Source organism: Cyanobium sp. L1E-Cus, from assembly GCF_024345755.1.
Taxonomy (GTDB): Bacteria; Cyanobacteriota; Cyanobacteriia; order PCC-6307; family Cyanobiaceae; genus Cyanobium_A; species Cyanobium_A usitatum.
The window spans coordinates 1-105,118 of sequence record NZ_JAGQBS010000004.1 but is presented as its reverse complement, the minus strand read 5'-3'; the positions used below and the strand labels follow the sequence as shown (position 1 = coordinate 105,118).

Annotated in this window: 136 protein-coding genes and 2 pseudogenes; 58 read left to right on the top strand and 80 right to left on the bottom strand. The window is 60.9% G+C overall.

What is annotated here, in order from left to right:
• Positions 1 to 119: 119 nt before the first annotated feature.
• The 10 genes from KBZ22_RS05155 to KBZ22_RS05110 form a co-directional block, all read right to left on the bottom strand.
• Entirely contained in the window at positions 120 to 332 is a 213-nt protein-coding gene (locus KBZ22_RS05155) for a Nif11-like leader peptide family natural product precursor (RefSeq protein WP_255021280.1), read from the bottom strand.
• Positions 333 to 481: 149 nt separating this feature from the next.
• A complete protein-coding gene (locus tag KBZ22_RS05150; RefSeq protein WP_255021279.1) occupies positions 482 to 1,030 on the bottom strand; it encodes a hypothetical protein in 549 nt (182 codons plus the stop codon).
• A gap of 3 nt (positions 1,031 to 1,033) precedes the next feature.
• Positions 1,034 to 1,597, bottom strand: a complete 564-nt coding sequence (locus KBZ22_RS05145; protein ID WP_255021278.1) for a hypothetical protein — start codon at positions 1,595 to 1,597, stop codon at positions 1,034 to 1,036.
• A gap of 111 nt (positions 1,598 to 1,708) precedes the next feature.
• Positions 1,709 to 2,350, bottom strand: a complete 642-nt coding sequence (locus tag KBZ22_RS05140) for a hypothetical protein (RefSeq protein WP_254997626.1) — start codon at positions 2,348 to 2,350, stop codon at positions 1,709 to 1,711.
• Positions 2,311 to 2,760: a hypothetical protein gene (locus tag KBZ22_RS05135; protein WP_254997627.1), complete on the bottom strand. Its 450-nt coding sequence runs from the start codon at positions 2,758 to 2,760 to the stop codon at positions 2,311 to 2,313. Before KBZ22_RS05135 ends, KBZ22_RS05140 begins: the two co-directional genes overlap by 40 nt.
• A gap of 170 nt (positions 2,761 to 2,930) precedes the next feature.
• Positions 2,931 to 3,089, bottom strand: coding sequence for a hypothetical protein (locus KBZ22_RS05130; RefSeq protein WP_254997402.1), 159 nt, complete (start codon positions 3,087 to 3,089; stop codon positions 2,931 to 2,933).
• 284 nt (positions 3,090 to 3,373) lie between these two features.
• Positions 3,374 to 4,177, bottom strand: coding sequence for a hypothetical protein (locus tag KBZ22_RS05125; protein ID WP_254997403.1), 804 nt, complete (start codon positions 4,175 to 4,177; stop codon positions 3,374 to 3,376).
• Positions 4,178 to 4,190: 13 nt separating this feature from the next.
• Positions 4,191 to 4,688: a hypothetical protein gene (locus tag KBZ22_RS05120; RefSeq protein ID WP_254997404.1), complete on the bottom strand. Its 498-nt coding sequence runs from the start codon at positions 4,686 to 4,688 to the stop codon at positions 4,191 to 4,193.
• A 5-nt stretch (positions 4,689 to 4,693) separates the two neighbouring features.
• Complete coding sequence (locus KBZ22_RS05115; RefSeq protein WP_254932206.1) at positions 4,694 to 5,122, bottom strand: hypothetical protein; 429 nt, start codon at positions 5,120 to 5,122, stop codon at positions 4,694 to 4,696.
• A 3-nt stretch (positions 5,123 to 5,125) separates the two neighbouring features.
• A complete protein-coding gene (locus KBZ22_RS05110) occupies positions 5,126 to 6,097 on the bottom strand; it encodes a major capsid protein (protein WP_255021277.1) in 972 nt (323 codons plus the stop codon).
• A 100-nt stretch (positions 6,098 to 6,197) separates the two neighbouring features.
• On the opposite strand from KBZ22_RS05110, the gene KBZ22_RS05105 reads away from it, so the two are divergent.
• Both KBZ22_RS05105 and KBZ22_RS05100 read left to right on the top strand, forming a co-directional pair.
• A complete protein-coding gene (locus KBZ22_RS05105; protein ID WP_255021276.1) occupies positions 6,198 to 6,932 on the top strand; it encodes a C39 family peptidase in 735 nt (244 codons plus the stop codon).
• 32 nt (positions 6,933 to 6,964) lie between these two features.
• A complete protein-coding gene (locus tag KBZ22_RS05100) occupies positions 6,965 to 7,261 on the top strand; it encodes a hypothetical protein (RefSeq protein WP_254942953.1) in 297 nt (98 codons plus the stop codon).
• A gap of 47 nt (positions 7,262 to 7,308) precedes the next feature.
• Here the strand turns inward: KBZ22_RS05100 and KBZ22_RS05095 are convergent, their stop codons facing one another.
• Complete coding sequence (locus KBZ22_RS05095; protein ID WP_254937217.1) at positions 7,309 to 7,578, bottom strand: hypothetical protein; 270 nt, start codon at positions 7,576 to 7,578, stop codon at positions 7,309 to 7,311.
• Between the two features lie 704 nt (positions 7,579 to 8,282).
• On the opposite strand from KBZ22_RS05095, the gene KBZ22_RS05090 reads away from it, so the two are divergent.
• The 5 genes from KBZ22_RS05090 to brnA all read left to right on the top strand — a co-directional run bounded on the left by KBZ22_RS05090 (position 8,283) and on the right by brnA (position 10,887).
• Positions 8,283 to 8,726 carry an SLOG family protein gene (locus KBZ22_RS05090; RefSeq protein ID WP_255021275.1) on the top strand — a complete coding sequence of 148 codons (444 nt, stop codon included), beginning with the start codon at positions 8,283 to 8,285 and terminating at the stop codon, positions 8,724 to 8,726.
• 52 nt (positions 8,727 to 8,778) lie between these two features.
• The gene (locus tag KBZ22_RS05085; protein WP_254997414.1) at positions 8,779 to 9,408 is read left to right on the top strand and encodes a siphovirus Gp157 family protein; all 630 of its coding nucleotides are present in this window, start codon (positions 8,779 to 8,781) and stop codon (positions 9,406 to 9,408) included.
• Positions 9,409 to 9,499: 91 nt separating this feature from the next.
• Complete coding sequence (locus KBZ22_RS05080; RefSeq protein ID WP_254997415.1) at positions 9,500 to 10,255, top strand: RAD52 family DNA repair protein; 756 nt, start codon at positions 9,500 to 9,502, stop codon at positions 10,253 to 10,255.
• A gap of 127 nt (positions 10,256 to 10,382) precedes the next feature.
• A complete protein-coding gene (locus KBZ22_RS05075) occupies positions 10,383 to 10,646 on the top strand; it encodes a BrnT family toxin (protein ID WP_254961981.1) in 264 nt (87 codons plus the stop codon).
• Positions 10,633 to 10,887 carry a type II toxin-antitoxin system BrnA family antitoxin gene (brnA, locus tag KBZ22_RS05070; RefSeq protein ID WP_254997416.1) on the top strand — a complete coding sequence of 85 codons (255 nt, stop codon included), beginning with the start codon at positions 10,633 to 10,635 and terminating at the stop codon, positions 10,885 to 10,887. Before KBZ22_RS05075 ends, brnA begins: the two co-directional genes overlap by 14 nt.
• A gap of 160 nt (positions 10,888 to 11,047) precedes the next feature.
• On the opposite strand, the gene KBZ22_RS05065 is transcribed toward brnA, so the two are convergent.
• Positions 11,048 to 11,260, bottom strand: a complete 213-nt coding sequence (locus KBZ22_RS05065) for a type II toxin-antitoxin system HicA family toxin (RefSeq protein ID WP_254997417.1) — start codon at positions 11,258 to 11,260, stop codon at positions 11,048 to 11,050.
• Entirely contained in the window at positions 11,261 to 11,458 is a 198-nt protein-coding gene (locus KBZ22_RS05060; protein WP_254931688.1) for a type II toxin-antitoxin system HicB family antitoxin, read from the bottom strand.
• Positions 11,459 to 11,795: 337 nt separating this feature from the next.
• On the opposite strand from KBZ22_RS05060, the gene KBZ22_RS05055 reads away from it, so the two are divergent.
• Positions 11,796 to 12,080, top strand: a complete 285-nt coding sequence (locus KBZ22_RS05055) for a galactose oxidase (protein WP_254997418.1) — start codon at positions 11,796 to 11,798, stop codon at positions 12,078 to 12,080.
• Positions 12,037 to 12,240, top strand: a pseudogene (locus KBZ22_RS05050) (hypothetical protein); the annotation flags it as partial. The gene KBZ22_RS05055 and the pseudogene KBZ22_RS05050, both read left to right, overlap by 44 nt.
• Here KBZ22_RS05050 and KBZ22_RS05045 read toward each other — a convergent pair.
• Positions 12,180 to 12,539: a hypothetical protein gene (locus tag KBZ22_RS05045; protein WP_254997617.1), complete on the bottom strand. Its 360-nt coding sequence runs from the start codon at positions 12,537 to 12,539 to the stop codon at positions 12,180 to 12,182. The pseudogene KBZ22_RS05050 and the gene KBZ22_RS05045 sit on opposite strands and share 61 nt — an antisense overlap.
• 71 nt (positions 12,540 to 12,610) lie before the next feature.
• On the opposite strand from KBZ22_RS05045, the gene KBZ22_RS05040 reads away from it, so the two are divergent.
• Positions 12,611 to 12,895, top strand: a complete 285-nt coding sequence (locus tag KBZ22_RS05040; protein ID WP_254997419.1) for a galactose oxidase — start codon at positions 12,611 to 12,613, stop codon at positions 12,893 to 12,895.
• Between the two features lie 174 nt (positions 12,896 to 13,069).
• On the opposite strand, the gene KBZ22_RS05035 is transcribed toward KBZ22_RS05040, so the two are convergent.
• The 4 genes from KBZ22_RS05035 to KBZ22_RS05020 are packed head-to-tail and all read right to left on the bottom strand — an operon-like array spanning position 13,070 to position 17,182.
• A complete protein-coding gene (locus KBZ22_RS05035; RefSeq protein ID WP_254997420.1) occupies positions 13,070 to 14,158 on the bottom strand; it encodes a DMT family transporter in 1,089 nt (362 codons plus the stop codon).
• A gap of 29 nt (positions 14,159 to 14,187) precedes the next feature.
• Entirely contained in the window at positions 14,188 to 14,817 is a 630-nt protein-coding gene (locus tag KBZ22_RS05030; protein ID WP_254997422.1) for a class I SAM-dependent methyltransferase, read from the bottom strand.
• A gap of 29 nt (positions 14,818 to 14,846) precedes the next feature.
• Positions 14,847 to 16,217 carry an Nramp family divalent metal transporter gene (locus tag KBZ22_RS05025; RefSeq protein ID WP_254997424.1) on the bottom strand — a complete coding sequence of 457 codons (1,371 nt, stop codon included), beginning with the start codon at positions 16,215 to 16,217 and terminating at the stop codon, positions 14,847 to 14,849.
• Positions 16,218 to 16,258: 41 nt separating this feature from the next.
• Positions 16,259 to 17,182, bottom strand: coding sequence for a vitamin K epoxide reductase family protein (locus KBZ22_RS05020; protein ID WP_254997426.1), 924 nt, complete (start codon positions 17,180 to 17,182; stop codon positions 16,259 to 16,261).
• A 121-nt stretch (positions 17,183 to 17,303) separates the two neighbouring features.
• Between KBZ22_RS05020 and cadR the strand changes: the two genes are divergently transcribed.
• On the top strand, positions 17,304 to 17,720 hold the full coding sequence (cadR, locus tag KBZ22_RS05015; protein WP_255017173.1) for a Cd(II)/Pb(II)-responsive transcriptional regulator: 417 nt from the start codon (positions 17,304 to 17,306) through the stop codon (positions 17,718 to 17,720).
• Positions 17,721 to 17,736: 16 nt separating this feature from the next.
• On the opposite strand, the gene KBZ22_RS05010 is transcribed toward cadR, so the two are convergent.
• Together KBZ22_RS05010 and KBZ22_RS05005 are read right to left on the bottom strand one after the other, a co-directional pair.
• Positions 17,737 to 19,944: a cation-translocating P-type ATPase gene (locus KBZ22_RS05010; protein ID WP_255021274.1), complete on the bottom strand. Its 2,208-nt coding sequence runs from the start codon at positions 19,942 to 19,944 to the stop codon at positions 17,737 to 17,739.
• An 87-nt stretch (positions 19,945 to 20,031) separates the two neighbouring features.
• Complete coding sequence (locus KBZ22_RS05005; protein ID WP_255021273.1) at positions 20,032 to 20,442, bottom strand: hypothetical protein; 411 nt, start codon at positions 20,440 to 20,442, stop codon at positions 20,032 to 20,034.
• Between the two features lie 416 nt (positions 20,443 to 20,858).
• Here KBZ22_RS05005 and KBZ22_RS05000 point away from each other — a divergent pair, with 416 nt between their 5' ends.
• Positions 20,859 to 21,188 (top strand): galactose oxidase, encoded by a 330-nt coding sequence (locus KBZ22_RS05000; RefSeq protein ID WP_255021272.1) that lies wholly within the window; start codon positions 20,859 to 20,861, stop codon positions 21,186 to 21,188.
• Between the two features lie 62 nt (positions 21,189 to 21,250).
• Here the strand turns inward: KBZ22_RS05000 and KBZ22_RS04995 are convergent, their stop codons facing one another.
• Positions 21,251 to 21,472: a hypothetical protein gene (locus KBZ22_RS04995; protein WP_255021271.1), complete on the bottom strand. Its 222-nt coding sequence runs from the start codon at positions 21,470 to 21,472 to the stop codon at positions 21,251 to 21,253.
• A gap of 3 nt (positions 21,473 to 21,475) precedes the next feature.
• On the opposite strand from KBZ22_RS04995, the pseudogene KBZ22_RS04990 reads away from it, so the two are divergent.
• A pseudogene (locus KBZ22_RS04990) lies at positions 21,476 to 22,195 on the top strand (DUF305 domain-containing protein).
• Here the strand turns inward: KBZ22_RS04990 and KBZ22_RS04985 are convergent.
• The gene (locus KBZ22_RS04985) at positions 22,184 to 22,585 is read right to left on the bottom strand and encodes a MerR family transcriptional regulator (RefSeq protein ID WP_255021270.1); all 402 of its coding nucleotides are present in this window, start codon (positions 22,583 to 22,585) and stop codon (positions 22,184 to 22,186) included. The pseudogene KBZ22_RS04990 and the gene KBZ22_RS04985 overlap by 12 nt on opposite strands.
• Before the next feature lie 88 nt (positions 22,586 to 22,673).
• Between KBZ22_RS04985 and KBZ22_RS04980 the strand changes: the two genes are divergently transcribed.
• From KBZ22_RS04980 to KBZ22_RS04965, 4 genes are read left to right on the top strand one after another with little or no spacing between them, the layout of a single operon-like run.
• Entirely contained in the window at positions 22,674 to 23,345 is a 672-nt protein-coding gene (locus tag KBZ22_RS04980; RefSeq protein WP_254931979.1) for a DUF305 domain-containing protein, read from the top strand.
• Positions 23,346 to 23,391: 46 nt separating this feature from the next.
• The gene (locus KBZ22_RS04975) at positions 23,392 to 23,616 is read left to right on the top strand and encodes a DUF3721 domain-containing protein (RefSeq protein WP_254997470.1); all 225 of its coding nucleotides are present in this window, start codon (positions 23,392 to 23,394) and stop codon (positions 23,614 to 23,616) included.
• A 59-nt stretch (positions 23,617 to 23,675) separates the two neighbouring features.
• Positions 23,676 to 23,888, top strand: a complete 213-nt coding sequence (locus KBZ22_RS04970; protein ID WP_255017574.1) for a DUF3721 domain-containing protein — start codon at positions 23,676 to 23,678, stop codon at positions 23,886 to 23,888.
• Positions 23,848 to 24,186 (top strand): hypothetical protein, encoded by a 339-nt coding sequence (locus KBZ22_RS04965; RefSeq protein ID WP_255021269.1) that lies wholly within the window; start codon positions 23,848 to 23,850, stop codon positions 24,184 to 24,186. The genes KBZ22_RS04970 and KBZ22_RS04965 overlap by 41 nt, the downstream gene beginning before the upstream one ends.
• A 272-nt stretch (positions 24,187 to 24,458) precedes the next feature.
• Here KBZ22_RS04965 and KBZ22_RS04960 read toward each other — a convergent pair whose 3' ends face one another.
• The 4 genes from KBZ22_RS04960 to KBZ22_RS04945 form a co-directional block, all read right to left on the bottom strand.
• Complete coding sequence (locus KBZ22_RS04960; protein ID WP_254997475.1) at positions 24,459 to 24,671, bottom strand: hypothetical protein; 213 nt, start codon at positions 24,669 to 24,671, stop codon at positions 24,459 to 24,461.
• Positions 24,672 to 24,814: 143 nt separating this feature from the next.
• A complete protein-coding gene (locus KBZ22_RS04955; RefSeq protein ID WP_255021268.1) occupies positions 24,815 to 25,414 on the bottom strand; it encodes a DUF4236 domain-containing protein in 600 nt (199 codons plus the stop codon).
• Complete coding sequence (locus KBZ22_RS04950; RefSeq protein WP_255021267.1) at positions 25,363 to 25,701, bottom strand: hypothetical protein; 339 nt, start codon at positions 25,699 to 25,701, stop codon at positions 25,363 to 25,365. The genes KBZ22_RS04955 and KBZ22_RS04950 overlap by 52 nt, the downstream gene beginning before the upstream one ends.
• 8 nt (positions 25,702 to 25,709) lie before the next feature.
• The gene (locus KBZ22_RS04945; RefSeq protein WP_255021266.1) at positions 25,710 to 29,234 is read right to left on the bottom strand and encodes a TM0106 family RecB-like putative nuclease; all 3,525 of its coding nucleotides are present in this window, start codon (positions 29,232 to 29,234) and stop codon (positions 25,710 to 25,712) included.
• Positions 29,235 to 29,743: 509 nt separating this feature from the next.
• Between KBZ22_RS04945 and KBZ22_RS04940 the strand changes: the two genes are divergently transcribed.
• Together KBZ22_RS04940 and KBZ22_RS04935 are read left to right on the top strand one after the other, a co-directional pair.
• On the top strand, positions 29,744 to 30,088 hold the full coding sequence (locus KBZ22_RS04940; RefSeq protein ID WP_255021265.1) for a hypothetical protein: 345 nt from the start codon (positions 29,744 to 29,746) through the stop codon (positions 30,086 to 30,088).
• A 39-nt stretch (positions 30,089 to 30,127) separates the two neighbouring features.
• A complete protein-coding gene (locus tag KBZ22_RS04935) occupies positions 30,128 to 30,766 on the top strand; it encodes a hypothetical protein (RefSeq protein ID WP_255021264.1) in 639 nt (212 codons plus the stop codon).
• Between the two features lie 70 nt (positions 30,767 to 30,836).
• Here KBZ22_RS04935 and KBZ22_RS04930 read toward each other — a convergent pair whose 3' ends face one another.
• Positions 30,837 to 32,027, bottom strand: coding sequence for a DUF3293 domain-containing protein (locus KBZ22_RS04930; RefSeq protein WP_255021263.1), 1,191 nt, complete (start codon positions 32,025 to 32,027; stop codon positions 30,837 to 30,839).
• A gap of 86 nt (positions 32,028 to 32,113) precedes the next feature.
• Between KBZ22_RS04930 and KBZ22_RS04925 the strand changes: the two genes are divergently transcribed.
• The 4 genes from KBZ22_RS04925 to KBZ22_RS04910 all read left to right on the top strand — a co-directional run bounded on the left by KBZ22_RS04925 (position 32,114) and on the right by KBZ22_RS04910 (position 34,630).
• Entirely contained in the window at positions 32,114 to 32,473 is a 360-nt protein-coding gene (locus tag KBZ22_RS04925) for a hypothetical protein (protein ID WP_255021262.1), read from the top strand.
• Between the two features lie 266 nt (positions 32,474 to 32,739).
• On the top strand, positions 32,740 to 33,390 hold the full coding sequence (locus tag KBZ22_RS04920; protein ID WP_255021261.1) for a thermonuclease family protein: 651 nt from the start codon (positions 32,740 to 32,742) through the stop codon (positions 33,388 to 33,390).
• Positions 33,391 to 33,529: 139 nt separating this feature from the next.
• Positions 33,530 to 34,168 carry a hypothetical protein gene (locus KBZ22_RS04915; RefSeq protein ID WP_255021260.1) on the top strand — a complete coding sequence of 213 codons (639 nt, stop codon included), beginning with the start codon at positions 33,530 to 33,532 and terminating at the stop codon, positions 34,166 to 34,168.
• A gap of 93 nt (positions 34,169 to 34,261) precedes the next feature.
• Positions 34,262 to 34,630 carry an AbrB family transcriptional regulator gene (locus KBZ22_RS04910; RefSeq protein ID WP_255021259.1) on the top strand — a complete coding sequence of 123 codons (369 nt, stop codon included), beginning with the start codon at positions 34,262 to 34,264 and terminating at the stop codon, positions 34,628 to 34,630.
• Positions 34,631 to 34,850: 220 nt separating this feature from the next.
• On the opposite strand, the gene KBZ22_RS04905 is transcribed toward KBZ22_RS04910, so the two are convergent.
• The 5 genes from KBZ22_RS04905 to KBZ22_RS04885 all read right to left on the bottom strand — a co-directional run bounded on the left by KBZ22_RS04905 (position 34,851) and on the right by KBZ22_RS04885 (position 36,936).
• Complete coding sequence (locus KBZ22_RS04905; protein ID WP_255021258.1) at positions 34,851 to 35,102, bottom strand: hypothetical protein; 252 nt, start codon at positions 35,100 to 35,102, stop codon at positions 34,851 to 34,853.
• 109 nt (positions 35,103 to 35,211) lie between these two features.
• Positions 35,212 to 35,496 carry a hypothetical protein gene (locus KBZ22_RS04900; RefSeq protein ID WP_255021257.1) on the bottom strand — a complete coding sequence of 95 codons (285 nt, stop codon included), beginning with the start codon at positions 35,494 to 35,496 and terminating at the stop codon, positions 35,212 to 35,214.
• Between the two features lie 10 nt (positions 35,497 to 35,506).
• On the bottom strand, positions 35,507 to 36,376 hold the full coding sequence (locus KBZ22_RS04895) for a hypothetical protein (protein WP_255021256.1): 870 nt from the start codon (positions 36,374 to 36,376) through the stop codon (positions 35,507 to 35,509).
• Between the two features lie 48 nt (positions 36,377 to 36,424).
• Positions 36,425 to 36,640 (bottom strand): hypothetical protein, encoded by a 216-nt coding sequence (locus tag KBZ22_RS04890; protein ID WP_255021255.1) that lies wholly within the window; start codon positions 36,638 to 36,640, stop codon positions 36,425 to 36,427.
• A gap of 20 nt (positions 36,641 to 36,660) precedes the next feature.
• Entirely contained in the window at positions 36,661 to 36,936 is a 276-nt protein-coding gene (locus KBZ22_RS04885) for a hypothetical protein (RefSeq protein ID WP_255021254.1), read from the bottom strand.
• A 338-nt stretch (positions 36,937 to 37,274) separates the two neighbouring features.
• Between KBZ22_RS04885 and KBZ22_RS04880 the strand changes: the two genes are divergently transcribed.
• The 3 genes from KBZ22_RS04880 to KBZ22_RS04870 all read left to right on the top strand — a co-directional run bounded on the left by KBZ22_RS04880 (position 37,275) and on the right by KBZ22_RS04870 (position 40,332).
• Positions 37,275 to 37,877, top strand: coding sequence for a hypothetical protein (locus tag KBZ22_RS04880; RefSeq protein ID WP_255021253.1), 603 nt, complete (start codon positions 37,275 to 37,277; stop codon positions 37,875 to 37,877).
• Between the two features lie 396 nt (positions 37,878 to 38,273).
• Positions 38,274 to 39,113 (top strand): hypothetical protein, encoded by an 840-nt coding sequence (locus KBZ22_RS04875; RefSeq protein ID WP_255021252.1) that lies wholly within the window; start codon positions 38,274 to 38,276, stop codon positions 39,111 to 39,113.
• A 70-nt stretch (positions 39,114 to 39,183) separates the two neighbouring features.
• The gene (locus KBZ22_RS04870) at positions 39,184 to 40,332 is read left to right on the top strand and encodes a hypothetical protein (protein WP_255021251.1); all 1,149 of its coding nucleotides are present in this window, start codon (positions 39,184 to 39,186) and stop codon (positions 40,330 to 40,332) included.
• A gap of 199 nt (positions 40,333 to 40,531) precedes the next feature.
• Here the strand turns inward: KBZ22_RS04870 and KBZ22_RS04865 are convergent, their stop codons facing one another.
• From KBZ22_RS04865 to KBZ22_RS04855, 3 genes are read right to left on the bottom strand one after another with little or no spacing between them, the layout of a single operon-like run.
• Positions 40,532 to 41,095: a hypothetical protein gene (locus KBZ22_RS04865; RefSeq protein WP_255021250.1), complete on the bottom strand. Its 564-nt coding sequence runs from the start codon at positions 41,093 to 41,095 to the stop codon at positions 40,532 to 40,534.
• Entirely contained in the window at positions 41,095 to 41,622 is a 528-nt protein-coding gene (locus tag KBZ22_RS04860) for a hypothetical protein (RefSeq protein WP_255021249.1), read from the bottom strand. Before KBZ22_RS04860 ends, KBZ22_RS04865 begins: the two co-directional genes overlap by 1 nt.
• Positions 41,619 to 43,013, bottom strand: coding sequence for a DUF4055 domain-containing protein (locus KBZ22_RS04855; RefSeq protein ID WP_255021248.1), 1,395 nt, complete (start codon positions 43,011 to 43,013; stop codon positions 41,619 to 41,621). The genes KBZ22_RS04860 and KBZ22_RS04855 overlap by 4 nt, the downstream gene beginning before the upstream one ends.
• A gap of 100 nt (positions 43,014 to 43,113) precedes the next feature.
• Between KBZ22_RS04855 and KBZ22_RS04850 the strand changes: the two genes are divergently transcribed.
• From KBZ22_RS04850 to KBZ22_RS04835, 4 genes are all read left to right on the top strand, one after another.
• Positions 43,114 to 43,395, top strand: coding sequence for a PQQ-dependent sugar dehydrogenase (locus KBZ22_RS04850; protein WP_255021247.1), 282 nt, complete (start codon positions 43,114 to 43,116; stop codon positions 43,393 to 43,395).
• Positions 43,392 to 43,697: a hypothetical protein gene (locus tag KBZ22_RS04845; RefSeq protein WP_255021246.1), complete on the top strand. Its 306-nt coding sequence runs from the start codon at positions 43,392 to 43,394 to the stop codon at positions 43,695 to 43,697. Before KBZ22_RS04850 ends, KBZ22_RS04845 begins: the two co-directional genes overlap by 4 nt.
• Before the next feature lie 309 nt (positions 43,698 to 44,006).
• The gene (locus KBZ22_RS04840) at positions 44,007 to 44,357 is read left to right on the top strand and encodes a UPF0175 family protein (RefSeq protein ID WP_254997493.1); all 351 of its coding nucleotides are present in this window, start codon (positions 44,007 to 44,009) and stop codon (positions 44,355 to 44,357) included.
• Between the two features lie 12 nt (positions 44,358 to 44,369).
• The gene (locus KBZ22_RS04835) at positions 44,370 to 44,900 is read left to right on the top strand and encodes a DUF3368 domain-containing protein (protein WP_254997494.1); all 531 of its coding nucleotides are present in this window, start codon (positions 44,370 to 44,372) and stop codon (positions 44,898 to 44,900) included.
• On the opposite strand, the gene KBZ22_RS04830 is transcribed toward KBZ22_RS04835, so the two are convergent.
• Genes KBZ22_RS04830 through KBZ22_RS04820 form a run of 3 tightly spaced genes read right to left on the bottom strand, consistent with a single transcriptional unit; the run spans position 44,897 to position 47,778 of the window.
• A complete protein-coding gene (locus KBZ22_RS04830; protein ID WP_254997496.1) occupies positions 44,897 to 45,379 on the bottom strand; it encodes a sigma-70 family RNA polymerase sigma factor in 483 nt (160 codons plus the stop codon). The two genes, KBZ22_RS04835 and KBZ22_RS04830, sit on opposite strands and share 4 nt — an antisense overlap.
• Before the next feature lie 36 nt (positions 45,380 to 45,415).
• Positions 45,416 to 47,152 carry a terminase gene (locus KBZ22_RS04825; RefSeq protein ID WP_255021245.1) on the bottom strand — a complete coding sequence of 579 codons (1,737 nt, stop codon included), beginning with the start codon at positions 47,150 to 47,152 and terminating at the stop codon, positions 45,416 to 45,418.
• Positions 47,152 to 47,778 carry a hypothetical protein gene (locus KBZ22_RS04820; RefSeq protein ID WP_254942767.1) on the bottom strand — a complete coding sequence of 209 codons (627 nt, stop codon included), beginning with the start codon at positions 47,776 to 47,778 and terminating at the stop codon, positions 47,152 to 47,154. The genes KBZ22_RS04825 and KBZ22_RS04820 overlap by 1 nt, the downstream gene beginning before the upstream one ends.
• A gap of 124 nt (positions 47,779 to 47,902) precedes the next feature.
• On the opposite strand from KBZ22_RS04820, the gene KBZ22_RS04815 reads away from it, so the two are divergent.
• From KBZ22_RS04815 to KBZ22_RS04780, 8 genes are all read left to right on the top strand, one after another.
• Entirely contained in the window at positions 47,903 to 48,058 is a 156-nt protein-coding gene (locus KBZ22_RS04815) for a hypothetical protein (RefSeq protein ID WP_254942766.1), read from the top strand.
• A 389-nt stretch (positions 48,059 to 48,447) separates the two neighbouring features.
• Entirely contained in the window at positions 48,448 to 50,178 is a 1,731-nt protein-coding gene (locus KBZ22_RS04810) for an AAA family ATPase (protein ID WP_254942765.1), read from the top strand.
• Positions 50,179 to 50,256: 78 nt separating this feature from the next.
• Positions 50,257 to 50,871: a hypothetical protein gene (locus KBZ22_RS04805; protein WP_254942764.1), complete on the top strand. Its 615-nt coding sequence runs from the start codon at positions 50,257 to 50,259 to the stop codon at positions 50,869 to 50,871.
• A gap of 278 nt (positions 50,872 to 51,149) precedes the next feature.
• The gene (locus KBZ22_RS04800; protein WP_254942763.1) at positions 51,150 to 51,548 is read left to right on the top strand and encodes a hypothetical protein; all 399 of its coding nucleotides are present in this window, start codon (positions 51,150 to 51,152) and stop codon (positions 51,546 to 51,548) included.
• Positions 51,549 to 51,661: 113 nt separating this feature from the next.
• Positions 51,662 to 52,099, top strand: coding sequence for a RusA family crossover junction endodeoxyribonuclease (locus tag KBZ22_RS04795; RefSeq protein ID WP_254942762.1), 438 nt, complete (start codon positions 51,662 to 51,664; stop codon positions 52,097 to 52,099).
• 102 nt (positions 52,100 to 52,201) lie between these two features.
• On the top strand, positions 52,202 to 52,918 hold the full coding sequence (locus KBZ22_RS04790) for a hypothetical protein (RefSeq protein ID WP_254942761.1): 717 nt from the start codon (positions 52,202 to 52,204) through the stop codon (positions 52,916 to 52,918).
• A gap of 58 nt (positions 52,919 to 52,976) precedes the next feature.
• Positions 52,977 to 53,684, top strand: coding sequence for an ERF family protein (locus KBZ22_RS04785; RefSeq protein WP_254942760.1), 708 nt, complete (start codon positions 52,977 to 52,979; stop codon positions 53,682 to 53,684).
• A gap of 807 nt (positions 53,685 to 54,491) precedes the next feature.
• Positions 54,492 to 54,683 (top strand): hypothetical protein, encoded by a 192-nt coding sequence (locus tag KBZ22_RS04780; RefSeq protein WP_254942759.1) that lies wholly within the window; start codon positions 54,492 to 54,494, stop codon positions 54,681 to 54,683.
• 464 nt (positions 54,684 to 55,147) lie between these two features.
• On the opposite strand, the gene KBZ22_RS04775 is transcribed toward KBZ22_RS04780, so the two are convergent.
• Both KBZ22_RS04775 and KBZ22_RS04770 read right to left on the bottom strand, forming a co-directional pair.
• Positions 55,148 to 56,431: a site-specific integrase gene (locus tag KBZ22_RS04775; RefSeq protein ID WP_254942758.1), complete on the bottom strand. Its 1,284-nt coding sequence runs from the start codon at positions 56,429 to 56,431 to the stop codon at positions 55,148 to 55,150.
• Positions 56,432 to 56,784: 353 nt separating this feature from the next.
• The gene (locus KBZ22_RS04770) at positions 56,785 to 58,983 is read right to left on the bottom strand and encodes a WYL domain-containing protein (RefSeq protein WP_255021244.1); all 2,199 of its coding nucleotides are present in this window, start codon (positions 58,981 to 58,983) and stop codon (positions 56,785 to 56,787) included.
• Positions 58,984 to 59,084: 101 nt separating this feature from the next.
• Here KBZ22_RS04770 and KBZ22_RS04765 point away from each other — a divergent pair, with 101 nt between their 5' ends.
• The gene (locus KBZ22_RS04765) at positions 59,085 to 60,017 is read left to right on the top strand and encodes a hypothetical protein (RefSeq protein WP_255021243.1); all 933 of its coding nucleotides are present in this window, start codon (positions 59,085 to 59,087) and stop codon (positions 60,015 to 60,017) included.
• Here KBZ22_RS04765 and KBZ22_RS04760 read toward each other — a convergent pair.
• The 10 genes from KBZ22_RS04760 to KBZ22_RS04715 are packed head-to-tail and all read right to left on the bottom strand — an operon-like array spanning position 59,979 to position 73,142.
• Entirely contained in the window at positions 59,979 to 60,905 is a 927-nt protein-coding gene (locus KBZ22_RS04760; protein ID WP_255021242.1) for a restriction endonuclease, read from the bottom strand. The two genes, KBZ22_RS04765 and KBZ22_RS04760, sit on opposite strands and share 39 nt — an antisense overlap.
• Before the next feature lie 41 nt (positions 60,906 to 60,946).
• The gene (gene brxL, locus KBZ22_RS04755) at positions 60,947 to 63,022 is read right to left on the bottom strand and encodes a BREX system Lon protease-like protein BrxL (RefSeq protein WP_255021241.1); all 2,076 of its coding nucleotides are present in this window, start codon (positions 63,020 to 63,022) and stop codon (positions 60,947 to 60,949) included.
• A 6-nt stretch (positions 63,023 to 63,028) separates the two neighbouring features.
• Positions 63,029 to 63,427, bottom strand: coding sequence for a type II toxin-antitoxin system VapC family toxin (locus tag KBZ22_RS04750; RefSeq protein ID WP_255021240.1), 399 nt, complete (start codon positions 63,425 to 63,427; stop codon positions 63,029 to 63,031).
• Positions 63,424 to 63,723, bottom strand: a complete 300-nt coding sequence (locus KBZ22_RS04745; RefSeq protein WP_255021239.1) for a type II toxin-antitoxin system Phd/YefM family antitoxin — start codon at positions 63,721 to 63,723, stop codon at positions 63,424 to 63,426. The genes KBZ22_RS04750 and KBZ22_RS04745 overlap by 4 nt, the downstream gene beginning before the upstream one ends.
• Positions 63,724 to 63,771: 48 nt before the next feature.
• Entirely contained in the window at positions 63,772 to 66,309 is a 2,538-nt protein-coding gene (gene pglZ, locus KBZ22_RS04740) for a BREX-1 system phosphatase PglZ type A (protein WP_255021238.1), read from the bottom strand.
• Entirely contained in the window at positions 66,309 to 67,661 is a 1,353-nt protein-coding gene (locus KBZ22_RS04735; RefSeq protein ID WP_255021237.1) for a type II toxin-antitoxin system HipA family toxin, read from the bottom strand. The genes pglZ and KBZ22_RS04735 overlap by 1 nt, the downstream gene beginning before the upstream one ends.
• Positions 67,661 to 67,915, bottom strand: coding sequence for a helix-turn-helix domain-containing protein (locus tag KBZ22_RS04730; protein ID WP_255021236.1), 255 nt, complete (start codon positions 67,913 to 67,915; stop codon positions 67,661 to 67,663). Before KBZ22_RS04730 ends, KBZ22_RS04735 begins: the two co-directional genes overlap by 1 nt.
• Before the next feature lie 55 nt (positions 67,916 to 67,970).
• Positions 67,971 to 69,428, bottom strand: coding sequence for a helix-turn-helix domain-containing protein (locus KBZ22_RS04725; protein ID WP_255021235.1), 1,458 nt, complete (start codon positions 69,426 to 69,428; stop codon positions 67,971 to 67,973).
• Positions 69,429 to 69,438: 10 nt separating this feature from the next.
• Positions 69,439 to 72,948, bottom strand: coding sequence for a BREX-1 system adenine-specific DNA-methyltransferase PglX (pglX, locus tag KBZ22_RS04720; protein WP_255021385.1), 3,510 nt, complete (start codon positions 72,946 to 72,948; stop codon positions 69,439 to 69,441).
• Entirely contained in the window at positions 72,933 to 73,142 is a 210-nt protein-coding gene (locus tag KBZ22_RS04715) for a hypothetical protein (protein WP_255021394.1), read from the bottom strand. Before KBZ22_RS04715 ends, pglX begins: the two co-directional genes overlap by 16 nt.
• 117 nt (positions 73,143 to 73,259) lie before the next feature.
• Here KBZ22_RS04715 and KBZ22_RS04710 point away from each other — a divergent pair, with 117 nt between their 5' ends.
• Positions 73,260 to 73,700, top strand: coding sequence for an EamA family transporter (locus KBZ22_RS04710; RefSeq protein WP_255021234.1), 441 nt, complete (start codon positions 73,260 to 73,262; stop codon positions 73,698 to 73,700).
• 99 nt (positions 73,701 to 73,799) lie between these two features.
• Here the strand turns inward: KBZ22_RS04710 and KBZ22_RS04705 are convergent, their stop codons facing one another.
• The 5 genes from KBZ22_RS04705 to KBZ22_RS04685 form a co-directional block, all read right to left on the bottom strand.
• Complete coding sequence (locus KBZ22_RS04705) at positions 73,800 to 74,804, bottom strand: nucleotidyl transferase AbiEii/AbiGii toxin family protein (RefSeq protein WP_255021233.1); 1,005 nt, start codon at positions 74,802 to 74,804, stop codon at positions 73,800 to 73,802.
• The gene (locus KBZ22_RS04700; RefSeq protein WP_255021232.1) at positions 74,740 to 75,243 is read right to left on the bottom strand and encodes a DUF6088 family protein; all 504 of its coding nucleotides are present in this window, start codon (positions 75,241 to 75,243) and stop codon (positions 74,740 to 74,742) included. The genes KBZ22_RS04705 and KBZ22_RS04700 overlap by 65 nt, the downstream gene beginning before the upstream one ends.
• Before the next feature lie 177 nt (positions 75,244 to 75,420).
• Positions 75,421 to 78,921: a BREX system P-loop protein BrxC gene (gene brxC, locus KBZ22_RS04695; RefSeq protein WP_255021231.1), complete on the bottom strand. Its 3,501-nt coding sequence runs from the start codon at positions 78,919 to 78,921 to the stop codon at positions 75,421 to 75,423.
• A complete protein-coding gene (locus tag KBZ22_RS04690; RefSeq protein ID WP_255021230.1) occupies positions 78,921 to 79,529 on the bottom strand; it encodes a DUF1788 domain-containing protein in 609 nt (202 codons plus the stop codon). Before KBZ22_RS04690 ends, brxC begins: the two co-directional genes overlap by 1 nt.
• Positions 79,526 to 80,305: a BrxA family protein gene (locus KBZ22_RS04685; protein ID WP_255021229.1), complete on the bottom strand. Its 780-nt coding sequence runs from the start codon at positions 80,303 to 80,305 to the stop codon at positions 79,526 to 79,528. Before KBZ22_RS04685 ends, KBZ22_RS04690 begins: the two co-directional genes overlap by 4 nt.
• Positions 80,306 to 80,560: 255 nt before the next feature.
• Between KBZ22_RS04685 and KBZ22_RS04680 the strand changes: the two genes are divergently transcribed.
• On the top strand, positions 80,561 to 80,983 hold the full coding sequence (locus tag KBZ22_RS04680) for a hypothetical protein (RefSeq protein WP_255021228.1): 423 nt from the start codon (positions 80,561 to 80,563) through the stop codon (positions 80,981 to 80,983).
• A 41-nt stretch (positions 80,984 to 81,024) separates the two neighbouring features.
• Positions 81,025 to 81,450, top strand: a complete 426-nt coding sequence (locus tag KBZ22_RS04675) for a DUF1810 domain-containing protein (protein ID WP_255021227.1) — start codon at positions 81,025 to 81,027, stop codon at positions 81,448 to 81,450.
• 94 nt (positions 81,451 to 81,544) lie between these two features.
• Here KBZ22_RS04675 and KBZ22_RS04670 read toward each other — a convergent pair whose 3' ends face one another.
• On the bottom strand, positions 81,545 to 81,745 hold the full coding sequence (locus KBZ22_RS04670) for a Nif11 family protein (protein ID WP_255021226.1): 201 nt from the start codon (positions 81,743 to 81,745) through the stop codon (positions 81,545 to 81,547).
• A 196-nt stretch (positions 81,746 to 81,941) separates the two neighbouring features.
• Between KBZ22_RS04670 and KBZ22_RS04665 the strand changes: the two genes are divergently transcribed.
• From KBZ22_RS04665 to KBZ22_RS04655, 3 genes are all read left to right on the top strand, one after another.
• On the top strand, positions 81,942 to 82,313 hold the full coding sequence (locus KBZ22_RS04665; protein WP_255021225.1) for a hypothetical protein: 372 nt from the start codon (positions 81,942 to 81,944) through the stop codon (positions 82,311 to 82,313).
• A 90-nt stretch (positions 82,314 to 82,403) separates the two neighbouring features.
• Positions 82,404 to 82,949: a hypothetical protein gene (locus KBZ22_RS04660; protein ID WP_255021224.1), complete on the top strand. Its 546-nt coding sequence runs from the start codon at positions 82,404 to 82,406 to the stop codon at positions 82,947 to 82,949.
• On the top strand, positions 82,946 to 83,656 hold the full coding sequence (locus tag KBZ22_RS04655) for a nucleotidyl transferase AbiEii/AbiGii toxin family protein (protein WP_255021223.1): 711 nt from the start codon (positions 82,946 to 82,948) through the stop codon (positions 83,654 to 83,656). The genes KBZ22_RS04660 and KBZ22_RS04655 overlap by 4 nt, the downstream gene beginning before the upstream one ends.
• Before the next feature lie 226 nt (positions 83,657 to 83,882).
• Here the strand turns inward: KBZ22_RS04655 and KBZ22_RS04650 are convergent, their stop codons facing one another.
• The 4 genes from KBZ22_RS04650 to KBZ22_RS04635 form a co-directional block, all read right to left on the bottom strand.
• On the bottom strand, positions 83,883 to 84,098 hold the full coding sequence (locus tag KBZ22_RS04650) for a hypothetical protein (protein WP_255021222.1): 216 nt from the start codon (positions 84,096 to 84,098) through the stop codon (positions 83,883 to 83,885).
• Positions 84,099 to 84,219: 121 nt separating this feature from the next.
• A complete protein-coding gene (locus tag KBZ22_RS04645) occupies positions 84,220 to 84,621 on the bottom strand; it encodes a putative toxin-antitoxin system toxin component, PIN family (RefSeq protein ID WP_255021221.1) in 402 nt (133 codons plus the stop codon).
• Positions 84,622 to 84,626: 5 nt separating this feature from the next.
• Positions 84,627 to 84,848: a ribbon-helix-helix domain-containing protein gene (locus tag KBZ22_RS04640; RefSeq protein WP_255021220.1), complete on the bottom strand. Its 222-nt coding sequence runs from the start codon at positions 84,846 to 84,848 to the stop codon at positions 84,627 to 84,629.
• 99 nt (positions 84,849 to 84,947) lie between these two features.
• Entirely contained in the window at positions 84,948 to 85,142 is a 195-nt protein-coding gene (locus KBZ22_RS04635; protein WP_255021219.1) for a hypothetical protein, read from the bottom strand.
• 201 nt (positions 85,143 to 85,343) lie between these two features.
• Here KBZ22_RS04635 and KBZ22_RS04630 point away from each other — a divergent pair, with 201 nt between their 5' ends.
• Complete coding sequence (locus tag KBZ22_RS04630) at positions 85,344 to 85,628, top strand: hypothetical protein (RefSeq protein WP_255021218.1); 285 nt, start codon at positions 85,344 to 85,346, stop codon at positions 85,626 to 85,628.
• Positions 85,629 to 85,679: 51 nt separating this feature from the next.
• On the opposite strand, the gene KBZ22_RS04625 is transcribed toward KBZ22_RS04630, so the two are convergent.
• The 6 genes from KBZ22_RS04625 to KBZ22_RS04600 form a co-directional block, all read right to left on the bottom strand.
• Entirely contained in the window at positions 85,680 to 86,069 is a 390-nt protein-coding gene (locus KBZ22_RS04625) for a DUF5615 family PIN-like protein (protein WP_255021217.1), read from the bottom strand.
• Positions 86,069 to 86,296, bottom strand: coding sequence for a DUF433 domain-containing protein (locus tag KBZ22_RS04620; protein WP_255021216.1), 228 nt, complete (start codon positions 86,294 to 86,296; stop codon positions 86,069 to 86,071). Before KBZ22_RS04620 ends, KBZ22_RS04625 begins: the two co-directional genes overlap by 1 nt.
• A gap of 4 nt (positions 86,297 to 86,300) precedes the next feature.
• Positions 86,301 to 86,543, bottom strand: coding sequence for a DUF433 domain-containing protein (locus KBZ22_RS04615; RefSeq protein WP_255021215.1), 243 nt, complete (start codon positions 86,541 to 86,543; stop codon positions 86,301 to 86,303).
• A gap of 116 nt (positions 86,544 to 86,659) precedes the next feature.
• Positions 86,660 to 87,007, bottom strand: a complete 348-nt coding sequence (locus KBZ22_RS04610; RefSeq protein ID WP_255021214.1) for a nucleotidyltransferase domain-containing protein — start codon at positions 87,005 to 87,007, stop codon at positions 86,660 to 86,662.
• A 110-nt stretch (positions 87,008 to 87,117) separates the two neighbouring features.
• Positions 87,118 to 87,498 carry a HEPN domain-containing protein gene (locus KBZ22_RS04605; protein ID WP_255021213.1) on the bottom strand — a complete coding sequence of 127 codons (381 nt, stop codon included), beginning with the start codon at positions 87,496 to 87,498 and terminating at the stop codon, positions 87,118 to 87,120.
• The gene (locus KBZ22_RS04600; protein WP_255021212.1) at positions 87,485 to 87,835 is read right to left on the bottom strand and encodes a nucleotidyltransferase domain-containing protein; all 351 of its coding nucleotides are present in this window, start codon (positions 87,833 to 87,835) and stop codon (positions 87,485 to 87,487) included. The genes KBZ22_RS04605 and KBZ22_RS04600 overlap by 14 nt, the downstream gene beginning before the upstream one ends.
• A gap of 173 nt (positions 87,836 to 88,008) precedes the next feature.
• Here KBZ22_RS04600 and KBZ22_RS04595 point away from each other — a divergent pair, with 173 nt between their 5' ends.
• From KBZ22_RS04595 to KBZ22_RS04555, 9 genes are all read left to right on the top strand, one after another.
• Positions 88,009 to 89,127: an inverse autotransporter beta domain-containing protein gene (locus KBZ22_RS04595; protein WP_255021211.1), complete on the top strand. Its 1,119-nt coding sequence runs from the start codon at positions 88,009 to 88,011 to the stop codon at positions 89,125 to 89,127.
• An 18-nt stretch (positions 89,128 to 89,145) separates the two neighbouring features.
• Positions 89,146 to 89,283 (top strand): hypothetical protein, encoded by a 138-nt coding sequence (locus KBZ22_RS04590; protein ID WP_255021210.1) that lies wholly within the window; start codon positions 89,146 to 89,148, stop codon positions 89,281 to 89,283.
• Positions 89,284 to 89,378: 95 nt separating this feature from the next.
• The gene (locus KBZ22_RS04585; protein ID WP_255021209.1) at positions 89,379 to 91,532 is read left to right on the top strand and encodes a methyltransferase domain-containing protein; all 2,154 of its coding nucleotides are present in this window, start codon (positions 89,379 to 89,381) and stop codon (positions 91,530 to 91,532) included.
• 266 nt (positions 91,533 to 91,798) lie between these two features.
• On the top strand, positions 91,799 to 92,017 hold the full coding sequence (locus KBZ22_RS04580) for a hypothetical protein (protein WP_255021208.1): 219 nt from the start codon (positions 91,799 to 91,801) through the stop codon (positions 92,015 to 92,017).
• 26 nt (positions 92,018 to 92,043) lie between these two features.
• Entirely contained in the window at positions 92,044 to 92,238 is a 195-nt protein-coding gene (locus tag KBZ22_RS04575) for a sigma factor-like helix-turn-helix DNA-binding protein (protein ID WP_255021207.1), read from the top strand.
• The gene (locus KBZ22_RS04570) at positions 92,238 to 92,564 is read left to right on the top strand and encodes a hypothetical protein (RefSeq protein WP_255021206.1); all 327 of its coding nucleotides are present in this window, start codon (positions 92,238 to 92,240) and stop codon (positions 92,562 to 92,564) included. The genes KBZ22_RS04575 and KBZ22_RS04570 overlap by 1 nt, the downstream gene beginning before the upstream one ends.
• Positions 92,565 to 92,631: 67 nt before the next feature.
• Positions 92,632 to 93,030, top strand: coding sequence for a LexA family transcriptional regulator (locus KBZ22_RS04565; protein ID WP_255021205.1), 399 nt, complete (start codon positions 92,632 to 92,634; stop codon positions 93,028 to 93,030).
• Positions 93,031 to 93,187: 157 nt separating this feature from the next.
• The gene (locus tag KBZ22_RS04560) at positions 93,188 to 93,511 is read left to right on the top strand and encodes a hypothetical protein (RefSeq protein WP_255021204.1); all 324 of its coding nucleotides are present in this window, start codon (positions 93,188 to 93,190) and stop codon (positions 93,509 to 93,511) included.
• A 258-nt stretch (positions 93,512 to 93,769) separates the two neighbouring features.
• A complete protein-coding gene (locus KBZ22_RS04555; RefSeq protein ID WP_255021203.1) occupies positions 93,770 to 94,705 on the top strand; it encodes an ArdC family protein in 936 nt (311 codons plus the stop codon).
• Positions 94,706 to 94,855: 150 nt separating this feature from the next.
• Here KBZ22_RS04555 and KBZ22_RS04550 read toward each other — a convergent pair whose 3' ends face one another.
• Entirely contained in the window at positions 94,856 to 95,470 is a 615-nt protein-coding gene (locus KBZ22_RS04550) for a hypothetical protein (protein WP_255021202.1), read from the bottom strand.
• A 311-nt stretch (positions 95,471 to 95,781) separates the two neighbouring features.
• On the opposite strand from KBZ22_RS04550, the gene KBZ22_RS04545 reads away from it, so the two are divergent.
• Positions 95,782 to 96,000 carry a hypothetical protein gene (locus tag KBZ22_RS04545; protein WP_255021201.1) on the top strand — a complete coding sequence of 73 codons (219 nt, stop codon included), beginning with the start codon at positions 95,782 to 95,784 and terminating at the stop codon, positions 95,998 to 96,000.
• Between the two features lie 782 nt (positions 96,001 to 96,782).
• Here KBZ22_RS04545 and KBZ22_RS04540 read toward each other — a convergent pair.
• Both KBZ22_RS04540 and KBZ22_RS04535 read right to left on the bottom strand, forming a co-directional pair.
• Complete coding sequence (locus KBZ22_RS04540; RefSeq protein WP_255021200.1) at positions 96,783 to 97,019, bottom strand: chlorophyll a/b-binding protein; 237 nt, start codon at positions 97,017 to 97,019, stop codon at positions 96,783 to 96,785.
• A gap of 250 nt (positions 97,020 to 97,269) precedes the next feature.
• A complete protein-coding gene (locus tag KBZ22_RS04535) occupies positions 97,270 to 97,413 on the bottom strand; it encodes a chlorophyll a/b-binding protein (protein WP_094560385.1) in 144 nt (47 codons plus the stop codon).
• Positions 97,414 to 97,678: 265 nt separating this feature from the next.
• Here KBZ22_RS04535 and KBZ22_RS04530 point away from each other — a divergent pair, with 265 nt between their 5' ends.
• A complete protein-coding gene (locus tag KBZ22_RS04530; RefSeq protein WP_255021199.1) occupies positions 97,679 to 97,849 on the top strand; it encodes a hypothetical protein in 171 nt (56 codons plus the stop codon).
• A 302-nt stretch (positions 97,850 to 98,151) separates the two neighbouring features.
• On the opposite strand, the gene KBZ22_RS04525 is transcribed toward KBZ22_RS04530, so the two are convergent.
• From KBZ22_RS04525 to KBZ22_RS04510, 4 genes are all read right to left on the bottom strand, one after another.
• Complete coding sequence (locus KBZ22_RS04525) at positions 98,152 to 98,412, bottom strand: hypothetical protein (protein WP_254936676.1); 261 nt, start codon at positions 98,410 to 98,412, stop codon at positions 98,152 to 98,154.
• A gap of 128 nt (positions 98,413 to 98,540) precedes the next feature.
• On the bottom strand, positions 98,541 to 98,753 hold the full coding sequence (locus KBZ22_RS04520; RefSeq protein WP_255021198.1) for a Nif11-like leader peptide family natural product precursor: 213 nt from the start codon (positions 98,751 to 98,753) through the stop codon (positions 98,541 to 98,543).
• A 149-nt stretch (positions 98,754 to 98,902) separates the two neighbouring features.
• Complete coding sequence (locus KBZ22_RS04515) at positions 98,903 to 99,451, bottom strand: hypothetical protein (protein WP_255021197.1); 549 nt, start codon at positions 99,449 to 99,451, stop codon at positions 98,903 to 98,905.
• A 3-nt stretch (positions 99,452 to 99,454) separates the two neighbouring features.
• Positions 99,455 to 100,018, bottom strand: coding sequence for a hypothetical protein (locus KBZ22_RS04510; RefSeq protein ID WP_255021196.1), 564 nt, complete (start codon positions 100,016 to 100,018; stop codon positions 99,455 to 99,457).
• Positions 100,019 to 100,270: 252 nt separating this feature from the next.
• On the opposite strand from KBZ22_RS04510, the gene KBZ22_RS04505 reads away from it, so the two are divergent.
• Positions 100,271 to 100,960, top strand: coding sequence for a hypothetical protein (locus KBZ22_RS04505; RefSeq protein ID WP_255021195.1), 690 nt, complete (start codon positions 100,271 to 100,273; stop codon positions 100,958 to 100,960).
• Between the two features lie 294 nt (positions 100,961 to 101,254).
• Here KBZ22_RS04505 and KBZ22_RS04500 read toward each other — a convergent pair whose 3' ends face one another.
• The 7 genes from KBZ22_RS04500 to KBZ22_RS04470 form a co-directional block, all read right to left on the bottom strand.
• Positions 101,255 to 101,896 (bottom strand): hypothetical protein, encoded by a 642-nt coding sequence (locus KBZ22_RS04500; protein ID WP_255021194.1) that lies wholly within the window; start codon positions 101,894 to 101,896, stop codon positions 101,255 to 101,257.
• Entirely contained in the window at positions 101,857 to 102,306 is a 450-nt protein-coding gene (locus KBZ22_RS04495; protein ID WP_255021193.1) for a hypothetical protein, read from the bottom strand. The genes KBZ22_RS04500 and KBZ22_RS04495 overlap by 40 nt, the downstream gene beginning before the upstream one ends.
• 21 nt (positions 102,307 to 102,327) lie before the next feature.
• A complete protein-coding gene (locus KBZ22_RS04490; protein WP_255021192.1) occupies positions 102,328 to 102,675 on the bottom strand; it encodes a hypothetical protein in 348 nt (115 codons plus the stop codon).
• A 244-nt stretch (positions 102,676 to 102,919) separates the two neighbouring features.
• Positions 102,920 to 103,723 carry a hypothetical protein gene (locus KBZ22_RS04485; RefSeq protein WP_255021191.1) on the bottom strand — a complete coding sequence of 268 codons (804 nt, stop codon included), beginning with the start codon at positions 103,721 to 103,723 and terminating at the stop codon, positions 102,920 to 102,922.
• 41 nt (positions 103,724 to 103,764) lie between these two features.
• On the bottom strand, positions 103,765 to 104,130 hold the full coding sequence (locus KBZ22_RS04480; RefSeq protein WP_255021190.1) for a DUF86 domain-containing protein: 366 nt from the start codon (positions 104,128 to 104,130) through the stop codon (positions 103,765 to 103,767).
• Positions 104,114 to 104,410: a nucleotidyltransferase family protein gene (locus tag KBZ22_RS04475; protein WP_255020198.1), complete on the bottom strand. Its 297-nt coding sequence runs from the start codon at positions 104,408 to 104,410 to the stop codon at positions 104,114 to 104,116. The genes KBZ22_RS04480 and KBZ22_RS04475 overlap by 17 nt, the downstream gene beginning before the upstream one ends.
• 148 nt (positions 104,411 to 104,558) lie before the next feature.
• Positions 104,559 to 104,705 carry a hypothetical protein gene (locus KBZ22_RS04470; protein WP_255021189.1) on the bottom strand — a complete coding sequence of 49 codons (147 nt, stop codon included), beginning with the start codon at positions 104,703 to 104,705 and terminating at the stop codon, positions 104,559 to 104,561.
• Between the last annotated feature and the right edge of the window lie 413 nt (positions 104,706 to 105,118).

Below are 105,118 nucleotides of genomic sequence, written 5' to 3'. Positions count from 1 at the left end.
GTAACGACTTCGTTACATGCTGTCGCGCCCGGCCTCGCTGCGTGGCTCGAGCGGGCTCTGGGGCTGGCTAAGGCAGTGGGCTGACTAGAGCACGCCAGTCCTTGCAGAAGCGTTGGGGCTCAGTAATTGGAGGCTTTATCCGCTCCTTGCACTTCCGCTGCGTTGTGGTGCTCCAGCCAGGCATTCAGCAGGTCGCTTTTTGTCACCCGATAGCCCAGCTGGCGGGCGGTGCGTAGCAGCTCCTGGCGGCTATGGCACTGGCGCAGGACCTGCTGGAGCGCCGGACTGGTTTCTGCATCGGCCACCAACCGCTCCAGATCAGACCAGCTCATCTACTCAAAGCAGAGATGGGTTCAAGCTCGCGTGAACTGGTGCCTGCTGCCAGGTTCCCTGAGGCACATTGCGGCGCATTGATGCCTTGGCGGAGCGTTGCGAGCGCAGGAGCGATCTGCTGAGAGCACAACAAGCCAGTAGCAAGCCCTCAGCTCGCAGCCTTAAGGGCCGCCACCTCTGCTTTGAGAGCCAGCAGCTCATCTAAAAGCGCGCTTACGAGCTTGTCGATATAGCCCTTATTGGTCAGGTCACTGGCCGCAACCGGCGGGTTAGCTGCTGCAGGACAAGAGCCAAAGGTCACCTGGCCGCTGCTGTTCTCAATTCGCCAGGCCGATCTAGCTGACGGCAGCTGGCAGCGAAGGAAGGTCCCGTCGTAGTACAGGTAAACGTCACGGCCATTGAAGGTTGAAACGCCGCCGCTGTTGGCCCAGCGCAGCGGGCCGTTCATCACATCACCAGCCTTATTGACGTAGGTGGTTGCCATCGCAGCACTGAGCACGCCATCGGCCGTCATGCTCAGCCCAGCACCCACCTTGATGCCGCCCAACACCTTGGCCGTCGCGATGGGCAGGACATAAAGGGAGGAGGGCACAAACACCTTGGCGTCAGTGCCCAACCTGGCGCTGTTGCCGGCATCAGCCGACACAGCGCTCGGGCCAGCTGGGCCCTGCAGGTTGGCAGCAAGCGACCAGGCCACCGCTCAGCTCAGGGTGTACACGTCGCCCGTGGCGTTATCTAAATACAGATCACCAGGGATCGAACCTGGGATGTCAGCTGCCGGAGCGCCGCTGCCGTTGAACCAGCCCGTACCGCGCATGCCCTGCACGCCGGCTGGTCCTTCCACGCCTTGAGCGCCAGCAGGGCCTATTTCTCCTTGAACGCCAGCAACGCCAGCAGGGCCCTCAATTCCCTGCGGTCCCTGGATCGAGCCGCCAGTCACCCAGGTGCTGCTGGCCGCATCCCATACCTGAAAGGAGTCATCGGCCTGCACGATGTAGGCATCGCCCTGGGCTGCATCAGCTGGCAGCTCGGTTTCTGTCGCCACCTGGCCCTTAAAGGTGATGCCCAAACCCGCAGCACCCTGGATGCCCTGCTGGCCTTGAACACCATCAGGGCCAATCGGACCCTGGATACCAGCCTCACCTTGTGGTCCCTGGACGCCTTGGGCGCCATCAGCGCCAGCAAGGCCCTGCACCCCTTGGGCGCCCTGAATGCCTTGCTCACCCTGTGGACCCTTAAGAGAGCCGCCTGCTACCCAAGCCATGGTCAAGCGGGCCAGTAGCCCGGTGTGTCTACAGCAGCTATTGCCGTATCGCACCGCTAGCCGGTGGGTGGCTAACAGCAAGCCGCAACTGCGTTCAGCAAGCGGGCTGGATTAGAGCGACCCGTAGGGGATCTTGCGCATGGCGCGCACGGGTGAAATAAATATCTTGGGCATCCAAGAGAACAAGCCGCTATCGGTACTCAACACGTAGCAATCGCGCGTATCCCTCTCTGATGATGTCCAGTGAATAATTGGTATAAATGCTTCCGCGCCTCCCCACTGAAATGCAGGGTTTAAGCACTGGGCTGGCACGTATGGGGGGAATAGGTAGTCACGCCTTGGCACGGCGCATGGGTTGATCCCATCTCCATAGGCGGGATCAGCTACGTTTGGCGTTGCTGTTGGCTTGAGATGGAAGTAGGCAATCTCCAGCTCGTAGTGCGCTGGCATGTACCAGTCGTCGTAGCCGTTGATATTTAATGCCGCACACCACTGGGCAGCAGGGTGAACACCATTTTGGATCATCCACTCGGTGTTCGCCCAGCCGTCATGCCTGCTGCCGCAACCACCGCTTGGCCCATAGTCCCTATAGGTCGGGTTATAAGCCTGCGGGTAAACCTCGGGCATGCCGGTATTTGAGCCGCCAGTAGCACCCGCATCACGCGGCGCGACGATTAGGTAATGGGTGGGATTGCCATCTGCCGTATGGCTAATCAACCCAGCAAAGTAACCGCCGCCAATCGGTGCGCCCACCTCTGGAACAACAGGAGCAAGCGGCTCAATGCCAAGCGGCACCCAGGTCCCCTGATTTGCCATATAGGCATGGGGAACGCCAGCAAGCACCTGGAAATCACTTGTAGCTGCAGGGCCTTGCGGCCCCGCTGCACCAGTAGGCCCCATGACGCCTTGCGCTCCTGCTGGACCGGGATTGCCTGCAGGGCCTTGCGGTCCCTGTGGACCTTGAGCGCCTTGGCTGCCTTGCACGCCGGGCGCTCCTTGAGGGCCCTGAGGACCTTGAGGGCCAAGGGGCCCTTGATCTCCCTGCAGGCCAACAGGGCCCTCAGCACCAGGCTCGCCAACTGCCCCTGCTGCCCCAGGTGGTCCAGCAGGGCCTGGTGCTCCTGCATCTCCTTGTGCACCAGCAGCACCAGCCGGCCCGGCAAGGTTGAGCGCTTCTAGCCAGCTCATTGGCCCGCGCCAGAGGTGGCGCTGTCTTGGCTTATGGCTGAATCAAGGGAGCGGGCCTCAAGGTTTGGATCCAGCTCAGCCATTGCAATAGCGGGCGCAGAAGCCACTGCCAAAACAGCAAGGTTTCCCCAGCGACCTTCTGCAGCTAGGTAGTACTGCGGCACACCTGCATCAACGCGGAACTCGGTATTACAGGCAGCGCCAGCTGGTCCTGCTTCTCCAGTAAGGCCCGGTTCGCCAGGGGGTCCAGCTGCCCCTGGGGGGCCATCAAGGCCAACAGGGCCAGGCTCTCCAGGGGGGCCATCTATGCCAGTAGGACCCACATCACCAGCTAGGCCGGCCACACCTGCAGGGCCACTTTCACCAGCCGGGCCAGCCAGGCCAGCAGGACCCTGCGGCCCTGCTGGGCCTATTTCACCTGCAGGTCCATTTTCTCCAGCCGGGCCAGCAGCACCTGGTTCTCCGCTTGCTCCAGCAGCACCTGCAGGACCGGTTGGACCAACAAGGTTCAAGCTCTGGTTCCAGGGCATCAATCAGCTGCAACGTTGCCGCGCGCACCGCTTGGTGCGACCTGCTCGCTATTGCCGATCAACCCTCCAGCACATAAAAGTTGCCGCTGAGGTTGTCCAGGTAGTAGTCACCGGGGTTAGCACCACTGATCGTCGGCGGCGGTGGTCCAGCACCGTTAAACCACTGAGTGCCGCCGTTACCGCCCGGCGGCATGGCCCAGGTGCCATCAGCGCAAAGGAACAAGGCGCTAGATCCATCGCTGGGCGGCACACCACCAGCACTGCTGCCGCCACTCCATCGCGTCAGGCTCCACTGCTGGGTTGTGCTGCCGTCGTAAGCAGCGCCCGCAATGCCAGCACCAGGGATCAAGGGCAGCACAGAGCCAGGCGCTGTTCCACCGCCTCCTCCATCGGGTGGTGGGGTGACCTCGGGCTGCCAGATCGGACAGCCCGCCAAGCTCACCAGCAGCGTTGCCGTAACACCGCTGCCGGTGAGTTCTGCTGTGATCGTGTATTCCCTGCGGCTGGTGTAGCCGTGCCGCAGCCGGCCGTTGCCATCGCCGCCAACGGGCCAGGGCAGGGTCTCCGTCACCCCATCACCCCAGTCCACCGTCACCGCATTGGGGGGCGTGGTGCGTGGGTTGAGTAGTAGCTCGATCGGGATCAGCCCGCCCGACTCCGGGCCAGCCGGCTGCCAGCTCAGTTCCAGATCAGCCGCCGGGATCGGCGCACGGCCAAACCCCAGCTGCTCCCAGCGCTGCACCTCATTGGACGGCACCCACACCGCCTCACCAGGACAGCCAGCAGGTGGCAGCAGGCGGATCAGCTGCGCGCTGATGCCACCACTGCTGATCGCAACGCTGGTGCGCATGGCAATGGTCATCTGCTGATCCTCGTTAAATCAGGGGGTCATCCAGCAGCAGATCAGGCAGTGGCTGCTCAACCGGTTGCTGCGCCAGTGCCGTGGCCTGCTCCACCAGCTCTGCCTTGGTTTGGCTGCCATCAAGCTCGACGCCATAGACGCTGTAGCAGTGCTCAAGGATCTGCGCCTTGGTCATGGCCTGAAAATCAGGCGCTGGTACTGGCACTAGCTCGGGCTCTGCTGCTGGTTCGGGCTCTGGTTCCAATTGCGCTTCTGGCAATGCTTCTGGTTCAACAGCAGGCAGTGGCTGAGCTACTTCTTCTGGCTCTGGCGCGAGCGGAGCAGTTAGATCGATCGCAACAGTTGGTGCGACGGGTAGCTCTGCTGCAGCCTCTTGCAGCTGCCAGCCCAGGCTTTGCCAGCCGCCTAGGTGCACCGGCCATATAAAGCGGTGCTCTGCTCCAGCACTGATCCGCACCATTCCCTCAGGAATGGCTGGATCACTTAGGTCATGGCGAACAAGAGTCGTCATGGCGCTCAGGCGGGGATGGTGGCGGTCAGTCCCACGTGCATCCCCTCTGGGGTCTCGGGGCTCACCTCTGCTTTGGCAAAGCAGACCGCTGGCAGGTCCACATCGGCTAAATCAGCAGCATTGAGCTGGATGTCACGTCCACTGATGAACGCCTCCACCCGGCCGCCTTCTGCTGGTAGTGCAACGGTGGTAGCAACCACCCAGCTACCGGTTGTGCCATCACGCAGCACAGGGGCAAAGGACACCTGAATTTCAACAGCAGCAGCAGAGCCTGGGTTACTTGCTACTACTGAGAAGCGTGATGCCGCATCGAGCTTGGTTGTAAGCAGCACCTCTTCTCCAGAGAGGAAGGTGCGCTCCAAATTGCGTATGGCGCTGCGGTTGGTCCAGCCCACCAGGGTGGTCTCCGCATCAAGCAAGGGATTGCCGTTCATGGCTCAGTTAGCAGGTGTGATGTTGAAGAGGCGGCCAGCAGCGCGGCTTTGCAGCACGGCAAAGCCCACGTACCAATCGACGCGGGTGCGAAACACCGGGGCATCAGGTACCTCGCCCAGGTCCCGCACCGAAATGCCATAGCGGCCCTGGAAAGGGCCCTGCAAACCAGTGACGCCTTGATCACCAAAGGTGCAGCAGTAAATCGAGCTGGTGCCACCCGCCTCGTCGTAACCCATCACCTCAATGCCCTGGGCATCGCGGTCAACCGTGACGAGCTCGCAGTCCTGGTAGCGGTGCACCGTCATCCCAAAGGAGTTGGTGCTGGTCTGATACACCCCACCACCAATGGAAGCGCGGGCCATGGCATTGAGCTGGCGGCGCATTGCCTTGCTCATCACCAGCACCTTGCTGCCGCCATAGGCATTCACCGAATCGATCAACTCATCGAGGCGATCAAAATCAAGCGGTGCACCAGGAGCAGTGCTGCCACTCCCACTGCTGCTACTGCCGCCACCGCCACTCCCACTGCCTGCGTTGTCGATTGCCATCGCATCGCCTGGCTGCAGACGCTTACTGAGCCCGTCAAATGCCCTGGGGTTGGCGCTGCTATCGCCATTGATCACTGTTGCTTCCAAGGTCAGCCGCATGGAGCGCACCTTCATCTCGATCTGGCTGGCACGAGCCTCAGGGCCCATCAGGTCAACAATCGAGCGATCCACATCCACGTCACCGCCAAATAGGTGCACCGCTTCTGCGCGCTGGTCCACCACGCCATAGCTCTGGGTGTAGCCCTCGTTGACAGCGCGAAAGCCAACAGATGGCAGCTCCTGTTCAGCGGAATAAAACAGGCCGCTGCCGGCAATATTCATGAACGGCAGCTGGGCGAGCAGTTCGCCCTCTGAAAACGTCTTGAGCACAGCTAGATGCTCAAGCCTGTTCTCGTATTTAGCTGCCTCGATCAAGGTGAGGCCCATGGCACAGGGGGCAGCGCCCCGGGGAGGTCAGGGGCTATTGCCGAGCGGCATCAGCTGGAGATGAGGCACTACGGCAACAGCAAAGGACTGCCCTGCTGCCATGACCACAACCTCTCCTGCTGCCCAGGCACCGTTCACAGCTGAGCGCTGGCAGCAGTTCTGGAACGCCTGGAAAGCCCAGCCCCAGCAACTTGAGGGCATCGAGCAGTTGCGGCTCGCCGTGATTGCTGCAGACCCAGCGATCCTCACCGAGGCCGCGCCCTGGCGGCAGAGCTTCTCATCGACACCCCCGGCTCCAGAGGCATCAGGCCATGCCAATCCCCTGCCGGTGGCCTGGGAGAACCAGAACGACAACGCCTCAGGCACCGGCTACCGCGAGTGCTTCTCCAGTAGCTGCGCCATGCTCGCCCGCTATTGGGGCAAGGTCGGCTCTGACGATGAATACAACGCCATCCGCGCCAAGTACGGCGACAGCACAAGTGCAGAAGCCCAGCTCTCAGCGCTTCGCTCACTGGGGCTAACCGCCAACTTTGCGACCAATGGAGATCGAGCAGCACTGGAGCAGCAGATCAACCTGGGACGGCCCGTGGCCGTGGGCTGGCTGCATCACGGTTCTGTATCTGCTCCATCAGGCGGTGGCCATTGGAGTGTGGTGATCGGTTTCACCGAGGCGGTCGCCATTCACAACGACCCCAATGGAGAAGCTGATCTAGTCGCTGGTGGTTACACCGCCAACACCAACGGCGCAGGCCAGCACTACAGCTGGAAGAACTGGCAGCCCCGTTGGGAAGCAGATGGCAAAGGCACCGGCTGGCTTCTGACCTGCCATCCCTGAGCAGGGAGAGGGCAAAGGCACCGAGCAGGTCCATGAGCGATGAGCTGCCGCCCTTGCAGCCACCTGCCCAGAGGGGCGGCAAGCCTCCCTTTGATCGTGAGCGCTTTGTCTTTAAGACCCTGGCGGTTGTGATCTGCACCCAGCTTTTGATCTATTCCCTTGCTGCTGGGGTCTGCGGTCAGCGGGCATTGGCGGGCCGGCCAGTTGGTCAGGTATGCCCAGGCACGCTTGAGAAATTGCAGATGGGTCTTGATTCCACCCTCAACCTGCTGCTGGCGCTGCTGGGCGGTGCAGCGCTGACGAGGGTTGGCAGGCCGCCTGCTAGCTGAACTCCTCTGCACCTTTGACAGAGAGCAGCAAGCAGTAGCAGTGCGAATCAACCCACCAGCTGGAGGTGCCGGCTGCTGAAAAGCTCGCCGGTGCAGTTCACCGGCAATAACGCAGAGCGACCAGCCCGGTACCAGGCATCTACCAAGGCAGCGCTGGAGCGGGGGTAGAGCTCTCCGGCCAAGATCCAGAGCTCGTCATGCAGCACCTGGGTCTGATCTGGTGTGCCTACGTACCAAGGCGACTCAGGGTCCTGCGACAGCTCCTCATGGAGCAGCAGCAATCCCTCAAGTACGCAGTTAGCGAGCTCAGGCGTCATTGGCTTTGCTGGCCCCACCTTGCGGCGCGGCTACCCAAGAATGTCCATCCACGCACACCAAGGTGCGCCAGATCAAGCACTGGCACCTAGTGGGTTGCGCTGCAGGACGACGCAAAGCGGGAGCAAGGCAGGGCTGTTAGGGAATAGCCCGGCAACGCTGAAAAGAATGGAGCTAGCGCTAGAGAACACAGCAGCGCTGCGGTCGCCGGCGGCTGCCGTGAACTTGCCACAGCTGAGCTGTGGCTGACGTCAGACAGCCGCCGCCGCCCGCGGATGCTCTGTGCTGGGGTAATAGGGCCCGGCATCTCTCCCGCGGCTGCGGTGGCTTAGCGGCCAGCTGCCGGTGGCTGGCTGGAGTGGGGGCCCGGCTTTGCTCGCGCGGCTGCGCGGGCACTGGTCAATTTTGATCGGATCTGGTGGCCTTAGTTCTTAGTAAGCCGAGGCTGCTGGGCATGGGCTTTCCCTGTGCAGATCAGTTGCACTGCAGTGGTTCTACCGGTTTATAAGTGCAGTTGTACTGCTAGAATAAGGGCTGCGCCAAAGGCCCCTAGTCCATCGCCTGCGGTAATCCAATTCCCTGATCTCGCCAGCACTGCCGCTCTTTTATTTGCGGTATGTTGCCCCGATTAGTTGTCACCTCTGGCAGCTGATTTATGGATCTTTGTATTCCTTGTGGGCCCGCAATAGCCCCGTCCCATTCGCTTGTGATCGCTGCCGGGGGCGGTCGTGATCTGGCATGGTCCCATCAGCGGATCGCCGCTGAGCTTCTGGCCCGCACTCGCGGCCGGCCGGTGCATCTGCTGCTTCACGGCGGCGCCCGCGGCGCTGATGCCGCCATCGGCCGGGCTGCCCAGCAGCTGGGTTGGTCAGCCCTGGTTTTGCCAGCTCAATGGCAGCTCCACGGCCGGGCCGCTGGGCCAATCCGTAATCGGGAGCTACTCGAGCAGGCCATTGCCCGGGCCGAGGCCCACAGCTCTCCTGGCTATCAGGCCTCGGTGCTGGTAGTGGCCTTCCCGGGCGGCACCGGCACCGCCTCGCTGGTGCAGCAAGCCAGGCGCATGGCCTCGCGCTCTCCGGTGCCGATCTCCGTGGCTGAGGTCCGTGCATTGGCCGGGCCGCTGGCTATCCCCGCCGCCGCCCACTCCTGAAGCCTTCTGCGCCTGCTGGCGCTCTCCGTCCCATTCATCCCCTCTCACCGTCATGGCCGTACTCACCCCCATTCCCGCCGCTGTCAGCGCTGTTTCAGCGGAAGCCCCCTCGGCATCAGGCCCAGCCTGCTCCCTCCAGCGCTCCGGTTCCCTGTGGCAGCTGGGCAGCGAGGCCCAGGAGCTCACCACCGCTATCTCCCAGCTAGCCGAGCAACTGGAAACCGAAGACCCCGAGCAGCGGGCCCTGGCCCTCGCCGAGCTGGAGGCCGCCCTGCTGGCAGAAGAGGGCAATAAGCAGGCCCTCGCCGCCAAAGCCGATGCCACCTGCTGGGTGATCGAGCATCTGCGCGGTCAGGCCACCTACCGCAGCCAGCAGGCCAAGCGGCTCGCCGATCTGGCCCGGAGTGATGCCGGCCGGGCCGATGCGCTGGAGGAATCGCTGATCTTTGTCCTCACCCAGCTGCAGCCGGCCGCTACGCGTTTCTCCTTCCCCGATCACGAGCTCACCTCCCGCAAGTCCCAGGCCGTGGTGATCGACGACGAGCTGGCCCTCGATGCCGAGTGGCTCACCTTCTCCACCACAAGCAAGCCGGACAAAAACGCCATCAAGGAGGCCCTCAAGGCCGGCCAACAGATCGCTGGGGCCCAGCTCCTCTCCCGCCGCTCCTGGCGCATCCACTGAGGGGGGGCAGAGCCCCCCCGCGACATGGGCCGCTGCAGTGGCGGGCCCATACCCCTTCCACCCAAATCACCTCTCACATCGCAGCATTCCCATGCCCACCGCTGTCTTCTCCACCGAGCAGATCGCTGCCCTTTCAGCTCCTCTCGATCGCGCCAAGGTCCAAACCCGCAGCCAGGCCGGCCGCTCCCTGGCATACCTGGAGGGGTGGCAAGCGATTGCCGAGGCCAACCGCATCTTTGGCTTTGACGGCTGGCAGCGCGAAACCATCGCCGTGCAGTGCGTCGCCGAACGCGAGCGCACCCTGGGCAGCAGCAACCGAGCCGGCTGGGGTGTCACCTACACCGCCCGCGTTCGCATCCGCGTCGGGGAGGTGATCCGAGAAGGCAGCGGCGCCGGCCACGGCATCGACGCCGACCTGGGCCAGGCCCATGAGTCCGCCATCAAGGAAGCCGAGACCGATGCGATGAAAAGAGCGCTGATGACCTTTGGTAATCCCTTTGGTCTGGCGCTCTACGACAAGCAGCAACGTGAGGTCACCAGCTCTGCAGCACCTACGCCGGTGCCAAGCGCTAACCCCAGCAGCAGGCCAGCAGAAGTGGCGCCCAGGCGCGAGTCCAAATCGACTGCTCAGCGAAAGTTAGATCCAAGCCTTGACCCGCTCGATCCAGGCACAATCCAGCAGATCCTCGCCACCGTTCGGGGATTGCCCCGCCCTGCTCTGGAGGGGTTTACCAAGGCCTTCCGCAAGCGGTTCCAGGTGCCGGGGGAGGCTGCTTCTATTGCCGATCGGATCTGCCAGCGGCGGCACCATGACTGGATCGAGACTTTTCTGGTGTCGCACCGATAGGTGCGCTCTGCAAATCAGCACCGATAGGTGCGCTCAGCAGAGCAGCACCAGCAGCTGGCCACCTGAATTGGAAGCAGCAGAAGCGACGCACGTCTTCTGCGCCAAAAAGGTATAGATTTTGAACTCTATGGACTTTGAGTTCGACCCGCTCAAGAGCAAGGCCAACCAGGCGAAGCACGGCATCGACTTCGTCGATGCCCAGGCTCTGTGGAACGATCCCGACCTGCTGGAAATCCCAGCCCGCACCACAGATGAGCCGCGGTTTCTCGTCATTGCTCAGATCCATGGCAAGCACTGGTCAGCTGTGATCACCCATCGCAGCCAGGCCATCCGTCTCATTTCTGTCCGTCGCTCCCGCCTGGAAGAGGTCCAGCTCTATGAACAGTTCTGAATTCGATCGTCGCTTCGACGCTGGTGACGCCGTGCTCGGCGCACTTGATCTCGACGCCGCTACGCGGCCCCGCCTGCAGCAGAAGCGCGTCAATGTGGATTTTCCCCTCTGGATGGTCGAGCAGCTCGATCGTGAGGCCACCCGTCTTGGCGTGACACGGCAGTCGATCATCAAAGTCTGGCTCGCTGAGCGACTGGAGCACCGCACTGAATCAAATCTGGGCACAGCCGCCGTCCGCTGAAGGGCCTCATCACCTATCGCCGATCGGATCTGCCAGCGCCGCCATCACGAATGGATTGAGGCGTTTCTTGTTTCGCACCGATAGGTGCGCCCTGCAGAACCACACCAAGCGGTTGCTTGATGCCGGTGTCCTCTCCTGGTCGAGATAGGGCTGCCTACCTTCAGAGCAGCTCGCGGAACTGCTGGGGAGTTAAGCCGGCATCACGGGCAATGGCCCCCATGGTGATGGCGTTGATCGGGTCATGGCGAGGGATCACCAGCCGTCGTTCTCCATTGCTCAAAATCAAGTGGCCGGACTCCCGCACAATGCGGTAGCCCAGCTTCTGGAACACACGAACCGCATCCTTTTGGCTGATGCCGGGCAAGCGAGGCATTCAGATCGCCAGCTCAAGCGTCTCCACCTGCTTGATACCGGCTTCTTCTGCCTCCACTTCAAGCCAAAGACCGATGGCCTCACGGATGCTGGCAAGAGCTTCTTCCCTGGTCTCGCCCTGGGAGTGGCAGCCAGGCAGATCCAGGCAACTCACCGACCAGCCCTCCTCTGTCTCCAGTAAACGGATCCTGTACGACACCGCCGGTTCCTCGTTATTCCTTGAACCTAGCCAGATCCAGCCTCAGCGCTGCAGAAGCCAGCGCATAAGCGACAGACCAATGATCAGCCCGATGCCGGTGTTCCAGAGCCAGGAAGGGCGCTCGGCCAACCGCTGCAACCAGGCCGGCAGCTAATCACGCCACTGCTCCATCGCCAGCACCGCCAGCAGCAGCAGGACCAGGGGGATGCCGATGGCCAGAACAAGTTCGCGGACCAACGGCACCTCTCCTCTGTCCAAACGGTATCCAGCACCGAGGCCCGCGTCACCCAAGCCCCTTCAACTGTGCTAGTACAAGCGTACGTATTGGCCGTGATTTATGGGTGCCCCTCTCCCCCGACCCGCAGCACTGAATACCCGGCTCGATCTCCCGATCGAGGAGTGGCCCTACCTCGATGAGGCGGTGCTGCTCAAGACCCGCAGCCGCAAGGTCTGCATGACCTGCCACTGGTTTCGGCACCACGCCGGGGTGAATTGCATCCCGGTGCTCACCTGCCAACTGCAACAGGGGCTGATCGCCCACGGCGAGCACCTCACCAGCCGCTGCCAGGGTTGGACTGATGACCTGGTGCGCCAGAAGGGCTGGGCGCCGGAGGTGGCCTGAGCCGCCCATGCACGTCGGTGATCGGCAGCGACCCCCTCTCTCACCCCTGGAAGGCTGGCTCAGCGATGGCTGCCAGGTGCTCCATTTCCAGCCGCGGCGCTACGACAGCTGGAGCCAGAGCTTGGAGGTGACTTTCGGGGAGGTCATGACCGGCGGGGAGCCGCCGCTGCTCAAGAAGCGCAGGGAACTGACGAGGGAACAGGCGATCAAGCTATGGGCACTGAACAGCTCGGGCAAATACTCCCGCAGGGAATTGGAGCTTTGGCCGAGCAGGTCGATGCCCTGCTCCTCCATCACTGTGATGGCTTCTTCTGCCAGACCACCAGCACCATCAAGACCTGCGCTGAAAACTTCGAGACCGGAGGACTCGCGGGCCTCCAGCAGGCCATGGGCCATCTGTGATCGCCGGGAGTTTTGCCGGCAAACAAAGATCACTCTGTGGATGGCGGTGGAGCCCATAGCCGCATTGTCGCCTTGGCGCAGCCCACCGCCAACCGTGCTAGTACAAGCGTACGCATTGGCCATGATTCATGGGTGCTCCTCTCCCCCGGCCCGCAGCACTGAATGCCCGGCTCGATACCCCGATCGAGGAGTGGCCCTACCTCGACGAGGCCGTCCTGCTCAAGACCCGCAGTCGCAAGGTCTGCATGACATGCCACTGGTTCAGACACCACGTAGGGGTGAACTGCATCCCGGTGCTCACCTGTCAGCTGCACCAGGGGCTGATCGCCCATGGCGAGCACCTCACCAGCCGCTGCCAGGGGTGGACTGACGACATGGCTCGCCAGCGGAGCTGTGCGCCGGAAGGGGTCTGACAGCTGCTGCAAGCCGGCGGCCGCCGCACTCCCCCAAAGAGGACTGGCTGAGCTAAGGCAGCCAGGTGCTTCGCTTTCGCCCGACCGGCTGGGATCGTACCGGCCAGCGGCTGGAGCTGATCAGCCCAGATCTGGCCATTGATCTGGATCTGTGGCGTACGCAGAGCGGACAGGTCAGTGCTGATGGCGGTGGTGAACGTCGCTGACGTGGGGGTGCTCGTGGGCCAGCGGGTCATGGCGGTGGCGATGGCTGTGCCAGAAGGGCTGGCCAGGCTCGAGGTCCGCGAGATCCTCCGGACGGTGGGAATGAAGGTGGTGCGCGTCGCCGTCTACAGGGGCGTGGAAGTGACGGTGCTGGTGATCGAGTTCGGCATGGCGATGCCAGTGGCCATGGCTGGATCGCAGCAGCAAGCCTGTGCTGAGCGCCATGGCGGCCGCCGCCAGCAGCAGCGATGGACTGAGCGGTGAACCCAGCAGAGCCACCGCCACTAGAGCGCCAAGGAAGGGAGCGGTGGAGAAGACCACGGCTTCCCTGGCGGCGCCAAGGGAGGCCAGGGCCACCATGTCGAGCCAGATCGACACGCCATAGCCGAGGCTGCCGATGCCGAGCAGGGCGGCACTCATCCAGACGAACGGAACCGGGTGCCCCTGCAGCTGGGCCACGGCCAGCATCGGCAGGGCCGCCCCGAGGGCCTTGGCGGCGGAGATCTGCAGGGGGTTGCGCAGGCTGAGCCGCTGGGAGAGGTTGTTGTCGATGCCCCAGCACAGGCATGCCAGGGCGATCCACAGCACGCCCTGCCATTGGCTGCCGTCCAGCGGACCCGCCGAGAGCACCAGGGCTCCGGTGAGCGTCAGGGCGGCCGCCGCCCAGCCGTCACGGCCGAGATGCTCCTTTCCGACCCCAACGGCGATCAGCACCGTGAACACCGCCTCCAGGTTGAGGAGCAGCGCCGAGGCCCCCGGGGTGAGCAGCGCCAGGCCCTTGACCAGGGCGATCGGTCCGGCGATGCCGCCCAGCAGGGTGATCAGCCCCAACAGGGGGAGATCCTGCCGCTGGATCGGAGCGTGACGGCTGGTCGGGGCCTCGGCCACTGCCAGGGGCAACAGCACCAATGCCGCACCGGCGTACAGCAGACCCGCCACGAGCACGGGGGAGGGCCCGTGGCTCAAGCTGCCGATCAGCGGAGCGCTGGAGCCGAACAGGGCGGCAGCAAGCAGGCCCGCCAACCAGCCGCGGCGCTGTTCTCGCGTCTGGGAGGTCATCAGGATCACCACAGCAACCGGACAGGCTCCTATGCAAACGATGGGGAAGTCCGTTGGAACCGACAGGACAGAAAGTGTTGCTCCGCGCCGCCTGGTGTGCGATGGCGCAACCACCCATGATCGAGCAAACGGAATGCTGTCCCCAAAGTTTCCTGGAGCCTCTCAGGGCTGTACCGCACCACAGGCAAGCCACTGCAAGTGGCGGGGCCATCTTCTGCAAAGGTTGCCAGGAGCACAGTGCCACCAGGCTTGAGCGCCCGCAGCACGGCCCGGACATAGGCCTGCTGATCGACGGGGCTGGTGAGGAAATGAAACACCGCCCGGTCATGCCAGACGTCATAGGCATGGTCGGGCAGGGTGGCCGTGAGGATGTCGGCCTCCAGCCACTGCACCGCAGCGGCGCGTGCGCCAAGCCGCTCTCTGGTCACGGCCAGTGCTGCGCTGGAAAGGTCCAGAACCGTGATCCGTTGATAGCCAAGGTTCAGGAGGTCATCCACAAGCGTGGAGGCACCCCCGCCCACATCGATGATCGCCGCATCCAGTGGTAGGCCGGCAGCCTGAAGCAGCCGGAGTGAGTCATCGGCATGGGCTTGATACCAGCTCAACGACTCAGGGGCCTTGGATGCGTAGATCGACTCCCAGTGGTTTTTGCTCGTCATGGGTCCACGCAGAGGCGGCTGTCAACAGTTCAGCCGCCCCGCAGCACCGCGCTGAGCAAGGAGAGGTTGATCATCACAATCACGCTGGCGCACAGCCAGCCTGCTGCCTGAAGCCAGAGCGGCGCTCTGAGCTCGCCCATCAGACCGCGCCGCCCGCAGAACCACACCAGCGGGATCACCGCGAAGGGCAACTGCAGCGACAGCACCACCTGGCTCAGCACCAGCAGATTCGTGGTGGCCCGCTCGCCGAACAGGATCACCGTGGCCATCGCCGGGATCAGGGCCAGGCCTCGGGTGAGCAGCCGCCGTTTCCAGTCCGGCAGCCGGATCTGCAGGAACCCCTCCATCACGATCTGGCCGGCCATGGTGGCGGTGAGGGTGGAGCTCTGGCCCGCCGCCAGCAGGGCCACGCCGAACAGCACGCTGGCGAGCGACGTGCCCAGCATCGGCGTCAGCAACCGGTAGGCCTCGCTGAGGTCCGTGACCGGCTGCGGTAGCCGTCCGTAGAAGCTGCCGGCGGCCAGCACCAAGATTGAGACATTGATCAGAAAGGCCAGGCTGAGGGCGATCAGGGTGTCCCAGGTGCTGAAAGCCAGGGCCCTGCGCTGAGCCCTCACCCCGCCGATCCACCGCCGGGTTTGCACCAGCGAGGAGTGCAGATAGAGGTTGTGGGGCATCACCGTGGCCCCGAGAATGCCGGCGGCCAGAAACAGCTGCTGCCCGTCCCTGAGGCTGGCGGCCTGGGGAAGAAAGCCCTGGCCCACCTGGCCCCAGTTGGGCTGCAGCAGGAACATCTCCACCGCGAAGCAACCCCCGACCAGGGCGACCAGGGCGATCACAAGGGCCTCCAGTCGGCGGATCCCGAAGCGCTGCAGCGCCAGCAGCAACAGGGTGTCGGCGGCGGTCAGGCCCACCCCCCAGGGCAAGGGAAGACCGAAAAGCAGCTGCAGGGCAATGGCGCTACCCACCAGCTCGGCCAGGTCACAGGCAATGATCGCCACCTCGGCCAGCAGCCACAGGGGAATCCGGCAGAACCGCGGTAGGAGCTGGCTGCAGGCCTGGGCCAGATCCATTCGCGTGGCGATGCCCAGCCGGCAGCAGAGTGACTGGAGCACCATCGCCATCAGGCTGGATAGCCCGATCACCCACAGCAGGCGGTACCCGAACTGGGAACCGGCCGCCAGATCCGTGGCCCAGTTGCCGGGATCCATGTAACCCACGGCCACCAGATAGCCGGGGCCGAGCACCCGCAGAAAGGTGCGCAGGGTGCCCAGGCCGGCGGGTACCTCCACGGCCTGCGTGTCGATGCGAGAGGCGGTGCCGATCGGTGCATCAGGCATGAAGCGACGCCAGCGGAGCTGGAGGCTAAGGCGAGGGTGGCTGCGATCCTGCTGGGGCATGGCTGGCTTGACCCCGCCCTGGGGAAGGGATCACGGCCTGCTCAGAAGTCACGCGGACCGGTGTAGCCACTGAGATCAGCGAGGGTGTTCAGTGGCTTGACGCCCGAATCCACGACGCCCTTGATCTGCCAGCTGGGATAGCCCTGAACCCCCTGCTGCTTGCACAGCTGCGCCTGGCTGTTGGCGCCGTCTTCGGCGCATTCGATCACCTGGAGCTTGGCGGCAGCCTCCTTGCCGAAGGCCTCCTTCTGGTCATGGCAGTGGGGGCACCAGTACGCCGTGAACACCCGGGCGCCGACGCTGCTCAGATGCTCCGCCAGGGCAATCTTGGCCGGCGAACTGGCGCTGATGACAGCTGGAGCCGCCCGTCCGCTTTGAGCGACAGGCTGGTCCGCCGATGCTGCCCAGCCCAGCCCCAGCAGACCAACAAGGAGGACTGTCATCACTCCGCGAAAGATCAGTTGGCTGCGGTCGATCCAGCCACCTCCAACAAGACTCAACAGGAACAGCGCCAGGCTGAGGGCGGCCGACACCACACAGAAGGTGCAGAAGGCCTTGATCTCGAAGACCAGGAGCCCCATCAGCACCAGGCTGAAGACGGCCATGCCGCTGCTGGTGAAGAACAGAGCCCAGCGATTGCCCTCCGAGGCAGGGGCCCGCAGACCTCCTCGCAGCAACGGCATCAGGGCCAGCAGGAGCACCGTGCCGTAGGCCAGGAACCCAAAGAGTGAAAGTGGCTGGCCCAGCAGCGTGCCCCAGGCGCTGCCGAGCACCTTGTCGCAGCCATCGCTACCGCCCGGACAGGACAGGCTGCCGATCCAACCCCAGCGCTTGGCGGTGATCGAGCCGGTATCGATCATGCCGATCGTGGCGAGCACGGCCATGGTGAGGCGCACCCAGGGCCGGCCTGGCTCCTGGCCGACCCGACGGCTGGAGAGAGGCTTGGTTCGCGTAGCGCTGCTCACAGGGGGAGAGAACGGCTGAGATACGGCCATTGAAAAGCCTGAAGTGGCTTCAGGGTCAAGGGCCTAGCGTTGCGCCAGGGAGGCTTGTCCGCCCGACTTGCCAACCCAAGGGGATGAATCCATGCAGATCGGCGAGTTGGCACGGTCCACCGGGGTGAAGATCGAAACCATCCGCTATTACGAACGCGAGCACTTGCTGCCGCTGCCACAGCGCACGGATGGCAACTATCGCCTCTATTCGCCGCGGCATGCGGAGCAGTTGCGCTTCATCCGCTACTGCCGCAGCCTTGACATGAGCCTGGAGGAGGTCCGCGTCCTGATCGGGGCGCTCGACACACCGTCCGGAAGCTGTCTGACGGTGAATGCCCTGCTGGACGAGAAGATCGCCGAGGTCGATGCCCGCGTGGATGAATTGCACAAACTCCAGGATCAGCTGCGGCAGCTCAGAGGGCTTTGTCAGCAACCGGATGAGGTGAAGACCTGTGGCATCCTTATGGAGTTGAACCGTTCGGCTGGAATCGACAAGGCTCAGATCTGATCGTTTCCTGCCAGGCTCAGCCCTTGATCTTGCCAAGCGTGGGGGTGCGGAGCAGGCGAAGTCCATTGGCGATCACGATCAGGCTGGTGCCCATGTCTGCGAAGACCGCCATCCACATCGTGGCATTCCCGGCCACGGTGAGCACCAGAAAAATGGCCTTGATTCCCAGCGCCAGCGCAATGTTCTGGCGCAGAATGCGGAAGGTGCGGCGAGAGAGGGCGATCGTTTCCGGTATGCGCATCAGATCGTCGTTCATGATCACCACATCGGCGGCTTCGATAGCGATGTGGGTGCCTGCGGCCCCCATCGCAAAGCCGATGTCCGCCTGGGCCAGTGCTGGCGCATCGTTGATGCCATCGCCAGCCATGGCCGTGAATCCATAGCGGGCCTGCAGATCGGCCACCGCTTCCAGCTTGTCCTGGGGCAGCAGGTTGCTCTTCACCTCATCGATGCCGGCCATGGCCGCAATCGCAACGGCGGTGGCTGCGTTGTCACCGGTGAGCATCACCGGCGTGACGCCCAGGGCCCGCAGGGACTCCATGGCCGCTGCTGAGTTGGGCCGAACGGTGTCGGCGACTGCGATCATGGCAAGCACGCCGCTTTGATCCGCCAGCAGGCTGAGCGAGCGCCCCTGGCGCTCGTGCACCTGCATCGAAGCTTCCAGTGCGCTGGAGCAGAGCCCCAGCTCTTCGATCCAGCGGTGGTTGGCCAGCATCAACGGCCGCCCTGCGATCACTCCACGCACCCCGCGCCCCGGCAGTGCTTCGAAACCCTCCACAGCCAGCCGCTCGCCATTAAGGCCTGCAGCTATCGCCCGCGACACCGGGTGGTCGGAGCGCTCCGCCAGGCTGCTGGTCAGCTGTTTGAGGATGCCAACGTCTGACGCTTCTTGCTGAGAGGAAAAGACCACCAACTTGGGCTGGCCCAGGGTGATCGTGCCGGTCTTGTCGAGGGCCAACACCTTGATCTTGCGAGCCTCCTCGATGTAAAGGCCACCTTTGATGATGATGCCGCGACGGGCGGCTGTGGCCAGGCCGCTCACCACCGTGACTGGGGTGGCGATCACCAGCGCGCAGGGGCAGGCGATCACCAGCAGCACCAGGGCCTTGTAGGTCGCCTGTAGTGGGGTGAAGCCCAGCAAGGGTGGCGCCAGCAAGGCAACGGCCAGGGCCACCACGAACACCGCCGGGGTGTAGCGGGCCGCAAAGCGATCCACGAAGCGCTGGATTGGGGCGCGGGAGGCCTGGGCTTCCTCCACGGCCTGGATGATGCGCGCCAGGGTGCTGAGCGAGGCGGGCGCCGTTACCTGGATCTCGAGGGCTCCGCCCTGGTTGATCGTGCCCGCAAACACCGCATCGCCTGGGCCTTTGTCGACCGGCAAGCTTTCGCCGGTGATCGGGGCTTGATCGATCGCGCTCACGCCGGAAAGCACAGTGCCATCAAGCGGCAGTCGCTCGCCAGGACGGACCCTCACCACATCTCCGATGGCAGCAGCACGGGCGGCCAAGCGTTGCCAGCGGCCGTCGCTTTGGCGGATCTCCGCCTCATCGGGGGCCATCGCCATCAGGCTCGTGATCGCCTGGCGGGCCCGCTCCACCGCCCGCGCTTCGATCGCCTCTGCCACGGCATAGAGCGCCATCACCATGGCGGCTTCTGGGAAGCGGCCGATCAGGAAGGCGCCCGTGACAGCCACGCTCATCAGCGCATTGATGTTGAGCCGGCCCTGGCGCAGGGACGCGAGGCCCTTTCGAAACACGGAGAAGCCCGCCAGGGCGATCGCGGCGATGGCGATCCCGATCTCCACCAACTCATGCCCCGGGTAGACGGGAACGACCAGATGCAGCAGCTCCGCCGTGAGCGCCAGCGCCAGGGAGCCCGCTAGGCGTAGACGTTCGCGGCGCCGTTCAGCGCGGGTTTGGGCGGCGGATGGCCGCTGATCGGGGCTGATCGGCTCCGGGTTGAATCCCAGCCGGCGGATTGCAGCAAGGGCGGAGTTGAGCGCGGCCGCTTCGGCATCGATCGCCAGAACGCGCTCGGCCAGCAGGAACCTCAGGCCGCGGATGCCGTCGACACCTGCGAGGGCATGGCGGATTTCGCCTTCCTCGGTGGCGCAATCCATCGCGCTGATCCGAAACAGCGCTTCATTGGCACTAGCCGGCTGCGGCTCCGTGGTGGCTCGGGCCTTCTGCTCGCTGGTTCCGCTGTCGCAGCAAGGTTCCGCCATGGTCTTGTCATCCAGACCCCATCAAACAGCCTGTAGTCACTTCAGGGTCAAGGGTCTGGGCGGCGCCTGGTGCCCGCCGGGTGTTGATCAACGCAGCTGGGGGCACTCCCGATCCCGCAACGGCTGCATCAGCCCATCGGCTTGCCGGGCCAGCTTGGCTCCAGCCGCCGTATAGAACCTGAACTGCTGGCGGTTGATGTAGAGAACCCGCTGGCTGCGCAGCAGCTGTTCTTCCGTCTTGTGGCGGCACTCGATCAGGGCCTGGTAGTCAATGGTCAGCTCGTTGCGACCGTTGGCATTGGCCCCATCGGCCTGCTGGCTGAGGACCGGGCAGATTCGTTCACGGATGGTTCGAACCAGGGCGATTTCGGCCTTCATTGCCTGCTCGGCCAGGGCATTGCGTTGATCCAGCAGGTTCCGACACGCCTCCAATTCAGCCGCCATCGCCGGAGCTACCAGCCAGCAGCAGGCCAGCGAGAAGGTCAGGACGTGGCGCATGAACGGATCAGTTCGTTGCCTGCGCCTGTGGCTGCAATAGCCGTGATCCTTCTGAAACTGCGGCATCAGTGCATCATCCTGGGGCTGAGTGCCTCACAGGGACCCTCAGCTGCCCTGGCCATCGATCTGCAGCCCGCCGCCGTCAGCCCAGGACCTGAGTGTTGGAGTGGTGGCAGTTGTGAACGATGCGCCCCGGGAAATCCTGGAAGGTCACGCGACAGTGTCAGGCGACAGCAAAAACTGGCCTCCCTCTGCGAGCCACCACAGACCAGGGCCAGCGCGTAACCCATGCAGTACTCACCTCTGGAGCCGTGCTCCCGGGACGCGGCGCTGTGCGGCCTCCCAAATCTGGCGCCCTGGCACTGGCGGATGTGGCGCCAGTGCTGGCCAGAACCAGACCACATCTGCAAGTCCAAATGCACCCCATTGCTGATGTCGCCGCCGTGGCTGTCTCCCAGCCCCGCTCCCATGGCACCCGGCGGCCGGGGCCAGTCTTCGGAGAAAACAATGGCGTCTACGAGGAGTGGCCCTACCTTGATGAGGCGGTGCTGCTCAAGACCCGCAGCCGCAAGGTCTGCATGACCTGCCACTGGTTTAGGCATCACGCCGGGGTGAACTGCATCCCAGTGCTCACCCGCCAGCTGCACCAGGGGCTGATCGCCCATGGCGAGCATCTCACCAGCCGCTGCCAGGGGTGGACCGATGACATGACCCGGCAGCAGGGCTGGGCGCTGGAGGTGGCCTGAGCAGCTCCTGATGCAAGTCGGAGACAAGAATCGCCCGCCCCTCTCCCCTCGGGAGGGTCGGATCAGCGATGGCCGCCAAGTGCTCCACTTCCGTCCCAGCCGCTGGGACCGCGAGTCAGCAGCTGGAGGTCACGGTGGGGGAGCTTCTTCTTATTTAGGGATTGGTCAGTTGGAAGGTCAGCTTCCTGGATCGAGTACCGCAGCGGAAAGGTGATGAGGGGAATCGCTTCGATCCGTTCAGCCATGCCCATGGTGGAGATGGACATCTTGAGCACGGTGATCAACGGATGGCCAACATCGATCAACGCCGAACCAATTTCAAACGCCCAGCCCTTCTGGCGGTGACTGCTTTAGGCGCCTTCACGCTGACGCTGTCGGGGTGCATGTCCCAGGGCTGGGGCGGTTGGGGGATGCATGGGTATGGCAACGGGGGCGCTGCCGGAATGCCTGGCTACGGCAGCGGCGCGGCTGGTCCGGGCCAGATAGGGATGGGCTATTCCGATCAGCAATTCATCGTGATGATGATCCCCCACCATGACGGGGCAATCGCCATGGCCGATCTCGCCCTTACCCGCGCCCAGCGACCCGAAGTATAGGAACTAGCAAAGAGCATCAAGGCCAGTCAGACCCGCGAGAACGCCCAGATGCGGACCTGGTACCGGCAGTGGTACGGAACTGACGTGCCTGCCTGGGGCATCGGGGCCGTGCACGGGATGGGGATGAGCCCTGGCATGGGCATGGGCGGTGGGATGGGTATGGGCTTGGGCATGCCCGGGATGGGCACCAGCTTGGAAGCCCTCAAGAGTGCGCCCGACTTCGATCGCACCTTCATCGAGCAGATGATTCCGCACCACCGCATGGGCGTGATGATGGCTTCTCACGCCGAGGGGAACACCCAACACCCGCAGCTGCGCGAGTTGAAGGCGGCGATGGTGCGGGTACAGAGCCAGGAGATCGAGCAAATGGCCCAGTGGTACCGGCAGTGGTTCGGTGGCTCAGGCAGCTGAGCCCTTGCGGCCGCCGCAGTCCTGCCAGCGGCTGAGCAGATCTTCGAGTTCGCTTTGCAGGTCGCGCAAGGCGGCGATCTTATGAACGATCTCACCTGCCTTGGTGCGGATCGTGTCCTGAAGTGTCGTGCAGGTGCACACCCCCGAGCGCCGCGACTCCAGGATCTGGAGTACGTCCTGCAGCGGGATGTCCATCGCTTTGAGGGTGCGGATCAGGGCCAGCTCCGCAAACACCTCATCGCCAAACAACCGGTAGCCTCCCTCACTACGGCTGATGGGATGGATCAGCTCTTCATCGCAGTAGAAGCGAATCGTCTTCACGGTGAGGCCGGAACGCCGAGCCACCTCACCGATCTTCATGGGGGCAGCCATCACCACTTGACTCTCCACCTACAGGAGGCTGCATCGTATAGATACGTCATCGCCAAGGCCCGCAATGCGATCGCCTCTTCTTGCCGCTGCGGCACTGGTTGCCCTTATGGCTCCAGTGGCCCAGGCGCAGATGGATCCCCATCAGCACCACCGGATGATGGCCCCGGCGCCATCGACTGGGGCGGCTCCGGTCGCAGCACCGATGGATCACAGCGCCCACAATCACGATGTAGGCCCGGCCGGCAGCACCTACGACCTGCGCTGGCTCGATGGCATGGTCCAGCACCACACCGGTGCCCTGCGGATGAGTGAGTTCGTCTTTGACATCGGTGTGCCGGGTGTGGGAGCACTCGGCAAGGACATTTGGCGCGATCAGGCCGAGGAGATCAAGGCCATGGGGCAATGGCGCAAGGCCTGGTACCCAGAGGCCCCGGTGTATCCGGTTGTGCTCAAGACAGGCGGGGATCCCAATGCCATGGCGGATCTCACTCGCATGAGCCCAGCTCAGATTCAGGCCATGCAGATGATGGCTTCAACGCCCACGCGCGAAAACAGGGTGACCTGGTTTCTGGAGGGGATGCTCCAGCACCACGGCGGCGCGCTGATAATGGCCCACGATGCGCTCAAGAAATCAACCAATCCCACCATTCTCCGCCTATCCCGCAACATCATCGTGGCCCAGCGTCGCGAGATCATTCAGCTGCGCAAGATGCTCCAGCACGATGGACTCAACAAGCCGGAGTATCACGCCTACGACAAGCTGTTTTCACTGAACTAAGGCATTTATCCGTAACCACCTGCTCTGTAATCTTCATTTCAAATCCATGAAACCAACGTTCTCTGCACTCGGCCTAATCGCACCTCTGGCCATCTTTGCGCTGGGCTTCGGTGCGGCCCATGCCCAGGCCAATGACATGTTCCCCACCAAGGCTGCCGCCGAGAAGCGGGCCAAGGAACTCAAGTGTTCAGGCGCCTTTGCTATGGGCAGTGAATGGATGCCCTGCAAGGATTTCGACGTCTATGAAAAAGCTGTAAAGAAGGAGTCGTAATGGGACGACTGTTTCTTTCGTCGACCATGACAGCAATGCGGAGTCAGATCGCATCAGCCATGGGGAGCCTCGTGATGATCGGTGCTTTAGCAACCACGCCACTGCTTGTGGCCTCTGCCCAGGCCCACATGCGCGGCATGTATGCCACCAAGGCCGATGCTGAAAAGCGTGCGGCTGAGCTGAAGTGCAAGGGCACTTTCGCGATGGGCGCGATGTGGATGCCCTGTGCCAATGAGCGCGCACTTCATGATGCTCTCCAGAAGGCGCAGTGATCACGTTTTCATGATGAAGCATCTCAACCGTCGCTCCCGCAAGCTGCACCGCCTGGTGGTGCCCATTGCCGCTATTCCCTTGGCTCTGACATCGATGTCTGGAGCCATCTATGGAACCGTGCTCGCGATGAACATTGATGCACCTTGGCTGTTGCGACTGCACACCGGCAACTTCGGGTTCATCAATCTGCAGCCCATCTATTCACCATTGATCGGGGTGATGACACTGGTTCTGGTTGCCTCGGGGATCTCCTTGTTGGTTGGAAGTCGCAGAACCCCCAACTCGATTCAAAACTGAAAGAGCTGCTGCGCTTCCAGTCGCAAAGCGCTGATCGCACCACACTGCTACGCGCGACGTCTGCACCATGCACACCCACATGGCACTTGATGCCATGGCCAAGGATCTGATCTGCGGCATGGTCGAGCCCACGGCAACAGCGCTATCGGCTCAGCGAGCAGAGCGCAGCTACTACTTCTGCGGTGAGGCTTGCCGGAAGGCCACAGCACGATCAACATCGGCTTTCACAAGAGGCAATGGGTCTTCATGAAGGGGGCTTCATGGCAACCGCGTCACTCCAGATCTATGCGCTCAGCGACCTCGAGCGCCCGCGCCTGCGCCGTGGCGCCATCCAGGCTTTCACACACATAGCTGCACACGCCATCCCAGCTCAACCCGGTGGCAACGATCACCTTGGGGACCCGATCGTGATCCCAGATCAGCGAGCCCCAGCTGCCATCACCCAGCAGGTTTTCGCGCATCAAGCGCAAGATCTCCTGCACCATCGCCGCAAACCCCCCATCCAGCCCTATAAGGGAGTAGATCAGGCTATGGCCGTACAGGCGCAGCCAGTCCTGATCCTCGGGGCTCTAGCGCACAGCCTCTGCAAAATCCCGCACCAGTTGCGGCATCGCGTCTGGATCGAGGCTCATCCCAGCATCTGCCGAACGGCGCTGAACCGCAGAGCCTCCTGCACCGATTCAATGCAGCGCTGGGCGCGGCGCTTGGCGTCGTCCTGGCTCTGGGCTCGCAGCAGGTAGCCCTCCATCGCTTCCGGGGTTTCGATCAACGCCAGCAGGCCAGCGGTTCGTGCAGATAAAGAGCCATCAGCAACAAGACGGCTCACCAGGCCGTGCTCCCAGAGCTGCTCCCCAGTGGATCCAGGAGCAAACAGCTCCTGTCGAAGCACTTCCAACAACTGCTGCTTAAAGGCATCGAGCTGCCCTGGCCTTAGCCGGCGGCTGTTGGGCAGGCCCGCCGCAACGCCAGCCGGGAGCACAGCGAAGCGATCAGGCGTGTGCTCAACGCTCCAGCTCAGACCGGTGCCCGGCAGCCCCACGGTTGACCGGGGGCAACCGCTGCGGTTCACCGGGATGTTGAAGGAAGCGCCCCGCCCGCCAACGGAGATGGAGCTCAATCCACCCTTGCTGAAGTTGAAGCGCAGTGGGCCTAGGCGGGCGGAGCGGCGGATGGCAATCAGCGGCTCTTGACGCAGTAACCACCTGATGAATACCAACCCAGCGGGCATCCTTTGCCGCTTTTCTGGATCGCTTCCCGCTCGTTATTTGGGCTGCTGAGGCAATAGTTGCCAGAGGAATAAAAACCCAGCGGACAGCCAGCACCACTTTTCTCAATGGCGCCACGGGAGTTACCACCAGAGCTCGGCACGCAGTAACCGCCAGAGCTGTAGTAGCCAAGCGGGCAGCCTCCCACCTTGGGCAGGGGTTGCACCGGCTGCTGAGCCAGGACTGAGCTACAGACACCGGCCAGTAGGGAGGCTGACGCCGCCAATGAAAGAAACAGGGATTTGGCCATGGTGAGCGTCAACGCAAAAGGTGAGCAGCTGGCTGGGTGATGCGGCAGAGCCGGTTGATCTGCTCGGCCTCCTGCACCGTGCCTGCGATACCGGTGGTGAGGCCGGGTGAGCCCACCACGATCGATAGGCACTGGGCGCGGCTGATCGCCACGTTGAGGCGATTGGGCTCCAGCAGAAAGCCCAGTCCACGGGGTGCCGCATCGCCGTCACTGGCCGTGAGCGAATGGATCGCTACCGGCGCTTCTTGGCCCTGAAACTTATCCACCGTGCCGACCCGGGCCTTGGTGCCCAGTCGTTGCTGCAGGCGGTTCACCTGCACGTTGTAAGGCGCAGTCACCAAGATCTGCTCTGGGCCGAGCACCCCCCGCATCTGTTGGCCTGCTGCTGCGTGGCAATAGCTGCTGCCGAGCAGGGCATCAACTAGCTGCTCGATGCGATCGATCTCAGCTTCACTGCAGACGCTGCAGTCGTTGTGCTCCACCGCTTCAAAGACGAGGCCTTGTTGCGGCAACGGTTCCCCTGTGGCGCCCAGGCAAGGCTGCCGCCAGCTGATCGCGTTGCTGGCGTTTGCTGAGTTGGCATTGAGACGGCCGTCGTAGAAGAGCTGCGACACCATTGCCGTCAGCGAGGGCTCCATCCGCCAGCTGGTGGCTAAGAACACGCCCCGATCCGCTGGCACCACATGGGCACCCTGCATCAAATACTCCAGGCAGGAGAGCCCGGAATCCCCTGGATGATCGGCCTGGGTGGGCTGGGCCAGCTGCTGCTGATCGCCGACCAGCAGGATCGTTTTGGCGCACCGCGCCATCACCAGCAGGTTGGCAAGCGACATTTGCCCTGCCTCGTCGATCACCAGCAGGTCGAACTGCTCAGAGAGCTCATCTCTGCAGAACATCCAGGTAGTACCGCCCACCACTGCCATTTCATCTGTCAGGGCATGGGCTGGCACCAACGGAATACCGCTGCCCGCGAGTTGCTCTTCTGACTTGCTGTTGCTGCACTTGACCACCACATCAGGGAAGCGCTGCTTGGTGCAGGTGGCCTTGGCCTTACGCAGCAGGTTGTTGATCGCAGCGTGGCTATTGGAGCTGATCGCGACCCGCTTGCCCTTCGCCACCAGCTGGGCGATCACCTCAGCTGTCACCGTTGACTTTCCCGTGCCCGGTGGACCCTGCAACGCCAGGGCGGCGGCGCCGCAACCGGCAAGAAAAGCGCTCAGGCGGCCAATAACGGAGTCCGGCTCTGCGCAGATTGCCTCGTTGAGGCCAGCAAGTTCTGCAACCGGCTGGCGCTCCAGCAGCTGCAACAGCGCCTTGGGCAATCCCTTGCCGCCGCTCAGCCAGCAATTGGCCTGCTCCAGCAAGCTCTCGCGCAGCGATTCACTGATGTCAGCTGGCACCTTGATCAGTGAGCTGAGGCCCTCGGGGATGCCATCGCTGAAACCTTCAGCGCGGCGCTGATCACGCTTTTTCCATGGCAGCTTCAAGGTGACGCGGCCGCGCTCAGCATCAAGCGACTCAACACTCACCTTTAGGCCTGTTGCGGGGATCTCCAGCTGCAGGCCCCGATCGCCACTGCCGGCTGAGAGCTTCAGGGGTTGGGCCGGATCAAAGGCAAAGGTGTGGTAATCGGCGCCGGTGAGCTTGCTCGCTCGGGCCTCCACGCTTTTCCAGCGGGCTTCAGCAATCGCTTCCCCATCGTCAATCAACTCTTCAGGGCTGAGCTCGGCTTTGCTGCGGCGATCGAAATAGGCCCACCAGGCCACCTTGGCTTCCCGGTGGTGGAAGGGCAGCAACTGGGCCAGCAGGCGCTGCACCCGCCAGCTCATGCCCCGGCTGCCGCACTCCTGTTGGGCAGCGAGCAGTTCATCGCTTGCGGTGGCCGGTGGGTCGCTCTGCAGTGTTTCCGGCAGCTCGGCCAGCAGCTGGGCACTGAGCTGCTCCAGTGGCAAGGGCTCCCTGTTCTCTTTCTCCTCCGCTCCCGCAACTAGGGGTTGCTCTGGCAGGCCCTGCTCGCGCCGCAGCTGCAAGAGCCAGTCGTGCAGCAGCACCGTCGACTCGCAGTCCTCCCGGTTGTAGTTCTCGATGTCTTTGAGCAGGGGGCTGGCCTCGGGCAACGGACCAGGGCGGTCTGGTTCACCGGAGTTCTGCCAGTTCAAATAGGCCACCACCGAATCACCCGCGTTGGTCACCTCCGCCTCCCGGCGCTCCATGTAGAGGTGCTCAACTTTCTTGATCGAGTAACTGGGTTCACCCAGCACGATCGAGCCGGTCACCACCGGCAGCAGATCCACCAGTAGCCCCGAGCGCAGCCACTCGTCGATCACCGCCTCGCGGGTGCAGTGCTGCTGCGCCAAACGTCGCATGGCAGTTTTCTCGTAGCTGGCGTAGTGGTACACCCGCAGTCCCGGGTAACGCTGCCGGCGCGCTTCCACCCAATCCACCCACTGCTCAAAGGCACGCTTTTCCTCAATCGGGCTGTGGGCCCACCAGTCCTTGAACTCCGCCTTGCTGCCTAGCTCGTCCCGGTAGCAGACACCAAAGAGGTATTCGAGCTTGGTGCCAGCAACCGAGTCTTGAATGCCCTCCATGTCAAACCAGATGTCGCCGGCATCGGCAGCCGGCAGCGCCGAGAGGCCTTTGCCAGTCACCACAGGCCGCAGCCGGTAAGCCGGCCGGCCAGCTGCATCAGCAGGTGTGAGTTGCAGTTCAGCCTGCTGCTTTAGTTCGTGCAGGCTCTCGGGGTTCAAGCCCGGAACTGCAGTGCCAGCAGGCAAAGCCGCTAGTGCCTCAATGGTGGTGATGCCGGCCCCGCGCAGCTTGAGGCGCTGGCTCTGGCGCATGTTCGCCACCAGCATCAGGTCGCGCTGCTCAGCCAATCGCTGCTCAATAAAGGCGCTCCAGCCGCTGTGATCACCCGGCATGTCTTCTGGAACAGCCTGCGGGTCAAAGGAATCGCGAAAGGCGCGGTAGCGCTCGCGCAGCAGCTCGTACCAGGCCCAGAATTGATCGGTGGCGTAGCGCTGGAAGCGGCCGCCACCGAGATACAGCTCAAATTGATCGGGCCGGCTGCCCAGCAGTGGTGTCAGCAGCTCGCAGTAGGCCGAGGCCTGCACCAAAAAGGTGGTCTTGGGCTTGGAGGCGAGCTTGCACTCGATCGGGATGTAGCTCCACGGGCCAAGGGCAGAGGGTTGCTCGATGCGGCGCAGCAAGTCAGCCGAACCCCGCATCTCGTCATTGCAGAGCGAGGCTTGGTGGATGAAAGCAAATCCCTCTGCCATCGCCGCTTTGGTGGCGGCGTAGTCGGCCTCGTTCTGCTTGCCGGGTAGGCGGGCAATGCTGTTGCCCTGACTCTCCAGCTTGCTAAGCAGCACCTGCTCGTGGCGCAGGCCATCGGCAAAAAGCTGCTTATCTAGAGAGCTGACCTCAGGCTTGCTTGCTGCAAACAACCCACGAGCTTCCAGCTCTTCCCACCAGGCGCCAATCACTGGGCTGCGGGAGAACAGCGATAGCTTGCTGGGGGTTATGAGCACATCATGGAAAGCAATACGGCAGCAGCTAGCTGAATCCCTTAACGATAGAGCGCCCAGCCTGCAGTAAATACTGCCACTAGATCGGCGCTACGGGCTATAGACAGATCATTCAAGGTTTGATATTGAATGATCTGGTGTCTGCAAAGGGTGCGAGCCTCCGATAAGCCGTTCTCCAGGTGATCAATCGTGGGACAATGAGCCTTACAGGGAACCATGAGACCCTTGGCCTGTCTTGCGACACAGCCCCCATTGCCTGACCCGTCTACCCTCGCGGTCAAGCTGTTCACAACCTGATGAGCAAATGCCCAAAGACCGACTCGCCCAATAACCCTAGCGGCTGATCACTGTCTCAGGCTGCTTTAGGCGCCACAAGCCCTTGCAAAACGACACAGCTATGCAGAAGCTGCATTGAAAACGGCCAAGGCGATGGGCAATCTGCTCTTTCGCAGGAAGATGACCCTACAAATCAGCTGGTTGCCCCATAGTTGCTCTAGATCAACGTTTCGATCATGCAGCTTCTTCGTCTTGAGCACGGTCACTGGAATTTCTTCTGCCCAGTAACCGGCAAAGAGGTCTACAAAGAAGAAGGCGGCTTTAACGCCGCTACCTTCCGTGGCGGCTGGCACCAGGAGGTGCCTACCGAACCCCTAAACCTGGCGCCTGGACTTCAGCCGGCTTGGGATGCCTACTTGGCCGAGGTGGAAGCAGAGGATGGCGACCTCGATGTGGCGGCTTTTCTTGAATGCGTCGAGCAACCCGGCTGGGTGGCTTTTGAGATCACTACCTGTGGCATGGCCTGCGGCCCGGTGTGGGAGACCACCTGGACCGTGCTTGACCTCAGCGAGCAGGAGTAAGCGCAGTCACAATTACAGAAAATCAGTCAATAACTCGCCGTGCCCACCAACACCCGGATGGAGAGCTGCGTAGCTGATGAGCGCGGCTCGCTTGTCTTCTGGTCGCCCAACCTGCAGCATCGCAAGTCAGCTAGCAAGGTTCAGATCATCGATGTCTTCTCCCTGCAGGTCGTCACTGGCTACACCCGTGACCCCCAAGGTCGGCTGTTGCTGGAGTCCCATCCCTCGGTATCTGCAGGTCGCAGTTGGAGCCTGGCCAAGGCAGCCCAATTGATGCGCAATGACGCCAGACCAAATCGCTGGGTAGCCCTGCATTTCAATAAGCACGCCTGGGGGCTGTTCTGGGCTGGTGGTGGGTTGCAGCACTGCCGTGAGTTGCTATCTCAGCAGGTGCCTCCATCGGACATCTCCAGCGCACTGGTCGCAGCAACTCCAGAAGCCCTGCTGCGACTGGTTCTAGATCTTGGTGCTGATCAGCCCAGCCTTACTCAGAGCCCCGCTGCAAAGCCTGCCAATAATCATCACAAGGGGCCGTGGCGAATTATCGCCTTGACATCACTGGCCTGGCTGACTGTCCTTGGCGTGACGGTTGCAGGCTTCCTTACCGCGCTGGAGCGTCAGGACCGCAAGTTGGAGTTGATCCTGAGGCGAACATCACCACAATCCTCATTGCAATGATTGACTGCGCGATGCACGCAAAATATGCTTTCGCATAACAGAAGCATCTATTGATGAGAGTCGGAAGCTTTCAGGCTGAGCAACGTGGTGACGTATTCATCACGGTTTCATCTGATGAGATCACCATAGTTGCGTTTTCAGTGAGCTCGAAGATGGCACGTTGCTGAAAAAGCCTGCCGATCTCCACAGCCTGTGATCGGGTCAATCCGGATACAGCCCAGCAATCCTCTTCCCAAACCGAATTGAGATCAGCAGAGCGCCCAATGACTCTCGTAAGATCCTTGGCTTCGGACATACTCCTGAGGTATTTGCCTAGAATCTCCGTACGTCGAGAGTTCTCTTCTTCTCCCAGAAAGTCTTCGTAGGGATTCTGAGCGGAAATCACATGTACGGGCGTAGATATGGGCAGCCGTGTCGCACCTGATCCAGTTAAAACTGTGGACGGGCCTTCAGTGCTGATAATTTCTGTCTCGCAATATGCAGTCCAAACAGCTTCTCGATCAGCAAGAAGTCGTCTTACCCTACCGGCCAATAACTCGAGATCGCGAATGCGCCACAGCACATCTGACGTATCTGCACCATATTCCAAGACAGTCCTGGCATGGGCGAGATGATTACGCATCTCATTGATCCTCTGAAGAGCAGCCCTGGCTTCACTTTTGGAACTGTAGTTTAGAGCCTTTCGCAGCTCCTCGCATTTAAGAATATATTGAATCGTGGTTATGAAATTGTCGGGTCTTTCACCGGCATCCTGCTGAGCTGCGTCAAGGCGCTTGGGTTCATCAGGTATCGGGCGACCTTGGTATGAGCCGTAAAGACGACGTAAGCCACGTTCAATCCCCAGGATTACAGCGAAAAGATAGGCTGAAATCGTGGGACGGCCAAGATCCTGACGGCCAATCGTCCCAAGCAAGGATCTATTGGCACGCACAAATAACCAGCCATGTTCGGCAAGCTGTTCAATCGTATAGTGCAGAGACGAGCAGTGATCAACCCAGTGCTCAGCAGGCGTATCAACAGCGAACTGGCCGACCTTTTTGACTGTTCTGTCTACGTCAAGACTCATTCGCAATACAATCTGAGTACCGCCACTACCTGCGACAGGGGCCTGGTCAAGTTCATAAAGCTGCATCAATAGACTGGCCTGCTCCGTTGATACATCAGGGTCCAGCTCAAAAGGATTACGGCTGCAGATATGCTCGGCGAGGAAAACGGTAGTTGCAAGTTCCTCGATTCTCAGATCTCGATCCAGTATTGCCATCGGTCACCCAGATGCGACTACACTTTGCATACGGTCATCATACCGTCCAGTTTCAATTCTCGCTCTGCCCCTTGCGACCTTGAGCCATGCCACCCAGCACCGTTGAACTTGAAGCCATCATTGAGGATGGACAATGCGTTTACTCAGTGTCATGGGATACTGATGGTCCGGGTGGAGGATCGGGTTGCGAGCGCGTCTACGCCCTCAATGGAGCTTATGCCGTTGCATTTGATGACGGAGAACGTTCTGGCCCTTACTCCACACTGTGTGATGCAATCGGTGCGACAGAGCAGCTCTACCTCGTTGGGCCCGCCACGATAGAAATCGAAAGTAAGGACCTCAATATTGACGAAATTATTTCCCTGCTTAAGCCATTTGAAGGTGTGGACGAGCCTGAGTTAAAGATCAGGATCAATGGCGAAGTTCGCACGATTCAGTCAAGCTGACCTGGAGTGCAGATCAGGCTTCGTCACATCATCAGATGATTCAGCGGAGCGGGAGAAGCGCTTTGAAAGCAGTCATGCTTCTGGCGGCCACCCATCTTGGGTCGCACTTCGGAACCAGGGGCCATCCTTAGCGCCGGCACCGTTCCGTACATCCGTGCTGCTCGCAGCCACTGGTGTGCGGCAATCGATGCTGAGCTGAGCCGGAACTTGCCAATGGCAGTGGCGCTAGCCACTGACTTGAGCGCTCCGCCCGCCATAGTCCCGGCATGTCCAATTCCTGGCTGGCTTCGCTTTCCCTCCTAGGGATTCTCGTGTCGCTTCATATGCCAATGGCATTACAGGCGCAAACGGATAGGGCCACCGTGCTCTCTATCGGCGACGGCGACACGATCCGGGTGCGCCAGGCGGGCAAGGCCCTCACCGTGCGGCTGGCCTGCATCGATGCCCCCGAGACGGCCCAAAGCCCATACGGCCAGCAGGCCCGCATGTATTTGCAGCAGCGCCTACCGATCGGCAGGGAAGTAAGCCTCGATATCAAAACCACCGATCGCTACGGCCGCAGCGTCGCTGAGGTGTTCAGCGGCGTGAACATCAATCTGGCGCTGGTGGAAGACGGTCAGGCCTTTGCCTACCGCCAGTACCTGAGCGGCTGTGATGCCAAGGCCTATCTAGAAGCAGAAGAGCGTGCCAGTCGCGCCCGCCTAGGGGTCTGGCAGGTGCCAGGCGGCATCACCCGGCCGTGGGACTCCCGGCGAGGTCGCCGCTCAGCGGTCATCCCTGATGGCACCACACCTGGCGGCCGCCGTTACCGCTGCAGCGAGATCAGCTCCTATGCCAAAGCTCAGGAGTTGCTGCGCCAGGGGCACAGCTACCTCGATGGCAATGGCGATGGGGAAGCCTGCGCTTCTCTGCGATAAGCAGCGATCCAAAGTGCCAACCAAAGAGGAATCATCTGTATATAAAACGTTGTGCATATGCGGTGTTGGCATTGAATCAGCAGTTATCAGCAGTTTGCGGCACCTGAGGGTCTAGATCGGAGCCATTCAGCTGCTGACCATGCACTCCTCCATCTATCGACTTGCGGCCGGCGCTGCAGCAGCAGCAATCGGGATGTCTGCCACGCCCAGTGTGGCTGCGGTGTATCAGGCCCTTTGCACCGGTGGTTCGGAATGCACCGTCACCCTGGCTAATGGTCAGATCGGTACCCCTGGACTAGTCATCAAGCAAGATCAGGTGCTCTCTTGGTCGCAGGGTGGCTCAGGAAGCAAGACTGATGTCGGCATGGGCGTTGCTGGTGTTGTGCTCTTTGGCATACCAGGCCTGATCGGCTTTGCTGCCAAAAAACACGACTACACCTTCTCGATCAACTACGTCGATGAAGCCGGCAATATTCAGGCAACGGCAGTTGGCTTCAAGAACAATGTCCCAGCCAATCAGTTCATGATGGAAATGATGGGTATGACGGGGTTGAGCCTCGGGGAGGTCAACAAGGATCTCCAGGGGCGTATTGATCAGATCAAGGCAGAGTCGGCCGAGAAGGCACGCATTGCATCACTTGACTGCGCCCGTGCGCTCAAAACCTATAGCTGCAGCTGGAATGACTATGTAGCAGCCAACCCAGCTGTCCAGCTCTGGGCCAATAAATACCCCTCAATGGTTCCAGCAGAGAAGGCGCGGCTAAGAGCAATCGATTGATCCAGTGGAGCGGCCAGTACACCACAAATACATCAGGACTGGACAGTGGTGATCTGGCTGGTATCTTCCTAGAGGGGATATTGTTTTCTACTTATGTTTACCGGTCCTGAACTGCTCGCCAAAGTCAAGGAGCTAGGCGACGTTTCCAAGTCAGAGCTCGTGCGTGAGTGCGGCTATGTGAGCACCAAAAAAGATGGCAGCGAGCGCCTCAACTTCACTGCCTTCTACGAGGCGCTGCTAAATGCCAAGGGAGTGAACCTTGGTACCGATAGCGCCGGCCGGAGCACTGGCAAGGGCGGCCGCAAGCTGAGCTACACCACCAAGATCCAGTTCAACGGCAATCTGCTAGTGGGCAAGGCTTACACAGGCATGCTCGACCTCAAGCCAGGCGATGAGTTTGAGATCAAGCTGGGCCGTAAGCAGATCAAGTTGATTCCTTTGGGCAGCGCAGAGGAGGAGTGAGCAGCGGCTAAGCGGCTGCTAGTGAGCATTTGTTGCGCGCAGGCAGCCGCCAGCTGTGATCTCTTACACAGTGAAAGCAGGCGCCAGAGAGTTAGGTGCCGGCATGAGCGCCTGCACACCCTTGCCCGGCCGCTCCAGAGAATCCCCCGCTCACCCCGGGGGGGTTTCTGTTGCTGGCCATTTGAGCAGCTCTGCGCAGCCTCTTGGTCTGCCAGTTCCGTCAGCGCGGCAACGGGCAAAGCAAAGGACCAGGCATACGGCAGGTGCGCCAGCCCCCCTTAGTGGTGGATACCTCCACGCCAATCAGCGCAGCGGGGTGGTTGCTTTCAGTGATCGCTTCTACCCAGGCAATCGCATCAGCAATTGCGTCATCAAGGCTGCTGTATTGCGCGTCGAGCTCACGGTGCGGCTCGCAGCCACCATCAATCAGGCGGTAGCAACGCTCTGCTCCTTGGCTAGTTGAAATCTGCATCCGCTTTCTCTCAGTTCTGCCGGCCGCACCAAACGGTCCGACCCAGCTCATCACCATGGCCAGCCAGCAAACCACTTGGCTGTATCGAGCAAAACACTTTGATCAGTCGTTACAGCCAGCCCCGATAAGCGCTGCGCTGCCTGCGGGCACTGGCCTTAGATCGAGCAGAGCCGAACTGGGGACTGACGCCATTACGGCGACGTCTTACCCAGCTGCCCTGACGAATTAGGCGGCTATCGGCAGCATTTGCCTGCTGCACAGACACCAAGCTTCCATAGCCCGCCTTATGGCGAGCACTAGCGCGGTTACGGGCCTGGCTTGCGCTGCTGGCTGGCACCACCGTGGCGGTGCTCCTGCGGCTCCAAAACGCCAGGTAGTAACGCCAGCTCGCCATAGCTTTGGGCTCACCGGCGGCTGTTGCGGCCGCCACTGGTCGTAAAGCCAGCGCGGTAAAGCTCACTGGCACTCATTGCCTGGGGGTTGAGCACCTCGCCAAAGCCACCGCTAGCTGCTGGCGTTATTGCCAGTCCAGGTGTCCCCGTACCCATGGCACCGCGCTGCTGGAATAGGAAGCCATAGACGGGGTGGATACGCAGCTGATCGAGGAAGTCAGCTGTGCTCAGAGGCCGGCCGTCATCACCCAGCAGGGGCTGGCCCTGGCTGTCGAGTGGTTCGAGCACATCACTTCCGTCCTTGCCGGCACTGAGGCGAAAGCTCTCCCCTAGCTGACCCTTAAAGACATCAAAGAAGGTGCCGCGTCCGTCGCCGCCGGTGCGGCCTTCTGCTTCTGAGAAAGCCCGCTCCAGCAGCCGTTCCTTTCGCAAGGCCAGCACAAGGGCTTGGGCACCATCGCGTTCGGCAGCCACGGTTGCCACTTTCTTGGCGGAGGCTTCTTCCATCTGCCGTTCGCGCAGCTCCACCTGCTGCTCCAGCAGTTGCTTCTGCCGTTCTGCCTCCTGCAGGCGGGAGTATTCCTCCGGGTTGATCTCAGAGAAGCGGGTCAGCTGCTGTCGCACACCCCGCAGTTCTTTTTCAAGGTTGTTGCTGCGGCGCCGTTCAGCCTTGAGGGCTTCTCCCAGGCCGCTGCCCGCCTTGCTTTCGGTGGTGCTGGTCTCTCCTGCATCAGCAAGAGCAATTCCGCCCTGGCGTTCATCGGGCGGATAGTCGCCAGTCGTGTTGCTCTCTAGTTCAGCAGTGTCATGAGGGTGCTGCTCGAGCATCTCGCTGCTCTCGTCGCTGGCCCTAGAGCTGTTGTGCGTTGCGGTTGTGGCCATGACCCGTCTCGGCTGTCAGTGGGATGGCAGCCCATCGCGGCGCTGCTGTTACCTGTTGCCGAGGGATCCAGGGCCCTGGCCAAGGCCAAGCCAATCAGCAGCAGCACGTGGGATGGCAACCATCCCTAACAGCTCAGCAATCACGTCGAACAGAAGTCTCAATGCCTTAGTGGTCAGCTGCGGGAACACGCCAGATTTTTTATCTACTCGGATTTGCTTATCAACCAACTTCTTTGTATTTTCAAAGAGAGGGATCAAGCCCATGCTTGTGGAATTGAGGGGGCTCAAAAAGAGTGGCGAACTTGTCGCAGCTTAAGTTCGATTTGCTGAACCTTAAGTTTGCTCTGAATAAAGGACTGAACAACATGAACAGGTGCATCCGACTGGGGATTGAAAGACATTATTTCCTGTTCCCATTCCCGCTGCTGATAGATCGCCGCAACAAGTTCCTCTTCAAGTGCCTCAATAGTCTGACTAGTCCTGTGATCGACAAAGTCTTCCAGTGGGGTTTTGCCAGAGCAAGCGCCGGTTGAGGGTGACTTATGGACGAAATTCTTCATGGAGAAAACAAGTTGATTTTGAAATGATAAATCCGATTCGGGTAGTTGCCTAACCATGCTGCGGTCGACTTTTGGACCACTTCGCTAGCTGATGCTGCTGCCAACACGGGAGGGTCGGGTGGGGTTTTTCCTGGTCTGATGTCAAGCTGCCGGGCTTGCCTTCCTTGAACACGACCTTGCACGGGGTGGTCGGCATGTAGTTATCAATAATTAGCGCTTCAATGATCCGGACGATTCGGCTGCAAGCAGCCACGATGAGCGTTACAGACCGGTAAGCAGTGCCCGACAACACTCTGACCCCAGGCTGCCTTCACACGGTTGGAGGTGCCCAGCTCTTCATGTCCCCCACTTGGAACCCAGACCAGAAAGGGGTAAAAGTCCAAATTGTTGACGTCTTTTCGCTTGAGCTGGCCACTGGATACGACAAAGATCCAGAAGGCAGGCTGCTGCTCAGCTCAGAACCCTCAGTAAGTGCTGGGAGAACCTGGTCCCTGGCCAAGGCGTGTCAACTTGTCCGCAACGACAAGAGGCCACATCGGTGGGTGGTGCTTCACCGGCATAAGAAGGCATGGGGGTTGTTTTGGGCTGGAGGTGGCCTTAACCAATGCCGCGATGAGCTAACCAGGCTGATGGGGGCAGAAGCAGCAACGAGCGCGATAGTGCCTGCTACCCCAGAGGCTCTGCTACGGCTTATCTTGACCCTTGAGGAACCAGAAGCTGAGCCTGTCCTGATCACTAAGGTCAAGAAAGGGAAGAAATCCTCTGAAGAGGAGGAGATTACTGATCGTGGACAGAACTTCCCATGGAGGGCAGTTACACTCACCTCAGCTATATGGCTTACTGCTCTGGGTGTCCTTGGGGTATCTCTAACAAGCCAAATACAAAGGCAAGACCAGCGGCTTCAACAGCTCATTGAGCGAATTGATTTTAAGGATAAATAACTCTCTGGAAATCCATCACAATTAACCTAGTACCACAATTTAGTCACGACAAGAAGATGCAAGATGAACGGTTGATGCTTCAAAAGAAGTTTGGCAGTCATCCAAAGAGGATTGAACTCTTCCCAGAAGGGAACGTACTATCCCATGAGGAGGGGAACTGGATTCCTCAAATTGAATATGGACAGGAGTGGGATGCTCGAATGGGGAAATGGGTCGAGCAATAATCAGTCGTTGTCATCAGTAGTCAGTGCTTACCTGATCAGCCTCTCTTGAGGCGTAGCCCCTAGTCCCTTTCTTTTCTCAACCTCGCTTAGAGCGGCCCTTTCCATAATGTCTCTAGGAGCTCGTTTCATTGCCGGCCTGCTCGGACTGGGGGCTCTCTGCGGCAGTACTGCTGTGGCCGAGGTCCTGAAGATGGACTACCAGAACAACCGCATGAGCGGTTCGTTACGCAGTGGCGCCGTGGAGGTCAACGCGCAGCAGCAGCGGCGGATCAACGAGTCCGGATCGAATGTGCTCCAGCCGGTGGCTGTCGTTCGTTTGAATGGCATCGAGGTCGGCCGGCTCGTTGGCGCCGAGAAATGGGGTGGCAGTCCAGCTGCGGTGGTTCAGATCGCAGAAATGGATCCTGAGAACCCTTACCCCGAGGTTCTGCTCTCTTCCTTCACCGGAGGTGCGCACTGCTGCAATCAGATCCAGGTGCTCACCAGCGATCGCAGCGGGCAGACCTGGCGAGAGGTGACACTCGGACCTTTCGACGGGGGTGATTCACCAGCAGAGGACCCTTTGCGAAATGGGCGCTTCCTGATCGTTGACGTTGATAACCGGTTCCTCTACCGCTTTGCTTGCTACGCATGCAGCACGGCACCCGCTCGTCTCTGGCAGCTGGAGGGAGATGCATTTGTGGATGTGTCCCATCGGCCTGAGTTCAAGCCGCTCCATCGCCGCAAACTGCAGCGCATGGCCGAATGGTTCAAACAGAAGAACCCTGAATATCCCAATGGGTTTCTGGCCGGTTACGTCGCCAATAAGGCGCTGGTGGGCGAGCTGTATGAGGGTTGGGATCGCATGACTCAGCGCTACGACTCCTCAGAGGAGGGGCTTAAGGAGTGCAAGGGTGACTTGGATGACAACGGCAAGTGCCTGGGCCGGGAAATTGTCTACAGCTCTTTCCCGGAAGCTTTACGGGCCTTTTTGGTCGATACTGGTTACATCAAGCCAACTGGTGAGCAGTAAATTTTCAAAAAAATAGGCTCATGTCGTCTCGACTCTGACCCCTGGCGGAGGAGGCCGCAGCGGGCTTAGCGTGGCATTAGAGCTTGCCAAAGAGTTTAATCCAGTCAATGATCATGAAATCTATTATTTCTTGATGCGTATACCGCTTTTGCTATTCGGCGCATATGTTCTTATGGCAACAGGCCATGAGGTCAGTGCTGCGCCAAAGCTTAACCCCTCGGCGCCACCAATCGATTCGTTCAGTGATTGCAAAGATAAGCAGTATCTAGAATTTGAAAGCTACAAGTCGTGCTTCCATGGTTACGAAACAGCATTGCATCATGGCTTTGGCAGGCCTGTTGATGGCAATCCACGACAGCTACATATCTTATGGCAACTCGACACTGCTCGCGGAAAGAATTATGACGCAATATACTACTGGTTAACGCAAAGAGTCTATGATTGCATGGCTAGTAAGCGTATTTCAAGGCAGGTCTCTATTTTTATTGATAGACCTGGCATGGCTCGAAAGACTCTGCCGGTTGATGTTCAAAAATGGGACCAGGCTGAAGACGCGGAGAGGGACCAATTTCTGGAGCAATTTTGCCCGGCGAACTCCGCGGCTGGAGCAAGCCCCCAGCCGCCAATCTCGATGCCGCCAGTGCCCCTGGCGAAGCCACTGCGTCCAGAACTGCCATCCAGACCACCCGCCCGTTTTGATGCCTCCCTCGATGAGCTGGTGCGTGATGGGGTGGTTAGCCCGGTGGAGCGAGCCAGGATCCGTGCTGGATCGGGCATGAACTCCAGCGTGTCAGCCCATCAGCAGGCCTGCGACAGTGGCGCCCTCGATCAGCAGGAGTGCAGCAGTGGATTGGTGGTGCGCTGGCGAGGCAGAACGAACACTATTAATGGTCCGACCACGAAACCATTAAGCCCAAGCGAGCAGGCTCTTCTTCAGCGCATTCGATCTAATAGCTACACGCCACAATGGCGTACCTATGGGCAGTGCAAATACGACTGGGCCGGGTGGAGACTGAACTCAAATGGCACACGGACTACCGCAGCTGAATGTGGGGGCTCTGCACCGCGCTTGACGGTAGGGGTGAGCTGTGATCGCCTCTTGGTTGCTGGATACACAACTGCATCGGGGTGGAGCAAGTGGAGAGAGCCTGCTGGGCCGGGAAATAAGTCACGACAAGGAGAAGACGAGATGGTGGCTGCGCTCTGTGCAAACGTCTGAATGCCGTGAGTGTTCATTATCCCCAATGTGATCTTCGGTTAGTTGGCTCACAACCCCTGGTGGGCTTAGGCATGCCCCAGTCAGCAGAAGAAGTTTTTAGTCGTATGTTTGCATTAGTTTGAGTTGGATGTACGGCTTTTTTAGGTTTTTGCTGCTGCTGCTGCTGGCTGAGGTATCAAGCAGAAGCCACAACCTCCTTTCACTCAAGCCGATTCGGCTTGAGCGTGCCAAACACCCGTTCACCGATCAACGGCTGCACCAAGCCACCGATACCGCCTGAGCCATAGCTAGCACCGAACTCCAGCACCGTGAACAAGGTGTACTGGGCATAGGGATCGACACCTGCATCACCTGCGGCATTGAGCAGGGCCAGATTACCAAGCCAAATTGTGCCCTCGCAGGGAGCCACTACGGTTCTGCCGGCAGCGGAGACACGCCGGCCGTTCTGACTCCACTGCAGCTCCCTACTCAGCCAGATCGCACCAGGGTTGGGAGGTAGCCGGGTGGCACGGCAGATCATCCCTTGAAAGGTGAAGTCACCGGTATCAACACCAGGGCCGTTATCTCTGGCGGTGATGTAACGGGAGCGCTCAAGAAAGCACTCGAGCAGGTGGCTGGCCACCACAGCAGAGGTGGTGTCACCAGGGATGGTGTTTTCGCCCAACAGCAGCCGGGCATTGGCAAGTGGCTGCAAGGGGGTGGGGCCCCACACAGCAGCATTGCGGTGATGCTTGCCACTGGTGAACTGGCGGGGGGAGATCATCAACCCCGCAGCAAGGCCGTGCCTCCAGCCATCCCTGGGGCAGCGACGTTGAATTTCATCCAGCTGCTCAAGCCCGGCAGGAGCAACAACAGCTGCTCGCTGTAGCGGCGGCGTTGATTTAGCAGCGCTGCTGCTGGAGAAGCAGAGTTGGCATAAACGGTCTCCCGCTCCTCCCGCAGCAACGCCGTGTCGTAGGCGATCACATCCGCCTTTTGCAGTGGTGCGTCACCGGCGGCTGCCACCGAACCAGCGATTGGACCGGAGCGGCTGGTCCTCTCGATCGCCTGCTCCTGCTCAATACCTCCGGCCAGCAGGTGCTTGTCAATCAAAGCCACCGCATCCAGTAGAGCCCGGGCGCTGAGCACCCCGGCCGGGTGGTGGCGCTCCAGATCCGCCATTGCCCGCCCGATGGCATCGAGGCAAGGCACCGTCGCCGGTAGGGCCAGGGCCTGCCGGATGGCTTCCTGGTCGCTCGGTTGCCAGGTCGCACCGGTAGGTGCGCTGGACAATTGGCTGCTGATGGTCATGCAGATGCCGGGGCGATACCGGCCAGATCCCCCAGCCATTGCCGCAGGGCCTGCTCGCTGATGATTCCCCGCTCCTGCAGCTGCAGCATTTCGGCCACGGTTGGTTGGGGCTTGGGTGCTGGTGCCAGCGGGCTGATCTCAACCGTCAGGGCAGGGCCTTCCTGCACTGGCAGCTGTTCACCGGTGATGGCGCACCAGTGCTGCAGCAGAGAAGAGAACATCGAGGCCTTTTGTATCGCCTGGCTCTGCAGAAGGGCGTAGGCCTGGGAGGCGGACATCGAGATCTCCATCGCCGTGCGCGGTGCCCCCTGGGCAGCAGCGGGGATGAGGGCATCACGGCGCATGCCTTGATCCAGCAATTCGAGCCAGGCGCGGTGTTCCGCCAAAGACCGGGCCTGGATCTCGACGAACTGGAAGCTGGCACCTTCCGGCAGGTCGATGACGCTGTTTGGTCCCAGCACCACCGGCTCACTGGCTGAGCTGCTGCCCATCGGGCCAGCCACGCCGGTGCGTACTCCTACCGGCAGTGCCGTTCGGTACAGCAATTCCTGGTAGTCGCTTTGGCAGCGGAACTGGTTGAGGTACTGGTGCGCCAAGCCCAGGTGGGGCAACTCCCCCTCGCCAAAAGCTGCGCCATGGCTGGCGTACCAAATCGCGGGTAGTTGGTTGATGCCGCGGTAGTGGCGCTGATCAAGGCGTTGCGTGCGCCAGCCGCTGGGGACCTGGGGATCAGCCACCAAGGTCTTGGTGCTCAGGTCCATGCCAGCCCCACCGGGATCATCGGCACCAAGGGAAGCCGTCAGGTACTGCCAGGGGTGGGGTGGGGGATCCTGTGCAGGCGGTGTGTCGGTGGTTGGGTTAGGAGCATTGGGGCGCCGCTCACGCCAGGTGATCGCATCTGGCAGCGCATGGTTACCCGGCAGCTGCCAGTGCAAAACATCTCCCCGCTCGATAAGCAGCAGCCGCGGCAAGGAGAGCCGGTCGCCATTGCGCAAGGCCTGCTGGCGATCACCCTCACTAGGCCAGAGGTGAACCGGTGGGATCACACCTACAAGGGCAGCACCGTCCCTCAGCACCAGCAAATCGGCGGCTTCTAGAAACACCCCCAGGTCGGTGCCGCAGCCATCCACATCACTGATCACCGCCTGCAGCGAAACCGGCAGCTCACGCCAGTGACTGGAGGCCAGCATTCCAGCAAAGGTGCGCAGGGCATCGCGGAAGAAGCCCGATGGCAGGGCCGCCTCTACCCGGCGGCGATAAGCGGATTCAGGTTCGCGTTCGCCTCGGGGTAGGTAGTGCTCACGGCGGCCCGAAAGCAGGTGCCAGCAGTCCTGCACCAGCTGCAGCCGGGGCAGCAGGGCCGCCAAGGTCGGGTGGAGGGAGATCGGCAATTCAGGCTCCATCCACCAGGGCACTCGGCTGTTAGCTCTTGCCGCAGCAGCTCAGTGCTGCTTGATGACAAACGGCAGACAGAGAACCTGGGCTGCGCTCATGAAGCCCTTTCTCGGGAGCAGTGATGAAAACCAGCAGCTCGGTGCCCAGCGCTCCATCCATTTCGAGGCTGTTGTGGTGGCCATCGAAACTGGAGGATTGCTCGATGTGTTGGCCCACCCCAATCCAGAGCAATATCCCGGCCAGCGCATCCTTGTTGTTGAGGTGAATCAATACGTCTACCTCGTCCCCTACGTGGAAGACGACGACGACCTCTTTCTCAAAACGATTATCCCTAGCCGCAAAGCCACACGCGACTACCTCCGTAGAGACACGCCATGACGATGCAAAGCCACCTTTCCCCTAGCAACGACTCGCTCGATCAAGACGAGCTTGAGCTCCTAGAAGCTGTGGAATCGGGCGCGCTGCGTTCAATTGCCACTCCTGATCTGCTCAATCAGCTCAGAGAGTCAGCCCAGGTCACCGGCCAGAAAGACCAACGAATAAACATCCGGCTTTCCGGTACTGACCTAGAGGCCCTGCGCGTCAGGGCGCTGCGGCTGGGTATGCCTTACCAAACCCTTATCAGCAGCGTCTTACATCGCTATATCAGCGGCGAGCTCAGGGATGAGCAGCTGCTCTGATCCGTCTCTTGGGTTTCCATCGTCATTGGGACCACCTGCACAGCACAGGCCTCCTCCTGCAGCAGCCTCTGACCTCTGGCACGCAGCCCCCCAGCTGACCTGAGCGGAGATCAAAAACCCCTTGTCGAGCAGGTAAATGCGCTTGTCTTCGACTTAGAGGGGGCCACTTGTGCAGATATGGGAAAAGACCTATGGCCTGAACCGCTGCACTAAGCCCCCAGCATTTGCAGCCATCCCTGGGATTAACGAGCAAGAACTTCACCATTCCGCAGCCAACCCAGCAGAATGCCTACAGCACGTAGGAACATCATGCAGGCATTTTCGGTGCGCCAGCTCAAGAGCAACCCTTCCACGGTCCTCAAAGCCGCAGAGGCTGACGCCATGGCGTTGGTGACCAGCCACCAGCAACCCACCGCCTTAGTGGTGGCACTGGACCGCCTGGGTCTTCCCGATACGGCTGCGGTGCGCTCGGGTCTGGCGCTGTCACTGTTTCGCTCCGGTTCGATCTCGGTTGGATCAGCAGCACAAATCGCCGGGCTGCCCCTGCCTCGCTTCTTGGAGATCCTCTCCTCTTTAAAGATCCCTGTTGTGGAAGCTGAGCAGCGTGAACTGGATGCCGATCTGGCTGCGGCACGCCGCTGGTTTGGCGAGCACGCCTGAGGGCCAGCACAGATGAAGGTTGTAATCGCTGATGCAGGCCCGCTGATTGGGCTGGCCCGCATCGATCAGGTTGCGTTGCTAGCTGGTTTGTTTGGCAAGGTATGGATCACTGAGGTGATTGCGGCAGAAATCGGCCTGGGGTCTGCCGCTACGGGAACCCCGGCCTATCCAGGTGTGGAGTTACTTCAGGGAGCCTTTGAGCAGGGCTGGCTGCAGATCGCACCAGCTCTGGCGCAGGGCATTGATCCATACAGGCCGCTCAACCCCGGGGTGGATGCAGGAGAAGCCAGTGCGATTGGCTTGGCCCTGAGCCAGCAGGTTGCCGGCCAGTCGGTTCTTTTGGTCGTAGACGACCGATGCGGTCGCGCAGAAGCTCGAAACCAGGGACTAGCAATCATTGGCACCGCTGCAGTGCTCGTGCTTGCAAAGGAACGGGGACTGGTGAAAGTTTGCTCGCCTCTGCTATTTGCACTACGGGATCAGGGCTATTACCTCAGTGATGCATTGGTGGCAGCGATTCTCAAGCAAGCCCAGGAGGATTAAAGCTCGAATTCCTGAATTGGAGAAGCCATTGCCACCACCCGGACCGAGCAAGCGGCTGCGATCTCAGCCCAACGCTCCGGTGTGAGCCCCAACTGCTTGGGGATCTGATCTGCGGCTATGCCCTGCCGCAGCAACTTCTGCCCTCTGGCATGTAGCTCCCGCCAGCGGCCTGGCACCGAGATCAGAAACCCCTTATCGCGCAAGTAGTGGGTGATCTCACCGTTCACAAACGGCCTGGCGTAGGCGATGAAGTTGGAGCTGCTGCGGTTCACCCGCTTGCAGTCGTAGCGGCGTGAGGCCTTGATCAGCCCAATTGCTGCCAGCTGCTCGAGGTCTTCTTTGGGATGGCCGGTGCGGCGGGCGTAGTTGGCCGCCACCTTGGCCGCAAAGTGCAGGTGTTCAACCACCAGAGCATCAGCAGCGCCGTGGGGCGAACGGCAGGGTCGCTGCCGGCAGTGGTTTTGGGAGGTAGGGCTCATGGCAGGGCGGCAGTGAGGGGAGGGGGCTATGCCCCCTCAGCGGGAGAAGAGAAGCGGTCTTGCGGCAGTGCTGCCGCTGCCTCGCCAGTGCTGGTTTTGCAGCCAGATCACCCCCTGGCAGAAGGCATCCACCAGGTCGTCATGGGCGGCATTGGGAAAACCCAGCAGCTCTGTGATCAGGTCGTCGTTGCCGTGGCAAAAGCCCAGTTGGCCGGCCTCAAGCAAGGGGGCGGCGGCATGGGCGCGGCTGACCTTGCTGCCTGCTGGCCGCACTGCAATCAGTCCAGGTATCTGGCGCTGGAGCAGCTGACATACCGCCGGGCCATTGGCGGCGTCTTCTATCAACACCGCATCGGGGCATAGCCCCTGCGCTTTGAGCGTGGCCAGGCACTGGCCAAGAAATTTGACAACACCAGGCAGATCCAGGTGGTGGTGCTGACTCCAGAGCACCTCAATGCGGTGACTCGGTGCTGTTGATCTGCCAAGTGCACCTACCGGCGCGACTGTTCCACTGCGCGCAGAAGCGGCGGTGCGATGTAGCTGCAGGCCCTGGCCATGGGCCTCAACTGCTGGGTGAACAGCTCGCTGTTCTGCAAGCAGACCGAGCAAGACAAAAGCGCAGTAGTCATTGCCCTCACCGCCCTTAAAGCTCAGGTCACAGCTGAGTACCAAGGGGGAGAAGGGCTTCTGCTGGCCCCTCTGGTGATTGCTCCTTTGGGGCTGCTCCCGTTGCGGCGTCTGCAGCAGCCAGTGCCGCTGGAACAGCAGGCCCTCGGCTGGTGATGGCCGTTGCTGGTAGAGGGCATTCCACCAGTAGCTACCGGCGCGGATGCGAATCTGCTCAAGCTCCGCAGCAGGGAACCGCTCTGGGCAGAGCGGTTGACCGGGCTGGCGCCAATCAGGCTCAAGGCTGCAGGTATCTGGAAAGCGCAGTTGCTGGGCTGGATGTTCAGCAAGGGCGGGCAGGTTGAGCACCTGCCAGTGCTGCGGTGCGGCGCCACTTTCTTGGCTAAGTAGCCAGCCGATCAGATCGTCCTGATGCCAGCGGGTGAGCACCACCACCTGGGCGGCAGAGCCAGCCCCCGGCCTGTCTTGCTCTTGCTCTTCTCCCGTTCCAGCACTTGGGCCCTCATCTGCAACACCCCATCGAGGAGGCCCCTGTGGGGCCCCGGGTTCGGCGCGGGTTAGCCAGACGGACTGGAACCACTCGATCAGCTTCTGGCGTTGAGCTGCGGAGTTGGCATCTTCTGGGCCCTTGTAGGGGTCATCGATGATCCCCAGGGCGTAGCCCTTGCCTGTGAAAGGTCCGCGCACACCAGCAGCAATGCAGCCGCCGCGATCAGGGGTGAGCCAGTTACCAACGGCGGTGGAGTCCTTAGAGAGGGGATGACCAACCGCGCGGTAGTAGTGCCTCGCTTCTCGGCTGTGGGCATAGGCCAGCTCGGCTGAGTAGGAAGCAATGGCGCAGAAGCGTGTTGGGTAGCGGCTCACCCAGTAGGCGGGAAACAGCTTGGAAACCAAGAGCGATTTCCCCAGCCTTGGCGGACAGCAGACGATCAGGCGATTGAGCTGGCCATCAGCAACGCGCTGCAGCAGGGCGATCAATCGCTCGGCCCAGGTGTGGAAGGCGTAGCCGGGATAAGCGGCCACGATGAAGTCACGAAAGCTCTGCTGGTCCTGCTGCTGGATTTGGCTGCGGTTGGGATCGGGAAAATCCAGCAGGCCCCAGTCAGCCCAGAGGTCGGTGGCCGGATCTAGGAGCAGGCCTGCCATTAGAGCCTTCTCCCGGGCAACGATTCAGGTGGCTTGAGTGGTGCGCGCAGCATCCCGCCGATCTCGGCGATCACCCGGAAGGCACCGACGGCAGCGCTGAACTGCTCAGCCTCCATTGCGCGGCGGGCACATTCATTGAGGGCAAAGATCTGCTCGGCCTGATGCCGTTTGCGATCGCGAACCAGCTCCTCGACCATGCGCTGACGCGCAACGTTGAGGTAGCGGTTGAGGGTCTGGATGTTCGTGACGTTCCAACTGTCACGAGCGTTCTCGTAGATCTGATTAAGGGCTTTGCGTTGTGCAATCCAAAGCTGGGCCTCAGCAATGCGGCGCTCCACCTCATAACGAGTGGGCCTAGTGGCCTTGGGAGCGGGCTTGCCTTTGACGCGCCGAGGGGGGTTGCGATCACCGATTGGTCTTGAGGGATCGGTAGGTGCGTAGAGGGGTTTTCCTTCCCCGTCCTCAGCGTTGGCCGCATCACGCAGGAGCTCGGCGTTGTCCTGCTCGTCTGCGGTGGGCTCCTCTACCAGTGCGGCCGTAGAGCAGCTCGGCGCAGCGAGAGACGCGTCGCTTGACGTGGTGCCCGCAAGAGAGGGGGGCGAAAGAGGGGGGTCCGGCTGAGCCACTGAACTTGCTACCTGGGATACCGCTGCGCAGTCGCTGGAGATGGGGCATGGCCCCGGTCCGATCAAATGCTAATACGCCGCCGTATGAAACGGTTAGCGTGCAGCGGCAGTGCACTTTTGGGGCATGAAGGATTCCAAGATCGTGATCGTTGGGGAGGTGATGGAGCGAGTAGAGGCAATGATTCCGCCGTATATCAGCAGGACGGCCTGGATCAATTTGCTGCTGGAGCAGGCCTTGGCGGAGGCGGAGCAGAAGTGGGAAGCCAAGGGTCGTGCCTGAGCTGCCTACCCATGCGCAGGGGGAGTCAATCGGGGTGCCAGAAGGCGCGGCCTGCGAGCTCAGCGGGCCTAGCCATTGGCAGAGCGACATTGCGGAGGGCGCCAGCTGGCGGGACGCCGAGGTGCGCGCATACCTGCTGCTCCAGTGGGTGCCATATGGGCTGGAGGCTGCCTTTAGCGAGGAGCTAGCCGTTGCTGGGCACTACACCCGGCTGCAGAAAATGCGCAGCACCCAGGCACTCGACGACTGGGACGCTGCCAATCCAGTCACTTCCAGCCGTGAACGAGCAGCGTTCACGGAACTGAAGAGGCTGGGTATCTATACCCAACAAGACTATTACCTGCCAAGTAAAGCCGATGAGCAAATTTACAGCAAAAGACTTAAAGAAGTTGAGCGCAAGATCGGCCGCCGAGCAGGAAGCAGAGGAGGAAACCCACAGAAGCCACAAAGTACTGATCGAGCACGTCGAGCGCGCCGCCGAGGTCACTAGGGGCTGGAGCGATCACGCCGCCTTGGAGTGGACTGAGGAATACCTGGTGCGTAATGGCATCACGGTGCCAGCAAAGCTGAGCATGTTCCTAAAGGAGGCCAGTGGCCTATGGCTTGGCATCCCAGAGCCAAGGCGTAAAGGGGAGCGGATGGATACAACTCCTACGCCTTGGGTGTGGGAGGGAGTCGTGATGGCCGGAGCCATGAACCTGCTTGTGGCACCACCAAAGATTGGCAAGTCAGCCCTGATGGTCGGGATGATCGCAGCGTGGTGGCAAGGCGCGCCCGAGTACCTGGGGCGGCCACTACACGGCACCTGTCCGCGGGTATTCGTTGTTGGCACAGACCAGCCAGAGAATGACTGGTTCACGCTGTTCAAACGAGAAGGCCTGATTAGAGAAGATGGAACGATGGGCGGCCCTGTAGAGGCCCTCTGGCATGCAGGCGCTCCCTTGCACCTAAACGAGCAGGGGATTGGGAAGTTGAGCCAGTTGGCGCAAGACAACCCTGGCGCGATGTTCCTTGTTGACAGTTACCACGCCTGCGTCAGCCCGCTTGGCATCGATGAAGCCACCAGTGCATTCGATGGTCCGGCCAGACGGCTGCAGGAGGCGCTTGCGCCCCATCAAGCAACACTGGTAGCAATCCACCACGCCAACAAAAGCGTCTCTGGCGGAAACGCGACGAATGCCTCACGGGGAAGCAACTCACTGCCAGCAGCGGCAAGCCTGACGATCCTGATGAACTGGCTAAAGCAGCCGGTCGACGGGCAGACGCAAAGCGACTTTCGCGTTGTTGTTAAGACGCAGGGGCGCGCCAAAGGTTCGACGTTGCTGGTGGAGCTAGAGGACACCGGCTGGGTGTGCCATGGCGATGGTCAAGGCGTGCTGCAAGCGGAGTCACTAGCAGCAGCGCAGCTTGAACTGAGCGGGCGCCAAGCAGACGCCTTTGACTACATCGCAGATAGGTGGGAGCTAGGAGGCTTCCAGGTTTCTGGCGTGGAGCTGGCCAGCCACCTGAACCTGCAGGGGAACAAGGCGAACCGTTGCCTGCAGCAGCTGCTGGCTAAGGGGCTGATCGAGAAAGTCGGCCAGAGCGAACCTGCAGAGCAAGGGGGCCGGCCATCGGGCCTATTCACCCCCGCTACCCCCCTCCCCCCAGAGGGGGTGATAAAGGGTGAAAAAGGGAAAAACCCCTCGCGCACGTACGAAATAAAGGGTTTTTCACCTTTTTCTTCTTTTACACACGCGTACGGGGGAGGGGGGTTAAACACACCCCCTGTTGGACCCGCTGCAGCCACTGGAGAAGCCGTGGCTGCAGCAGAAGGCTTAATCACACCCCAGCCCCAAAAGGGGATGGCTGTCGAAAAGCTCGGCAGCGATGGGTGCTGGCAGAACGGCTGGGTAATCCAGGACGCCAGCAAGCCCCACAAGGTTGAGATCGTTCGGCTGGGTAACCCGCTGCTGAAGTTCATCGCCCAGCGCTGGCTCCTAGACATCAGGCCTTGCTCTGGCTCTCCATGGCCAGCTGGGGGCCCTGACCATGAGCTGGCGCAGCCAGACGAGCACCGAGCCTCAGCCGGCCTGCTTGAGAGCGAGCAGGCTGGCTCACCGGAAGAGGACTGGATCTAGCGGCTGCCCTATTCCCTAGTTTCATATGCCTAGGTAGGGGTATATTCAGAAGATCTGCAGCTGCGCCTGCCTCCCTGAATGCTTGCTCCCCTGCCAATCCACTTCGATGCCAGCTGGCACCGCTACTGCTGGGAGCCAACAGGGGAGTGGCTGCTCCATTCCGTCACCAAGGTCACAGGAGCCAGCAAGAGCGAAAGCCAGAAGGCGGTCTTCTTGAAAACGCAGCACCTCTGGGAACCCCGCGGCAAGCACGTTCACGCTTGCCTAGAAGCCTTCCTCTCCGGTGGCCCGCAGCTGGATGCGGGTGACTACGGCGACTGGGTTGAACCTTTAGTGGCACACGCGTTTTGGAGCAAGGTCACACCGCTGGCGATCGAATACCGCATTTGTGATCTTGGCCACTCGATCGGCGGCTCCCTTGATGCCCTTGTGCAGCACGACAACGGCAAGGTGCTGCTGCTTGATCTCAAAACCCAGAGCAGCGCCAGGGCCAGCACCTACAGCACCGACGCCCAGCTAGGCGGCTACCTGTCCATGCTGAAACTGCATCACCCAGCGCTCTATGTCGATGAGTGCCTAACGGTCTGGTCCAAGCCAGGTAAGAGCGTCATCACCAGGGCAGCCGCTGCTCAGTGCGGAGCGGCCTGGGCCGGCGCCGTTGAGCAGTTCATGGGCTACCAGGAGTTCCTGTAGCGATGCAGCTCCACGCCGCTACAAAGGCTGGCTTGCTATTCGGCCTTGGGCTCGGTGTGCTGCTGATCCAGGCAGCACAAAAAGGCAGCCGGGCGCCTGCTGGCTATGCCGGCCTGCTTTGCAGCTCGCAGCCACCGCCTAGGCCCATGCCAAAGGTGCAGCTGGCATTGCAGAGCGCGGCTAGCTGCAGTTCCGCTCGGCGCGCCGATGGACGCGGCACAGGTCCCTAGTCCTGCGCAGCCGCTTTATCTAACCCAGTGCCTAGAGCATCACTTGCGATGACATCAACCGATCTACTGAGCGCCCCTAGCGGTGGCAGCCCGCTGGCTCCCGGTGGCGCAGCGACCAGCGGCAGCGCCGCAGTATCAGAAGAGCTCTCGCCAGCACAGCGGGCGCTCAAGGTGGCTGAGCTCAAGGCGCTGATCAAGGCCGCAGAAGCCGATCTGGCTCTGCAGCTAGAAGCGTTCGACGCTGATTTGGCAGCCGGAAGACTTGATGAGTTCTCCTACCAGCCAGGGGTCTTTGAACTCGGTTCGATCACCCTGAACCGCAGCAGCAGGGCTAGCTGGCGCTACAGCCCAGCAATCAAAGAACTGCAGAAAGCCGAGCAGCAAAGCGGGGCCGCAACGCAGGTGATCAGCGAGTTTTGGAGGATCAGCGCCCAGGAGACGTTTTGAGCGCCACCCCATCGGTTGGGCTCAGCGAATCGGCTCTGCCCAGCGCACCTTCTGGTTCTGCGTCGCACAGCGCTCCAGCCAGTACGACTTCGCTGGGTGCTGCGGCCGCAACCTTGACCCTGCGCATCTACGGGCTACCTGGACCCATGGGCTCCAAGCGCCATCTCGGCCATGGCGTCATGGTCGAGAGCAGCAAGAAGGTCAAGCCCTGGCGCTCTGATGTCATGGCCGCTGTTGTTGGCGCATACCAGGGCCCCCTAATAGCTGCCCCCGTATCGGTAGAGGTGGTGTTCCTGTTCCCCCGTCCCAAGGGGCACTACGGCAAGCAGGGGCTAAGAGCTAGTGCTCCGCTGCACCTGATCAGTCAGGGCGCAGGTGACATCGACAAGCTGTGCCGCTCCACTCTCGATGGCATCTCAGCTGGCGCTGGCGGCGCCCTGCTGCGAGATGACAGTCAGGTAGTGAGCCTGCAGGCCAGTAAGCGCTACTGCTCGATAGGGGAGCGCCCTGGGGCCTTGCTGACGGTGATCGTGCTTGCAGAGCGCAGCTAGCGGCGGAGCCGTCCTACGAGGTGGGATTGCTGGCGCGGCCAGGCAGGCGATAAAGAGAAAGTTCCGCTAACGTAGGGGTATACCACTCCTGCGCAGGCACACTTGTCGACCCCCAGCCGAGCCGTCCCCGAGCGATCCGAGTTCGGACGCGTCATCCAGCGTTGGTTCAAGGCCAACCGCTGGCCGCAGGATGTGCCCCATCGCCTGGCAAAGGTCACCGGTGCCCAAGGTCCTTGGAACAGCCAGATCAGCTGCGCCATGAACGGCAAGCTCGATCCCAAACCGGCCTTCTTCCTTGCTTTTGGCGCTTTCAATGACGCCGTTGCGCGCCAGTCCTATCCAGGCGTCACCGACCGCAAACTGCTTGATCAGCTCAAGGGAGCCACCCCTCTAGCCAAAGACGACGGCACCCCCTACAGCGCCGTTGAATTCTTTGCCCTGTTTGCTGGGATGCTGCCGTCACCTGAGGCGTACCAAGAGCTTTCGGCTGGCGAGGAGATCAGCGACGAGGAAGCCAAGGCCCGCAGCGAAGCCCTGCGGCGCGCCTTCCAGGACGTAGCCAAAGAGCAGATGCTCAGCCCCAAGGAGGCCTGGGAAAGCCTGCGGCCTCACATCAAGAACCTCGATGCATCAGCCCTTAACCGTTTCAAGGAGGTGCTCAGCGGCTGGGGGGACTACAGCGGAGCGGAGCTGATGGAGCTTGCAACCAGCGGGCCCTACTCAGAACCGGGAATGGCCCTAGAGAGCTGGGCCTCAGGAGTAGATGGCGTCAGCGGCATTGAGCTGGCCCGAGAAGCGCGGGCCGCGGTGGAGCGTTAGATACATACGCAGGCGTATGGCAAAGGGTATATTTCTTGCGTAAGCAGATTTGCTGTCCATGGACTCATGCCTCAAGGAGCTCCCCAAGGCCCTTGCTGCCTTTCAAGCCGAGCACCACGCCGCAGGCCGTGACAGCAAGGGCAACTACGGCGCCTACACCTCGCTAGCTGGCGCCCTAGCTGCGATCAAAAACGCCACTGCTCATGGCCTTAGCCACTCGCAGACCCTTCACCCATTAGGAGACGAGGTGATGCTGCTGCGCACCAGCGTCTTCCATATCAGTGGCGAGCTGCTCTGCAGTGATCTGCCGATCCCGCTCAAAACAGAAGGCCGCGCCAACTACTGGCAGGGGCTGGGATCTGCAATCACCTATGCCCGTCGCTACAGCCTGCTTGCCATCTACGGCCTAGCCGGAGAAGACGACGAGGCAGAAGCAGCGCCTGCCCCGGCAGCGAAAGCAAAGCCTGCCGCAGCCAATTCAATGCGAAAGCAACATACTCCTGCGCAGGCATTACAGGCAGATGCTGCAGGGGCGCCCGGGCCGCCTGCAGCGGAAGCAGATACGGACATCTGCTGGATTGAAAAGGAGCGCCATGGCCGCATCGTCGAGTCACTCAAGAGCGCACCAAACAAGGACGAGGTGCTCACAGCTTTTAAGGAGCACTTCAAGATCGCGACCCCAAAAATCAGCCCCGCCCAAATCCAGCTCCAAGCGCACGGTGACTTCCTTGAAGAACAACTTGGACTCGCAGTTCTCTCTGCCTAGCGCGCCTAGCGGTGCTGTTCTGCCCAGCAGCGGTGCGACCGAAAACCTAATAACAGCAGCCCTGGAGCTGCTCAAGCTCGCCTTATCGCAAGTCAATCAAAATGAAGCCCTACGTCTCCAATTTGCTGAGCGCACCAACGAGTGCGACAACCCCTACCAACAGGGAAGCGACCAGCAGGTCAAAGCAGCTCTTATCTGCAGCGCAGTGCTCAGCCTCGCGCAGCTCAAGCCACCTGCGGCGAGTCTTTCATTGCCTCAGTTCTGCTCAGGGCTACCTCGCAGACCAAAGCAACAGGCCCGTTGATGCTGCCATAGCGGGCGCCTCCTTAGGGACAAGGTTCGCGGTAAATGAATGAGTAGCCAGGAGCAAAGAGAAGCAGACCAACTGAGCGCACCTACCAGTGCGGATTTACACAGCGCACCTAACGGTTCTGATTTACATAGCGCACCTATCGGTGCGACTCACACCAGCCGGTGCCAGGAGGCTGAATTCACCAAAAGGAGGCCAAGGCCCTGCACCCCTGGATACAAGAACCGCAATCTGGTCCAGTCAAAACTCACTGACGAGTTATATCGCAAGGCCTGGATTTATTGCCGCGATCAGGGCTACAGCTTTAGCAGCTTTACCCGTTCCCTTTACGAATCCTTTTTCTCAGAATCATGAGTGACTTCAAAGCTGCACTGCCTCAGGTAATCAAGTGGAGCACGGGGGAAAACAAGTACGACCAAACCGGTAAAAGCCCAATCTCAATATCATTGTTTGTGCCGGTTGAATCGGCATTTGCCTTTGCTCAATACGTTTTGAACATGGCAGACGATGAAACCCGTCACAAAACCGGCAAGATCTGGGACTACAGCAGCAACTGCGAAATCGAAGTCCAAGGCTTTTACATCAATGGCAAGGGCCGAGATGGTCAAGGTGGTAGCCGCTACGGCAACATCAATCCCCAAAGCACCAAGTGGCAGCAGGGACCCAGTGAGCAGGAGATCCCCTTTTGATGACTTCTCAATCTATAGAGACAGACATGAACACGGAGCTGCGCACTTTGTGCGCTGACCTTGCTGGCCACCTGGCATTCATGCACGCACAAATGGAAGAGGCGAATCAATACTCTGAGCTAGAAGATTACTACTGGTATCGAGAAAGCGTAAAGCTGCTTAAACGTGCCCGCACCGTCCTAGCTGAGCCTCCAACTACTACCTAGTCCCATGAAAAGCAAGCCAGCTTTGAAAGACCCACCTAGTGGTGCGACCTGGATTCCACAGCGAGCGGCTGCAGTGCACCTTGGCATCAGTGAGCGCACCTTGCAACGCTGGAGGACTGCGGGACTCCTCATCGTGGGAGTGCATTACCGCCGCAAATTCCCAAGTTCTAATAGCCCACTTCTTTATCAGCTGGAGCGTTGCGAAGAAGCCATGAACGAAGCCTGCTTTAGAAAGGTGCAGACACTTGAATTAGCGATTTAGCTAGTGGTTTCGAGCGCTGCACCTGGCGACTTAAGTGTTGAGCTGGCCTTGGCAAAGGCAGCTTCTGCGCCAGCTTCCGTTGCCCAGGGGTAGCTGCGGCAGTGAACCTCGATGCTGTGACCCATCGCCAGCGCCATCGAGCCGTTATCGATGCCGCGCTGATGCCCACGCACGCTGTAGCTGTGCCGGAAGGAGTAACAGGTCAACCTCTCGCCCTGGGACTCCACTTGCTCCTTGAGTGACTTCCAGCCAGCTCGCCGGCTTAGATAGGTGGCAATGGAATCGGCAGCACCATTACCTGAGCGCAACGCCGGCAGCTCGATAAGCCGAGCCTGCCAGCGCGGGAGCAAGTTCCACTCCACTGCTACATCGCCTGGTCTATCCAGCTCGCCTAGCGGTGCGGCGTCGACAAGCGGTAGTGGCCACAGCCTGCGTGGCTTGGTAACCCCTCCACCAGAACGCTTTTCGTAACTGCACCACCAGTAAGGCGTCTTGGTCTTGGGGTCAGTCCTGACACTCAGGTGGAGCAGCTCAACTGGACGCAGGCCCAGCTCACTCATCAGCCGGATGACATCAGCCCAGCGCCCACCAGCCTCATCATCAGGAAAGGAGGCAAGCAGGTTGAGGATCTGCTGGTCAGTAATTGCATTACTTTTCTGGCTGGTGGCGCTGGCAGGCTTGCGCCCAATCGCATCCTTGAGGTCAGCTGGTGGCTGCCAGATCGCCGGCAGTCGCTCGCGGCTAACGCAGTACCGCAGGAACTGGGCAAGGTTGCGTGCACGCTCCTGGCGGCTACGACTGCCGGGCTCCCATTTCCTAATGCACCCATCAATTAGGTCCTCTGGCGTCGTGGGTGGTTTGCGACTAGTGAGCTGGCCAACAGCTTCTGTAAGTACAGGGACATATTTCGTCTGCCATGTCTCTGGCTTGATGGCAGTGCCGTGGCTGAGCTTTTGCTGCTTAAAACGCTCCATTGCACCGTGCCAGTCGTGCTGCTCAATCAGCTTTGGCGCCTTGCCGGCAGCCACCTCTGCTGCCTGCTTGAGGGTGTAGCCCTCCTGGACGAGCGCGTAGATGTTGCGCACTCTCGTGTACGCATCGCCTTTGGCGGAAAAAGACCATTCGTAGGGCAGCGTTACCGACTGTTCCGGCTGATCTTCCATTCGTATACGCAAGAACATCCTTCCCTTGCGCTCCTTAATGTTCCAGCCCTTGCCCAAGGCGTTGACGTCTTCCCTCAGCCCCTCCTCCCAGCCGGCCTCTCGAACGACCTTTGGCATTTGGTCCCCAAAACGGTCCCCAAAACCTACCGGATTGGTCATGACAGGGCCAGACAGCCCTCGCCAAAACCATTGCTATTACTCAAAAAGCCAGTCCAGGCCATGTAGCCAAATGGGCTTTGGGAGCACTAGGTCGCAGGTTCGAATCCTGTCGCCCCGATTGACTTTTCACCGATAGGCCTTTCAAGGCGTGCCCAAAACGTGCCCAAAACGGTGGGGGCATCTTTTTTAGGCGGCTGCTTTCAGCGCCAAAAGGGCACCGCCCACGCCTGCAGAGAAAGGAACCCGGCCACTTCTCAGGGGCCTTGCCTCATTTGCTCAGCGGAATTTGGTCGTGGCTTGCTGTGACTGAGTCAGTCACTACGCAGCCGATTGGAAAAACTGCTGCGCAGTGCTTGCTCAGCAGGCTCTGAACTTGGCTCCCGGCTGCCGTTTGCCCCAATCGCCTCCTGGCAGCGGTCCACCAGCTCCTGCCTGAGCGCATCAGGGCTTTCGATGCGGATGCCGCCGCCAAAAGCAAACAGCCAGCTGCGTAGATCGATGTCGGCTGCCACGGTCCAGGGCGGTAGATCCAGCTCAACCGGATAGGGGTGGCTGGAGTCGGTAGGGCCTGGTTCCAGCAGGTGCGGCGCCTTGGGGTGGTGCCACCAGCTATCGCCTGGCAGCGGCTTGGAGAAGCGGGTGTGCTCGATCGGGTAGCGCTGCAGGCCCTCGCGGATAAAGGCGAACGCCCAGGGGGCGCAGCAAAAGCGCAGGGTGATCAGCGTCTGGCTGCGGCGCTGGGCCGATGGGCTGGCAATCGCCAGCTGCTGCTCCAGATCAGCCCCGAAGTAGATGCCGCCGCTGTGGTGCAGCAAGCGCTCCAGCCGGATCAAAGCCGCGGAATGTTCCTCTGGGCTGCGGCGCAGGCCGCCATCGCTGCTTCGCAGGGCTAGGCGATCTAGCCGCTCGCTGCGGATCGGACCCTGCTCATGGCCCACCTGGTCTTCCTCGTAGAGGAGATACCAGCCGACGTTGTGGAAGATCAGCTGCAGCGGCCACACCCGCAGCTCGCCAGCAGGGCTGTCGGCAAAGCTGCCAACCCCCGGGTAGCGCTCAAGCAGCACCCGCCTGTGCTCAACGATTGCAGCCTCAATGGCATCAGCCCGCCTAGGTGCTGCCAGCGAATCGCGCCGCACCAGCTTGGTATCGACCACCGCATGGCGGGCGTAGCTGCGCACTGGCGCCACACCATTAGCGCTGATCCCTGCCCAGCCCAGCCGCTCATCAAGCTCGGCCAGCAGGTTTTGAGCAGAAGGATCGGCCAGGCGGCCGGCGCTCTGGCGCAGCACGTTGTGCAGCTCCTGCAACCGCGCCGCAGGCAGCACAGCGGTGCCCAGGCAGTAGCCATGACGCACGTTGTCGTTGCGGTTGCGGAAGCCGTAAGGGGTAAGAATTTTTTCGAGGTCCTTACGCAAGGTGGCTGTTTCACCGCTCAGGTAGGAACCGGGGATTGCCTCGGTGGCTGCAATCAGGTGCTGGTGCAGGTTGGCGCCGCGCTCTGCCGGCCGATCAAAGGGCTGCTGCAGCAGATGACGCAGCAGGGTCATCACACGCAGAAAAACCGGTCCATCGCCCATCGGCGGCAGGCCGCCATGACTTGCGCCACTTGCAGCATCACCCCGCTTGCGCTGGGGAACCTCTGCCAGCTGGATTGGAGCAGGCACCGGCACCGCGCTGCAGAAGCCATTGGCTTCCAGCCAGGCCAGATCGGCGCGTATCGCAGTGGCATCGGCAAAACACTCCCCCTGTAGGCGCCCAAGAAAGGCAGCAGCACGAGCAGCCAGATCACCCTGGGGCAGTGGCGAGAGGATCGCCTCCAGCTCTTCTGCGCTGGCCGGATCAGTGGCGGCCAGATCGGGCCAGCTGCTCAGCAGGCGGATCAGATACAGCAGCCGCTCGAGATCGAGCAGCTGCGAGTAGCCGTGGCGTTGCAGCTTGCGCTCACGGTTAGTGGCCGATCGGATGCGCTTATCAAGCCCGGCCAGTTCTGCCTGCAGCACCGGCGTCAGCTCGCCGTGATGGGTTGGCACCACAGCGCAGATCGCCGCAAACCCCTCCGCCCGGCACGGCCCGAAATGGGGATCAGCAAGGGCAGCGGCCATCTCCTGGATCACGGGCACCGGCACGGCCCGCTCGCGCCGGCTGTTCCACTCCAGCGAGGTCGGCAGGTCTGTGTAGAGCCACCAGCCAATCCACTCCACTGGAGCGGGGAGCGGGAGAGCCTGGGTGATCGCCAGGCGCCAGGCGCGGCGGGCATGGGTGGCATCAACAATCACCGGAGTGCCAGCGGCCACGGCCTCTTGAATGCGCTGGTGCAGTCGCTGCTGGATATCCACCCAGGGGCCCTGGACTGCTGCATCACCAAACACCTCAGCTCGGATCACGTCGGTGGAGAGCACCAGCGCAGGCGGTTCACCGGGGCCAGTGAGCAGGGGCGCCAATGCTTGTGCCAGGGTGGTTTTACCGCTGGCGGGCTGGCCGATCAGCAGGTGGCAGCGCAGGGTCGCCATCGCGACAGAGGCAACGGGGGCTTCCACTATTTCGCACGAAAAAGGGCATTGCTAGCCCCCACAGCGATGACGCTGCATTCAGCAACACGTTCCTGCCTCCCTTGGCCCACTCCTGCAGCAGCAGTGCCCGCTCCACGCCACGGCGGGATGAGAACTCCTACGCGCCGCCAACGCCCTTAGAAGACCTGCACATTCTGGATTTCCTCGAGCTGGCTGGCTCGCAAGCCAAGGCAGGTGCGGCACTAGCGATGCACCAATCGACGGTGTGCCGCAGCCTGCAGTTGATGCAGCAGCAGTTCCAGTTGCTGCCGCGCCGGGGAGCGCCCGTTTGCCGCCACGGCCACAACACCTGCCTGCACCACCTGCGGCTGGCATACCGGGAGCACCGGCTGATGGCTGGCCTGATTCGGCTCGGTACAGACCTGCTGCACCAAAGCCTTTTGCATGGCATGGCCGGTGTGCAGCTGGTGCCGCCACGCTTCCGCAGCGCTGAGCATTGGGCTGAACTGGTGAGCCACGGCCTGCTTGATGGCGCAATCATCAGCTCCTTCTGCCTGGAGCAGCAGCTGCAGTCAGGTCAATCGCCCAAATGGAACGGGCTAACCGCCATGCCCCTGGGGCAGCTGGCACTGCAGCTGGTGGCCACAACCACAGAAGCAAAAAAAGTGTTGCTGCCGCGCCGGGGTGCGCTGCCGCTGCTGCATCAAGCCCTGGAGTGGCAAGGCCTTGGGGTGGCGCAGCAACCAGAGGCCTGCCAGGAACCTGCCGCCTGGCTCAAGCGGGCTAGGGACCGCAAGCTGGCGATGCCGATCTGCGCTGACTTGCTCGGGCCTGGCTGGCTAGAAGCCAATGCTCTGGTGCCGCTAGCAGCGCAGCCACCACTGATCGAGCAGCTATGGCTGCTGCTGCCCCGTAGTGCGGCTCACAGCAAGGCGGCACGGCTTTGCCTGCGGCTGCTGAGGGTGCGGATTAAACGGCCAGCAACAGCGCCACCTTCACTCACCAGCGCCAAAGAAGTCGAGATCGATCTTTGAGATCTTGATCACTTCTTTGGTCTGAATGCCTACACCATGCTGGATCATGAGTTCAGCAAGCTTTTCTCCATCAACAAGCACTAAGCGGGGGTCTCGGATGCTGGCGGCAAACTGCCTGGCATCTGATGTGAAGGTGCTAGTTGTCACAAAGACACCCTTGCGGCAGCCGCCTTGGGTCATTGCTCCGACAAATGCTTGAACCTTTTCACTCGATACCGAGTTATCTGCATAACGCTTTGCCTGCATATAGATCTGATCAAGACCTAGCTTGTCTTCGTTGATCCGACCGTCAATGCCTCCATCGGGGCCCCTTGGCACGCCTTGCATTGCCTGCCTGGAGCCACCTCCGTATCCCATTGCAGCAAGCACATCCAATACAAGACTTTCAAAAGCGTATGGGTCCATCTTTTTCATCTGTTCCAGTAGATCAGCGGCTAATTGCTCTTTAATGAGCTTTACTCCAGCCTCGATCAGATCTTCTGGTGTGCTGTCCTCGATATTGATGTCTGCGCTGTTTCCCTGCTGAGGTTGTGACTTTGTTTGCTTAAAAGCTTGGTGGGCTTTCCATTCCTCAAAACTGGTTAGATCAGCTCTTTTAATTGGTCTATTCAATGCCAGCAGAGCCGTTGCGTTGGGGCCCAGCGCAAAATAGCCTCGCTGAGGACCAGTAAGGGCGCCTGCCACCCTGAGATAGGAGGATGCCCAGCCAATTCGACCTCGAACCAGCGAATTACCGTTGCTCTCCTGGCTGACTGCTACCTGTTCTTCTGATAGTCCCATCTTTTTAACTACGGCTTCTATTGCATCTGTACGTGAGAGACCGCCTTGGTCACGGAGCACCTCAAGTAGTGGTCGCATGAACTCGTGGAACTTCGGGATCTCAGGCATGGCTTTGCTGGCTATGGGGTTATGGCTAAGGAGCTAGGCGATTAGGAATCCGTTGCTGACTGCCGAATAAAACTCAGCTCGCATCCCCTCACCATCCGTGCCTCTTGGACGGCAGCTTCTGCCTTGAAGGCTGAAAACTCGAACCACTGGAAGATGTCAAGTCCACGATCGAGGCTGATTTTCCAGCAATTGTCTGCGGTGATGCTGCGGGCATGGAAGTTGGGGCTTGCATCGATCTCCCAACTAAAGGGTGTGCAGGTACCGGCAAAGGAATCCTGCACCTGGCCGAGGTTCTCTATCTGCTTTTCCATTGTCTCTTGATCGGAGCCTGTGATCAGGTGAACGGTGACCTCATCACCAACCGGGGTGATCTCATTGACCATGCGCAAGAACTCCACCAGGTTGCGGATCTGATGGAAGGCGCGGATGTAGGGGTCGCGGATGATGATGGCACTGCAACCTCTTAGGTGGTCTGCAAATAGGCGCCGGTAACTCCAGCCTTTGGTGTTCTCAGGCACCACCAGATGCTGTTCTTTTGCAGGCTCAGTGTTTGCGGGAGTGCTTACGGCCACTGTTGGTATGATGGCTTCTGCGCTGGTGATCTCAGGGGCACCTTCTGGGTTCAAAGGCCGCAAGCCTGCAAAGGCCGGATACTGCTGCTCCTCCGGCGTAAGCACCGTGACAGCTGGCCCACCGCCAACGGGCTGATAGGCGAAGTCGTTGGCCTTGAAAGTGTCGTCGATGCGCAGGATTTGCTCCCTCACCCGGCGGCGGCATTCCATGGCGAACTCGAGCAGCTCGGCGATCTCCTCTGGTTTGGCCTTGCCGTTGGGGTGAATGATCTTCATCAGGCCCGAGAAGGTCTTCTCAAAGCCCGTCTGGTCTCGGGTTGATACCTCCGAGCTGATCTCGAAGTGGGCTTTGTAGAGGCCGGTGTAGTCCTCGGTGCGCAGGTGCTTGAGCACCTCAGCGATGTAATCCACCACAAAGCCATAGCCGCTGCAGAACAGCTCATGGCGCACCGGCTGCACCTCCCAGCCTGGATTGAAGGCATGGATGCGATCGAGGAAGGCCGAGTCGATGTATTTATCCGGCAGCGGCTCGTAGAAGTGGGAGTGCTTGAGCATGTAGGCAACGGACTTCTGGGTGTTGCCCATGAACACCATCGAGGCTTCCGCCGTGAGCTGCTCGATGCCCCGCGAGAAGGTGCGGTTGGCCATGTAGTTCTTCATGATGTCGACCAGCGTCTTATCGACCTTCTTGTCCTTGCCGGCAAACTCGTCAAAGCAGATGCAGTCCCAATAGCCCACCAGGCCAATCTTGCCGTTGGCATTGCTGACAAACAGCTTCGGGGCGGTGACCTCTGAGCCTGAGATCAACATGCCGTGGGGTGAGAACTCGGCGTAGACGTGGGACTTACCCGTGCCCTTCGGGCCCAGCTCCAGCAGGTTGTAGTTGCGCTCGCAGAAAGGGATCAGCCGGATCAAGGTGAGCAGCTTGCCCCGCCTCGTGAAGGGCTCGGGATTAAAGCCCACGCTCTGCATGAGCACGTCCATCCACTCATCGGTGCTGAACTTGGCTCTGGCGGCTAAGAATTCCTCTTGGTCTACGCCGGCTACCTGGATTGGCTTGACTGATGAGATCTGCCAAGGGCTGGCCTTGGGGTCGGCAGGAAGCTCGTACTCCACATCGGTGATCGCCCAGATACCACCCACCAGCAACTTGGGGTAGCGCTTGATGAAGTCAACGTCGATTGGGACTTTCTTGAGCCCGAGGTTGGTGAACTCCACCTCGTAGAAGCCGCCCTTCTCGTTGAGCTCCACGGTGAGCTTGTCGATCACCTTGTGGGTGCCGCGCTCTTTGATCGTGGATTTCACCAGTTCCGCCTGGTTGCGGTGCACGTAGTGCTTAGCGAGGATGCGCCGCACCGACTCCAGCCCTTCGCTGATCTGGGCCGGATCGTCGGTGGCGCAGTGCTGCCCGAGCAAGTACTCGAGCACGTAGGTGGGCACCACGGCGTTCTGCTTGAGCTCGGTGGTGAGGTCCTTGCGCACCACCAGGCCAGGGAAGTGCTCAAGGATCTTCTGGTCCAGGGGGCTGGGTGCTTCAGGCGCCATCGGATCTCACCAGAGGATTTGGCAGGGAAAGTTGGAAAGCTGGGGATCGGCGCTGAGCAGCACCAGTCGATCTAGTTCGGCCTGGGCCGCCAGCATGCGATCAAAGGGATCGCGGTGGGGCTGGCTGTAACTGCCCGCCCGCAGCCCATGGGCCAGGGAGATCGGCAGCGCCTCAAAGCCATCGGCTTGTAGCAAGCCAGGCAGATCGGCGATCACGCCGTTCAGTTCGGGCAGCTTGCCCTGGTGGTGTTTGAGGCTGAGCTCCAAGACAGAAGCTGCACTCACCAGCACGGGAGTAGCTGGGTCGCTGAGCAGCTCGCGCACAGCGCCGGAAAGGCGATCGGGATCAAACCACCACCACAGCAAAGCGTGGCTGTCCAGCAGGTAGGAGTCCCCACTGCTCATCGCTGTGGCGCCTCCGGCAGCAGGGCGCCGGACTCCCAGCTCTCCAGTTCACTGGGGTCCATGGGTTGGAGCAGCAGGTCGGGCTGGCTGAGGGAGGCCCGGCTGCGCAACCGGCCTGGGATGCGCTGGGGAACGGGCGGCGCCAGGGGCATCAGCCGCGCCCAGGGCTTGCCGGCTTTGGCCAGCACGATGGTTTCGCCGGCATGGGCCTCATCGATCAGACGCGATAGGTGGGTTTTGGCCTGGTGGACGTTCACCATTCGCATGGGATCCGCTCCGCACGACGATTCCCGCATGGCGGCCTCTGTCATTGACCCGATTAGTTTAGCCATGGACTAAGGCCATCAGAAGTCGTCGAAGTCGCTGCCAAAGGGCCGCTGCAGCTTCAGCTCCACAGTCTTGTAGGGAACTGGCGTAGCGACACCATCGAGCTGCTGCTCCAGGCGCAGCTCCAGGATCTTGTTGTTGTAGTCGCCAGCAGCGTTGGAAAGCTCCAGCACCACCTGCTGCTCCCGTTCGCGGGCCTCGCTCGCTGCGGAATCCAGCAGCACGCTGCGGTGGGCGCAGAGCAGGGCGCCATCAGCCTTGGCGTAAAGGCCGATGCGTAGCTGCAAGGGCAGGCGCTTTTTGGGCTCCACCGGCTCCAGCTGGAACAGACCAAAGGAGAGCTTGCCGGTGGTGATCTTGGCGGGCACCCGCAGCAGCTCTGCCTCCACCACCCGGCTCTCGTCCTTGCGTTCGCGCTTGAGCTTGATCACCGGCACCACCACCTCCTGCAAGGAGGTGCCGCCATGCACAAAGCGTGAACCCGAGCCTGAACGGGGGAAGCGATCAAGCCCCAGGGGGAAGACTGCCTCCCAGCTGCCGCTCAAGCCCAACTCACCAGCGGTGAAAACCTTCTGGCCAGCACTGGCCTTGATGCCACTGCCCAGGGCAAAGCGCCTGTTCTTGAAGCTGAGCTCGGTTGCAGGTGGGAACTCGGCGCGGTCGTTGGCATCGACTGGCTCCTGTTGAAACAGGAAGCCGTGGTCGGCAGTGATCACCGCCTGGCTGCCCTTGAGGCTGGCGATCTTGCGCAGGATCAGCTCCAGCTCATCAAAGGTCTGCTCCACTGCCTGGCAGGTGTCGGCCTCGCTTTCGCGCTTGTCGCCGATGCGGTCAATGCAGTTGTGGTAGATCACGATCAAGTCGTAGTCGCGGGTGAGTTCGGCACCCTCCTTGCTGGTGGCGAGGCTGAGGAAGTCCTCCGCTTTAATCGCCTTGGCGCGGCCACTGGCGTAGGCCTTGAGCAACTTGTCGCGGTTCTCAGTGCCGGCGGCGCTCTGGCCATCCACCAGGGCATTGGCATCGCTGGGGTTGAGGCCCAGCTGCGCACCGGGCAACAGCGCAGCCATCCCCAGCTGCGTGTAGCTGGGCAGCACGCCCAATAGGGCCTCCACCTCGGCCTGCCAGCCCTTGCCGGCCTGGCTGTTGAGCCGATCGGCAAAGTCGCGGGCGGCCTCGTAGCGCAGGGCATCGGAGATCACCACAAACAGACGCTTGAGACCTTTGGAGGAGAGCGGCGCATGCACGTAGCGCATGTGGAACTCCTTCTGCCGGGGCAAAGTGCTCGATCCCCAGCCGGCCAGACCAGCCACCTGATCGCTCCAGCGGTTGGTGAGCGGCAGCAGCACGTTGTTGACATACTGGGCCTCGAGCCAGTCGCGCAGCGGCTTGAGCAGCCCGGGCTGCTGGTAGGTGCGGGCGTGGAATATGCAGAGACGGTAGGCCTGATCCAGGCGCCACCAGCCGTTGCAGTAGCGCTGCAGCCCCTCCTCAAAGCTGGGCACCTGCAGATCAGCCTTAGCCAGCAAGCCACGGAAGGTGATCGCTTGTTCTAAAGCGCGGTAGCCGTGCTGGTGCTTGCCAAACCAGCAGGAGCTGCTGCGGTTGCGGATCGTCTCCAGCAGCTCTGTATCCGAGGCGCCGATGTGAAAACGCTGCAGCAGGCGGCTGAGCACAAAGCGCTCGATCAGCTCATAGCTGTCGTCGTCATCTGGCTCGTAGCTCTCTGGTGCGTCGTTGAGCTGCTCCTCTACGCGCAGTACACCGGCCAGATGATCACTCCACTGCTCAAAGGCCGGCCGGGAGCTGAGGCTGTCTTTCCAGATGCTTATGAACACCCGGGCGTGGGGCAGCAGCTCGCCAGAGGGGCCAATGCTGCTGACGCTGTTGAACAGGCCAACAGCGAAGTCGCGCAGGTTGGGCTCCGGACTGGCGTAGCCGAACTTCTCGCCCACTGCCTTCCAGAAGTGGCCGCTCAGCTGCTGGTTGCCATAAAGGGCCTCCACCGGATCGTCGCCATCGGGGTTGGCCGGCTCCAGCTGACTGAAGGCATACAGCAGCAACTTGTCGATATCGGGCGGCTGCTTGGCTTGCACGGCGAGCATCTTGAGCCGCACGGCCGCTTCGTTGTCGTTGGGACGCAGCAACTCCTTGAGCTTGCTGGTGCGCACTGGTGAACGGAAGAAGGCCTTGTGTTGCTGGGCCAGCTCCTTGAACTCCAGCGTCAGCCCCGCTTCCTGAATATCCAGCGAAGCGCGGTCGGCCTTGAACTCATGGCCCGCCAAGAGCAGATCCAGCAGCCAGTTGTCCGGCTCTGGTGGCTTGGCTGTGGGCAGGTAGAGCAGGAAGCGCTGATCCAGGGGGGCGCGGCTGATCGCCACCTTCACGGAGAACTCATTGCGCTCAACCCGCAGCTTCTCGGCTTGAGCGGGCTGGTAGTCAGCAAACTCAGAAGCCCACTCACCATTGGGGTCGTACCAGAGCACCACCCGCTTGCGAGCGAGAGCGCTGTCGAGGCTCTCGTGGATGCGGCTGGTGGCGGCAGGGGAGGCTGGCATCACTGGAGTTGGCGCTGAAGCAGTTGGAGATGAAGCTGGCTGGCGGAAGCTTGCAGTCCGGTCAATACCGGTTCGGCGACGGGCTGCGGAAATCCAGCAGGCAGCTGGGAGCGCACTGAACTAATTACAGCTGGAGTCTGGGTGATTAGATCATCGAGGATGGGTTGAGCCTCGCCCAGGCCAAGCCGTTTTGCGGTGAGCAGCATGCGGCGGCTGGTGATATCCAGGGGTTTGGTGTAGCGCCCTTTTTCACCATGCCAGGCCATCGCCATCCTGAGCTTTTGCTGAGGCCACTGGCCGCTGGCCCGTCCGATCACCGGCCAGGCCGAAAGCACGTCATAGAGCGGGGTGAGCTGAAAGCGGCCGCCGGGATTGAGAAAGAGGCTGAAGTTTTTGGCATGGCCATCAATGGCGCGCAGCATCCAAAAGAGCACCTGAGCCTTGAAAAAGGTGGTTAGGTCGCTGCGCTCTGAGGATTGGGCCAGCAGCGCGGCAATGGCCCCCATGCCGGGGCCGCCATTGTTTTCGTATTTACTTGCGGCTGGTGTGGAGGTGGCCTGGCAAAAGTCTTCTGTGGGCAGGCGCAGCCAGTAGGCACCACTTGCATGCAGGCGGCGATCAAAACGCTGCACGATTAGGCAGCGCTCACCGTCGAAACTTGCCATCTCCGTAGAGGCCACCGGCAGGCCATAGGCCTGGAGCACCTGGCTGCAGAGCCACTCGTTTTCCACCGAGGAGCTGAAATCAATCTGCCCCTCGCCGATTACCCCCATCGGCAGCTTGAAGAGGTGGGTGGTGGGGGTACTGCCCAGCGGCAGGCACCATTGGTTGTTGTGCCAGAGGAAGGCGGTTTTCTCCTGGGCACCGGCCACCGAGAGCCGCAGTACATCGGCTTCCGGGTCCAGGGAGCCAGGAGCTGGGGCCGCCGTGACGGCGCGCAGGCGCTGGCCGATGTCCTGGTCTGTGAGGGGGCTGGCTTCAATGCGATCGATGCCGCTGGGCAGCTGATCTGGCGGCAGCAGCTGCACGGCCCCGGCGCAATCCCGGCCGATGGCAGCCAGCAGATCAAAGGCACTGGTGCTGGCGGTCTGGAAGCGGGTCTGGGCCCGGCGGCGGATGAGCTCGCTATCGGGGAGGAGGTTGTCAAAGCAACTCTCCACGGCGTTGCCGCTGAGCGCTGAGGCCCCGAGGCCAGCTGGCAGTGACAGCGACAACGGCCGGAACTGGCTGGAGTGCAGCCAGGTTTCGTCGTAGGTGAAGGTCTGTGGCCCCCGCGCAGGCAAGGTCCAGGTGCCGACCCGTTCAGCGTTCATCCACACCGCCAGGGAGCGCGCCCGCGTTGGCCTGCCCATCACCACTCGGCCGGCTCGATGTCGCTCTGGCGGGGGCGCACCACCAGTTCGAGATTGAGGGCGGCGGTGATCAACAGCAAGCGCTCCAGGGTGAGGCGCCCAGGTTGCAATTCGAGCTGGGAGAGCCTGGCCTGGCTGGTGCCACCGGCCTTGAGGGCTAGCTCTTGCTGGCTCAGGCCCTGCTGCCGCCGAACGCCTTTGAGGAGCAGCCCCAACTGGGCAGGGGCGCGGATCACCTGCTCGCCTGCGGCCATGACCTACTTGAAATCTCAATAAACGCACATTACCAGGATTCTTAATGAATGGCTTTTATTGAGAATCCGACTGAAAGGGGCGGAGCTGGTATTTCTGCAGCCGGCTGTTTGGGATATCCGGCAAGGTGTAGCCGATCTCGTCGCGATCCAGGAGCTGGCGGATCGTGCGGTTGAGTGCCCCGGAGACGGAATCTCGCCCAAGGGCATGGGCAATTTCAGACTTGCTCAAGGGCCCGTCGGCCAGGGCTTGGAGCACGAAGTGGGCGAGTCTGCCCTCCGCCAGCGACTCTGCCCCTGACTCTGCCCTTGACTCTGCCCCTGACTCTGCCCCCCTGGGCCGACTCTGCTTCTGGGCTGGGGAGCTGGCTTGGGCTAGGGGCAGAGTCACCCGAAAACGCAGGCCCACCTCTTCAAACAGGGGTGGCGGCAGGTGTTGGCTGGCGGCTTCCTCCAGGATCACAGGGATACCACTGCCCCACTGCTCGATCAGGCCGAGTTCGCGGAACACGCGACTGATGACGCGATTACGCAGGCGGCTGATCCCGCGCGGGAGGTCGTCGAGGCTCAGGCCAGGGATCAGCACACCTGGGTTTTCAATTTCGATTCGGTCGTCGAAGTAGGCAACGCGAATCGGTGCGCCGCGCTGGGAGTAATCGGAATGCACCAGCGCATTGGTGAGGGCTTCCCGCAGGCTGGCCAGGGGAATGCTCCAACGATCCACGCGCCGCAGCTCCTGGAAATCGGCCGAACGCACAGCGTGCTTCTTGAGGAAGACCAGGGCTTGATCCAACGCTTGCGGCAGGGGGGCCTGGATGTCGAGCTGATCAAAGATCCCGGCCTTGGTGGTGCCCACAAAGCGCGCGCACTGGAGCCAGGCATCGGGAAACCAGCGCTGGCGATCCTGGCCGAAGAGCAGCATCCCGCCAACGGTGGGAACATCACGGCCCTGAGCGGTGGTAAGCACACGCAGGCTGTGCAGCTCCTGGTCGCTGATCGATCGGATGCCCTCAAAGGCCGCCGTAATCGCATCGCGATCCAGATCATCGACAGAGAGCTCCGCGATGGGCTGCTCATCAAAGGCTGCGCCACTCACACTGCGGCGCAGCTCCTCGATCAAGGCGGAATCAGCCTGGCGATTGGTGGACCCCAGGCGCACGAAAACACCCTGGTCGGGGCCTTGCTTGATCAGGTGATGGGGCCTCTGACTGCTGGGGAACACCTCCACCAGCAGCAGGTTCAGATCGCCATGGGCCACCAATTCCACATTCGGCACCAGGCGCGGTGCGATGCCATCGGCGATCAGGTTGCAGAGCTGCTCCTCGGCCTGCAACGGCTCTGGCAGGCCGATCACCTCTCTGCTGGCATCGGCCACCCCGATCAACACCAGGCCACCGGCACTGTTGGCGAAGGCCACCAGGGTCTTGAGAAGGTTCAGGGGTGAGGAGAGATCGCGCTTGCACTCGAAGGTCTTGCCCTCGGGGGTGGTGAGCAACTCGGCAATGGATCTCTGCATGGCGATGGCCTCACTCCTCCTTCGCCGCCAGCCCCGGAATCGGCGCCAGCACGTCCTGGAGCTTGAGGTAGTTGACCTTGACGCCGTCATCGAGATCGAGCTCGATGCGTTGCTGGGCCAGGGGCAGCAGGGAATCCTGTTCCCAGGCCTGGCAGTCCTTGAGCACCTTGGTGATTTTTTCGGCTTCCTTGCGGGCAGCGGTGCGCTCGCGGGTGGGGAGGGCGTCGTTGAGTTGATCGAGGCCGAGCTGGGCTTGGCGGGCTTCCAGTTTCTGCAGGTAGGGGCGGAAGTAGTTGTTGAGCACCAGGTTGAGGGTGTCTTTGGTGTAGCGGTGCAGATAGATCAGGCAAGCGAAGCCACCCCTTGAAGGGCCAGCGGGGCTCTGCACCAGCCAGTAGATCGGGCGTTTTTTGTAGGTTTGCAGGTGATCTTTGTAGAAGTCTGTGCAGAAGTATTTGCGGAGGTCTTTGCCGAGGGATGTTTCGATGAAGGCCAGATCGGTGTTGAGGGAGCTGGCGGGGAAGCAGACGCGCAGGAACTCGCGGCTGCGGGCGACGATGTCGTCTTCAAACCACTCGCCATCGAGCACGGGGATGATGCCGTCGCGGTCGGGTTGGAAGCTGAGGTCGCCAGTGCTTTTGCCGACTTTGGCGACGTAGTTCTCCAACGTGTCGCCGGCATTGGCGAGGATCAGGCCGGGGTGATCGAGGCTGTAGCGGCCCATCATGCAGCCGGTGGCATACGACAAAAATTCCTTGATTGTGTCCTGGCGGAAGCGATTCCAAAGTTCGTCTTCGCTGAGATTGCCGCCGTAGCGATAGGCCGGGTTCACCGTGAGGGTGATCTGCTCGATCGGCACCTCGGGAGTGAGTTCGTCCTGGAGGCCGTAGGCGTCGATGAAGAGGCGGTTGTTCTCCTCCTCCAATCGCTTCATCTCGGCGATGGTTTGTTTGTTGTTGGTAATCCAGGCGGTGTAGCTGGATTCGAGGGTGGGATTGGAGTCGGTTGAGGCTGATAGGAGGGAGAGGGATTGGAAGTCCCAGGAGCGTTCGTAAGCGTCCCAGTCAATTCGCATATGATCAACGCATTCTTTTGCTATTGATGTTGCGGCTTCTGCCTCTACGTCCATGACAGGCAGCCTGCCAAGGCTTGTAATCCTGTAGTCAATTGTTGGGCTTACCACCTGAAGAAGTCGGTCAACAACAGAGGAATTGAGAAAAGCGAGAATCGTATTTATTTCGTCCCTAGCGCAGAATATCGAAGGCGATGTCGAATCATATATCATGCCTTTTGAATTATATCGCATGGCAAATAAGCCGGAGGTTATCCGACTCCAGGACAAGCTTTGCTGAAAGTAGCTCTGTGGACTTCTAATCACGCTTTCTTTGGAGGATCGGAGTTGCCTGCCATCATCAGCCCATAAAACGATATATTGGTGGTTGCCGTACCACCTTCTATACGCTCCGCCTTTGTTGTGAGGAGCCCATCGATTTTCAAATCGTTCCCCAGGCTCAGACGCAAAGCAAATTAATTCAGCTGAGACCTCTTGCCACAGTCTAAGATAGAGATCATTATTGCCAGTGGTCAGCCCTTCTCGCAACTTGGCCAAGGAGGAGAGATGCATGCCTCTATTGAAAGAGCCCCTTGTGGCATCAGATATCCAATATGCCATCGGATGGCCTGGAATACGCAAAAAGTCTTCCTGATAGGCCTCGTAAAACCAACCACAATTTTTGCTTGAGATGGCCTCGATTGTTCTTGGGGCTTGATTCTCTGCGCCAGGCTTGTCGGTAAGTCGAACGTATGAAGACAAATAAGTATTAATACAGTTGGTCGTCATAACGAAGGTGCATACGTGAGCCTTTGCGTCTGCAAATGCGTCGTAGTGCAACTGGATCAGTGAGCGTATTGTGTTTTTATCAATTAAGTTTTTGCGCATATTTTCAAAAGACTTAATGAACATCCAAACGAAAGATGTCATTACCCCAACTCTTGCATTCTGTCGAGCAAAAATGGTCATCCTAAGAATCATGGATGAAAAAAGATCCTTGTCGTATCCGCTATATTTGGCCCTTAAGTACGTCTTGAGCTGCGAATTCATCCCATTATTCCCCATATAAGGCGGATTAGCCACCACCGCGTCATACCGCGCCGCCAAAAACTCAGCCTGCCGCACCAGCGGCTCCAAAGTCTTCAACGCCTCCGCCACAAGCATGCCCTGCCCCTTAAGCTCACTCAACCGCCTCAACGCCGGCAACTTCTCCGCCAACACATCAGGCACCTGAATCAACGAACCAAAGGTGGTGGCGTGTTCAAACAGCTGTTTCAGCTCCACAAGGTCCGCCAGCTTCAGGCCATGGTCGGCAAGGTTGATGGCATTGGCCAACGCCTCCACATCCAGCCCATCACTGTTCACCAGCGCCATCACATTGAGCTGGATGCCGCGCTCAAACAGGCGCCGATCATCACCCCGGCCCTTCATCATCAGCGCAAAGCTGGTCAGCTGAGCCGCCCGTTCGTCGATGTCGAGGCCAAACAGATTTTTCTCCAGAATCAGCTGCGGAATCTCCCGTTGTTGGTAGCCGCGCTCCAGATAGATCGCCTTGAACAGCTCATAGGCTTCCACCAAAATATGGCCCGATCCGCAGGCCGGATCGATCAGGGTGAGCTCTTCGGGGTTGAGCGCCTCCGGCGTGATAGCCGCCAGCTGGGCTTTCACCTCATCGGTCTGCTCGGCGGGCTCGATGTAGTACTCCATCTGGCCCTTGAGCGCAGAAGCCGGATAGGTGGCCAGCCACTGCGCCCCCAGAGAGTTCTGCACCATGTATTTCACGATCCAGTTGGGCGTGAACAGCTGGGTGGCGGCCGGAATGTCCTCGGATTTCACCACCTTGCCGATCACCTGATCTTTCTTTTCGGAGATATAGAACTGATACAACCAGCCGATGATTTCCACATCCTCGCAATCGCTGTCGCTGATCTGACTGCGAAAGCCGCCGGCAATCGAGCCATCACTGAGCAGATCGTCCGGTAGCAACAATTCGCTGGCATCATCCAGCCCTTCAAACAGATTCGGCAGCAGCTGGTGATAGGAGCGGCACACCGCCAGGATCAATTCGCGATACACCTCCCCCTGGGGATCGGCGCCGGCCTGGGCCGTGGGGATCCGGCCATCGAGCAGGCCCTGCAAGCGCGCCTCATCCGTGTGGGGCTGCAGTTCAGCGGGCAGGCTGCCGCTGCGCAGCAGTTTTAGTAATTCGGGCTGGGTTTCTGACTCCGTCTGCGGCATCAACACCCTGGCGCCAAAGGGATGCCAGAGCCGGGCATCGAGATAGCGCAGCGCCGCCAGGCGATTGAACCAGCTGTAGGCCACCCGCTCCAGCAGCTCATGGCGATTGGTAGCCTCCTGCTGCCGCAGCTCCTCGATCGGCCCGGCGGCGGTGGTCAGCGTGTCGGCGCTGGCCTGGTGCAGCAGCAGGTCTAGCTTGCGGCCCACCGCCTCGATCAGCTGCCGCCGCATCGCCGGGGCGAAGGTTTTGAGGGCGGCGGTGTTGACGGGCATTGATGGGTTAGTTGGTCGAAGGCATGGGCCGGCAGGGCCTGGCGCTCGGCCTCTGCTCCTGCGCTGCTCCAGCTCTTAACAGTAGGTGCCGCGGCATCAGCAGCGATGCCGCTGCCCCCCCCACCACGATCTCGCCGCCCGATCGCCGCCAATATCGCCGTAATCGTCTAGGCTTCAGTTGCTTAAAATGAGAGAAACAGAGTTGCGCAAAAGCGACAATTAGCATTCAACCCGTTATAACACCACTACTGCCAAGCACATTATTCTGAATGAGCCCAATCCCCGCCCTGCCGCTTTGGTTTATATGGGCTTTTTTATCTGCGCTTTTTGCAACTGCATCTGCAGTATTTGGCAAGATTGGACTCGAGAGTGTCGATGCGGATCTGGCCACTCTAATCCGCACCATTGTTATAGCTATTTTTCTGCCATTGCTCATTTTAGCAACTGGAAAATTAAGCAGTCCTTTTGCACTATCCCAGCAAACTTGGCTATTCATTGTAATTTCGGCCCTAGCTAGTGGCTTGTCCTCGTTCTGCTTTTTTAGGGCCCTGAAGCAAGGCGATGCTTCTTTGGTCGTGCCGGTTGATAGGCTAAGCCTCTTGATGGTGGCTTTGGTAGGAATTGTTTTTCTTGGTGAACGCCCTACCGTGATTGGCTGGGCAGGCTTGCTGTTGGTAGCTGGGGGCGGAATACTTTTTTCGTTTGCGTAGTTTCCAAGCCGTTCTGTGTCATTCGGCATGGCAGCAGCAGATCCAGCTTGCGGCCCACCGCCTCCAACAGCTGCCGCCGCATCGCCGGGGCAAAGGTTTTCAGAGCTGCGGTGTTGACGGGCATGGAGTGGCGGATGGGGGCGGATCCAAACCCCGCAGTAAACGCGCAGCCAATGCCACAAAGCCAGCGCGGGCCTCCGCGAATGGCACCGGTTCGCCCCAAACAAGCTCGCTCACAAACCGTTCGTACAGCTCCGCCACCTCAGCGCTGGTCTGGAGCTGTGCCAGCGCCTGCTGCAAGCGCTCACTTGGATTGGCGCCAAAGATTGAATCCTGGCGGCCGAATTTCGCCTGATCGCCGGCCACGATCTTGGTGAAGAGGTAGCTCTGCAACTCCTGAGCCTCAGGGTCAGAAGGCACCACCTCCAGCAGCTGGTGCACGTCGTACAAGTGGCGCACCAGCATGTCGTCGTCGGGGTCACGCTCTGCCTGCTCCTGCCAGCCTGCGGTGCGGCGCAGGAATGACACGACCTTCTCCGCCAGGGTTTCCTGCAGCAGCACCCCCTGATGCTCCACCACCTGCGCGTCCAACTCCATGAACTCCGCCAGTAGCGGTCTTACTTGTACCGGGACAGGATCCAGCAATGGCGTGTGGGCGGTGAAGTCGAGACGCAGTTCCGCCCGCAGTGCCGGCACCAGCGGGAATTGCGGCAGGTAGCCGATGGAGAAGCAGAAATAGCGGTTTTCGTTGAGGGTCACGATGCCTGCTTCTGGTAGGTCAAAATCCGCAGCCCGCATCGTTTCCGCCAGTTCTTTGCGACAAGCGCTGAGCTTGCGGCGGGCCTGGCTGCGGCTCCAGGAGGTAGGCAGCGCCAGCTTGAAATCGATGTCTTCCGACATCCGCTGGATCACACCGTGGCCCTTGCTCAGCGAGGTGCCGCCGCAGAACACCGCTTGAATCTCACCCCAGTCGAAGGCGGCGAGCATCCCCAGCACTTCGGTGATCAGCAGATCCTTCTCAAGGATCGAGGGATCCAGGTCACACAGGCCGCGTTGATCGGCTTCTTCGACGGCGCCACGCTGGGCGGGTGAGATCGTTTTCATACTCCACCACTCGCTTGCCGATCTGCAGGCGGCGGCTGATGCGCCGCTTGCCGGTGTCGAACGTGGTGCGCCAGGGCACCTGGGTGGTGAGCCGCTCGTTGTAGCGGCGCTGCGCTGCCCCCAACTGCCAAGGGATGCCCAGCCGATCGAAGGTTTCGGCTGCCAACGCGCCCAGCGGCTGGCGAGCCATCGGTATGCCCGAAATCGGCCCAGGCGCTGCTTTGGCGTATACGCCCGTGCCAATCTTCACCAGCTTGCCCTCGGCCACCAGTTGCTTGAGCGCCCGGCTGACCTGGGCCGGGCTGCCGAAGTTCACCAGATCGCGCCGCAGCACTACCTCGCCACTGCGCGCGGCGATCGATCGCTGCAGCCGCTCTTTCACGCTGAGCGAACGCAGGCTGGCTTGCTTGGTAGAGAGAGTGGCGAGAGGAGTTGCCACAGCTTAAGTTTGGGCTGCAGAGCATGCTCATCGTAATCCAGTCCGCAAGCCATGGCGGCCGATGGCGTTGAGCCGGGTTGCTGGGGCTCGAGGAGGGCGCAGGCCAGGGAGCATGGTCTTACTTAAAAGTTTTTAGGTTACGAGTCACTCCCTGATGGGGCCTGAGTTCTGGGCGGGTCACAGGCTGATCCTGTGGCCTTGATCCAGCTCGACCTGCGCTGCTGCTCGCAGCGATTCCAGCCACTGCTGCAGCTCCTGGCTGTTGGTGATCTGGCTCAGCGGGCAGTTCACCTTCAGGGCAGAAGCCGGCACCACCTTGATCAGTTCAGGCGTTGGTCTGTCCGGCGGCGCCACCAAGGCCGCCATCCGCTCCAGCTGTTTGGGCACCTCCTCAGCGCGGTAGCGGCTCACCCGCAGCAAGGCCCGTCCTGGCTGGCTCGCTGCCTCCACATCGGTTTTGGCCGCTGCCGTCGCTGCCAGCACCTGCTCCTGTTGGCTGGTGTCGAGGTTCTGGAAATCTTCCGTTGCCTTCAGCCGGCCTTCCTGCTCGCTGATCTCCTCCAGCGCCTTGGCCTTGGCCGCCGCCAGTCGCTCGCCCAGCTGCTTTTTCAGTTCGACTATCGCGCTTTTGGCCTGGGGGATCAGGCCGCCGGCATAGGGCTTGTCGCTCTCCAGCAGCATTCGCAGCGGCCTCACCTGTTCGGCCGGCAGATCGGCAAACTCGTCGCCATAGCGCAGCTCAAAGGCCCGCACTTCGTCGAACACCGTCTTCTGGTTGCCGTTGAGGAACTGCTTCAGGGGAGTGATCAGGTCTTCCTCCGCATCCAGCCAGCTGTCCTTGAAGCTGTCCAGCTGGTTAAGCAGGTAGCCGTCGTCCTTTTTGGCCATTGCTTCTGCCTGTTCGGCCCAGGGCTTCACAGCGGCCAGGAAGGGATAGCTGGCGGCTTGGGCTGCGATCTCCCGCAGGTCCTGGGCTTCTTCTGCCATCGCCATGCGGAAGGCTTCGCAGGTGCTGCGGGCATCGGTGCCGAGGCTCTGCGTGTTGAACAGCTCCTGGTGGAAGCGCTTGAGCGCATTCACCGTGCTGGTGTCGTACACCTCCTGCTTGCGCACGCTCACGCCGCCTAGCTTGCGGCTGTTGGTGAGCGCCTCAATCACCTCCACGCTGCTGAGCAGCTCCTTCTCCCGCAGCTCCAGCTTCCCGAGCCGGTAGAGCCGCGCAATAAAGGTGAGGGTGGCCCAGTTGCTCCAGCCATAGGGGCGCCCCTCAAACTTGCGCACCAGCGCATCTGCGCTCAGCCGCTCGGCTTGATTTTTGCTCCTTTCCACCTCCACCAGCACTTCCTGCTCTGCCTCTGACAGCTGCACCGCCAGGCCATCAAGCAGGTCGTCCTGGTCGCGCACCACCGCCGCCACGGTGGTCTCGTTGAAGGCCCCGTGCACCATCTTCAGCTTGGGGAAGGCCGAGCGGATCAGCTCCTGGTAGGCCTTGCTGAAACGGGTCTTGGGGTCACCTTCTCCCACCGAGAGGGTCTGGCCATTCACCACCAGAACGGCCAGGCGTAGTTGCTCTTCCGCTAGCCGGGTGATCTCCTGGCGGCGGCTGCCGTTCTGCTTGGCCCGGATCGCCAAGATGGCGTTGAGGGTTTCGTCTTCGCTGCCGCTGTTCTGGCGGATGTAAAGGTCGGTTTTGAGCTGGCTGCGGATCTGATCGAGCAGCCGCTCCTTGCCCGGCAACACCGCCATCAATTCGGTGCCACCCATGTTGCGGCTGTGCAGGATCGCCTCGCTGCCGTAGTTGGGGTGCTCTGGGGTCACCAGGTTCACCACCACATCGCCCTCCTTGCCCTTGATCAAGCCGTCGTCGATCTTCTGGGCAAAGGAGTAGTCGTTGCCGTTGTCGGCAAAACGGATCTTGTTGCTTTGCAGTACGTCGTCAAACACGATCCGGTGCAGCGCCTTGATCACTTCTGAATCCGATACCTCGGTGCGCTTGATCTCCTGCTCGACATCCTTTTCCTTATCGGTGAGGAACTCGTAGATCTCGCCGCTGCGCTGCAGGTAGCTCTGGCTCTCCAGGTTGATCAGGGCATCTTTCACCGCCTGCTCATGGGCGCGAATGTCGAAACTGGGCTCGCTGATTAACAAGATGGCGATATTGCGCGCCGTGCTCTTGAACTGCGGCACCCACTTCAAAAGGAACAGCGCCTTGAGGATGCGCAGCTCCAGCTCGCCCACTTGGTTTTGGGCGGTCACCATCGTCTGCTTCTTATCGCCTCGGATCACCTCATTGATGCCGTCATAAAGCTGGTCAAAGCTGGCCAGCCGCCCCACCGGCAGCTCCTTGATGGCCATCGCCACCTGCTGAAACACCGAGAGCATTGAGCGCTCACCCACCGCCATGTTGCGGCCCTCAAAAATGCTGTGGGTCGCCAGGCTCTGGATCGCCTGCTGGAACAGGCTCAGCTGGTAGGGGTGGAAGGGGTAAAGACCGCAGAAGCTCTGGCAGTCGCTCCAGCCCTTGAGCTGAATCGAGCCATCACTGAAGCGAAACAGGGTGGTGAAGTTCTCCCTCTCCTGCTCGTAGATTTTGATCAGCTGCTCCGGTTCATCCGGGGTCTTGGCCAGCAAACGCCGCTGGATCACCTCCTGCACATCGGCGCTGGCCAGGGTGAGCTTGGTCTTGAAGCGACCCTGGATCTTGCTCAGGTCATCGGCCTGCTCAAACTTCACCTGGCCCAGGATTCCCTCCAGGTCGGCCTGGGAGGTGATGAACACGGTGGCCCGCCCATCGGTGGCGGTGGCCAGGCTTTCCACCACGGTCTGCAGGTTGAGCAGCCGGCTGCGTTCTTGGCCGATGAACTGGCCCGCCTCATCGACAAAGAAGTTGAGCCGGAAGCCAGGTGGCTGGCTAGCTAGGTACTCCTTCACCCGGCCAGCGAAGCCATCGATAGAAAGGCGGTAGCTGTCCTTGGCGTCATTAATCACCTTGATGGCGTCGTCTTCGCTGCCGCCGAACTGCTCGGCATAGGCCTTAGCGAAGCTGCGCTTGGTCACCGTGGCTAGCGCATCACGGTCGTTATCCCAGCTGCGGCCGTTTACCCGTTCGTAGGTCTGCTTAAAGGCCTCGAACTGGCCGCGCTTGTTGAGGTCGTGCTCGAACTGGGCCACGTAGCCCTGGTTGCCGTAATAGCCCTGCAGCTCGTTGAGCACCTTCATGAACACCTCGAGGATCGGTGCCTCGTGGGTGCCGCCGATGCCATCGAACTTCTGATCGATGTTGAACAGCAGGCTGCGCGCCGGGATCGCAGTTGCCTTTTTCAGGTCGGCGCGGAGGATCTCGTCCTCCACCTTTGGCAGCAGGATCTCAACCGGCCGTTTGCTCTGCTCGCCCGGCTGTTCGGAGGAGACGCGTTTGTCGCCATCCAGCATCAGCGAGAGCATCTTCAGCAGGTGCGACTTACCCGAGCCAAAGAACCCCGAGATCCACACCCCATTCGCGGTGGGGTTGTGCAGGTAGGCATCGATGAAGGCACCCAGGCCCTTGCTCACCTCCCGAGTGATCACGTACTCGTCGAGTTCGACCTGCAGATGCCGCTCGTCATCGGCCTTGATCACCCCATCGATCGGGCGATCAACCGGCTTGGAGAAGAGCCCTTGAATGGTTTTGGCAGTCATCAGCTCTTGATGTCGAAGTAGTCGAGGTTGGTGGCGCGGTAATGCGGGTTTTCGATCTTGCTGGCGGTCGTAGTGCCAAACAGACGCAGCCAGGAACCGCCGTCGGCGTCCTGGGAGTACTCGCCGGGAAAGAAAATCACCACCGGGTGGCGCACCATCGCCGGCTGCAGTGCTTCGAGAATCGTGTGAGTACGCAGGAACGGATATACCCGGCCTGAACCAGTGATCAGGCTGATCTGGCTGTCATCGCCCAGCGCCTCCATCAGCTTTGGCACCAGCGCTGCAGTGGGTTCGGCCACGTTCTGCAGGGTGTCAAATAGGTCGCTCTTGCTCCAGCCGGCCTCCTCCTGCAGCACCACATCGAGGTAGCCCTTGGCCTCCAGCAGCTGCAGCACCAGCTCAAAGAGGTCCACCTGCTTCACCCGCAGGCCCTGCTTGCGCAGGAACTGTTCAGCCCCCTTCACTACCACCCGCAACTGGTCTTCATCAGCGGGGCTGTAGGTCTGAATGAAGATCGGCACCTCCTTGGCCACGCCGCGCATCTCCAGGAAATCGGGGCGGGTGAGCACTTCCTGCAGGCGCTTGTCGAGGCCGGTGACGCTGCTCATGCTTTCGCCCTCTGGGCTGGCGCGGCCTTTTTGGCTGCAGGCTTGGCGGCCGCCTTGGGTTTGGCTGCTGGTTTTGAAGCAGCCTTCGCCTTCGGCTTAGCGGAGGCGTGCACTGCAGGTTTCGCCACTGGCTTGGATGCCGTCTCTGGCGAGGTCGCTGGCTTCCGGCTTTTGGCGGGCATGGCCGGAGCGTGCAGCAAGAATCCAGCCAGCAGCGCCGGGTCGTCGCTGGCCACCACGTCTTGCACCTGCGGCGAGAGAAGCGGCCGCTGCACCGTGCCAAGCGTTCCCCCTTTACCCGCCTTGCCGCTCAGGAGGCCGGCATCCCTGAGCATCTGCAGGAGCGCTGATCGCACCTTCTGCTGAGAGGAAGGTGCTAGAGCCGTCAGCTCTGGGTGATCCCGCTCGCAGTCCTCGTAGAAGGCCGCCATGTCTGAACGGCGCAGTACCGGATCCAGGCTGCTGAGCTTGCCCATCAATACCTCGCGCGTCAGGTCGGCCGCGATCTCAATGCGCTTCAGCACCGCCAGCCATGCCATCGCATTGCGTTCATCGCTCGTTCCTCGTGCCAGCAGCTGCAGCTGGGGGCCAGTGAGGTATTGCAGCCGCTGACGCAGCTCCGTTTCCAGCACCTTGCTGCTCCTGGCCGAGCGGGCCTGCAGGGCGTTGTGTTCCAGCACGGCGGCCTTGGTGCGGTTCCAGTCGCCTTCTTCCGCGTAGATGCCAGCAATCACAGCTGCCAGATCAGGCCGCAGGCCGGCAGCGGTGAAGCTCAAGCAGTAGCGCGGCGCCCCCTGGGCTGCTCTCGCCAATGGAACGCCCCTGCTTCCCTGTAGGGATCTTGGCACTACCGACGCCATAGAGCACGACAACCCCAGTCCTGATCAGGATTCTCAACAAAAACTAAGGGATTGAGCCGAATCCCCCGGCCGGCCCCATGCGAAACACCGGATCTATGCATCTAGTGCATGGGATCTGGCCCCGGAGATCCAATCCTGGGGGCCTAATCTGAACTCCGTGCTCAGCCAGCCATGGATTCCGACGACCAGGCCAAGGAGCGTCAACTCGCCATCACGATCGTCCAGGCCACGTCAGCGAGTGATCGGGTGGTTCTCCAGCAATGGATCACTCAGCTGCTGGTGCTCAAAGATGCGCCCCTGGGGAAGCTGGAGAAAGCCAAGAAGGCCATTGCCATCACAGCTTCCAGCAAAGCCGCTGTAACCGCCGCAAAGCTGGTGATGCAGCACATCAAGCGTGTGGCTTGGGATGAGCGATCCACAGCGGCAAGGTTCGGCATGGGGGGTGTAGCGATTGGCCTGGCGGCCTTTGGCTCCCAGGGAGCAGGCGTAGCTGCACTTGGTACCGCTGTCGGAGTGCCGCTCTGGGTGATCTCAGGAGCCGGTGCCTCCATGGCAGGTGTTCTGCTCGAGGAGTTGAAGCGGAATAAGGGCTGACCGCTGACTCCTTCACGCTTGGTCAGCCTGCATCTGCCCATATGGCTGATTGCTCCAGCTTCCTTGCGGCCCAGAACACCGGCAGCCCCAGCGCCTACGACCGCGCCCTGGCCGAACTGCGCGACGGGCGCAAACGCAGCCACTGGATCTGGTTCGTGCTGCCCCAGCTGGCCGGCCTCGGCCGCTCGGCAATGGCCCAGCGCTATGGCATTGCAGACCTGGATGTAGCCCGCACCTACCTGGCCGACCCGTTGCTGCGGCAGCGGCTGGAGGCAGTGATCGGCGTGATCGACGAGCAGCTCCGAAAGCTCGGCCAGAGCCTGGAGCACCTGATGGGAAGCGGCCTCGATGCCGCCAAGACGGTGAGCAGCCTCACCCTGTTTGAAGCCGCTGGGCTGGATAGCGCAGGAGCACTCCTGGATCAGATCGGGCGGCGCTGTGAGCGGACGCTGGAGCGGCTCAGCTGAATGCAGCGTCGCTGGCGGCTCTTCCGCCGTTGTTCGCGAGAGAGCCTGGTACCTCTGGCTCAGCCGGAGAGATCCCCGACGACTGAAAGCCCAACTACCCGCCAGCCTGCTGCGCGCCCGCCTCCGCCTGCTCCTCCTGCCAAGCCCGCTGCAGGTCGATGCGGGTGATGCGGTAGCCCAAGCGCCGTGCCGCCAGGATCAGCTCCTTGCGCGAGCGGCAGTGGCGCAAGGCTCGCTGCAGATCGCCCTGGGTTTCGGCGTCCTCCACCAGGCGTTCCAGTTCGCTCCAGCTCATCGCGCACGTCCCGGGCTCTGCTCCGACCATGACAACGGCGGGGCCAGTGCGCCACGTTCCGCCGGGCACACAGCAGAGCGACAGGTGCAGACCTGTGGGTGGGCTTGCTCCGGGCCTCTCCAGTCTGAGGCCCTCCTGATGTCGGGCCTCCGCTGGGATCGGTCCCGTCGCTGCGCCGCACCCGGCGCCGATCGCCATGGTTGTCACCCCCACGCGCCCATTGCTGGCCGCTGCTGCGCTGCAGCGGATCGGCCGGCCCCAGGAGGATCCCGTCCTGCTGCTCGAGGCCGCCCTGCGGGCGGTGCAGGCGCTGATGGAGGAGCGCGGTCCGCGGATGTGGCGGCGCTGCTGGATTGATCAGCCCTATCAGCGCGAGGAGCGCGAGCTGATCCGCACCGAGCTGCTGCCGCCCCTGATCCGCTCCCTAAAGGAGTTGGCGGAGATCGATCTGCTGTTGATCCGCAGGCAGCCGCTGCAGCGCTCGCTGCGGGTGGAGTGGCGGCGCGCCGAGCAGCTGCAGGGTCTGCTGGATGGCCTGGGCTGTGGTGGTGTGGAGCGCGGCGGCTGAGCCGCGCCACAACCTGGAGCCGGACCGGGCCAGCCAGACAGGAGAGCGCTATATTCGCTATTCGCGAATGCCGAATGGCCTGGTGCGACCGTGGCCCGCTCACACTCCAATCCCCAGCTCGTGCTGCGCCCACAGGATCTGGTGGTGCTCCTGCGTCTAGCTCTGGAGCCAGGTGCAGCGCCCACCTATGCGGCCCTCGGCGCGGAACTGGGCCTGACGGCTTCGGAAGCCCATGCGGCGGTGGAGCGTGCCGTGGCCGCCAGGCTGGCGATCAAGGATGAGGCTGGCAAGCCCTCCGTTGCCCGCGCCGCCCTGAAAGCCTTCGTGCAGCACGGGGCTCGCTACTGCTTTCCCGCCACCCTGGGGGCACTCAGTCGCGGGGTTCCCACCGCCTACGCCGCCTACCCCCTCAACGAGCAGATCCGGCCGAGCGGCGACCCACCACCGGTGTGGCCTTGGAAGAAGGGAACAGCCCGCGGCATCGCCTTCCATCCGCTCTATCCCAGCGTTCCCGAGGCGGCAGAGCGCAACCCGGCCCTTGGGGAGCTGCTGGCCCTGTTCGACGCGGTGCGTGGCGGCAGTGCCCGTGAACAGGCCCTGGCGCTGTCCCTGCTGGAGGAGCGGTTGCAGCCATGAATCCCAACGAGCCCAATGTCGTCCTGCTGGAGCGGGTCGCTGAGCAGTTGGGCCGGGCGCTGCTCGAGCAATTGGTGTTTGTTGGCGGCGCCGTGGCCGGTGTGCTGATCACGGATCCGGCTCTGCCGGAGATCCGGCCCACCCAGGATGTTGATGTGATCTGCAGCGTGATCGCCAGGTCCGACTATCACGAGCTGGGGAGGCAACTGCGGCAGCGGGGTTTTCAGGAGGACAGCCGACCAGGCGCTCCCCTCTGTCGATGGTGCATCAACGACCTCATTCTCGACCTGATGCCAGCCCAGATCGAGATCCTGGGCTTCTCCAATCGTTGGTATCCCCTCGCCCTGGAGACCGCCCAGCTCCAAGGGCTGCCGAGCGGGCGCTCGATCCGGGTCGTGACGGCACCCGTGTTCCTGGCCACCAAGCTGGAGGCCTTCCACGGACGCGGGAAGGGTGATTACCTCTTCAGCCACGATCTGGAAGACCTGATGGCGGTGGTGGACGGTCGTGCCTCACTGCTGGAGGAATGCAGGCTCAGTCCGCCTGAGTTGCGGAACGATCTCGCGGCACAATTCCGCGATCTGTTGAATACCCCCGCCTTTCTGGAGGCACTGCCAGCCTTTCTGCCGCCCGATCAGGCCAGTCAGCAGCGACTGCCTGATGTACTGATGGTGCTTCAGGCGATCACCGCTCTGGCTGAGCCTTGACTCCCTAATGAAGGCCTGTGCAGTTGGATCCTCCGGTGCGATGGATTCAGCCAAGGTCTGGTTCTGGAAACAGAGAGAGCTCGGCAGTGGCAAGCGCCTCCCTTGTGGAAGCTGATCGCGTGCTGCTGCGATCTGATAGCCGATGAAGGTGACTCTGTCCGAGAGGGAGTGGTGGAGGCGTTGGCGTTGGCCTGGAGCGCGGGAGGCAGAGCCTCCCGCCGGTGGCTCAGATCACCGAGACGGTGGTGCCAAATCGCCCCTGGAACCTGCGGGCCAGAGCAAAGGCTTTCTCGGCAGGGATCAGGCGCAGCTTCTTGAGCGGCTTGCCGCGGCGACCCATCGGGGTGGTGATGCGCTCATGGCCAAAGGCCTTGATGCCATCCGGATAGGTGTGGAGCACCAGGGTGCGGATCTCGCAGCAGGGAGCGGTGGGGTGTGCCATGGGGGAGGAAGGCGTGGAACACCCGACCGAGGCCCGCTGGGAGGGTCCCGCCGTCCCCCATGGAACAGACCACCTGCGGACGCGGAGGAACCGGACGCTGGCTGCTGAACGGCAAGGCTGCTCAGTCTGAGCTGCGCAACCGCTCCCAACAGCCCCGCGGGTTGACGATCGGCAGTGGCGGCTGGATGCAGGCCAGGACGCCTTGATCCCCCGTCACAAACAGATCTGCATCCACAAGGACGGCGCTGGCCACCACCCATTCGTCATCGGGATCCACCAGGCCCAGATGCAGGGTCTGGGCAGGCCAGGGGGCCACCGGCTGGTCGCGCAGAAATGCCTGGATGGCTGCGATCTGCGGAGCAGGTAAACGGCCCTTACGGCTGAGCACGTCTTGCAGTTCTGTGAGCACCACCTCGCTGGTCACGAGGGTGTGCTCGATCAGCACGAGGCGAAATAGATCGGCGCAGAAACCACGTGCCAGGAAGGCGCTGACCAGAACGTTGGTATCCAGGAAAACGCGCACGCCGCTCAGGACACGGTGGCAAACACGTCCTCGTCCGTGAGCCAGCCCGTCGCCTCCCCGTAGGGCAGTGCCTGGCTGCGCAGGCGCTCAAAGCGCATCAACTGGAGCTGTCGCCGGAGTGCATCACGCACGATCTCGCCGCGGGAGCGCCCGGTTGCGGCACAGGCGGCATCGAGCTCCAGGTCCAGCTCCTGATCGAGACGGATGGTCAGTGAGCGGTTGTTCATAGACCCCTCTCCATGCACCACATTGTAGTGCCGCGACCCACAGGTCGTCCCCCCGGTGGGCGCGATCGAGGTTGCGGACGGCGACCATGGCAACAGCGGCTAGGCCAGACGGCGGTCAACCTCACGGTGTTTCTCGAGCACCCTCTGAGCGGCAGCCACCAGGTCAGTCGATGGCTGGGCATGCAGGTCGCGAACGGCTGCCGCCGCAAGCTCCGTCGCGCTGACCCCAAGGCACTTGGCAGCTGCCGTCAAAGCCTGCTCCTGCTGCTGCTTCAGGCGGATGGCGAGGGACACGGCGACGCCCAGGAACGCAGCGGCTTGCCACTGGCATCGCCGGCCACAAGCTTGTCGACGCACCGTCAGATGCGCTGCGCCGGGCCCCTCCAGGCTCGCCCCTGGGCGAGGGCTGACGCGAGGCGCCGCGGGCGGCGCCCCTTGCCGGGCGGGGCGTGCCCTGCGGTGTCCCGTCGCTGCGCCGGAAGGCGTCAGTTCGTCATGGCTACACACGCTGTTTGTTACGCGCCAGAGGATCCGATCGCCCTGGTGGAGTCCTGCTATCGGGCGCTGCAGTGGCTGCTGGCCACCCGCACCACCCGCGGGCTGCTGATCCCCAGGCCCTGGATCGATCACCCCTACGGGGAGGAGGAGATCACCCTGCTCGAAGAGGAGCTGCTGCCGGCAATGGCGCTATTCCACGCCCGGGTGGATGCGATCGATCGCGCCATCGAGGCCGATCAGGAGGCCGTGGTGCGGGCCCTGGCTGCTGCCGCGAGTCGCTGAAGCTCAGGCCGGCCGGTGGCCGGCCTTGTCTGTTGCTTCCCGGTCAGATCGTCAACGATTGGATGGGTCACCCACATGAAGCGGCAGGATTCGTACACGTTGACGCCGTTCATCAGCAACCACGAGAGCACCTTGCAGGAGTTCTTCGCGGTAGTTGTCTAGAAGGCGGATAACCAGCTCACCGATCACCTCAGGAAGCACGTTCATACAACGCACCTGTAGAACACTGGGCCCATCTGCTCCGCTCAGGGCAAGCATCGTGCCGAAGTCCAAATCGTGGGTGAACACCACTGCGCCATGGTGACGAGCCCAAAGCATCAGCTCCTGATCAGGCGCTCGCGGGTTCCCGACCTCCGACCAATGCACAGCCTCATGGCCGGCTGTCTTGAGAAGAAGAATCCATTCGGTCGAGAGATTCATATCGACCAGAAGGCGCAGCATCACTTCAGGACCAGAGCCTCCTCCCGCTCTTCTAACCGCCAGGCGGCATAGGCCAGGGCCTCATCAACGTCGCCAGCTTCCAGGAGTGGATAGGCCGTCAGAATTCGGTCACGGGTGGCGCCACTGGCCACCAACCCCACAATTGTTCCGACGCTGATGCGCATCCCTCGAATACAGGGCTTGCCGCCCATCACAGCGGGATCGTGCGTGATGCGGGAGAAGGTCATGTGTTTAGCGTATGCACCCCAGCTGGGTGGATCCGCCGACGTGCTCGAGCACAAGGCGCGCTTGCTCGCTCGTCACCCCAGGGAACAGCTCCACCAACTCAGCCAACGACACGCCGTCCTCGAGGTTCTGAAACAGTGCCGCCACAGGGATCCGCGTGCCGCGGAACACCCAGGCGCCGCTGACGCGCTGGGGATCCTGCTCCACAGCAGGGCATTCAGCCCAGTCCGTCCAGCTTGGTGTCGGCATGGCAGACGCCGCGGCTCTGCTCCAAGCGTAGGCAGGGTTCTGGGCTCGGGTGTCTGCCTGCTCCGCCAGGTCCCTCTCCTTGAGGAGGAGCAGCAATCCGCAGTAGCCCCTCCGCCTCAGAGAGGGCCATGCAGCAGCTTCCCCTCGCGGTAAGCACGGCCGATCACATGGCTGCGCCAGTGGCGCCTGGCCTCGCATTCGCTCTGGGAATAGAGGAGTAGATCGAGGGAGACATCGGCCTGGCTCAGCTCATCCCAGAGGGCATTGAGCACCTCGAAGCGGTGGTGATCCTCCAGCCAGCGATCGGGCGCTGTGATCAGCAGATCGATGTCGGAATCCGGCCCTGTCTGTTCGCGGGCCCGGGAACCGAACAAACGCACCTCGCAGCCGGGGATGGCGCGTTGGATCACGGCTGCCATCGCTGGCAGCCGCTCCTCGATCGATGATGCGCTGACCGTCGTCATGAGGTCATCCTGGCTGGTGCGGAATGCTGCGCCAGGCCCCCCTCGATCCAGCGCTGGTGGGCTCAGGTGGTGATCAGTCCAGCGATGGCGCTCTGGGCCGGCGGAACGAATCAGGGAATGCGCCGCTGAAGATCAGCCTGAAGGTCTTCCAGCAGCTCCAGCAGTCGGCTCCGTTCCGCCGGGAGAGGAGTGGGGTCTGCGTCGTAGCGAGCCAGAACGGCGAAATCATCGAGCTCGAGCAGTTCCGGCGCCAGGAGCACACTTTCCCCGCAGGCCTCGAGCTCCTGGAGCAGACGTTGCAGGGAATGGCTTCTGGGGGGTTCCTGGTTGTGGATGACCAGGAGAGCTTTGAGTGCTTTCTCGAGCGTCTGTTGAGCCAGAAAGCCCCAGTCCTCATCTGCGAAGACAGCAGGGTTCAACGTGCCCCTGAGGCTGCCGAGATGGCGTTCCACCAGCCGCAGCAGCAGGCGCGCGTCTTCAGCCGGCGTCATCGAGGATCTCTCCCTCCCGCAGCGCCCTGGCGACCACATGCCAACGGGAACCGGCGAGGTCGCGGGCATCCTGCTCACCCACCACCACAAGATCCACGCCCACCTTCAGGGGCAGGGGGCGTAATGCCGCCCGCAACGAACGCAGAGCCAGCTGCCGCTCCTGTGGCGTGAGCGTGGGCTGGGGCATCACCACCAGCAGATCAATGTCGGAATCAGGCCGGGCGTCCCCACGGGCCCGAGAGCCGAACAACACCAGCCGGCTTGGCTTGGGTTGCAAACCGCTCAGGGCGGTCTTGACCGCCTGCAGGTCGGAGCCGCTCGAGCTGATCGTAGTCATGGGCTGACGTTAGGCCCTCTGCTCAGGTTGCGTTCGCGGTGGTGGCTGTGGGTCTGGCTCTGCGACCAAAACATTGATGCCATCCTGCTACCAACCTTAGAACCGGCCACCCAAACCAGACGCAGCAGCACTTTTGAAACACATTTCAGCAATTATCGACAAATTGAGCCGTAGTGCAGCATTCCATCCGCCTCAACCTCTCTCTGGCAGGCACGGTTGCTCTGGCACTGGCATCGACGCCCTTTGGCATCACCCCTGCAGGCGCGGAAGAAGCCAAAGTCGCTCAAGGCACTGCTGCAGACCTGGGCGTGATGGAGTTGTCCCTTAAGGATGCCGTGCAGTTCAACTGGGGCTTCCAGGGTCAAACACAGGGTGCAGGAACCCCGAACGAAATGGGTATCGGTGGCTTCCTGCCGCTCTCCGTGGGCACCAACAGCGTCTTTTTCCTGGATGCCCTGGCTAATGTCAATCTGCCAGACATCGGCAACTTCTCCAGTATCATCAATACCGAGGTGGCGGGCACCACTATTTCAACATCCACGCGACTTGGCTATCGCTGGTTGAACAGTGATCGCAGCTGGATGTTTGGCGTGAACGCCGGGTATGACACACGGCCCATGTCCACGGGGCAGGCTGATACGGGCGTCATGGTGACAGGCTCGCGCACGGTGTTTTTCCAGCAGGCAGCAGTTGGCTTGGAAGCCATCGGCGACCACTGGCAGCTCAACGCTTATGCCTTACTGCCGACGGGCGCGAGAACCTACAATCTTAATAACACCTACCACGGCGGTGCACTTAATACCTACGGCCTGGATATTGGGGCCTTCATTACTCCCGATTTAAAGGCCACGTTGGGTTACTACTACCAGAACGGAGACCTCGCTACCGCCAATGGATCGGGTGTTGTTGGGCGAGTGGACTACACGATTAGCGATGGCCTTAGCGCAGGAGCCAATCTCTCCTACGACCAGGCTTTTGATACCCGTGTCTCGGTCAATCTCACATATCGCTTCGGTAGCCGCCCCGTCAAACGCTCAACGCCATCCACCAACATTCTGAATACACCAGCGATCAAGGCTCTATCGATCGGCCCTTCCAACCGTGATGTAAGGGTGCATGACGGCGCTGGTGGTAATGGTGGAAATGGTGGGGCCGGAGGTGTGGGCGGCAGTGGCGGCAATGGCGGCGCTGGAAGCACCGCAGGCAATGGCGGCAATGGTGGGGTCGGAGGTGCGGGCGGCAAGGGTGGGGTAGGCAGTGGCGGCAATGGCGGCAACGCTGGGCTCTTGTAAGCCAGCTCAGGTCCCGCCATGGGCGATACTTCGGCGACCGATTCTCTAGCTCGTCAGACCCCCACGCTGTTCATGCCCGATCGGGCTTACTCGTGTGACCTAGAGATCCTGATCACCTCCCTGAATCGCGACTTGATCGCCATGGGGCTGCGATGACTAGCTCAGCTCAGCCAGAGCGAGCTGCGATAAGCCGACGACTGCTTTGCCGCAGTGTGACCACGGGCCAGATCCGGTTACCAGCTGTACCGGCTTTGCTCGATGAGATTGAGGCCGTGTGTGTACAAACGTTTGCGCCTCTGGGTGTCAGCTTCACTGACGAGGAGCGCGGTCAGCTTCGCAATGTTCTGGCCGACCAGCTTCTCGAGGCCTACGAAACGTCCCCCCGCGCCGAGATCGTCATTGGCTACGAGGTCCCAGTGGGCCTCAGCGTGACCTACAACGTGACGCATCAGGCACCACGCCTTGAAGATGTTTATGACGAGTGGGTGTCTACTCGCCAACCTCCTTACTTCGGTACGGAGCCCGATGCTCGTGTCATGGCCCTCGCTGTTGCAGGTTGCCCTGTACTCGACATTGGTGCAGGCACCGGACGTAATGCTCTTGCACTTGCCCGTCGCGGTCATCCGGTGGATGCGGTGGAGCTGAGTAGCCGGTTTGCCGCGATTATTCGGGACGCGAGCGAGCAGGAATCACTGCCATTGCGTGTTCTCGAGGGGGATGTCTTTTCCACCAGCATTGCACTGCGGGATGACTACGGACTCGTGGTGCTCTCGGAGGTTGTTTCGGACTTCCGCGGCCCAGCTCAGCTCCGCCAGATGTTCGAATTGGCAGCCGCGTGCCTGGCTCCAGGTGGAGAGCTGGTATTCAACGTGTTTGTACCCATCCGCGGCTACACCCCCGATGCAGCCGCCCGCGAGCTGGGACTGCAGGTGTATTCAGCCATTTTTACGACTTCCGAGTTGGCGGAGGGTGTGAAGGATCTGCCTCTTAGCCTGGTTGCGGATGATTCTGTTTATGACTACGAACAGCGCCTTCTCCCAGAGGGCGCCTGGCCTCCCACCAGCTGGTACGCCAACTGGGTGAGCGGGTTGGATGTGTTCGATCTGCCACGCCAAGATTCCCCGATTGAAATGCGCTGGCTGGTGTATCGCAAGATGCCCGACTCAGAACCAGAACAAACACAAACCATGGCCGAGACTCCAACGACTGATGTTGTGGCTCGTCAGTACGAGCAGTGGAGTTATCCGGCGCCGATCGCGGATCTCGATGACTGGCTGAAAAACCAATGGCAATGGTTCGACCCCAGCCATGCCCATACCCTCTTCTGGCCTGACCGGCCTTACACCGATGGCATGCGGATCCTGGTGGCCGGATGCGGAACCAGTCAGGCCGCCGCGATGGCCCACACCAACCCCACGGCCCAGGTGGTTGGCATCGATGTGAGCGAGGCGTCACTTGCTCACCACCAGACCCTGATCGAACGCCATGCGCTCCGCAATCTCCAGTTGCACCGGCTTGCCATCGAAGAGGTGGATCAATTGGCCAGCAGCTTTGATCTGATTGTCTGCACAGGTGTTCTTCACCACCTGTCCGATCCGCTCGCAGGCCTGAAGGCTCTTGCGAGCTGCCTGTACCGCGATGGGGTGATTGCGGTCATGCTCTATGCCAAATATGGGCGCATTGGCGTCGAGTTGCTGCAATCGGTGCTGCGCGATCTGAACCTCGACCAATCAGCACAATCGGTTGAGCTGACTAAGCAGGCCGTGGCGGGATTGGAATCGGATCATCCACTGGCCGCTTATCTGTCGATCGCACCAGATCTAGACTATGACGCCGGCATTGTCGATACATTTCTGCATGGCCGTGAGCGCAGCTATTCGATTCCGGACTGCCTAGAGCTGGTGGAAGCAGCCGGTCTGGCTTTTCACGATCTGGCTCATAAAGCGCCCTATTGCCCAGCCGCTTTCTGCAGCAATCCCTTTTATGAGCATCTGGCGTCACTGCCGACACCGCAGCGCTGGTCGCTGATGGAGCGCCTGAACACCACCAACGGCTGCCATTGGTTCACAGCCTGCCGGCGTGACCGTCCGCCAGAGAGCTACCGGATCGATTTGAATGATGCCAACGCTGGAGCGTACCGGCCGTCCTTCCGGTATCGCTGCGGCCTTCAGGGAAACAGCCTGAAGCGCCCCAACGGGTTGTCGGAACTCGTGCCGGCCCATCTTTTCGTGCTGCGGCTGATAGACGGCCGGCGCACGATCGAACAGATCATCCGTGAATGCGCCTCGGTGCTTGGGGCCCTGCAAGGCATCCCCGCAGAGCGCCATCAGTTCGTTTTGCAACTTCTAGAGCACCTGCGGGAGCTCGATGTTCTCCAGTTTGAGTTGCCAAACAACATTCACTGATGTCCGGCTTAGAGCCCAAATTGTCTACATCCTGATTACAGTAAAGCAAGGCACAGCCAAACAGTGCCGAATCATCGTTACCCTTGCTGCGATCTGTGTCCAAACTGGCGAAATGGCATGCATCAAGATGCCTGACACCCTTTCATGCCTCCAGCGTCTAGGGGTTTGTCGCGGATCAATTCTTCACCCGGCCGACACAATAAATGTTATTGAGGTGAGATCGTGTGGCTCGATGTTCCACTTTCGGTTCATGCAGTTGGTGGCTGGTGATTCAGCCCTGCCTGCTGCTGCGTCAAGAGCCGCATGAGCAGGGTCAGTGCCCACTAGGTCACATCAGCCTTGATGGCCACGCCGCTGGCGAGCCATGCCTGCTCGATCAGCTGGCCAGCCCAGAGCAAGAAGCAGCCGGCCCCGCTAATGATCTGGCGCTGGAGCAGCTAGGGAAGGTCTGGATAACCCAGGGGCTCAGCCAGGTCGCTGGATGAGACTCATGCCAGCGACTTCATGGTGATTGGCCGCACGGTGGCTTTCCAGAGCTTCCCTAGTAGATCAGCTGCCTGCAGCTCAAGCCACAGCCCTACGGCTCACCATCCTTGAGGGCCTCTCACTGCGGGCTGCAGCAGAGCAGCTGCAAATCAGCGCCATGTCCGTGCAGCGGGCTCAGAAGAAGGCACTTGAGGCTCTGCGGCAGCAGCTGGTGGCCTAGTGCCCAGCCGCCTGGCGCGGAGCCAGGCGTACCTGATTCGTGCGCGCCCCTACCGATTGCTTTGCCGCACTAGCAACGAATCGCCAATGGCTTTCTACGGTGCAGCGATGGCCCCAGACCTCAAGCACCCCGCCACCGGCGATTTGATTGTGTTGGCAGGTGATGAGCAGATTTGGCGGATCGGCTGGCCAGGTGCGCCGGTCCTGGTCGTCACCAAGACTGGGCTAGATGGCAGCGCTATCTACCGGCTGGCTGATCCCAAATGCAAAACCTGGAACAAGGTGGGGGATATGAAGCTGGTTCCCTGGCCAGAAGCAGGCAGCTGAGCCAGTCCAACCCAAGCCGCCTCACCAGGAGTAGAACAGCCGTACTGGTGCTATTGCTGGTTTGATCTTGGCCGACCTGCCCATTGGAGAGCCTGTGCCCTTCTGCTTGGGTTCATTGGGTGAGGGCTTGGATCTCCATGCCGCCCTGATTCCTAACCCGGTCTGCACCTTCTACATGCGGGCCAGCGGCAATGGCATGCGCCAGCACGGCATAAATGATGGCGACCTGATGGTGATTGACCGCAGCGTTGAACCCTGCTCAGGCCATGTCGTCGTCGTTGCCCACCAGGGCAGCTTCTTGATGCGGCCGCTGTTGCGGCAGGGGGAGCAGTGGTTACTTGAACCGGTGCGGCCTGGAGAAGCAGCAATTCCTTTGGACCTAGAGGTATTTGATCGCTCAGAGCTATTTGGCGTGGTGGTGCATGCGGTGCATCACCTGAATAAGCCGCGTTTGCGAAAGATCTGATCGCTCCAGCCTTGACCTGACCTGCGCAGAAGGCTCGCACTAGCTGGGTCGGCTTCCGGTGGGGCTTACTTCGGGTCCTCTCCATTGTGATTCCTTCCTCCGTCAGTACGCCTCTGGGATCGGTCCCATCGCTGCGCCACACCTGGCGCCGAATCCCATGGCATCACAAGCTGCCCAGTCCAAGTTTTGTCGGCCAGAGGAAGATCCCTTCCTGCTGCTTGATCGCGCCTCGCGCTCCATCGAGCAGCTGCTGCGGCGTGATTTGCCGCTGCGCCGCACCTGGAGCGAGCAGCCCTATGGAGAAGAGGAAATCACCCTCTTAGAAGAAGAGGTGCTGCCTGCCATCGCTCAGTGCCTAGCCCGAATCGATGCCATCGATTCAGCCCTTAGCGCCGCTGGAGAAGAGCTCTATCGCCAAGAGGTATTGGCAGCAGCCCAGAAGCGCCGGGTTCTGCTCCCTGGGGAGGTGGCGCTTATCTGAGCTCCTGCAGGCCGCCATATCGGCGGCCTGCTTTATCTCTTTCCCCGCTAAGTGGACCTAGCGGTGCTGGTTTACAGAGCCCACCTATCGGTGGTGGTCTGCGGGGCGCACCTGGCGGTGCGACAGAGCTTGGAGGACAAGGGTTTGGTACGCGCAGGGAACTTCAGTGTGCGCAGGTGGCGCAAGGGCTACGCGAGCGGCTAACGCCGCCCTTGCCCTCACCGGCGCGATCACTTCAAGTCCTTTGCGCGCTTTCCAATGGCCGCATCACCAAAGTCACGTAGTAAGAGCTCAGATCCTTCGCCAGAAGAAGCGCTGGTTCGTGATCTCATCGAGCTCCTAGAAGCTGGCAGCACGCCATGGCGCAAGCCTTGGGATTGCCACACCGGTGGTGTTCACATCAATCTGCTCACAGGCCGTGCCTATCGCGGCAGTAATCCAATCCTTTTGGAGCTCGGCATGGCCATGCGTGGCGCTGAGCTGCCCTTCTGGTGCGGTTTTGCCGAGGCCAAAAAGTTGGGCATCTTCCCCCGCAAAGGCTCAAAGTCCGTCCGCATCCTGCGGCCCCAGCTGCACTCCAGCGAGAAGGAGGCGTCCAATGGCGAGAAGGTGCTCCACAGCTGGGCCAGCTACCGCCCCGTGCCGGTATTCAATGCCGGCGATCTCGAGGGTGATGCGCTGGCTGGCTTGATCGCCGCACGGATGCCAGCCCCCGAGGCCTGGCCAGCGATCGAGCCGATCGCCCGCGCCGAGCACGTTCTCTCTGCTTGGCCGGTGCCAGCCAGCTGGGGCGGTGAGCGGGCCTTTTATTCCACCAGCTCCGATCGCATTCAGCTGCCGCTGCGCGAAAGCTTCCACGGGGCGCCAGCGCTCTATGCCACCTGGGGCCACGAGGCCATTCATTCCACCGGCCACGCGTCACGGCTTAAGCGGGATCAATCCGGCGCCTTTGGCTCCAGCACCTATGCCCGAGAAGAGCTTGTGGCCGAGCTGGGCAGCGTTCTGCTGGGGCAGCGGCTGCAGATCGGCTGTGAGCTCACCAATCACGCCGCCTATCTCCACAGCTGGATATCAGTGCTGCGCCAATCCCCCAAGGTGTTGCTGCAGGTGATCAGCGCAGCTCGGCAGGCGGTGGATGCGATCTGCCCAGAGGCAGAAGTGCCAGATGCAGTCTTGGCTGAGTCGAGTGGCTAATAGCATCTGGCCATTATCCGGCAGCGCCATCTCGGTACTTGATATATATCAGGCTATGCATTCTATTCTAACAAATTATCCTGTAGGGCTTAATGCTTTGCTGCCCGAGCCGGCTCTTGCCGTCTGGTGTCTTTATGTGTTTAATAGTTATTACTTTATGGCTTGATCTATTGTCTTGCCGAGAAAGCTTAAGCCCTTTCCCACCCCCCTTATGGAAATTTTTGCTGCTCTTTTGGCAATAGATTTGACGAACTGGCTGCTTTCTTCTTGACGCTCAGCATTTTGCTTTTCTTGGTCGGCAGTCAACGCCTCCCATTGACTTTTTCTTTCCCTTAGTTCAAAGCTATTTTTGGCTAACCACGGGTGCCTTGTAAGCACTACGGCTTCGATATATTCTTGCTGAACGGTGACCAATGCCGCTCCACAGCCTGAGCAGAAACGGGCGTTTTCAGTGTAGTCGCGAATGCAGGCAGAGCAATGCATTCCGCGTTGCAGAGCTTGCAGCTCTGCAAATACTAAAGACATTCTCTTAAATTCTTTTTCAAGAACTTTCGCGGCTTGGGCCTTATTTTCTAGCTCCTTTAGAAACTTATCTTTTCTCACGAGTTCATGGGAGCCACACATACTGCAGTAAGCATTATTTCTCTCGGCTTCGGCATGGCAGTTTCTGCATACAACTAGCTTTTTATTCGCGTTCTGCTCTTCTGTCATACCCATAACAGCTCCTTCGCCTAGCAGAATTGCGGCATCAAAAATCCAACCCATCGGGACCCAGGGGCAGCATAGGAATAATTCTAATCCATATTGTCAGCAAAAACCTGCTTGCACGCTATACCTTGCTTTATTCAGCATGTGTGCACTCCTCGCCCCAGTACTGCTAATTGCAGGCCACAATTATGAGTAGTCATGCCCAACTAGCACCGTTGGCTTTGGGGCACTGCTGGTAATTCGTCGAGCACCCCTTGCAGGTTGCCCTCACTTGCTCGCAGACGGAAAGGGCTGCGCAAGTGGCTACGCCACCCTTGCCTGCTGATGCGCCGTGGGGCGTCACCTAGGGGTTCCTCGCCAAAATTTTCATGGCAGCTCCACAAGGCCCCGTCTGCAATATCCGCCTGCTGATCGTCCATCGCTATGCGCCCGGTATCAAAAAGAGCGGTGCTCAGCCCTGCACCGTTGAGCACTTCGGGAGGCGCGGTAAGCCGGTCAAGAAGATGCGGCTGATCCCTGCTGAGAAGGCATTTGCCTTTGCACGCAAGTTCCAGGGCCTCCCCGGCGTCACCGTCTCAGTCTGCTAATCCCACCAGGGGGCCATAGGCCCCCTTCTATTGGGGTGCTGGCTGGTGGCAGGACTAGCGGGTAGAGGAGCAAAAGAGAGCGGGAAACAGTCCAGAGCAGCGGGCTTTCTTGCTCCACCCGCTCCCGCCTGGTTGGGGTTCCGCGGCGTTTGTCCCCGCTGAAAAACCGTGCAAGCCGTGCAAACCGGGCACTTACCGGTGGGGCAATAGCGAGCCAGGGGATTCCACCGCTCCCGCCTGGTCGGGTTCCATTGAGCCTTCTGCCGGCTTGTCAGCTGGAAGTAGAGCAGCGGGCTGCCTGCTCAAGCCGCTCGCTCCCGCTCGGGCAATCCGCAAAGGCCCGTGCCCGCTGCCGCACCGCTAGGTGCGCTGAGCAGAAGCGCCCATTCAGCACCTCAGCTGGATGTAGGGGCCCATCGGCTCTGCAAAACCGCTCTCCAGTTTTCCCCGCTTCTCGGGGTGTCAGGTGCGCGTTCTTTGCATCACAGCGATGTTCCCGCTCTCCACCACCATGCAGTCCCTCATTGATGCTTGGGAAGAAGCTCAGTCTTCCAGTCAATGGCAGGAACCCCAGCCCGAGCCCGCCTATCCAGCAGCCTGGTGGCTAATCCAGCTGGAAGAAGAGCCCCAAGAGCTTGAGCCTCCCCTGCGCTGGTCCGTCTAGCCGGCCAGCCGGCGGCCTTGGAGGCCGCCGGTTAATCCATTGGCATCCAATAAAAAAACCCCAGGCAATACCTAGGGGTCAGAAAATAAATGGCCTGCAGAAGCTCAGAAACAGAAGCTCAGAAACAGAAGGGCAGGAACTGAGTACGGCAGGCGGCATAGCCATCAACCAAGGCGCCGAGGCCGATTTGATGGGCAATACCAAAGCCGGTGAGGCCTTCCATCACGATGCCGGTGACGATGCCAACCATGGCGGCGCGGCCGTTAAACAGTTCAACTTGCTTGAGCTGCTCCATGAGGGTCAGCTGTTCCGCGCTGTTATCAAGCGCTGGGCCGTTAGAAGGAGTGTTGGTCATGGCTTTTGGTGGCGGAACAGTTGCGTGGAAGCTGAAGAAGCAAGAGCTAGAGTCTCAATCAGCAAGATCCGGCTGGTTGAGAGCACCAACAATCCAGGCACCGAAAAGAACGATGGTGATTGCAGAAATCATCCAACCCTCTTAGCCAGGTCCGTAGGCCGGCTCAGCACGTAGATCGTCATTGCCGAGAGCACAACGGTGATCAGGGCTACGACCGAAATTGCAGTGGTGTAATCGGTTTCCATGACGTTCAACCCAGACCGATTTGGGAAAGGATGCCCTGGCCGGTGAGCAGCTCGGTGCCAAGACCGATCACAAAACCAAGCATTGCCAGACGGCCATTCCAGGTTTCGGCGAAAGCAACGAAACCAAAGCGAGAAGCGGACTCAGTCATGATTGTGACGAAGTGTTAAAGCCAATGTAACAGGTTGTGAACATGCGATGCAAGGGGCGCCCAGCTCTGGCCTGCTCGGCTACTAGCGACGCTTTCTGTCTGCTCCCACTGACAGGAGCAGCAGCCGCCAGCCGTCACCAGCAGGGTTGATGCATAGCGCTTTGCCGCAGTCCTTGGCGCCCGCTTGATCTCCATGACAACTGATCATTCAGACCGCAGGCATCTCGCGCTAGCAGCAGAGCTGGTTTGCGGTGAGCAGCAGTCCATGCAGCAGGACCTTGACTACCGGCTTTTGGAATCCAGCTACCGTCAATCAGCTGAATACGCAGCGATGGTTCAGCGCTACCCGCTGCTGCGTAGCTGGATCAGCGCTTGCGAGTCTTCTGAGCTGGTGGGCCATCCACCTTCGGTGGGCGATGAGCAACAGGCGGCATAAGTTCGCCGAGCCGCTACAGCACCAGCGCCCCCAAGGCTTGAGAACTGGAGTTGTGGGAGTTCTGCCGGTGATCAAGGCGAAAGGAGGACCGCCACCGGAGGTGCTGCCTCCGTCTCAGAAAGGGGGCTAGCCGTTACGACCGAGCTGAATCCTGAGGGGCAAGGGGATCTGGCAGGCCTTGGGTGATAGCCAGTGCTCGTTTGTAGATGGCACTTGAAGTTGCCCCTGCCGCCTCCATGGCGATCCGCATGTTCTGCCAGTACTGCAATGTTTTGGCTTGAGTCATCGGAGCTGTTGCGGTGTCAGGCACAAACGGCTGCTCTGCCGCGGCGCCGGCCGAGCGGTTCGATCCATTCGTTGAGCACAAGCTTGTGCTGGACAAGACGACTGGGCAGGCGGCACCCGAGGTTGATCTGCCCCTCGTCTACCAAGCGCCCCAACCGAAGCGCCAGGGCTTCCTCGTGGCGGGCAAAGGCACCTTGGTGGGAGGCAACCCAGGAGATTTCATGCTCTGTGATCACACCGCTAGAGATCGACTCCAGAAAGACTTCCCCGACTGTCATGAGAGCCATGTAACGACTTCGTTACATGCTGCCGCGCCCGGCCTCGCTGCGTGGCTCCCGCGAGCTCGGGGACTGGCTAAGGCAGTGGGCTGGCTAGGGCACGCCAGTCCTTGCAGAAGCGTTGGGGTTTAGTAATTGGAGGCTTTATCCCCTCCTTGCACTTCCGCTGCGTTGTGGTGCTCCAGCCAGGCATTTTGTAAGTCAGCTCTGGTGAGCCGGTAGCCCAGCTGGCGGGCGGTGCGTAGGAGCTCCTGGCGGCTATGGCACTGACGCAGGACCTGCTGGAGTGCCGGGCTGCTTTCTGCATCGGCCACCAACCGCTCCAGATCAGACCAGCTCATCCACTCAAAGCAGAGATGGGTTCAAGCTCGCGTCAACTGGAGCCTGCTGCCAGGTTCCCTGAGGCACATTGCAGCGCTTTGGGTCATTGGCGCAGCATTGCAATCGCAGGAGCGATCTGCTGAGAGCACAACAAGCCAGTAGCAAGGCCTCAGGTCGCAGCCTTGAGGGCCGCCACCTCTGCCTTGAGAGCCAGCAGCTCATCTAAAAGCGCGCTCACGAGGTTGTCGATATAGCCCTTGTTGGTCAGGTCACTGGCCGCAACCGGCGGGTTAGCCGCTGCAGGACAAGATCCAAAGGTCACCTGGCCGCTGCTGTTCTCAATTCGCCAGGCCGATCTAGCTGACGGCAACTGGCAGCGAAAGAAGGTCCCGTCGTAGTACAGGTAAACGTCACGGCCATTGAAGGTTGAAACACCGCCGCTATTGGCAAAGCGCAGCGGGCCGTTCATCACATCACCAGCCTTATTGACGTAGGTGGTTGCCATCGCAGCACTGAGCACGCCATCGGCGGTGATGCTCAACCCAGCACCCACCTTGATGCCGCCCAACACCTTGGCCGTCGCTGCAGGCAGGACGTAAAGGGAGGAGGGCACAAACACCTTGGCGTCAGTGCCCAACCTGGCGCTGTTGCCGGCATCAGCCGACACAGCGCTCGGGCCAGCCGGGCCCTGCAGGTTGGCAGCAAGCGACCAGGCCACCGCTCAGCTCAGGGTGTACACATTCCCGCTGTCCTTGTCTAGGTACAGGTCACCTGGAATAGAGCCAGGGATATCTTCTGCAGGAGCGCCGCTGCCGTTGAACCAGCCCGTACCGCGCGTGCCCTGCACGCCGGCTGGTCCTTCTACGCCTTGAGCGCCAGCAGGACCTACTTCTCCTTGAACACCAGCAACGCCTGCAGGGCCCTCAATTCCCTGTGGTCCCTGGATCGAGCCACCATTCACCCAGGTGCTGCTGGCCGCATCCCACACCCGAAAGGAGTCATCGGCCTGAACGATGTAGGCATCGCCCTGGGCTGCATCCGCTGGCAGCTCCGTTTCTGTTGCCACCTGGCCCCTAAAGGTGATGCCCAGACCCGCAGCACCCTGGATGCCCTGCTGGCCTTGAACACCATCAGGGCCAATCGGACCCTGGATACCAGCCTCACCCTGTGGTCCTTGGACGCCTTGGGCGCCATCAGCGCCAGCAAGGCCCTGCACTCCTTGGGCGCCCTGAATGCCTTGCTCACCCTGTGGACCCTTAAGAGAGCCGCCTGCTACCCAAGCCATGGTCATGCGGGCCAGCAGCCCGGTGTGTCAACAGCAGCTATTGCCGTATCGCACCGCTAGCCCGAGGCGGCTCAGACTATTCAACAATTCTATTTTGTTAGACAGCTGTCCCGTGTCAATCAGGTTGATGCGCCCCTCAACCAGATTGTCGTCGGACAGACAGCAAAATTACGCCAATTATTTTAAAATTTGTTCACAAGCATCTCAGGACCGCTTTTCATGGTAACTTGCGTAAGTTTCACGTACAAGATAATGCTCAAAAATAAATTTACCATTGGCGCAATCTGTGCAATGCTTACATTGCCAACAGGCAGTGCACTTGCTGGATCATACCAGGGATACTGCGGTGGAACGGATTGCACGATCACAGTAACTCCAAACGAAATAACTTCACCTTACGGAACAATACCAACAGGACGCGTAACTAATTGGGGTGGAGGAGGGAGTAGCGATGCGCGTGTTGGAGTAGGCATTGCTACAACAATAATATTCGGCCCGCTAGGTCTGTTAGGATTTCTTGCAAAGAAACACGATTATAACTTTCTCGTAAATGGTTTTGACAAAGAAGGCAAAAAAGTAATGATGAATATCCAATTCAAAAAAGAAAGGCCTGCAAAAGATTTCATGAGTGAAATGCAAATGGTAACCCAATTAGGGAGCGGCCAGGCAAGAACTTCAACGGAAATCATGGCAGCAGAAGCAAGTAGCAGCAGTGGCTTGTCAGCCAACACACTTCAAGAGTCATTTGAAAAAGAGAAGAACTCAATTAACACCGCACCTGGCCCCATGCAAAACGGAAGTACAGGCCTAAGCAAAGATAACAAGCAAGTTCCAGGTAATTGCTGGACCACTTATCTTCAAAAAAATCCTGCAATGGCGGAGTGGGCAAAAAAGAATCCATCACAAGCGGCCCAAAACAAGTCTAGATTTGACGACTGTTAAAAAAATACCGTTGGCTACTGCTCAGGGTTCCTGGATGCGTTAAGAGCGAGCACCGTGATGCGAGTGCTGATTTACTCAAGCGTCAGGAGAGCACTCTCTAGCACTTCAGTGGAATGTGCAGATTTAGTTCGCGGGTACATCGGTGTGGTGCGACTGCTTACAGTGTTCCCACAGGCATCCAGCAATCGCTGCTCCGATTCCGAACCGAAAGTGCCGTGCGTGCTTACAACGGTTACTGGACGCCACCTCGGTAGCCAACAGCAAGCCGCAACTGCGTTCAGCAAGCGGGCTGGATTAGAGCGACCCGTAGGGGATCTTGCGCATGGCGCGCACGGGTGAAATAAATATCTTTGGCATCCAAGAGAACAAGCCGCTATCGGTACTCAACACGTAGCAATCGCGCGTATCCCTCTCTGATGACGTCCAGTGAATAAGTGGTATAAATGCTTCCGCGCCGCCCCACTGAAATGCTGGGTTTAAGCACTGGGCTGGCACGTATGGGGGGAATAGGTAGTCACGCCTTGGCACTGCATATGGGTTGATCCCATCTCCATAGGCGGGATCAGCTACGTTCGCCGTAGCTGTTGGCTTGAGATGGAAGTAGGCAATCTCCAGCTCATAGTGCGCTGGCATGTACCAGTCGTCGTAGCCGTTGATATTTAGGGCCGCACACCACTGGGCAGCAGGGTGAACACCATTTTGGATCATCCACTCGGTGTTCGCCCAGCCGTCATGCCTGCTGCCGCAACCACCGCTTGGCCCATAGTCCCTATAGGTCGGGTTATAAGCCTGGGGGTAAACCTCAGGCATGCCGGTATTTGAGCCGCCGGTAGCACCCGCATCACGCGGCGCCACGATTAGGTAATGGGTGGGGTTGCCATCAGCCGTATGGCTAATCAAGCCAGCAAAGTAGCCGCCGCCGATCGGTGCGCCCACCTCTGGAATAACAGGAGCAAGCGGCTCAATACCAAGCGGCACCCAGGTCCCCTGATTTGCCATATAGGCATGGGGAACACCAGCAAGCACCTGGAAATCACTTGTAGCTGCAGGGCCTTGCGGGCCCGCTGCACCAGTAGGCCCCATGGCCCCTTGCGCTCCTGCTGGACCGGGATTGCCTGCAGGGCCTTGCGGTCCCTGGGGACCTTGAGCGCCTTGGCTGCCTTGCACGCCGGGCGCTCCTTGAGGGCCCTGAGGACCTTGAGGACCAAGGGGCCCTTGATCTCCTTGCGGGCCAGCAGGGCCCTCAGCACCAGGCTCGCCAACTGCTCCTGCCACGCCAGGTGGTCCAGCAGGACCGGTTGCTCCTGCCGCTCCTTGTGCACCAGCACCACCAGCCGGCCCGGCAAGGTTGAGCGCTTCTAGCCAGCTCATTGACCCTCGCCAAAAGATGCGTCGTCTTGGCTTATGGCTGAATCAAGGGAGCGGGCCTCAAGGTTTGGATCCAGCTCAGCCATGGCAGTAGCGGGCGCAGAAGCCACTGCCAAAACAGCAAGGTTTCCCCAGCGACCTTCTGCTGCTAAGTAGTACTGCGGCACACCTGCATCAACGCGGAACTCGGTATTACAGGCAGCGCCAGCTGGTCCTGCTTCTCCAGTAAGGCCAGGCTCGCCAGGGGGTCCAGCTACGCCAGTGGGCCCATCAAGGCCAGCAGGGCCAGGCTCTCCAGGGGGGCCATCTATGCCAGTAGGACCAACATCACCAGCTAGGCCGGCCACACCTGCAGGGCCACTTTCACCAGCCGGGCCCGCTGGTCCAGCAGGACCCTGCGGGCCTGCAGGGCCTATTTCACCTGCAGGCCCGCTTTCTCCAGCCGGGCCAGCAGCACCTGGTTCTCCGCTTACTCCAGCAGCACCTGCAGGACCGGTTGGACCAACAAGGTTCAAGCTCTGGTTCCAGGGCATCAATCAGCTGCAACGTTGCCGCGCGCACCGCTTGGTGCGACCTACTCGCTATTGCCGATCAACCCTCCAGCACATAAAAGTTGCCGCTGAGGTTGTCCAGGTAGTAGTCACCTGGATTAGCACCACTGATCGTCAGCGGCGGTGGTCCGGCGCCGTTAAACCACTGAGTGCCGCCGTTACTGCCAGGCGGCATGGCCCAGCTGCCATCAGCACAGAGGAATAAGGAGCTAGAGCCATCGCTGGGGGGCACACCACCAGCACTGCTGCCGCCACTCCATGGCGTCAGGCTCCACTGCTGGGAGCTGCTGCCGTCGTAAGCACCGCCCGCAATGCCAGCACCAGGGATCAAGGGCATCACAGAGCCAGGCGCTGGGTTGGGACTAGGACCTGGTGCAGGTGCTGGTGGTTCCGGTGACCAGATCGGACAGCCCGCCAAGCTCACCAGCAGCGTTGCCGTAACACCGCTGCCGGTGAGCTCTGTTGTGATCGTGTAGTTCCTACGGCTGGTGTAGCCGTGTCGCAGCCGGCCATTGCCATCGCCGCCTACGGGCCAGGGCAGGGTTTCGCTCACCCCATCGCCCCAGTCCACCGTCACCGCATTGGGAGGCGTGGTGCGCGGATTAAGCAGCAGCTCGATCGGGATTAGGCCGCCCGACTCCGGGCCAGCTGGCTGCCAGCTCAGCTCCAATTCCGCAGCTGGGATCGGCGCACGTCCAAACCCCAGCTGCTTCCAGCGCTGCACTTCATTGGGCGGCACCCACACCGCCTCACCAGGGCAGCCAGCAGGTGACAGCAGGCGGATCAGCTGGGCGCTGAAGCCGCCACTGCTGATCGCAACGCTGGTGCGCATGGCAATGGTCATTAGATGGCAGGGAGCAGAGGGAGGCGCCCCCAGATCAACAGCTATTGCCGATGCGCGCGCAGCTGGACGCATTGCTCGAGCAACGAAGGCAGCTCTACCTGCACCACATCCCAGACGATCTCCAGATCAATTCCGAGGTAGCCATGGATCAGCTGATTGCGCATGGCCACGATCTGCCTCCATGCGATTGACGGGTAGGCGTCACGTACGTCCTGCGGAATACGTGTCGCCGCTTCTCCTATTAATTCGATATTGCGCAATACGGCATCTTGAACAAGGCGATTGGCATCGAAATCGTCTTGGCTGAGCTCTGCGCAATAGCTGATTGCACGGCGAGCGAACTCTTCCATGTCATTGAGATAGAGCTGCCAGTCCCGCTGGCTTCGCCGCTCAGATGGTGATGGCATCGGCTTCCACCATCGGTCGCAGCTCTTGGCGTAGGGCCTTTTCGCTCACCAGGTCAACTGGGCTGCCGAGCAAGTCCTCCAGAAAAAATTGCAAGCCAAAGAAGTGCCTGGCGCTGGCAGGGTTTTCAAACTCCACCAGCACATCCACATCGCTCTCAGGCTGAGCTGAGCCCCGTGCCCAAGATCCAAATAAACGCAGGCGGCGCACACCAAAACGCTCCTGCATCTGGGGGCTGTGCTCGCGGATGCGTTTAATCAACTCTTGCGTGCTGGCGGTCATGGCAAAAGCCAGGCAGCAGAACCATCACTTAACTGTAAGCAGCCAGCCTGCACAACAGTTGATGGCTGAAGGCAGTTGAGCGCGACCGTCTGATGAAAAACCCAGCGCGCGCCAAGCGGCGCTGATTCGCATGGCGCCCCTAAGGGCACTAAGGGTGTGACGGGCCATCCAGCAACTCAACCGGTAGCTGCGCCAGTGCCGTGGCCTGCTCCACCAGCTCCGCCTTGGTTTGGCTGCCATCAAGCTCTACGCCATAGACGCTTGAGCAGTGCTCAAGGATCTGCGCCTTGGTCATGGCCTGAAAATCAGGCGCTGCTACTGGCGCAGGGGCTGCATCTGGCTTGGGCTCTGCTGCTGGTTCTGGCTCTGGTTCGGGCTCTGGTTCCCATTGCGCTTCTGGCACTTCTGCTGGTTCAACAGCAGGCAATGGCTGAGCTACTTGTTCTGGCTCTGGCGCGAGCGGAGCGATCAAATCGATCGCACCGGTAGGTGCGTCTGGCAGATCAGCACCGGGAGTAGGTGCGACAGGTAGCTCTGATCCAGCCTCTTGCAGCTGCCAGCCCAGGCTTTGCCAGCCGCCTCCCCCAGTTTCAGGAAAGTTGTCACCCCCTAATCAGTACACCCGGGGGCTTGAGGACATGACCAATGCGTCGTTACAGCGAGGCCGTCAAAGCTGATGTGAGAAGGCGGATGAGCCCACCGCACAGG

Coding starts and splice junctions, on each gene's coding strand:
- KBZ22_RS05155 (WP_255021280.1), bottom strand. CDS start 332: ATGAGCTGGTCTGATCTGGAGCGGTTGGTGGCCGATGCAGAAACCAGT.
- KBZ22_RS05145 (WP_255021278.1), bottom strand. CDS start 1,597: ATGGCTTGGGTAGCAGGCGGCTCTCTTAAGGGTCCACAGGGTGAGCAA.
- KBZ22_RS05130 (WP_254997402.1), bottom strand. CDS start 3,089: ATGGCCCCCCTGGAGAGCCTGGCCCTGTTGGCCTTGATGGCCCCCCAG.
- KBZ22_RS05125 (WP_254997403.1), bottom strand. CDS start 4,177: ATGACCATTGCCATGCGCACCAGCGTTGCGATCAGCAGTGGTGGCATC.
- KBZ22_RS05120 (WP_254997404.1), bottom strand. CDS start 4,688: ATGACGACTCTTGTTCGCCATGACCTAAGTGATCCAGCCATTCCTGAG.
- KBZ22_RS05115 (WP_254932206.1), bottom strand. CDS start 5,122: ATGAACGGCAATCCCTTGCTTGATGCGGAGACCACCCTGGTGGGCTGG.
- KBZ22_RS05110 (WP_255021277.1), bottom strand. CDS start 6,097: ATGGGCCTCACCTTGATCGAGGCAGCTAAATACGAGAACAGGCTTGAG.
- KBZ22_RS05105 (WP_255021276.1), top strand. CDS start 6,198: ATGACCACAACCTCTCCTGCTGCCCAGGCACCGTTCACAGCTGAGCGC.
- KBZ22_RS05100 (WP_254942953.1), top strand. CDS start 6,965: ATGAGCGATGAGCTGCCGCCCTTGCAGCCACCTGCCCAGAGGGGCGGC.
- KBZ22_RS05095 (WP_254937217.1), bottom strand. CDS start 7,578: ATGACGCCTGAGCTCGCTAACTGCGTACTTGAGGGATTGCTGCTGCTC.
- KBZ22_RS05085 (WP_254997414.1), top strand. CDS start 8,779: ATGGCCGTACTCACCCCCATTCCCGCCGCTGTCAGCGCTGTTTCAGCG.
- KBZ22_RS05080 (WP_254997415.1), top strand. CDS start 9,500: ATGCCCACCGCTGTCTTCTCCACCGAGCAGATCGCTGCCCTTTCAGCT.
- KBZ22_RS05075 (WP_254961981.1), top strand. CDS start 10,383: ATGGACTTTGAGTTCGACCCGCTCAAGAGCAAGGCCAACCAGGCGAAG.
- brnA (WP_254997416.1), top strand. CDS start 10,633: ATGAACAGTTCTGAATTCGATCGTCGCTTCGACGCTGGTGACGCCGTG.
- KBZ22_RS05065 (WP_254997417.1), bottom strand. CDS start 11,260: ATGCCTCGCTTGCCCGGCATCAGCCAAAAGGATGCGGTTCGTGTGTTC.
- KBZ22_RS05055 (WP_254997418.1), top strand. CDS start 11,796: ATGGGTGCCCCTCTCCCCCGACCCGCAGCACTGAATACCCGGCTCGAT.
- KBZ22_RS05045 (WP_254997617.1), bottom strand. CDS start 12,539: ATGGGCTCCACCGCCATCCACAGAGTGATCTTTGTTTGCCGGCAAAAC.
- KBZ22_RS05040 (WP_254997419.1), top strand. CDS start 12,611: ATGGGTGCTCCTCTCCCCCGGCCCGCAGCACTGAATGCCCGGCTCGAT.
- KBZ22_RS05035 (WP_254997420.1), bottom strand. CDS start 14,158: ATGACCTCCCAGACGCGAGAACAGCGCCGCGGCTGGTTGGCGGGCCTG.
- KBZ22_RS05030 (WP_254997422.1), bottom strand. CDS start 14,817: ATGACGAGCAAAAACCACTGGGAGTCGATCTACGCATCCAAGGCCCCT.
- KBZ22_RS05025 (WP_254997424.1), bottom strand. CDS start 16,217: ATGCCCCAGCAGGATCGCAGCCACCCTCGCCTTAGCCTCCAGCTCCGC.
- cadR (WP_255017173.1), top strand. CDS start 17,304: ATGCAGATCGGCGAGTTGGCACGGTCCACCGGGGTGAAGATCGAAACC.
- KBZ22_RS05010 (WP_255021274.1), bottom strand. CDS start 19,944: ATGGCGGAACCTTGCTGCGACAGCGGAACCAGCGAGCAGAAGGCCCGA.
- KBZ22_RS05005 (WP_255021273.1), bottom strand. CDS start 20,442: ATGCGCCACGTCCTGACCTTCTCGCTGGCCTGCTGCTGGCTGGTAGCT.
- KBZ22_RS05000 (WP_255021272.1), top strand. CDS start 20,859: ATGCACCCCATTGCTGATGTCGCCGCCGTGGCTGTCTCCCAGCCCCGC.
- KBZ22_RS04980 (WP_254931979.1), top strand. CDS start 22,674: ATGGCTCCAGTGGCCCAGGCGCAGATGGATCCCCATCAGCACCACCGG.
- KBZ22_RS04975 (WP_254997470.1), top strand. CDS start 23,392: ATGAAACCAACGTTCTCTGCACTCGGCCTAATCGCACCTCTGGCCATC.
- KBZ22_RS04970 (WP_255017574.1), top strand. CDS start 23,676: ATGGGGAGCCTCGTGATGATCGGTGCTTTAGCAACCACGCCACTGCTT.
- KBZ22_RS04965 (WP_255021269.1), top strand. CDS start 23,848: ATGAGCGCGCACTTCATGATGCTCTCCAGAAGGCGCAGTGATCACGTT.
- KBZ22_RS04960 (WP_254997475.1), bottom strand. CDS start 24,671: ATGGTGCAGGAGATCTTGCGCTTGATGCGCGAAAACCTGCTGGGTGAT.
- KBZ22_RS04955 (WP_255021268.1), bottom strand. CDS start 25,414: ATGCCCGCTGGGTTGGTATTCATCAGGTGGTTACTGCGTCAAGAGCCG.
- KBZ22_RS04950 (WP_255021267.1), bottom strand. CDS start 25,701: ATGGCCAAATCCCTGTTTCTTTCATTGGCGGCGTCAGCCTCCCTACTG.
- KBZ22_RS04940 (WP_255021265.1), top strand. CDS start 29,744: ATGCAGCTTCTTCGTCTTGAGCACGGTCACTGGAATTTCTTCTGCCCA.
- KBZ22_RS04930 (WP_255021263.1), bottom strand. CDS start 32,027: ATGGCAATACTGGATCGAGATCTGAGAATCGAGGAACTTGCAACTACC.
- KBZ22_RS04925 (WP_255021262.1), top strand. CDS start 32,114: ATGCCACCCAGCACCGTTGAACTTGAAGCCATCATTGAGGATGGACAA.
- KBZ22_RS04920 (WP_255021261.1), top strand. CDS start 32,740: ATGTCCAATTCCTGGCTGGCTTCGCTTTCCCTCCTAGGGATTCTCGTG.
- KBZ22_RS04915 (WP_255021260.1), top strand. CDS start 33,530: ATGCACTCCTCCATCTATCGACTTGCGGCCGGCGCTGCAGCAGCAGCA.
- KBZ22_RS04910 (WP_255021259.1), top strand. CDS start 34,262: ATGTTTACCGGTCCTGAACTGCTCGCCAAAGTCAAGGAGCTAGGCGAC.
- KBZ22_RS04905 (WP_255021258.1), bottom strand. CDS start 35,102: ATGCAGATTTCAACTAGCCAAGGAGCAGAGCGTTGCTACCGCCTGATT.
- KBZ22_RS04900 (WP_255021257.1), bottom strand. CDS start 35,496: ATGGCGAGCTGGCGTTACTACCTGGCGTTTTGGAGCCGCAGGAGCACC.
- KBZ22_RS04895 (WP_255021256.1), bottom strand. CDS start 36,376: ATGGCCACAACCGCAACGCACAACAGCTCTAGGGCCAGCGACGAGAGC.
- KBZ22_RS04890 (WP_255021255.1), bottom strand. CDS start 36,640: ATGGGCTTGATCCCTCTCTTTGAAAATACAAAGAAGTTGGTTGATAAG.
- KBZ22_RS04885 (WP_255021254.1), bottom strand. CDS start 36,936: ATGAAGAATTTCGTCCATAAGTCACCCTCAACCGGCGCTTGCTCTGGC.
- KBZ22_RS04880 (WP_255021253.1), top strand. CDS start 37,275: ATGTCCCCCACTTGGAACCCAGACCAGAAAGGGGTAAAAGTCCAAATT.
- KBZ22_RS04865 (WP_255021250.1), bottom strand. CDS start 41,095: ATGATCTCCCCCCGCCAGTTCACCAGTGGCAAGCATCACCGCAATGCT.
- KBZ22_RS04860 (WP_255021249.1), bottom strand. CDS start 41,622: ATGACCATCAGCAGCCAATTGTCCAGCGCACCTACCGGTGCGACCTGG.
- KBZ22_RS04850 (WP_255021247.1), top strand. CDS start 43,114: ATGAAGCCCTTTCTCGGGAGCAGTGATGAAAACCAGCAGCTCGGTGCC.
- KBZ22_RS04845 (WP_255021246.1), top strand. CDS start 43,392: ATGACGATGCAAAGCCACCTTTCCCCTAGCAACGACTCGCTCGATCAA.
- KBZ22_RS04840 (WP_254997493.1), top strand. CDS start 44,007: ATGCAGGCATTTTCGGTGCGCCAGCTCAAGAGCAACCCTTCCACGGTC.
- KBZ22_RS04835 (WP_254997494.1), top strand. CDS start 44,370: ATGAAGGTTGTAATCGCTGATGCAGGCCCGCTGATTGGGCTGGCCCGC.
- KBZ22_RS04830 (WP_254997496.1), bottom strand. CDS start 45,379: ATGAGCCCTACCTCCCAAAACCACTGCCGGCAGCGACCCTGCCGTTCG.
- KBZ22_RS04825 (WP_255021245.1), bottom strand. CDS start 47,152: ATGGCAGGCCTGCTCCTAGATCCGGCCACCGACCTCTGGGCTGACTGG.
- KBZ22_RS04815 (WP_254942766.1), top strand. CDS start 47,903: ATGAAGGATTCCAAGATCGTGATCGTTGGGGAGGTGATGGAGCGAGTA.
- KBZ22_RS04805 (WP_254942764.1), top strand. CDS start 50,257: ATGCTTGCTCCCCTGCCAATCCACTTCGATGCCAGCTGGCACCGCTAC.
- KBZ22_RS04800 (WP_254942763.1), top strand. CDS start 51,150: ATGACATCAACCGATCTACTGAGCGCCCCTAGCGGTGGCAGCCCGCTG.
- KBZ22_RS04785 (WP_254942760.1), top strand. CDS start 52,977: ATGGACTCATGCCTCAAGGAGCTCCCCAAGGCCCTTGCTGCCTTTCAA.
- KBZ22_RS04780 (WP_254942759.1), top strand. CDS start 54,492: ATGGCAGACGATGAAACCCGTCACAAAACCGGCAAGATCTGGGACTAC.
- KBZ22_RS04775 (WP_254942758.1), bottom strand. CDS start 56,431: ATGCCAAAGGTCGTTCGAGAGGCCGGCTGGGAGGAGGGGCTGAGGGAA.
- KBZ22_RS04770 (WP_255021244.1), bottom strand. CDS start 58,983: ATGGCGACCCTGCGCTGCCACCTGCTGATCGGCCAGCCCGCCAGCGGT.
- KBZ22_RS04760 (WP_255021242.1), bottom strand. CDS start 60,905: ATGCCTGAGATCCCGAAGTTCCACGAGTTCATGCGACCACTACTTGAG.
- brxL (WP_255021241.1), bottom strand. CDS start 63,022: ATGGCGCCTGAAGCACCCAGCCCCCTGGACCAGAAGATCCTTGAGCAC.
- KBZ22_RS04750 (WP_255021240.1), bottom strand. CDS start 63,427: ATGAGCAGTGGGGACTCCTACCTGCTGGACAGCCACGCTTTGCTGTGG.
- KBZ22_RS04745 (WP_255021239.1), bottom strand. CDS start 63,723: ATGCGGGAATCGTCGTGCGGAGCGGATCCCATGCGAATGGTGAACGTC.
- pglZ (WP_255021238.1), bottom strand. CDS start 66,309: ATGCCAGCCTCCCCTGCCGCCACCAGCCGCATCCACGAGAGCCTCGAC.
- KBZ22_RS04735 (WP_255021237.1), bottom strand. CDS start 67,661: ATGGGCAGGCCAACGCGGGCGCGCTCCCTGGCGGTGTGGATGAACGCT.
- KBZ22_RS04730 (WP_255021236.1), bottom strand. CDS start 67,915: ATGGCCGCAGGCGAGCAGGTGATCCGCGCCCCTGCCCAGTTGGGGCTG.
- KBZ22_RS04725 (WP_255021235.1), bottom strand. CDS start 69,428: ATGCAGAGATCCATTGCCGAGTTGCTCACCACCCCCGAGGGCAAGACC.
- pglX (WP_255021385.1), bottom strand. CDS start 72,948: ATGCGGCGGCAGCTGATCGAGGCGGTGGGCCGCAAGCTAGACCTGCTG.
- KBZ22_RS04710 (WP_255021234.1), top strand. CDS start 73,260: ATGAGCCCAATCCCCGCCCTGCCGCTTTGGTTTATATGGGCTTTTTTA.
- KBZ22_RS04705 (WP_255021233.1), bottom strand. CDS start 74,804: ATGAAAACGATCTCACCCGCCCAGCGTGGCGCCGTCGAAGAAGCCGAT.
- brxC (WP_255021231.1), bottom strand. CDS start 78,921: ATGACTGCCAAAACCATTCAAGGGCTCTTCTCCAAGCCGGTTGATCGC.
- KBZ22_RS04690 (WP_255021230.1), bottom strand. CDS start 79,529: ATGAGCAGCGTCACCGGCCTCGACAAGCGCCTGCAGGAAGTGCTCACC.
- KBZ22_RS04680 (WP_255021228.1), top strand. CDS start 80,561: ATGGATTCCGACGACCAGGCCAAGGAGCGTCAACTCGCCATCACGATC.
- KBZ22_RS04675 (WP_255021227.1), top strand. CDS start 81,025: ATGGCTGATTGCTCCAGCTTCCTTGCGGCCCAGAACACCGGCAGCCCC.
- KBZ22_RS04670 (WP_255021226.1), bottom strand. CDS start 81,745: ATGAGCTGGAGCGAACTGGAACGCCTGGTGGAGGACGCCGAAACCCAG.
- KBZ22_RS04665 (WP_255021225.1), top strand. CDS start 81,942: ATGGTTGTCACCCCCACGCGCCCATTGCTGGCCGCTGCTGCGCTGCAG.
- KBZ22_RS04655 (WP_255021223.1), top strand. CDS start 82,946: ATGAATCCCAACGAGCCCAATGTCGTCCTGCTGGAGCGGGTCGCTGAG.
- KBZ22_RS04650 (WP_255021222.1), bottom strand. CDS start 84,098: ATGGCACACCCCACCGCTCCCTGCTGCGAGATCCGCACCCTGGTGCTC.
- KBZ22_RS04640 (WP_255021220.1), bottom strand. CDS start 84,848: ATGAACAACCGCTCACTGACCATCCGTCTCGATCAGGAGCTGGACCTG.
- KBZ22_RS04630 (WP_255021218.1), top strand. CDS start 85,344: ATGGCTACACACGCTGTTTGTTACGCGCCAGAGGATCCGATCGCCCTG.
- KBZ22_RS04625 (WP_255021217.1), bottom strand. CDS start 86,069: ATGCTGCGCCTTCTGGTCGATATGAATCTCTCGACCGAATGGATTCTT.
- KBZ22_RS04620 (WP_255021216.1), bottom strand. CDS start 86,296: ATGACCTTCTCCCGCATCACGCACGATCCCGCTGTGATGGGCGGCAAG.
- KBZ22_RS04615 (WP_255021215.1), bottom strand. CDS start 86,543: ATGCCGACACCAAGCTGGACGGACTGGGCTGAATGCCCTGCTGTGGAG.
- KBZ22_RS04610 (WP_255021214.1), bottom strand. CDS start 87,007: ATGACGACGGTCAGCGCATCATCGATCGAGGAGCGGCTGCCAGCGATG.
- KBZ22_RS04605 (WP_255021213.1), bottom strand. CDS start 87,498: ATGACGCCGGCTGAAGACGCGCGCCTGCTGCTGCGGCTGGTGGAACGC.
- KBZ22_RS04600 (WP_255021212.1), bottom strand. CDS start 87,835: ATGACTACGATCAGCTCGAGCGGCTCCGACCTGCAGGCGGTCAAGACC.
- KBZ22_RS04590 (WP_255021210.1), top strand. CDS start 89,146: ATGGGCGATACTTCGGCGACCGATTCTCTAGCTCGTCAGACCCCCACG.
- KBZ22_RS04560 (WP_255021204.1), top strand. CDS start 93,188: ATGGCATCACAAGCTGCCCAGTCCAAGTTTTGTCGGCCAGAGGAAGAT.
- KBZ22_RS04555 (WP_255021203.1), top strand. CDS start 93,770: ATGGCCGCATCACCAAAGTCACGTAGTAAGAGCTCAGATCCTTCGCCA.
- KBZ22_RS04550 (WP_255021202.1), bottom strand. CDS start 95,470: ATGGGTTGGATTTTTGATGCCGCAATTCTGCTAGGCGAAGGAGCTGTT.
- KBZ22_RS04545 (WP_255021201.1), top strand. CDS start 95,782: ATGGCAGCTCCACAAGGCCCCGTCTGCAATATCCGCCTGCTGATCGTC.
- KBZ22_RS04540 (WP_255021200.1), bottom strand. CDS start 97,019: ATGACCAACACTCCTTCTAACGGCCCAGCGCTTGATAACAGCGCGGAA.
- KBZ22_RS04535 (WP_094560385.1), bottom strand. CDS start 97,413: ATGACTGAGTCCGCTTCTCGCTTTGGTTTCGTTGCTTTCGCCGAAACC.
- KBZ22_RS04530 (WP_255021199.1), top strand. CDS start 97,679: ATGCAGCAGGACCTTGACTACCGGCTTTTGGAATCCAGCTACCGTCAA.
- KBZ22_RS04525 (WP_254936676.1), bottom strand. CDS start 98,412: ATGACAGTCGGGGAAGTCTTTCTGGAGTCGATCTCTAGCGGTGTGATC.
- KBZ22_RS04520 (WP_255021198.1), bottom strand. CDS start 98,753: ATGAGCTGGTCTGATCTGGAGCGGTTGGTGGCCGATGCAGAAAGCAGC.
- KBZ22_RS04510 (WP_255021196.1), bottom strand. CDS start 100,018: ATGGCTTGGGTAGCAGGCGGCTCTCTTAAGGGTCCACAGGGTGAGCAA.
- KBZ22_RS04505 (WP_255021195.1), top strand. CDS start 100,271: ATGCTCAAAAATAAATTTACCATTGGCGCAATCTGTGCAATGCTTACA.
- KBZ22_RS04485 (WP_255021191.1), bottom strand. CDS start 103,723: ATGACCATTGCCATGCGCACCAGCGTTGCGATCAGCAGTGGCGGCTTC.
- KBZ22_RS04480 (WP_255021190.1), bottom strand. CDS start 104,130: ATGCCATCACCATCTGAGCGGCGAAGCCAGCGGGACTGGCAGCTCTAT.
- KBZ22_RS04475 (WP_255020198.1), bottom strand. CDS start 104,410: ATGACCGCCAGCACGCAAGAGTTGATTAAACGCATCCGCGAGCACAGC.
- KBZ22_RS04470 (WP_255021189.1), bottom strand. CDS start 104,705: ATGACCAAGGCGCAGATCCTTGAGCACTGCTCAAGCGTCTATGGCGTA.